Origin of the sequence: Brevundimonas sp. CEF1 (genome assembly GCF_051353055.1) — a bacterium.
GTDB lineage: Bacteria > Pseudomonadota > Alphaproteobacteria > Caulobacterales > Caulobacteraceae > Brevundimonas.
Window position 1 is genome coordinate 676,680 of the sequence record NZ_CP195593.1, and the last position, 108,186, is coordinate 784,865.

At 67.8% G+C, this 108,186-nt stretch carries 118 protein-coding genes (1 of these 118 cut by a window edge); 59 read left to right on the forward strand and 59 right to left on the reverse strand.

Translation table 11 applies throughout. The features are described from left to right. The first annotated feature begins 66 nt into the window (after positions 1-66). The gene (locus tag ACR9FL_RS03430) at positions 67-732 is read left to right on the forward strand and encodes a fused DSP-PTPase phosphatase/NAD kinase-like protein (protein WP_436357165.1); all 666 of its coding nucleotides are present in this window, start codon (positions 67-69) and stop codon (positions 730-732) included. 16 nt (positions 733-748) lie between these two features. Here ACR9FL_RS03430 and ACR9FL_RS03435 read toward each other — a convergent pair whose 3' ends face one another. The 18 genes from ACR9FL_RS03435 to folE form a co-directional block, all read right to left on the reverse strand. Further along, a complete protein-coding gene (locus ACR9FL_RS03435) occupies positions 749-949 on the reverse strand; it encodes a hypothetical protein (RefSeq protein ID WP_300199985.1) in 201 nt (66 codons plus the stop codon). Then, positions 946-1,134: a hypothetical protein gene (locus ACR9FL_RS03440; protein ID WP_296174012.1), complete on the reverse strand. Its 189-nt coding sequence runs from the start codon at positions 1,132-1,134 to the stop codon at positions 946-948. Before ACR9FL_RS03440 ends, ACR9FL_RS03435 begins: the two co-directional genes overlap by 4 nt. Before the next feature lie 99 nt (positions 1,135-1,233). Next, the gene (locus tag ACR9FL_RS03445) at positions 1,234-1,482 is read right to left on the reverse strand and encodes a DUF4170 domain-containing protein (RefSeq protein ID WP_296174009.1); all 249 of its coding nucleotides are present in this window, start codon (positions 1,480-1,482) and stop codon (positions 1,234-1,236) included. 32 nt (positions 1,483-1,514) lie between these two features. Then, a complete protein-coding gene (locus ACR9FL_RS03450) occupies positions 1,515-2,309 on the reverse strand; it encodes a 3'(2'),5'-bisphosphate nucleotidase CysQ (RefSeq protein ID WP_436357166.1) in 795 nt (264 codons plus the stop codon). Then, positions 2,306-3,652 (reverse strand): TldD/PmbA family protein, encoded by a 1,347-nt coding sequence (locus tag ACR9FL_RS03455; protein WP_436357167.1) that lies wholly within the window; start codon positions 3,650-3,652, stop codon positions 2,306-2,308. Before ACR9FL_RS03455 ends, ACR9FL_RS03450 begins: the two co-directional genes overlap by 4 nt. Positions 3,653-3,696: 44 nt before the next feature. Then, entirely contained in the window at positions 3,697-4,095 is a 399-nt protein-coding gene (locus ACR9FL_RS03460) for an MAPEG family protein (protein ID WP_436358112.1), read from the reverse strand. Beyond that, positions 4,092-5,942, reverse strand: a complete 1,851-nt coding sequence (locus tag ACR9FL_RS03465) for a M14 family metallopeptidase (RefSeq protein WP_436358113.1) — start codon at positions 5,940-5,942, stop codon at positions 4,092-4,094. The genes ACR9FL_RS03460 and ACR9FL_RS03465 overlap by 4 nt, the downstream gene beginning before the upstream one ends. Before the next feature lie 49 nt (positions 5,943-5,991). Next, entirely contained in the window at positions 5,992-6,630 is a 639-nt protein-coding gene (locus ACR9FL_RS03470; RefSeq protein WP_436357168.1) for a hypothetical protein, read from the reverse strand. Positions 6,631-6,742: 112 nt separating this feature from the next. Further along, the gene (locus tag ACR9FL_RS03475; RefSeq protein ID WP_296173958.1) at positions 6,743-7,669 is read right to left on the reverse strand and encodes a DUF3829 domain-containing protein; all 927 of its coding nucleotides are present in this window, start codon (positions 7,667-7,669) and stop codon (positions 6,743-6,745) included. A gap of 123 nt (positions 7,670-7,792) precedes the next feature. Then, a complete protein-coding gene (locus tag ACR9FL_RS03480; RefSeq protein ID WP_436357169.1) occupies positions 7,793-9,325 on the reverse strand; it encodes a UbiD family decarboxylase in 1,533 nt (510 codons plus the stop codon). A gap of 10 nt (positions 9,326-9,335) precedes the next feature. Further along, positions 9,336-9,974 (reverse strand): Pr6Pr family membrane protein, encoded by a 639-nt coding sequence (locus tag ACR9FL_RS03485; protein WP_436357170.1) that lies wholly within the window; start codon positions 9,972-9,974, stop codon positions 9,336-9,338. Continuing rightward, the gene (locus ACR9FL_RS03490) at positions 9,974-10,222 is read right to left on the reverse strand and encodes a helix-turn-helix domain-containing protein (RefSeq protein WP_296173950.1); all 249 of its coding nucleotides are present in this window, start codon (positions 10,220-10,222) and stop codon (positions 9,974-9,976) included. Before ACR9FL_RS03490 ends, ACR9FL_RS03485 begins: the two co-directional genes overlap by 1 nt. 40 nt (positions 10,223-10,262) lie before the next feature. Further along, positions 10,263-11,129, reverse strand: a complete 867-nt coding sequence (locus ACR9FL_RS03495) for an aldo/keto reductase (protein ID WP_436357171.1) — start codon at positions 11,127-11,129, stop codon at positions 10,263-10,265. 43 nt (positions 11,130-11,172) lie between these two features. Beyond that, on the reverse strand, positions 11,173-12,039 hold the full coding sequence (locus tag ACR9FL_RS03500; protein WP_436357172.1) for an alpha/beta hydrolase family protein: 867 nt from the start codon (positions 12,037-12,039) through the stop codon (positions 11,173-11,175). Between the two features lie 51 nt (positions 12,040-12,090). Then, complete coding sequence (locus ACR9FL_RS03505; RefSeq protein ID WP_436357174.1) at positions 12,091-12,480, reverse strand: hypothetical protein; 390 nt, start codon at positions 12,478-12,480, stop codon at positions 12,091-12,093. A gap of 23 nt (positions 12,481-12,503) precedes the next feature. Continuing rightward, positions 12,504-14,333: a gamma-glutamyltransferase family protein gene (locus ACR9FL_RS03510; protein ID WP_436357175.1), complete on the reverse strand. Its 1,830-nt coding sequence runs from the start codon at positions 14,331-14,333 to the stop codon at positions 12,504-12,506. Positions 14,334-14,470: 137 nt separating this feature from the next. Beyond that, on the reverse strand, positions 14,471-14,911 hold the full coding sequence (locus ACR9FL_RS03515; protein WP_296173935.1) for a biopolymer transporter ExbD: 441 nt from the start codon (positions 14,909-14,911) through the stop codon (positions 14,471-14,473). A gap of 193 nt (positions 14,912-15,104) precedes the next feature. Beyond that, the gene (gene folE, locus ACR9FL_RS03520) at positions 15,105-15,722 is read right to left on the reverse strand and encodes a GTP cyclohydrolase I FolE (RefSeq protein WP_296173933.1); all 618 of its coding nucleotides are present in this window, start codon (positions 15,720-15,722) and stop codon (positions 15,105-15,107) included. Between the two features lie 133 nt (positions 15,723-15,855). On the opposite strand from folE, the gene cysS reads away from it, so the two are divergent. Continuing rightward, complete coding sequence (gene cysS, locus ACR9FL_RS03525) at positions 15,856-17,307, forward strand: cysteine--tRNA ligase (protein WP_436357176.1); 1,452 nt, start codon at positions 15,856-15,858, stop codon at positions 17,305-17,307. Between the two features lie 210 nt (positions 17,308-17,517). Here cysS and ACR9FL_RS03530 read toward each other — a convergent pair whose 3' ends face one another. Next, positions 17,518-18,804 carry a lytic murein transglycosylase gene (locus tag ACR9FL_RS03530; RefSeq protein ID WP_296173930.1) on the reverse strand — a complete coding sequence of 429 codons (1,287 nt, stop codon included), beginning with the start codon at positions 18,802-18,804 and terminating at the stop codon, positions 17,518-17,520. Positions 18,805-19,174: 370 nt separating this feature from the next. Here ACR9FL_RS03530 and ykgO point away from each other — a divergent pair, with 370 nt between their 5' ends. The 4 genes from ykgO to ACR9FL_RS03550 all read left to right on the forward strand — a co-directional run bounded on the left by ykgO (position 19,175) and on the right by ACR9FL_RS03550 (position 21,113). Continuing rightward, the gene (ykgO, locus tag ACR9FL_RS03535; RefSeq protein ID WP_006274063.1) at positions 19,175-19,300 is read left to right on the forward strand and encodes a type B 50S ribosomal protein L36; all 126 of its coding nucleotides are present in this window, start codon (positions 19,175-19,177) and stop codon (positions 19,298-19,300) included. Between the two features lie 220 nt (positions 19,301-19,520). Further along, complete coding sequence (locus tag ACR9FL_RS03540; protein WP_105562911.1) at positions 19,521-19,799, forward strand: DUF2312 domain-containing protein; 279 nt, start codon at positions 19,521-19,523, stop codon at positions 19,797-19,799. A 311-nt stretch (positions 19,800-20,110) separates the two neighbouring features. Beyond that, positions 20,111-20,410 carry a hypothetical protein gene (locus tag ACR9FL_RS03545; RefSeq protein ID WP_436358114.1) on the forward strand — a complete coding sequence of 100 codons (300 nt, stop codon included), beginning with the start codon at positions 20,111-20,113 and terminating at the stop codon, positions 20,408-20,410. Between the two features lie 157 nt (positions 20,411-20,567). Beyond that, positions 20,568-21,113, forward strand: coding sequence for a hypothetical protein (locus tag ACR9FL_RS03550; RefSeq protein ID WP_436357178.1), 546 nt, complete (start codon positions 20,568-20,570; stop codon positions 21,111-21,113). A gap of 139 nt (positions 21,114-21,252) precedes the next feature. Here the strand turns inward: ACR9FL_RS03550 and ACR9FL_RS03555 are convergent, their stop codons facing one another. From ACR9FL_RS03555 to ACR9FL_RS03565, 3 genes are all read right to left on the reverse strand, one after another. Continuing rightward, the gene (locus ACR9FL_RS03555) at positions 21,253-21,453 is read right to left on the reverse strand and encodes a hypothetical protein (protein WP_436357179.1); all 201 of its coding nucleotides are present in this window, start codon (positions 21,451-21,453) and stop codon (positions 21,253-21,255) included. Positions 21,454-21,473: 20 nt separating this feature from the next. Then, a complete protein-coding gene (locus tag ACR9FL_RS03560) occupies positions 21,474-22,925 on the reverse strand; it encodes a sigma-54-dependent transcriptional regulator (protein ID WP_296173917.1) in 1,452 nt (483 codons plus the stop codon). 114 nt (positions 22,926-23,039) lie between these two features. Beyond that, positions 23,040-24,839, reverse strand: a complete 1,800-nt coding sequence (locus tag ACR9FL_RS03565) for a DUF4153 domain-containing protein (protein ID WP_436357180.1) — start codon at positions 24,837-24,839, stop codon at positions 23,040-23,042. 140 nt (positions 24,840-24,979) lie between these two features. Here ACR9FL_RS03565 and ACR9FL_RS03570 point away from each other — a divergent pair, with 140 nt between their 5' ends. Continuing rightward, positions 24,980-26,779 carry a M3 family oligoendopeptidase gene (locus ACR9FL_RS03570; protein ID WP_436357181.1) on the forward strand — a complete coding sequence of 600 codons (1,800 nt, stop codon included), beginning with the start codon at positions 24,980-24,982 and terminating at the stop codon, positions 26,777-26,779. A gap of 1 nt (position 26,780) precedes the next feature. Here ACR9FL_RS03570 and ACR9FL_RS03575 read toward each other — a convergent pair whose 3' ends face one another. Continuing rightward, a complete protein-coding gene (locus ACR9FL_RS03575) occupies positions 26,781-27,599 on the reverse strand; it encodes a universal stress protein (RefSeq protein WP_436357182.1) in 819 nt (272 codons plus the stop codon). 102 nt (positions 27,600-27,701) lie between these two features. Between ACR9FL_RS03575 and ACR9FL_RS03580 the strand changes: the two genes are divergently transcribed. The 12 genes from ACR9FL_RS03580 (at position 27,702) to ACR9FL_RS03635 (ending at position 36,542) form a co-directional block, all read left to right on the forward strand. Continuing rightward, positions 27,702-29,051, forward strand: a complete 1,350-nt coding sequence (locus ACR9FL_RS03580; RefSeq protein ID WP_436357183.1) for a serine hydrolase domain-containing protein — start codon at positions 27,702-27,704, stop codon at positions 29,049-29,051. A gap of 73 nt (positions 29,052-29,124) precedes the next feature. Next, positions 29,125-29,373, forward strand: coding sequence for an aa3-type cytochrome c oxidase subunit IV (locus ACR9FL_RS03585; protein ID WP_436357184.1), 249 nt, complete (start codon positions 29,125-29,127; stop codon positions 29,371-29,373). Positions 29,374-29,602: 229 nt separating this feature from the next. Further along, positions 29,603-30,736: a Re/Si-specific NAD(P)(+) transhydrogenase subunit alpha gene (locus tag ACR9FL_RS03590; protein ID WP_436357185.1), complete on the forward strand. Its 1,134-nt coding sequence runs from the start codon at positions 29,603-29,605 to the stop codon at positions 30,734-30,736. Positions 30,737-30,789: 53 nt separating this feature from the next. Further along, complete coding sequence (locus tag ACR9FL_RS03595) at positions 30,790-31,263, forward strand: endonuclease domain-containing protein (protein WP_436357186.1); 474 nt, start codon at positions 30,790-30,792, stop codon at positions 31,261-31,263. A 2-nt stretch (positions 31,264-31,265) separates the two neighbouring features. Further along, positions 31,266-31,592 (forward strand): NAD(P) transhydrogenase subunit alpha, encoded by a 327-nt coding sequence (locus ACR9FL_RS03600; RefSeq protein WP_296174830.1) that lies wholly within the window; start codon positions 31,266-31,268, stop codon positions 31,590-31,592. Further along, positions 31,589-31,873 (forward strand): hypothetical protein, encoded by a 285-nt coding sequence (locus tag ACR9FL_RS03605; RefSeq protein WP_296174832.1) that lies wholly within the window; start codon positions 31,589-31,591, stop codon positions 31,871-31,873. Before ACR9FL_RS03600 ends, ACR9FL_RS03605 begins: the two co-directional genes overlap by 4 nt. 11 nt (positions 31,874-31,884) lie before the next feature. Continuing rightward, positions 31,885-32,262 (forward strand): hypothetical protein, encoded by a 378-nt coding sequence (locus ACR9FL_RS03610; protein WP_436357188.1) that lies wholly within the window; start codon positions 31,885-31,887, stop codon positions 32,260-32,262. A 42-nt stretch (positions 32,263-32,304) separates the two neighbouring features. Beyond that, positions 32,305-33,723, forward strand: a complete 1,419-nt coding sequence (locus tag ACR9FL_RS03615; protein ID WP_436357189.1) for an NAD(P)(+) transhydrogenase (Re/Si-specific) subunit beta — start codon at positions 32,305-32,307, stop codon at positions 33,721-33,723. After that, complete coding sequence (locus ACR9FL_RS03620) at positions 33,720-34,163, forward strand: hypothetical protein (protein WP_436357190.1); 444 nt, start codon at positions 33,720-33,722, stop codon at positions 34,161-34,163. Before ACR9FL_RS03615 ends, ACR9FL_RS03620 begins: the two co-directional genes overlap by 4 nt. 51 nt (positions 34,164-34,214) lie before the next feature. After that, the gene (locus ACR9FL_RS03625) at positions 34,215-34,625 is read left to right on the forward strand and encodes a cupin domain-containing protein (protein WP_436357191.1); all 411 of its coding nucleotides are present in this window, start codon (positions 34,215-34,217) and stop codon (positions 34,623-34,625) included. Further along, a complete protein-coding gene (locus ACR9FL_RS03630; protein WP_296174842.1) occupies positions 34,618-35,031 on the forward strand; it encodes a DUF1801 domain-containing protein in 414 nt (137 codons plus the stop codon). The genes ACR9FL_RS03625 and ACR9FL_RS03630 overlap by 8 nt, the downstream gene beginning before the upstream one ends. Before the next feature lie 35 nt (positions 35,032-35,066). Then, positions 35,067-36,542: an amidohydrolase family protein gene (locus ACR9FL_RS03635; RefSeq protein WP_436357193.1), complete on the forward strand. Its 1,476-nt coding sequence runs from the start codon at positions 35,067-35,069 to the stop codon at positions 36,540-36,542. Here ACR9FL_RS03635 and ACR9FL_RS03640 read toward each other — a convergent pair. Continuing rightward, positions 36,520-37,098 carry an HdeD family acid-resistance protein gene (locus tag ACR9FL_RS03640; RefSeq protein WP_436357194.1) on the reverse strand — a complete coding sequence of 193 codons (579 nt, stop codon included), beginning with the start codon at positions 37,096-37,098 and terminating at the stop codon, positions 36,520-36,522. The two genes, ACR9FL_RS03635 and ACR9FL_RS03640, sit on opposite strands and share 23 nt — an antisense overlap. Positions 37,099-37,191: 93 nt before the next feature. Next, positions 37,192-37,434 (reverse strand): hypothetical protein, encoded by a 243-nt coding sequence (locus ACR9FL_RS03645; RefSeq protein WP_436357196.1) that lies wholly within the window; start codon positions 37,432-37,434, stop codon positions 37,192-37,194. 93 nt (positions 37,435-37,527) lie between these two features. Here ACR9FL_RS03645 and ACR9FL_RS03650 point away from each other — a divergent pair, with 93 nt between their 5' ends. The 3 genes from ACR9FL_RS03650 (at position 37,528) to ACR9FL_RS03660 (ending at position 40,933) form a co-directional block, all read left to right on the forward strand. Continuing rightward, the gene (locus tag ACR9FL_RS03650) at positions 37,528-38,517 is read left to right on the forward strand and encodes a WYL domain-containing protein (protein ID WP_436357197.1); all 990 of its coding nucleotides are present in this window, start codon (positions 37,528-37,530) and stop codon (positions 38,515-38,517) included. A gap of 68 nt (positions 38,518-38,585) precedes the next feature. Then, positions 38,586-40,022: a hypothetical protein gene (locus ACR9FL_RS03655; protein WP_436357198.1), complete on the forward strand. Its 1,437-nt coding sequence runs from the start codon at positions 38,586-38,588 to the stop codon at positions 40,020-40,022. A 77-nt stretch (positions 40,023-40,099) separates the two neighbouring features. Beyond that, positions 40,100-40,933 carry a universal stress protein gene (locus ACR9FL_RS03660; RefSeq protein ID WP_436357199.1) on the forward strand — a complete coding sequence of 278 codons (834 nt, stop codon included), beginning with the start codon at positions 40,100-40,102 and terminating at the stop codon, positions 40,931-40,933. Between the two features lie 146 nt (positions 40,934-41,079). Here the strand turns inward: ACR9FL_RS03660 and ACR9FL_RS03665 are convergent, their stop codons facing one another. Beyond that, positions 41,080-42,510, reverse strand: a complete 1,431-nt coding sequence (locus ACR9FL_RS03665) for a helix-turn-helix domain-containing protein (protein ID WP_436357200.1) — start codon at positions 42,508-42,510, stop codon at positions 41,080-41,082. Positions 42,511-42,666: 156 nt separating this feature from the next. Here ACR9FL_RS03665 and aceA point away from each other — a divergent pair, with 156 nt between their 5' ends. Further along, the gene (aceA, locus tag ACR9FL_RS03670; RefSeq protein ID WP_436357202.1) at positions 42,667-43,944 is read left to right on the forward strand and encodes an isocitrate lyase; all 1,278 of its coding nucleotides are present in this window, start codon (positions 42,667-42,669) and stop codon (positions 43,942-43,944) included. A 29-nt stretch (positions 43,945-43,973) separates the two neighbouring features. Beyond that, positions 43,974-44,183 (forward strand): hypothetical protein, encoded by a 210-nt coding sequence (locus ACR9FL_RS03675; protein ID WP_105562892.1) that lies wholly within the window; start codon positions 43,974-43,976, stop codon positions 44,181-44,183. Between the two features lie 30 nt (positions 44,184-44,213). Here the strand turns inward: ACR9FL_RS03675 and ACR9FL_RS03680 are convergent, their stop codons facing one another. Beyond that, positions 44,214-46,502 (reverse strand): ATP-binding protein, encoded by a 2,289-nt coding sequence (locus tag ACR9FL_RS03680; protein WP_436357204.1) that lies wholly within the window; start codon positions 46,500-46,502, stop codon positions 44,214-44,216. Positions 46,503-46,645: 143 nt separating this feature from the next. Between ACR9FL_RS03680 and ACR9FL_RS03685 the strand changes: the two genes are divergently transcribed. From ACR9FL_RS03685 to ACR9FL_RS03715, 7 genes are all read left to right on the forward strand, one after another. Next, positions 46,646-48,070, forward strand: coding sequence for a sensor histidine kinase (locus ACR9FL_RS03685; protein ID WP_436357206.1), 1,425 nt, complete (start codon positions 46,646-46,648; stop codon positions 48,068-48,070). 135 nt (positions 48,071-48,205) lie between these two features. Further along, positions 48,206-49,636, forward strand: coding sequence for a phosphate ABC transporter permease subunit PstC (pstC, locus tag ACR9FL_RS03690; protein WP_296174867.1), 1,431 nt, complete (start codon positions 48,206-48,208; stop codon positions 49,634-49,636). Next, positions 49,629-50,939, forward strand: coding sequence for a phosphate ABC transporter permease PstA (gene pstA, locus ACR9FL_RS03695; RefSeq protein WP_436357207.1), 1,311 nt, complete (start codon positions 49,629-49,631; stop codon positions 50,937-50,939). The genes pstC and pstA overlap by 8 nt, the downstream gene beginning before the upstream one ends. Positions 50,940-50,943: 4 nt before the next feature. After that, positions 50,944-51,816: a phosphate ABC transporter ATP-binding protein PstB gene (pstB, locus tag ACR9FL_RS03700; protein WP_296174871.1), complete on the forward strand. Its 873-nt coding sequence runs from the start codon at positions 50,944-50,946 to the stop codon at positions 51,814-51,816. Between the two features lie 10 nt (positions 51,817-51,826). After that, positions 51,827-52,591, forward strand: coding sequence for a phosphate signaling complex protein PhoU (gene phoU / locus ACR9FL_RS03705; RefSeq protein ID WP_436357208.1), 765 nt, complete (start codon positions 51,827-51,829; stop codon positions 52,589-52,591). Positions 52,592-52,634: 43 nt separating this feature from the next. Then, a complete protein-coding gene (phoB, locus tag ACR9FL_RS03710) occupies positions 52,635-53,324 on the forward strand; it encodes a phosphate regulon transcriptional regulator PhoB (protein WP_105562885.1) in 690 nt (229 codons plus the stop codon). Positions 53,325-53,421: 97 nt separating this feature from the next. Continuing rightward, the gene (locus tag ACR9FL_RS03715) at positions 53,422-54,141 is read left to right on the forward strand and encodes a CPBP family intramembrane glutamic endopeptidase, BDIM_20840 family (RefSeq protein WP_436357209.1); all 720 of its coding nucleotides are present in this window, start codon (positions 53,422-53,424) and stop codon (positions 54,139-54,141) included. A 21-nt stretch (positions 54,142-54,162) separates the two neighbouring features. Here ACR9FL_RS03715 and ACR9FL_RS03720 read toward each other — a convergent pair whose 3' ends face one another. Continuing rightward, the gene (locus ACR9FL_RS03720; RefSeq protein ID WP_436357211.1) at positions 54,163-55,098 is read right to left on the reverse strand and encodes an Hsp33 family molecular chaperone; all 936 of its coding nucleotides are present in this window, start codon (positions 55,096-55,098) and stop codon (positions 54,163-54,165) included. Positions 55,099-55,285: 187 nt separating this feature from the next. Between ACR9FL_RS03720 and ACR9FL_RS03725 the strand changes: the two genes are divergently transcribed. The 6 genes from ACR9FL_RS03725 to ACR9FL_RS03750 all read left to right on the forward strand — a co-directional run bounded on the left by ACR9FL_RS03725 (position 55,286) and on the right by ACR9FL_RS03750 (position 63,092). Beyond that, the gene (locus tag ACR9FL_RS03725; protein ID WP_296174884.1) at positions 55,286-55,813 is read left to right on the forward strand and encodes a hypothetical protein; all 528 of its coding nucleotides are present in this window, start codon (positions 55,286-55,288) and stop codon (positions 55,811-55,813) included. A gap of 84 nt (positions 55,814-55,897) precedes the next feature. Continuing rightward, positions 55,898-57,787: a phosphoglycerate dehydrogenase gene (gene serA / locus ACR9FL_RS03730; protein ID WP_297934035.1), complete on the forward strand. Its 1,890-nt coding sequence runs from the start codon at positions 55,898-55,900 to the stop codon at positions 57,785-57,787. 97 nt (positions 57,788-57,884) lie between these two features. Continuing rightward, the gene (locus ACR9FL_RS03735) at positions 57,885-59,702 is read left to right on the forward strand and encodes an autotransporter domain-containing protein (protein WP_436357212.1); all 1,818 of its coding nucleotides are present in this window, start codon (positions 57,885-57,887) and stop codon (positions 59,700-59,702) included. 251 nt (positions 59,703-59,953) lie between these two features. Further along, positions 59,954-60,580, forward strand: coding sequence for a M23 family metallopeptidase (locus tag ACR9FL_RS03740; RefSeq protein WP_436357214.1), 627 nt, complete (start codon positions 59,954-59,956; stop codon positions 60,578-60,580). A gap of 101 nt (positions 60,581-60,681) precedes the next feature. Continuing rightward, positions 60,682-61,650: an ABC transporter ATP-binding protein gene (locus tag ACR9FL_RS03745; RefSeq protein ID WP_436357216.1), complete on the forward strand. Its 969-nt coding sequence runs from the start codon at positions 60,682-60,684 to the stop codon at positions 61,648-61,650. Continuing rightward, on the forward strand, positions 61,647-63,092 hold the full coding sequence (locus tag ACR9FL_RS03750; protein ID WP_436357217.1) for an ABC transporter permease: 1,446 nt from the start codon (positions 61,647-61,649) through the stop codon (positions 63,090-63,092). The genes ACR9FL_RS03745 and ACR9FL_RS03750 overlap by 4 nt, the downstream gene beginning before the upstream one ends. A gap of 1,155 nt (positions 63,093-64,247) precedes the next feature. Here the strand turns inward: ACR9FL_RS03750 and rpsU are convergent. Further along, a complete protein-coding gene (gene rpsU, locus ACR9FL_RS03755) occupies positions 64,248-64,490 on the reverse strand; it encodes a 30S ribosomal protein S21 (protein ID WP_105562988.1) in 243 nt (80 codons plus the stop codon). Positions 64,491-64,679: 189 nt separating this feature from the next. Here rpsU and ACR9FL_RS03760 point away from each other — a divergent pair, with 189 nt between their 5' ends. Further along, positions 64,680-65,363 carry a COQ9 family protein gene (locus ACR9FL_RS03760; RefSeq protein ID WP_436357218.1) on the forward strand — a complete coding sequence of 228 codons (684 nt, stop codon included), beginning with the start codon at positions 64,680-64,682 and terminating at the stop codon, positions 65,361-65,363. A gap of 113 nt (positions 65,364-65,476) precedes the next feature. Here ACR9FL_RS03760 and ACR9FL_RS03765 read toward each other — a convergent pair whose 3' ends face one another. Next, entirely contained in the window at positions 65,477-66,574 is a 1,098-nt protein-coding gene (locus ACR9FL_RS03765; protein WP_436357219.1) for a 5-(carboxyamino)imidazole ribonucleotide synthase, read from the reverse strand. 1 nt (position 66,575) lies between these two features. Next, positions 66,576-67,067 carry a 5-(carboxyamino)imidazole ribonucleotide mutase gene (gene purE / locus ACR9FL_RS03770; RefSeq protein ID WP_436357221.1) on the reverse strand — a complete coding sequence of 164 codons (492 nt, stop codon included), beginning with the start codon at positions 67,065-67,067 and terminating at the stop codon, positions 66,576-66,578. Between the two features lie 136 nt (positions 67,068-67,203). Here purE and ACR9FL_RS03775 point away from each other — a divergent pair, with 136 nt between their 5' ends. Both ACR9FL_RS03775 and ACR9FL_RS03780 read left to right on the forward strand, forming a co-directional pair. Beyond that, on the forward strand, positions 67,204-67,770 hold the full coding sequence (locus ACR9FL_RS03775) for a GGDEF domain-containing protein (RefSeq protein ID WP_436358115.1): 567 nt from the start codon (positions 67,204-67,206) through the stop codon (positions 67,768-67,770). Next, positions 67,770-68,081: a hypothetical protein gene (locus tag ACR9FL_RS03780; RefSeq protein WP_436357222.1), complete on the forward strand. Its 312-nt coding sequence runs from the start codon at positions 67,770-67,772 to the stop codon at positions 68,079-68,081. The genes ACR9FL_RS03775 and ACR9FL_RS03780 overlap by 1 nt, the downstream gene beginning before the upstream one ends. Here ACR9FL_RS03780 and ACR9FL_RS03785 read toward each other — a convergent pair. The 3 genes from ACR9FL_RS03785 to ACR9FL_RS03795 are packed head-to-tail and all read right to left on the reverse strand — an operon-like array spanning position 68,078 to position 69,411. Then, on the reverse strand, positions 68,078-68,302 hold the full coding sequence (locus ACR9FL_RS03785; RefSeq protein ID WP_105562869.1) for a YdcH family protein: 225 nt from the start codon (positions 68,300-68,302) through the stop codon (positions 68,078-68,080). The two genes, ACR9FL_RS03780 and ACR9FL_RS03785, sit on opposite strands and share 4 nt — an antisense overlap. 39 nt (positions 68,303-68,341) lie before the next feature. Further along, a complete protein-coding gene (locus ACR9FL_RS03790) occupies positions 68,342-68,809 on the reverse strand; it encodes a TIGR02444 family protein (protein WP_436357224.1) in 468 nt (155 codons plus the stop codon). Beyond that, positions 68,806-69,411, reverse strand: coding sequence for a UbiX family flavin prenyltransferase (locus ACR9FL_RS03795; RefSeq protein WP_436357225.1), 606 nt, complete (start codon positions 69,409-69,411; stop codon positions 68,806-68,808). The genes ACR9FL_RS03790 and ACR9FL_RS03795 overlap by 4 nt, the downstream gene beginning before the upstream one ends. Positions 69,412-69,526: 115 nt before the next feature. On the opposite strand from ACR9FL_RS03795, the gene ACR9FL_RS03800 reads away from it, so the two are divergent. Continuing rightward, complete coding sequence (locus tag ACR9FL_RS03800) at positions 69,527-69,700, forward strand: YdcH family protein (protein ID WP_292084299.1); 174 nt, start codon at positions 69,527-69,529, stop codon at positions 69,698-69,700. A 71-nt stretch (positions 69,701-69,771) separates the two neighbouring features. On the opposite strand, the gene ACR9FL_RS03805 is transcribed toward ACR9FL_RS03800, so the two are convergent. Beyond that, the gene (locus ACR9FL_RS03805; RefSeq protein ID WP_296177866.1) at positions 69,772-70,440 is read right to left on the reverse strand and encodes a DUF1013 domain-containing protein; all 669 of its coding nucleotides are present in this window, start codon (positions 70,438-70,440) and stop codon (positions 69,772-69,774) included. Between the two features lie 213 nt (positions 70,441-70,653). Here ACR9FL_RS03805 and ACR9FL_RS03810 point away from each other — a divergent pair, with 213 nt between their 5' ends. After that, positions 70,654-71,304, forward strand: coding sequence for a beta/gamma crystallin-related protein (locus ACR9FL_RS03810; RefSeq protein ID WP_436357226.1), 651 nt, complete (start codon positions 70,654-70,656; stop codon positions 71,302-71,304). A gap of 43 nt (positions 71,305-71,347) precedes the next feature. Here ACR9FL_RS03810 and ACR9FL_RS03815 read toward each other — a convergent pair whose 3' ends face one another. Continuing rightward, positions 71,348-72,316 (reverse strand): NAD(P)H-quinone oxidoreductase, encoded by a 969-nt coding sequence (locus ACR9FL_RS03815; RefSeq protein WP_436357227.1) that lies wholly within the window; start codon positions 72,314-72,316, stop codon positions 71,348-71,350. A 79-nt stretch (positions 72,317-72,395) separates the two neighbouring features. On the opposite strand from ACR9FL_RS03815, the gene ACR9FL_RS03820 reads away from it, so the two are divergent. Both ACR9FL_RS03820 and rcdA read left to right on the forward strand, forming a co-directional pair. Further along, complete coding sequence (locus tag ACR9FL_RS03820; RefSeq protein ID WP_296177863.1) at positions 72,396-72,599, forward strand: DUF1192 domain-containing protein; 204 nt, start codon at positions 72,396-72,398, stop codon at positions 72,597-72,599. 103 nt (positions 72,600-72,702) lie between these two features. Next, positions 72,703-73,230 (forward strand): protease adaptor protein RcdA, encoded by a 528-nt coding sequence (rcdA, locus tag ACR9FL_RS03825; protein ID WP_436357229.1) that lies wholly within the window; start codon positions 72,703-72,705, stop codon positions 73,228-73,230. Between the two features lie 3 nt (positions 73,231-73,233). Here rcdA and ACR9FL_RS03830 read toward each other — a convergent pair whose 3' ends face one another. The 3 genes from ACR9FL_RS03830 to rpmE all read right to left on the reverse strand — a co-directional run bounded on the left by ACR9FL_RS03830 (position 73,234) and on the right by rpmE (position 75,502). Further along, a complete protein-coding gene (locus tag ACR9FL_RS03830; protein ID WP_296177861.1) occupies positions 73,234-73,560 on the reverse strand; it encodes an energy transducer TonB in 327 nt (108 codons plus the stop codon). A gap of 8 nt (positions 73,561-73,568) precedes the next feature. Further along, positions 73,569-75,125, reverse strand: coding sequence for a L,D-transpeptidase family protein (locus tag ACR9FL_RS03835; RefSeq protein WP_436357230.1), 1,557 nt, complete (start codon positions 75,123-75,125; stop codon positions 73,569-73,571). 152 nt (positions 75,126-75,277) lie between these two features. Beyond that, positions 75,278-75,502: a 50S ribosomal protein L31 gene (rpmE, locus tag ACR9FL_RS03840; protein WP_105562861.1), complete on the reverse strand. Its 225-nt coding sequence runs from the start codon at positions 75,500-75,502 to the stop codon at positions 75,278-75,280. Positions 75,503-75,635: 133 nt separating this feature from the next. On the opposite strand from rpmE, the gene ACR9FL_RS03845 reads away from it, so the two are divergent. Next, a complete protein-coding gene (locus tag ACR9FL_RS03845; RefSeq protein WP_436357231.1) occupies positions 75,636-77,489 on the forward strand; it encodes an ABC transporter transmembrane domain-containing protein in 1,854 nt (617 codons plus the stop codon). A 4-nt stretch (positions 77,490-77,493) separates the two neighbouring features. Here the strand turns inward: ACR9FL_RS03845 and ACR9FL_RS03850 are convergent, their stop codons facing one another. The 5 genes from ACR9FL_RS03850 to ACR9FL_RS03870 form a co-directional block, all read right to left on the reverse strand. Beyond that, positions 77,494-78,540, reverse strand: a complete 1,047-nt coding sequence (locus tag ACR9FL_RS03850) for a glycerophosphodiester phosphodiesterase (protein WP_436357232.1) — start codon at positions 78,538-78,540, stop codon at positions 77,494-77,496. 106 nt (positions 78,541-78,646) lie between these two features. Next, positions 78,647-79,453, reverse strand: a complete 807-nt coding sequence (locus ACR9FL_RS03855; protein ID WP_436357233.1) for an inositol monophosphatase family protein — start codon at positions 79,451-79,453, stop codon at positions 78,647-78,649. Between the two features lie 135 nt (positions 79,454-79,588). Beyond that, complete coding sequence (efp, locus tag ACR9FL_RS03860; RefSeq protein ID WP_296176557.1) at positions 79,589-80,155, reverse strand: elongation factor P; 567 nt, start codon at positions 80,153-80,155, stop codon at positions 79,589-79,591. Positions 80,156-80,310: 155 nt separating this feature from the next. Further along, positions 80,311-80,811, reverse strand: coding sequence for a bacterioferritin (gene bfr, locus ACR9FL_RS03865; protein WP_436357234.1), 501 nt, complete (start codon positions 80,809-80,811; stop codon positions 80,311-80,313). 167 nt (positions 80,812-80,978) lie between these two features. Beyond that, a complete protein-coding gene (locus tag ACR9FL_RS03870; RefSeq protein WP_105563100.1) occupies positions 80,979-81,164 on the reverse strand; it encodes a (2Fe-2S)-binding protein in 186 nt (61 codons plus the stop codon). 123 nt (positions 81,165-81,287) lie between these two features. On the opposite strand from ACR9FL_RS03870, the gene thiE reads away from it, so the two are divergent. From thiE to ACR9FL_RS03885, 3 genes are all read left to right on the forward strand, one after another. Then, positions 81,288-81,947 (forward strand): thiamine phosphate synthase, encoded by a 660-nt coding sequence (gene thiE, locus ACR9FL_RS03875; protein WP_436357235.1) that lies wholly within the window; start codon positions 81,288-81,290, stop codon positions 81,945-81,947. Between the two features lie 64 nt (positions 81,948-82,011). Further along, positions 82,012-83,688 carry an ATP-binding protein gene (locus ACR9FL_RS03880; protein WP_436357236.1) on the forward strand — a complete coding sequence of 559 codons (1,677 nt, stop codon included), beginning with the start codon at positions 82,012-82,014 and terminating at the stop codon, positions 83,686-83,688. 356 nt (positions 83,689-84,044) lie between these two features. Next, on the forward strand, positions 84,045-84,458 hold the full coding sequence (locus ACR9FL_RS03885; RefSeq protein WP_436357237.1) for a hypothetical protein: 414 nt from the start codon (positions 84,045-84,047) through the stop codon (positions 84,456-84,458). 24 nt (positions 84,459-84,482) lie between these two features. Here ACR9FL_RS03885 and ACR9FL_RS03890 read toward each other — a convergent pair whose 3' ends face one another. The 3 genes from ACR9FL_RS03890 to ACR9FL_RS03900 form a co-directional block, all read right to left on the reverse strand. Then, a complete protein-coding gene (locus tag ACR9FL_RS03890; protein WP_436357238.1) occupies positions 84,483-84,815 on the reverse strand; it encodes a VOC family protein in 333 nt (110 codons plus the stop codon). A gap of 224 nt (positions 84,816-85,039) precedes the next feature. Beyond that, positions 85,040-85,561 carry a serine protease inhibitor ecotin gene (gene eco / locus ACR9FL_RS03895; protein WP_296176572.1) on the reverse strand — a complete coding sequence of 174 codons (522 nt, stop codon included), beginning with the start codon at positions 85,559-85,561 and terminating at the stop codon, positions 85,040-85,042. A 50-nt stretch (positions 85,562-85,611) separates the two neighbouring features. Further along, positions 85,612-86,802, reverse strand: coding sequence for a thiolase family protein (locus ACR9FL_RS03900; protein ID WP_436357239.1), 1,191 nt, complete (start codon positions 86,800-86,802; stop codon positions 85,612-85,614). Positions 86,803-86,983: 181 nt separating this feature from the next. On the opposite strand from ACR9FL_RS03900, the gene ACR9FL_RS03905 reads away from it, so the two are divergent. Beyond that, the gene (locus tag ACR9FL_RS03905; RefSeq protein WP_436357240.1) at positions 86,984-87,799 is read left to right on the forward strand and encodes an IPTL-CTERM sorting domain-containing protein; all 816 of its coding nucleotides are present in this window, start codon (positions 86,984-86,986) and stop codon (positions 87,797-87,799) included. On the opposite strand, the gene ACR9FL_RS03910 is transcribed toward ACR9FL_RS03905, so the two are convergent. Continuing rightward, the gene (locus ACR9FL_RS03910; protein ID WP_296176579.1) at positions 87,796-88,623 is read right to left on the reverse strand and encodes an acyl-CoA thioesterase; all 828 of its coding nucleotides are present in this window, start codon (positions 88,621-88,623) and stop codon (positions 87,796-87,798) included. The two genes, ACR9FL_RS03905 and ACR9FL_RS03910, sit on opposite strands and share 4 nt — an antisense overlap. Before the next feature lie 177 nt (positions 88,624-88,800). Here ACR9FL_RS03910 and ACR9FL_RS03915 point away from each other — a divergent pair, with 177 nt between their 5' ends. Further along, a complete protein-coding gene (locus tag ACR9FL_RS03915) occupies positions 88,801-89,292 on the forward strand; it encodes a winged helix-turn-helix transcriptional regulator (protein WP_436357241.1) in 492 nt (163 codons plus the stop codon). 394 nt (positions 89,293-89,686) lie between these two features. Here ACR9FL_RS03915 and ACR9FL_RS03920 read toward each other — a convergent pair whose 3' ends face one another. Next, a complete protein-coding gene (locus tag ACR9FL_RS03920; protein WP_436357242.1) occupies positions 89,687-90,211 on the reverse strand; it encodes a hypothetical protein in 525 nt (174 codons plus the stop codon). Positions 90,212-90,618: 407 nt separating this feature from the next. Here ACR9FL_RS03920 and ACR9FL_RS03925 point away from each other — a divergent pair, with 407 nt between their 5' ends. From ACR9FL_RS03925 to ACR9FL_RS03935, 3 genes are all read left to right on the forward strand, one after another. Further along, positions 90,619-91,926, forward strand: coding sequence for a S41 family peptidase (locus tag ACR9FL_RS03925; protein WP_436357243.1), 1,308 nt, complete (start codon positions 90,619-90,621; stop codon positions 91,924-91,926). A 15-nt stretch (positions 91,927-91,941) separates the two neighbouring features. Then, positions 91,942-92,397, forward strand: a complete 456-nt coding sequence (locus tag ACR9FL_RS03930; RefSeq protein WP_436357245.1) for a MarR family winged helix-turn-helix transcriptional regulator — start codon at positions 91,942-91,944, stop codon at positions 92,395-92,397. Between the two features lie 74 nt (positions 92,398-92,471). Further along, complete coding sequence (locus ACR9FL_RS03935; protein ID WP_436357246.1) at positions 92,472-94,301, forward strand: sensor domain-containing diguanylate cyclase; 1,830 nt, start codon at positions 92,472-92,474, stop codon at positions 94,299-94,301. A gap of 33 nt (positions 94,302-94,334) precedes the next feature. Here ACR9FL_RS03935 and ACR9FL_RS03940 read toward each other — a convergent pair whose 3' ends face one another. The 4 genes from ACR9FL_RS03940 to purC form a co-directional block, all read right to left on the reverse strand. Continuing rightward, positions 94,335-94,853, reverse strand: coding sequence for a hemerythrin domain-containing protein (locus tag ACR9FL_RS03940; RefSeq protein ID WP_436357247.1), 519 nt, complete (start codon positions 94,851-94,853; stop codon positions 94,335-94,337). Between the two features lie 64 nt (positions 94,854-94,917). After that, complete coding sequence (mnmA, locus tag ACR9FL_RS03945) at positions 94,918-96,141, reverse strand: tRNA 2-thiouridine(34) synthase MnmA (RefSeq protein ID WP_436357248.1); 1,224 nt, start codon at positions 96,139-96,141, stop codon at positions 94,918-94,920. A gap of 116 nt (positions 96,142-96,257) precedes the next feature. Further along, positions 96,258-96,497: a phosphoribosylformylglycinamidine synthase subunit PurS gene (purS, locus tag ACR9FL_RS03950; RefSeq protein WP_436357250.1), complete on the reverse strand. Its 240-nt coding sequence runs from the start codon at positions 96,495-96,497 to the stop codon at positions 96,258-96,260. Then, positions 96,497-97,255 carry a phosphoribosylaminoimidazolesuccinocarboxamide synthase gene (gene purC / locus ACR9FL_RS03955; RefSeq protein WP_436357252.1) on the reverse strand — a complete coding sequence of 253 codons (759 nt, stop codon included), beginning with the start codon at positions 97,253-97,255 and terminating at the stop codon, positions 96,497-96,499. The genes purS and purC overlap by 1 nt, the downstream gene beginning before the upstream one ends. Before the next feature lie 263 nt (positions 97,256-97,518). On the opposite strand from purC, the gene ACR9FL_RS03960 reads away from it, so the two are divergent. The 3 genes from ACR9FL_RS03960 to ACR9FL_RS03970 all read left to right on the forward strand — a co-directional run bounded on the left by ACR9FL_RS03960 (position 97,519) and on the right by ACR9FL_RS03970 (position 99,219). After that, positions 97,519-97,842 (forward strand): DUF1476 domain-containing protein, encoded by a 324-nt coding sequence (locus ACR9FL_RS03960; RefSeq protein WP_296176184.1) that lies wholly within the window; start codon positions 97,519-97,521, stop codon positions 97,840-97,842. A 21-nt stretch (positions 97,843-97,863) separates the two neighbouring features. After that, positions 97,864-98,655 carry a sterol desaturase family protein gene (locus ACR9FL_RS03965; RefSeq protein ID WP_436357253.1) on the forward strand — a complete coding sequence of 264 codons (792 nt, stop codon included), beginning with the start codon at positions 97,864-97,866 and terminating at the stop codon, positions 98,653-98,655. 84 nt (positions 98,656-98,739) lie between these two features. After that, positions 98,740-99,219: a hypothetical protein gene (locus ACR9FL_RS03970; RefSeq protein WP_436357254.1), complete on the forward strand. Its 480-nt coding sequence runs from the start codon at positions 98,740-98,742 to the stop codon at positions 99,217-99,219. 76 nt (positions 99,220-99,295) lie between these two features. Here the strand turns inward: ACR9FL_RS03970 and ACR9FL_RS03975 are convergent, their stop codons facing one another. From ACR9FL_RS03975 to purB, 4 genes are all read right to left on the reverse strand, one after another. Next, the gene (locus tag ACR9FL_RS03975; protein ID WP_436357256.1) at positions 99,296-99,928 is read right to left on the reverse strand and encodes a fasciclin domain-containing protein; all 633 of its coding nucleotides are present in this window, start codon (positions 99,926-99,928) and stop codon (positions 99,296-99,298) included. A gap of 114 nt (positions 99,929-100,042) precedes the next feature. Then, positions 100,043-100,537, reverse strand: a complete 495-nt coding sequence (locus ACR9FL_RS03980; protein WP_436357258.1) for a DNA-deoxyinosine glycosylase — start codon at positions 100,535-100,537, stop codon at positions 100,043-100,045. Continuing rightward, positions 100,534-101,265 carry a 2OG-Fe(II) oxygenase gene (locus ACR9FL_RS03985; protein ID WP_297933065.1) on the reverse strand — a complete coding sequence of 244 codons (732 nt, stop codon included), beginning with the start codon at positions 101,263-101,265 and terminating at the stop codon, positions 100,534-100,536. The genes ACR9FL_RS03980 and ACR9FL_RS03985 overlap by 4 nt, the downstream gene beginning before the upstream one ends. Before the next feature lie 4 nt (positions 101,266-101,269). Next, positions 101,270-102,568 (reverse strand): adenylosuccinate lyase, encoded by a 1,299-nt coding sequence (purB, locus tag ACR9FL_RS03990; protein ID WP_436357259.1) that lies wholly within the window; start codon positions 102,566-102,568, stop codon positions 101,270-101,272. Positions 102,569-102,883: 315 nt separating this feature from the next. Here purB and ACR9FL_RS03995 point away from each other — a divergent pair, with 315 nt between their 5' ends. Together ACR9FL_RS03995 and ACR9FL_RS04000 are read left to right on the forward strand one after the other, a co-directional pair. Further along, a complete protein-coding gene (locus ACR9FL_RS03995) occupies positions 102,884-103,204 on the forward strand; it encodes a DMT family transporter (RefSeq protein ID WP_296176194.1) in 321 nt (106 codons plus the stop codon). A 28-nt stretch (positions 103,205-103,232) separates the two neighbouring features. Beyond that, positions 103,233-103,889, forward strand: coding sequence for a glutathione S-transferase (locus ACR9FL_RS04000; protein WP_436357260.1), 657 nt, complete (start codon positions 103,233-103,235; stop codon positions 103,887-103,889). A 193-nt stretch (positions 103,890-104,082) separates the two neighbouring features. Here the strand turns inward: ACR9FL_RS04000 and ACR9FL_RS04005 are convergent, their stop codons facing one another. Both ACR9FL_RS04005 and ACR9FL_RS04010 read right to left on the reverse strand, forming a co-directional pair. Continuing rightward, positions 104,083-105,666 carry a lytic transglycosylase domain-containing protein gene (locus tag ACR9FL_RS04005; RefSeq protein WP_296176197.1) on the reverse strand — a complete coding sequence of 528 codons (1,584 nt, stop codon included), beginning with the start codon at positions 105,664-105,666 and terminating at the stop codon, positions 104,083-104,085. Between the two features lie 214 nt (positions 105,667-105,880). After that, positions 105,881-106,705 carry a uracil-DNA glycosylase gene (locus tag ACR9FL_RS04010; protein WP_436357261.1) on the reverse strand — a complete coding sequence of 275 codons (825 nt, stop codon included), beginning with the start codon at positions 106,703-106,705 and terminating at the stop codon, positions 105,881-105,883. Between the two features lie 191 nt (positions 106,706-106,896). Between ACR9FL_RS04010 and ACR9FL_RS04015 the strand changes: the two genes are divergently transcribed. Next, on the forward strand, positions 106,897-108,186 hold the 5' portion of the coding sequence (locus ACR9FL_RS04015) for an electron transfer flavoprotein-ubiquinone oxidoreductase (RefSeq protein WP_436358116.1). The gene runs 360 nt beyond the window's last position; only the first 1,290 of its 1,650 coding nucleotides appear in the window; its start codon is at positions 106,897-106,899; the stop codon falls past the right edge of the window.

Consider the following 108,186-nt stretch of genomic DNA (forward strand, 5'->3'; position numbering starts at 1 on the left):
TCAAGTCAAGCCGCCGCCGTCAAGCTGATGGGTGACGCGGGCCGGTTTCGTCGTTATCTGCGGCCTATGGCGCGTTTTGATCTGACAACGCTGATGGGCCGGTTCAAGGCGCACTGGTCCTATTTCTGGGCCGATCACGCCTTTCTGCGCACGGCCTTCACCAACGCCCACTGGCTGGGGCCGGACATGGTGCGCACCAATCAGCCGTCGCCAGGGCAACTGGCCTATTGGCGCAGGCGCGGGATCAGGACCGTCATCAACCTGCGCGGCCAGCGCGACGAGGCCTATTACTGGCTGGAGAAGGACGCCTGCGAGCGGCTGGGCCTGACCCTGATCGACGCTCCGCTGGATTCGCGGGATCCGCCGGGGCGCGACCGCATCGACCGGGCGCGCGAACTGTTCAGGACCATCGAATATCCGGCCCTGATCCACTGCAAGTCGGGCGCGGACCGGGCGGGCATGATGGCGGTGCTGTATCGCCACTTTCATCTGGGCGAGCCGATCTCGGCGGCCATGACGGAACTGGGCAAGCGCACCTTGCACAGCCGCGAGGGGCTGACCGGGGTGTTGGACTATACGCTTGAGAAATATGTCGCCGAGGTCGAGCCGACCGGGGTCAGCTTCGAAGACTGGGTCGCCAGCGACGCCTATGACCCCAAGGCGATCCGGGCCGAGTTCAAGGCCGGCTGGTGGGGCAAGCTGGTCGTCGACCGCCTGTTGAAGCGCGAATAGGGCCTAGCCCTTCCCGTCAGCCCCAGGGGCCGCGCTTGGGGCCGTGTTGAGCCGTTTCGGCGTCGCGGCGCGCCTTGCGGTCGGCCTCCCACTGGCGGAACCAGCGGGCGTAGTTTCGCTCGCGGCCGAGGACAATCAGCCACAGGGCCAGGACGCTGATCAGGGAGATGATCCCGAACAGCTGTTGTCCGTCGAGGGTCTGGCCGAACAGGGTCACGGTCGCGTCTCCGGCTTGTGGGGCGAATGATGATGACCGGATTCGGCCGGGGTGATGGGATCGTTCCAGGCGGTGTCCTGATCCTCGCCAGGGCGGGGCGTGTGCGCCGGGCCCTTTTTCACGACCCAGACGACGGCGGCCACGGCCAGGATCACCAGCAGCAGGACGATCAGGGTGGGCGTCATGATGAGCACCTCTTCAGAAACGCCAAAGGCGGCTGACACGAAAGCGCGTCAGCCGCCTGTGCGGTTCCGAAAACCTCGCCGCGAGGCGAAGGCGGCGGATCAGACGTCCGAACGCGGGTCGATCAGCTTGTGCGCGTGCAGGATGAAGTAGCGCATATGGGCGTTGTCGACGGTGGCCTGGGCGCGGGCCTTCCAGGCCTGCTTGGCTTCGTCATAGCTGCCGTAGGCGCCGACGAACTCGACCTGGGCCAGGTCGCGGAAGACGGGCTCGGCCGGGTGGCGCATCTCGCCGCCGATGACGAGGTGAAGCAGTTGCGGATCGTGCGCAGTATTGGGGGCGTCAGCCATGGAGAGGGGGTTCCATTGCGAGAAAGGGGAGATCAGATCGCCAGCGGGATAGGCGCTGTGCGCCTCACGATCAACGGGTGAAGGGCGGGCGCGGCGCAGATCAGGCTGGTTTGGCGCGGATCGGGGCGATTAAATCGCCAGGCGCGGCCCATATGGTCGCTGACCTTGGCCCCCGCTTCCTCGGCGATCAGGGCGCCGGCGCAGACGTCCCAGTCCCATTTGGGGCTGATGGCGATGGCCGCGTCAAAGGCCCCGGCGGCGACCAGAGCCATGCGATAGGCCAGGGCGTTGCGCTTGGTGAAGCGCATCTCCGGCCAGGGCTCGGCCCATTCGCGGGCCTCCATCAGCCGGGCGTCGGCCAGAAGCTCGGCGTCTTCCAGGGTGTCGGTGTCCGAGGCGGTGATGGCGCGGCCCTGCAGCCGGGCGCCGCCGCCGAGCGTGGCCTCGAACATCTCGCCCAGCATGGGGGCGTGGATGACGGCGGCGACGGGGCGGCCGTCTTCGACCACGGCGATGGGCACGCACCACCACGGCTTGTTCTTCATATAGGCGACGGTGCCGTCGATGGGATCGACGACGAAGATGCGCTTCTTCGTCAGGCGCTCGGGGCTGTCGGCCGTTTCTTCCGACAGCCAGCCATAGTCGGGGCGGGCGGTCAGCAGGGCGTCTTTCAGCAACTGATCCACCGCCAGATCGGCGCTGGTGACGGGCGATCCGCCGTCCTTGGACCAGACCTTCAGTCCCGCCTCGCGATGTTCCAGCGCCAGCTTGCCTGCGGCCAGGGCCGCATCGCGGATCAGTTCGAGGTCGGAAGCGAGATCAGTCATTTTCCGGCGATGGCCACCGCGTCGAACATCAGGGAGGGGCTGTTGAAGGAACCCCGGAACTCCAGATCCGATCCGCGCACCAGTCGGGCGTAGAGGTCGATCAGATTGCCCGCCACGGTCACTTCGCTGACCGGATAGGCCAACTCGCCGTCCTCGAACCAGAAGCCGGACACCCCGGCGGACCAGTCGCCGTTGTTGGCGTTCAGCGAAGGGCCGAACATCGAGGTGATCAGCAGGCCCGATCCGGCCTCGGCCATCAGGCCCGCCTTGTCGTGCTTGCCCGGCGCCAGATGCAGGTTGTGGGTCGAGACGCCGGACGGTCCCGCCAGTCCGCGCGAGGCGTGACCGGTCGAGGCCATCCCCAGCTGGGCGGCGGCGGCGGTGTTCAGCAGCCAGGTGGTGATGACGCCGTCCTCGACGATGTTGCGACGTTCGACCGCCACGCCCTCGTCGTCGAACGGGGTCGAGCCCAGGCCGCGCAGGCGGAAGGGGTCGTCGATCATGTCCACGCCCGCGGGCAGGACCCGCTGGCCCAGCCTGTCCTTCAGGAAGGAACTGCCGCGCGCGATGGCCGGGCCGGAAATGGCGCCCAGCAGGGGCGACAGGACCTGGGTGGCGATGCGGTTCTCGAAGATGACGGGGGCGGTGGTCGAGGCGATCTTGCGCGGGCCGACGCGGGCCACGGCGCGCTCGCCCGCCTTCAGGCCGATCTCGGCGGCGCCCGGCAGGTCGGACAGGTGGCGGGTCGCCCGGCTTTCGCCGCCGCGCTCCATGGCCCCGTCCTTTTCGGCGATGACGCCGACGCCCAGCGAGAAGGCGCTGCCCCGGTGGCGGCCGTCAAAGCCGTGCGAGGTGACCAGCCGCCATTCGCTGGCGGACCAGGAGGCGTGACCGCCCTCGGACTTGGACACGCCGGAGACCGCCAGAGCAGCGGCCTCGGCCTCGGCGGCGGCGGTTTCCAGCGCCTCGGCGGTGCGTTCGGACGGGTCGAACAGGTCAAGGTCGGCGTGCGGGCCTTGCGCCAGCCGGTCCTGCGGCGCCAGCGAAGCATAGGGGTCTTCGGGAGCCAGCTTGGCCATGGCCACGGCGCGCTCGACCAGACGGGCGCGGGTGGCGTCGGACAGGTCGGAGGCGGAGACCGTGGCCTGACGGCGGCCGATGAAGACGCGTAGCCCCAAGTCGCGGGCCTCTTCGCGCTCGACCTCTTCCAGTTCGGCGTTGCGCATGCCGACGGACAGGGAGGCGCGGTGGGCGGAAACCGCCTCGGCGGCGTCGGCGCCGGCCTTCAGCGCGGCGGCGACCAGATCGGACAGGATGTCGGGGGAGGGCGTCTTATCGGACATGCCCCGATATGGCGGACCCGCCCCCGCATCGCAACAACCAGGCTTCAGATCACCGACCAGGCGATCAGGCTGACGGCGGCGACCAGAAGCGCCAGCCAGGTCAGGACCATGCCCGTCACCCGGCCCAGCGACGGCCCCTTCTGGAACAGCAGGCCCAGGGCATGGATGATCCGGCCCGCGAACAGCACTCCGCCGACGCCGTGGATCAGCAGGGGCGGCGCTCCGACAAAGGCCAGCAGGATCAGGCCGCACATGCCTGCCGGGATGTATTCAGCCGCATTGCCGAAGGCGCGGACCGCGGGCGTCATCTCGGGATTGCCGCCGTCGCCGAACTCGATCAGGTGCCGCCGCCGACGACTGACCACAACGCTGGACAGGACCAGCAGCAGGATCAGCAGCCCGCCCCACAGGGTCGCAGCCTGGATCGAAGGGACCATGCTCAGTTCTCCCGTCCGACCGGATAGAGGCGGAAGCGCTGGTCGTAGAAGGGCGTGCGCTCGTAAAACCAGGCCAGACGCGCGTCGCCGTCGGCGGCGAAGGCGGGCTCGGCGGCCAGCTTGGCCTCGAACTCGGCCTTCAGCGCCGGATCAGCGGCCAGCATCTTCTCCGCCAGCGGCGCGATGGCGTAGGCCTCGATATATTCGACGCGGTTCAGCACCTCGGGGAACATGCCCCAGGCGAAGAAGCTCTCGGACGACTGCGGCTCCAGCAGCAGGATGGCGACGTCGCCCATCGGCTGATCCGTCGGCACGCGCACCGAACCGACGGGGAAGGTCCAGTCCTTGGCTTCTGCGTGGACCTCGCCGACCGAGATCGGCACATGGCCCTCATTGGTGCGGGCCGAGACCTTGGGGTCGACCAGGCGCAGCATGTCGACGGTGACCGTGCGCGGCGCGGCCAGGGTCTCCATCTGCACGCCGTGGGTCCGCAGCCGCTCGATGATGTCGGCGCGATAGGAGGGCACCCAATAGGCGGTCGGGCGCTTCAGGGTCAGGGTCGGGCTCGAGCCGAAGTAGGGCACCTGCCACAGCTCCGGGTCCGGCTGGCCCAGCCAGCGCAGTTCGGGACGGCCCGAGGCGGCGCTGTCATAGGTGTCGTAGAGGATGCCCTTGAACGGGCGGATGCGGGTCGGCTGATCGTCGCCGTCGAAGTTGGCGGGCAGTTCGGCGGGACGCAGGGCGCGGTCGGCGCTGATGGCGGCGCGCAGGGTCTGCGACTTTTCGGCCAGCAGCTTCAGCGCCTCTTCCAGGAAGACATAGGTGCCCAGAACCCGCTGCTCGTGCGGCTTCAGGCTGTGGTTCTCGATCAGGATGGTCGGGACGTGGGCCGCCGAGCCCCAGCCGTTGGAATAGCGCTCGCCCAGACCGCCGTCGTTCATGCCCTTCTTCGGGTCGCGGTCGTCGATGGCGAAGACCAGCTCGCCGGGGATGTGCCCTTGAGCCTCCAGGGCGGCGTTCATCTCGGGCTTGAAGGCGTCGTCCAGCCACTTGGCGATGGCCGGGCTGCGGCTCCAGACGCCGTCCTCGCCGTTGTAGCCATAGGTGACATCGTATTGATAATCGATGCCGTCGGTGACGTGGATGTCGACGTAGAGGTCGGGCTTGTACTTGTGGATCAGGCCCATGACCGCCTGCATCTCGGCCTGATCCAGCTTCATGAAGTCGCGGTTCAGGTTCTGGTTGGTCGCCGTGTGACGCCAGCCCTGATTGCGCGGTCCGCGCTGGTTGGGACGGGAATAGGGGCTGGTCCGCTCGTGTCCGTCCACGCTGAGGATCGGGATCAGGATCAGGTTGGCGCGGTCCAGCAGGCCGTCCTTGCCGTAAAAGGCCATGTCGCGCAGCAGCATCATGCCCGCGTCCTTGCCGTCGATCTCGCCGGGGTGGATGCCGGCCTGAGCCAGCAGGACAGGCTTGTTCGGGTCCAGCGTGGCGCCATCCTTCGACGCGATCACCGCATAGATCGGGCGGCCCTCGGGCGAGACGCCGAACTGCTCGATGCGGATCAGGTCGCTGGCGGCGTCCAGCCGGTCAAACCAGGCGCGGGTGTCGGCGTAGGAGGGGCTGAAGTCATGCGCCGCATCCGCCTCGAAGGCCGTGACCCAGGGATCGGAGGCGCCCCGCAGCAGGGCCCTGGACGCGCCGTTCCACGCGGGCGCGGGCGGCAAGAAGGCCTGATCCCAGGGGGCGGTGTTGGGAACGGAGGGGGCCAGAGGCGGGGATTGGGACATGGCGGGGCTCACGCAGGCGACGAGGGCGGCTACGGCCGCCGCAAGGAGGTAATCAGGGCGCATGGCTTTTCGTGGGCTCATCGTCATCGTCTGGCAAGCCTTGGCCAAGGTTTCAGCCTGCGGTTAGGGCGGGCGCCCAACCGCCGACAGCCAAGGCGGCGGCCAGGGCGGAGGCTGACTTGGCCACGCCCCACAGGCTGTAGATCAGGACGACGATCAGGGCTCCCATCGCAACCCGGCGCCAGGGAGCGAAGGCTGCGGTCGCTGTTCCGACCACGAAGATGGCGACGCCGGTCCACAGGGCGGCCGAACTGGCGATCTTGGCGAAACCGGCATCCGCCTGACCCAGGATGACGACCATGACCGCCACGATCAGGTTGGCGCCCAGGATGCAGCCGAACACCAGCTTGCGGTGGGCCCAGAAGTGGGCGTCCAGATCGACCCGCTCGTGCGCGCCCTCGGCCGAGACGCGCGGGAAGGTCACGCTGGCGGCCACATAGAAGGTCGCGGCGATGCTCAGGCTGACCAGCAGCAGGAAGGTGTTGAACGGCGCTCCGCGAAAGATGACCCAGGCCTGGTTCCAGAAGGTGGCGATGTCGATGGCCACGAACAGGGCGAGCGCCGGCGTCAGCCAGCCGAAGCGGATGCGCTCGCGCTCATGCAGCACACGCGCGAAGCCGCCGACCAGTTCGGCCACCGACAGGCCGAGCAGCAGGCCGTAAAAGCTGAAAAAGAACTCAAATGCGCTCAACGTCGCCCCCCTAGCCTCGCGTCGAATGGTGAAGCTAGACGGATCAGGCGCTGATCGCCAGAGCAAGCCGGCGCAAGGAAAAGGCCCCGGCGCCGAAGCGCCGGGCCGGGGATCACGCGGGCAGTTCCACGCGGTTCATATTGCCGATCGCGCTGTTGTAGCTGTCCACGACCTGCTCGCGGTAGCCGTCGGCCCCGGTCTGCTTGAAGTCGCGATACTCGCCGATCATGCCGCTGAGATTGTCGGCGATGCTGTTCAGGGTGGACCGGTTGCGGCTGTCCGAGGGCATCTTGGCCTGCTCCTCGCGCAACTTGGCGACGGAGGCCTCCAGGTCGGGCAAGAGGCGGTCGGCTTCGGCCTTGTTGTTCTCCATCACCGCATTGGTGAAGAAGTCGGCCTTCTGCATGGCGTCCAGGACGCTGGCCTCGGCGGCGTGGCCGGCCTTGCGCATGGCTTCCATCTTCGCGGCGTTGCTGGCGCGTTGATATTCGGAAAGGGCGGCGTCGAGCGCCTCGATCCCGCTGACGCTGCCCTGATAGGCCTGCATCAGTGCGGGGTGCGCGCCCTTGGCCTTGGCCAGATTGTCTTCGCGATAGGCGCGGGACTCGAAATAGGGGTCCAACGTGCGCCACTGGGCGAGAAGCGCCTCCAGTTGCGGGATCAGCTTGTCGACCGCCTCATCCGCCTTCTTGCCCTGACCGCCGCCGTTCAGGGCGCGGCCCTGCTTCAGCTTCTCGATCGCCCGTTCCAGATGGGAGATGTTCTCGGGGAAGTGCAGGGGCGCCGAAGCCGAGGCGTTGGGAATATCCAGCTTCTGATACTCGCCGTAGTATTTGGTCACGCCCCAGGGATCGTCGATCAGCGCGTTGAAGGCGTCGATGTAGAGGTCCATCTTTTCCTGCGTGGCCTCGCTGCCCGCCGCCTGGGCGACTGACTTCGGCGCCGGATTCTCGGCGGTTCCTCTGTCGCCGCAAGCCGACAGGCTGAGTGCGGCGGCGACGGCGAGCGTGGCGATGCTGGCGCTGGTGCGTGAAATCATGCGTCGATTTCCCCTTCAACCGATCAGCGCGCACTGAGCGTCGCTGTTCTCCCGGTGGGGAAGTGAACGCCGTTCAGGCTTGACGGTTCTCGCGTGAGGCGAGTTTTTGCCGATTGATCCGCATCAGGCCTTCCAGATCGGCGCGCCGTCGCCCGGAAGACCCAGGGACGCCCACTTCTCCGAGACACGCTCGATCACGTCCTGCTCCATGCGGATCTCCTCGCCCCACTCGCGCTTGGTTTCCGGCTCCCACTTGTCGGTGGCGTCCAGGCCGATCTTGGACCCCAGCCCGCTCTCGGGCGAAGCGAAGTCCAGATAGTCGATGGGGGTGTTCTCGATGACGGTGATGTCGCGCGCCGGGTCCATCTTGGTCGAGACGGCCCACATGACGTCCTTCCAGTCGCGGGCGTTGATGTCGTCGTCCACGACGATGATCCACTTGGTGTACATGAACTGCCGCAGATAGCTCCAGCAGCCCATCATCACGCGCTTGGCGTGACCCGGATAGGCCTTCTTCATCGACACCACGGCGATGCGATAGCTGCACCCCTCGGGCGGCAGCCAGAAGTCGGTGATCTCGGGGAACTGCTGGCGGATCAGGGGGATGAAGACCTCATTCAGGGCCTCGCCCAGCACGCTCGGCTCATCCGGCGGACGGCCGGTGAAGGTGGTCAGATAGATGGGGTCCTTGCGCATGGTGATGGCGCTGACCTGGAAGACCGGGAATTTCTCGACCGAGTTATAGTAGCCGGTGTGGTCGCCGTAGGGGCCCTCGTCCTCGAACTCGTCCAGCAGGACGTGGCCTTCCAGCACGATCTCGGCGTTGGCCGGCACCATCAACGGTACGGTCTTGCACGGAACCAGCTCGGCCTTGGAGCCGCGCATCAGGCCGGCGAACTGATATTCCGACAGGGTTTCCGGCACCGGGGTCACGGCGGCCAGAATGGTGCCGGGGTCGGCGCCGAGCACCACGGCGCAGGGCAGAGGCTCGCGCTTGCCCGCCTTCTTGTGCCGGGCGTAGTGCTGGGCCCCGCCGCGATGGGCCAGCCAGCGCATGATGGCCTTGTCCTTGCCCAGGACCTGCATCCGATAGATGCCCAGGTTGAAGTCGTCCTCGCGGTCGTCCGACGGCCCCTTGGTCACAACCAGACCCCATGTGATCAGCGGCGCGGGCTCGCCGGGCCAGCAGCCCTGGATCGGCAGGGCGGTCAGGTCGATCTGATCGCCCTTCAGCACCACCTCCTGCACCGGGGCCTTCTTCACCGTCTTGGGCCGCATGGACATGACGGTCTGGGCCAGGGGCAGCATCTCCATGGCGTCGCCGAGCCCACGCGGCGGCGTCGGATTGCGCAGGAAGGCCAGCAGTTCGCCGACCTCGCGCAGTTCGCCCGCCGTGGTGCGTTGCTTGCCCTCCAGCGTCACCCCCATGGCGACGCGCTTCACCGTGCCGAACAGGTTGGCCAGGCAGGGAATGGGGCTGATCGAGCCGTCCGGCATGACCGGCTTTTCGAACAGGACCGCCGGGCCGCCGTTGCGCAGCAGCCGGGTCTGGATCTCGGTCATCTCCAGATGGGTGGAGACAGGTTCCGACACGCGCACCAGTTCGCCGTCGGCTTCGAGGGTCGCAATGAAATCGCGCAGGGACTTGTAGGCCATGCGCTGACGCTTAGGCGGACGCGAGCCGTCTGTCACGCCGTCCGAAGGCGCGATCAATCGCCACGACGACCAGGCCGACGATCAGGAAGAAGATCAGCAGGCCCGCGAAATAGACGATGGTCTTGCCCAGCCCCAGGGTGTCCACGTCCACGAACCAGTAGGGCCACCAGCCGCTCAGCTTGCCGTGGAGCAGGGTCCAGCCGCCATAGATCAACACCGGGATCAGCCACTTGGCCGGATCGACCCAGCGCAGTCGCCCCTTGGGCGTAAAGGCCAGCCAGTCGACCACGAAGGCGATCGGCATGACATAGTGCAGCAGGTTGTTGGCCAGCAGCGACCAGCCCTGCGGCGCCCAGGTCGCGGCCAGCAGGAAGTGATAGGTCACCCCGACCACGACGATATACATGGCCACCGCCGCGCGAACGCCTTCGCTCTGCGCCCAGCACCCCAGCCGACTGTTCGGCGCCACGGCCGGCGCGGTCAGGGCCAGGGCGACCATGAGGTTCGACAGGATGGTGAAATAGCTGAAGAAGTTCAGCGTCAGCTCGCCCACGCCCGTCTGCGGATTGCCTTTCAGCATCAGCCCGTATTGCAGGATCAGCGTGAACCAGCCGAGGGCGGCGAAGGCCGCGCGATAGAGACGGGCCATCAGTAGCCCGGCACATCGGACACCAGCGCCCACACCGGCAGGTGCAGGGCGCGGGTGGCGGCGTCGATGCCGGCGGAATCCAGATGTTCGCGCCCCGCCTCGATGCGGCGCAGGGCCTCGGGCGTCAGGTCGAGGGCGGCGGCCAGATCGTCGGCCGCGACGCCCCTCTGGTCGCGCCAGCGCCGGATGCGGGCGCCGACGACGGCGTCCATCGGATCAATCCCCGGAAAGCCCAGAACCGAACCCATGGCGTCCTCCCCGACGCTGGCGCCTTATGACGCTGTTAGGTCAGGCATCCTGATCCCAATGGAAGGCTTCGTCCAGCCAGTCGCCCAGGCGGCCGTCGGGCCGGGCCAGGGCGTGGATGCGGGCCATCTCTTCCGCCGACAGCTCGAAGTCGAAGATGTCGAAGCTCTCGCGGGCGCGCTCGACCTTGGTGGTGCGGGGGATGGCGATGACGCCCTGCTGGATGAACCAGCGCAGGGTCACCTGACCATTGGACTTGCCGTGGACCTTGGCGATCTCGCCGATCACGGCGTCGTCGGCGATCTTGCCCTGGGCCAGGGGCGACCAGGCGGTGATGGACGAGCCCAGTTCACGCGCCGTCTCGATCAGGGTCTTCTGCGACAGATAGGGGTGGTACTCGACCTGATTGGTCACCAGGGGCGCGCTCGACAGGGCCGCCGCCTCGCGGAACTGGGCCGAGGGGAAGTTGGACAGGCCAATGTGCTTGGTGAAGCCCTGCGCCTGGGCCTCGTTCAGCGCGCCGATGGTTTCGGCGAACGAGGGATGCGGCTTGGGCCAGTGCAGCAGCAGCAGGTCCGGCGTGAGGCCCAAGCTGATCGCCGACTCCTCGGCCTGACGCAGCAGGGCGTCGCGATGGAAGTGCTCGACCCAGATCTTGGTGGTGACGAAGATCTCCTCGCGCGCCACGATGCCTTCGGCCACGGCGTCGGCGATGCCGTCGCCCACGGCCTTCTCGTTCTTGTAGATCCAGGCCGTGTCGATGTGGCGATAGCCGATGCGCAGGGCCTCATGCACCATGCGCCGCGCCTCTTCGGGCTCCAGCATCCAGGTGCCGAAGCCCAGCAGAGGAATCTCCACGCCCGAGGCGTTGACGGTCGGTTGGCCAGAGAAGGGATGCGAATAGGGCATGGGCGGCTCCGCGGGATCAGGAGCGCTCGATATAGGCGCCCGATCAGGCGTCGCCATTATCCAGCCAGTGGAAAATCCGCTCCCACAGCGGCTCCATGCATTTGCGGAAGGCGCCTTCGTGGGCGATGCGGCGCGCGCCGAAGTCGCCGGGGGCGTGGACGCTGATCTCCGACGGAGCGTTGGGGTAGACCGTCAGCAGGTCGCGCGCCGTGTTCGGCGTGGCGATGGGATCGTCGGTGAAGATCCATGACCGGATCGGGGCGGTCACGGCCTCATAGTGGTGCGGCCGCAACGTCGTCTCCAGCTCGCGGGAGAAGTATTCCCGCTTCAGGCACCAACGCCGCCAGGTGGTGAAGACCCCGCGCGGCAGGTCGGTCCCGCCCCACAGGCCGCCGCCCTTGATATAGCCATGCCGCAGCAGGCTGAACGGGCCGAAGCCCAGCCAGAAAAAGAGCTCCATCGGGTTGTAGGATCGGTGATGCCCGCCCCACCATCCGGTGCCGACCGAGACGAAGGCGTGGCGGTCAATCCGGTCCTGATTGTTCATGAAGCCCAGGAAATGCCCGCCGACGCTGTGGCCGACGTGGACGACGCGCAGGCCCGGCGCGGCTTCGACCAAGGCGTCGAGGGCGGCGGGCATGTCCAGCCGACCCCAGTCGGGATAGTCCATCGCCATGGCCTTCAGATCATCGGGCCGTGACCCGGCTATGCCCCGGAAGTCATAGGTCAGCACCGCCGCGCCCCGCTCGGCCATATGCCGGGCGAACCGTTCGTAGAAGCCCTTGGGAAAGCCGGTGCCGGATGACACCAGCACCGCGATACGCGGCTCGGCCGCCGACACCAGTCGCATCGACAGCGGATAGCCGTCAGCGGCGGGAGCGGTGAAATCGCGGGTCACGAGTTCGGTCATATAGTCCGTCCTGTTTGGAAACGAACCCTAGGCGATTGACGCCGCGTCAGGTCAAGCGGTCGCGGCGACATCAAGCGCCGTGACCGCCGGCGCCAGGTTGCGCTGCATCTGGAACGGCCCCGACCAGTCGCCGTGGATCACCCAGCGTCCGGCGATGCTGTTCCCGTCCGCCGATATGGAGCCGACATAGTCGATGGTGTGGGTCTGCCCGCCGCCGTTCGGAAACTTGGTGAAAACCAGTTGGCTGTCGAAGTGATGGCCTTCCAGTCGCGCCGGGATCGGAGGAGCGCCAATGGGGCCGAGGTTGTCCGGTTCCAGCGTGGACCCCGTGACCTCGCCGCCGACGTCATGAAGCTGGGCCTCGGACCCGGCGACCGGACGGCATCCGTCAGACCAGTCGAGCGCCGACAGCAGCCCGGCGGCGACAAGGGCGGTGATCATGTGCTGTTCCTCAACAGGCCAGATCAATAGGCCAGGGCGTTGCCGTCCTTGCGCATTTCGGTGGCCGCGCCATAGGTCCAGCGGCCCTGTGCGTTGATCTGCTTCATCACGTTCTGATAGCCGCCGAAGCCGCCGTCGGGCGGGCCGAGGTCCCAGCCCATCGCGGTCAGTTGCTGCTTGGTGGCGTCCGGCACGCCGGATTCCAGGTGCAGCTTGCCGACGCCCTCGGCGGGCTGGCCGGTCGGTTCGGACGAGCCGTAGTGCTGCCAGCGGGGGCTGTCGCCGGCCTCCTGCGGGTCGAGGCCATAGTCGACCATGTTGATGATGATCTGGGCCTGACCCTGGGGCTGCATCCCGCCGCCCATGACGCCGTAAGCCAGCCAGGGCTCGCCGTCCTTGCAGGCGAAACCGGGGATGATGGTGTGGAAGGGCCGCTTGCCCGGCGCATAGACATTGGGGTGGCCGTCGGTCAGCGAGAACAGCTCGCCCCGATCCTGGAACATGAAGCCCAGGGTGCCGCCGTCCGGGCCGTCGGGCGTCAGGCCGGAGCCCATGCCGCGATAGTTGGACTGGATCCAGCTGACCATCATCCCGTCCTTGTCGGCCACGCTGAAATAGGTGGTGTCGCCCTGGGTCGGGGCGTCGCCGGGGAAGACGCGGTCCATGACGCGGTTGGGGTTGATCAGCCTGGCCCGCTCGGCGGCGTATTCCTTGGAGTTCAGCCAGGCGGTCGGGGCCTTGGCGAAGCGTTCATCGGCGAAGTAGCGGGCGCGGTCCTCGAAGGCTAACCGCTTGGCCTCGGCCTGCACGTGGATCGAGGCGGCGGACTGGAAGCCCATGGCCTTGAGGTCGAACTGCTCGCAGATGTTGAGGATCTGGTTGGTCGACAGGCCCTGGGTGTTCGGCCCCAGCGAATAGACCTCGACCCCGCGATAGGTGGTCATCAGCGGCTCGACCCATTCGGTGCGGTGGGCGGCCAGGTCGGCGCGGGTCATCCAGCCGCCGATGCGCTTGAAATAACGCTCGATGTGGTCGGCGATGGCGCCGTCATAGAAGGCGTCGCGGCCGCCTTCGGCGATCATCCGATAGGTGCGGCCCAGGTCCGGGTTGGCGAAGATCTCGCCCGTCTTCGGCGTGCGGCCGTGGGGCGTATAGACCTTTTTGCGGTTGTCGTTTTCCTCGATCAGGGACGCGCCCCGGTCGAAACCGGCCATGTTGCGCTCCAGATACCAGGCGATGACCGAGGGCACCGGCACGCCCTGTTCGCACAGCTCGGCGACGGGGAGCAGGACCTCTTTCCACGGCAGCTTGCCGTAGCGCTGGTGCGCGCTCCACCAGGCGTCGACCGTGCCGGGCACGTTGACGGTCACGGCGCCGTATTTGGGCAGATAGCCGTCGGGACCGGCCTTGGACCGGGCCGTGGCCAGAGACAGACCGCGTGGGCTGTTCCCCGAGCCGTTGAAACCGACGACCTTTTTCTGGGCCGGGTCCCACATCAGGCCGAAGGCGTCGCCGCCGATGCCGTTGGCGGTCGGCTCCAGGAAGCCCAGGGCGGCGTTGATGGCGATGGCGGCGTCGATGGCCGAGCCGCCGCGTCTCAGGGTGTCCAGACCGATCAGGGTGGCGGCCGGATGGGCCGTGGCAGCCGCGCCATTGGCGCCCCAGACGGTCGAACGGCCGACGAACTTCGGTCCCGTCACCCGATCGCCGATGCCGACGCCGGCATAGGGATCAGCGGGGGCGGAGGCAGGCGGCGCCTTCGTGGACGGCTGCGTCGTCTGGGCGGCGACCGAGCCGGCCCCGGCCAGAAGGGCGCCCGCGGGCAGGGTGGACAGGAAGGTGCGGCGACGCATGGTGAAACTCCCCCGAGAACTGAAGGCCGCATCAAGGACCGGGAGCGGGGCGGGGGCAAGCGCGCGTTGACGTGCGGGCAAAGAAAAAGGGCCGCTCCCGGAGGAACGGCCCTGATTCATGAGAGCGGAGGTAAGTCCTACTCGATGTCTTCGTTCAGCAGGCCGACCTTGTAGAAGCCGTTTTCCTGAAGCTTGTTCATGACTTCCATGAACTGGTTGTATTTCACTTCCGGCTGGGCGCGGACGAAGACGCGCTCTTCGCGGCAGTCGGTCGTGACGTCTTGAGCGGCGCAGACGTCGGCCGGCAGCTTCTCAACCGTGGTTTCCTGCTCGGCGATGAAGATGCTGCCCGATTCCTGGATCGTGATGTACACGGGTTCCTTAGGCTTGTCGGTCGGCGACGGCGGGGTCGCCGGCGGCAGGTCCAGCTTGATCGACACGGTAGCCAGCGGCGCGGCGACCATGAAGATGATCAGCAGCACCAGCATGATGTCGACGAACGGCGTGACGTTGATGTCCGCGTTCTGTTCGATCGTTTTGCCACCCTGGCCCGCGGGACCGGAAAGTTTAGAGCCCATACGCCGTCGTCTCCATCACAGCTCGCATTCTCCGGCGAGCAGCACTCAAAGGTATGGATCGTCTCTTGGCGTCCCGCGCCGGGCTTGTAAAGCCGTCTTGCGTGACGAATTCGCGTCAGAGGGCAATAAGATTGCATAACCGGCCGTTTCGCAGGTGCGAGACGACCGGTTCAAACCCTTTGACCCCAGTCACTTAGCCTCGGGCGAGTTTCAGGAAGCGGTCGGCCAGGGCCGGATCGTCCTTGAAGGCGCCGGTGAAGCGGGTGGTGATGGTCGTGACGTGGCGGTGATGCACGCCGCGCGTGGTCATGCACTGGTGCGCCGCGTCCAGCAGGACGGCCACGCCGCGCGGCTGCAGGTGCGATTCGATGGCCTCGATGATGTCGTTGGTCAGGGTCTCCTGGTTCTGCAGGCGACGGGCGAAGATCTCGACCACGCGCGCCAGCTTGGAGATGCCCACCACCTTCTCGCCCGGCAGGTAGGCGACATAGGCCTTGCCCAGGAAGGGGGCCATGTGGTGCTCGCAGTGGCTCTCGATCTCGATGTCGCGCAGGATGACCATGTCGTCATAGCCGGTCACGTCCTCGAAGGTCCGCGACAGCTCCTTGCCCGCGTCGGCGTCATAGCCGTCGAACCATTCGCCATAGGCGTCGACCACCCGCTTGGGCGTGTCGATCAGGCCGGGGCGGGCGGGATCGTCGCCGGCCCAGGCGATCAGGGTGCGCACGGCGTCCAGCGCCTGCTCGCGGCTGGGGCGCTTGGGGGCTTCCTCGTTGGCGACGAGAACGGGCTTGGCGGGCGTGGTGCTCATGAATCTGTCCAACGGCGGCGGGGGAGGGTCCGCTGCGGCTTACCTTTTACCAATGGGCGCAGGATGTGTAATCAGGCCGCTATATGGGACACGTCGTCCGTCCCGCAAGAAAACTCGCAAAAGACTGTCGCCCATGCCGTTGCACATCCACGACACCCTCCGCCGTGAAAAGCGCGCCTTCACGCCGCGCGATCCGAACCGGGTGACGCTCTATGTCTGCGGTCCGACGGTCTATGACTACGCCCATATCGGCAATGCGCGCCCGCCGGTGGTGTTCGACGTCCTGGTGCGGCTGCTGCGCCGGACCTATGGCCCGGACAAGGTGATCTACGCCCGCAACGTCACCGACGTGGACGACAAGATCAACGCCAAGGCCGCCAAGGAAGGCGTCGCCATCGGCGAGATCACGGCCCGCTACGAGGCCGCCTATCTAGCCGACATGGGTCTGCTGAACGTCAGCCCGCCCGACATTGCCCCGCACGTCACCGACTACATCGACGCCATCACGGCCCAGATTCAGGCCATTATCGATTCCGGCTGCGCCTACGCCGCCGAGGGCCATGTCCTGTTCGACGTCTCCTCCTATCCCTCCTACGGCGCGCTGTCGGGCCGCAATCTGGACGACATGATCGCCGGCGCCCGCGTCGAGGTCGCCCCCTACAAGAAGAACGCCCACGACTTCGTCCTGTGGAAGCCGTCCAAGGCGGACGAGCCGTCCTGGCCGAGCCCCTGGGGCGAAGGGCGTCCCGGCTGGCACATCGAATGCTCGGCCATGATCGAGAAGACGCTAGGCCTGCCCATCGACATCCACGGCGGCGGCATCGACCTGGTCTTCCCCCACCATGAGAACGAGATCGCCCAGGGCGTCTGCGCCCACGGCCACGCCCACGGCGATCGGGCGCACGACGAATACGCCCGCTACTGGATGCATAACGGCTTCCTGACCGTGGACGCCGAGAAGATGTCCAAGTCGATCGGCAATGTCCTGCTGCTGCATGACCTGGTGAAGGCCATGCCGGGCGAGGTCGTGCGCTGGGCCCTGCTGAGCGCCCATTACCGTCAGCCGCTCGACTGGAACCAGACCCTGCTGGACCAGAGCCGCAAGAACCTGGACCGCCTCTACGGCGTCCTGCGCGACGCCGACGCCGCCCTGGCCGACTTCGACGAGGCGACGTTGGAAGAGGCGGAGATGGAGTTGGCCGAGAACGCCCTCGACCCGGTGCTGGACGCGCTGGAGGACGATCTCAACACGCCGGCCGCCGTGGCCCAACTGTTCGCCCTGGGCAACGCCCTGCGCGACCTGCTGAACGACGCCGAGGCCGACATCAACGACGTCGCCATGGCCCGCTGGAGCCTGGTCGAAGCCGCCGGCCTGCTGGGCGTTCTGACCCTGACCTCGGACGAATGGTTCGAGGGCGGCGATCCGGCCCTGAAGGCCGAGGTCGAGGCCTTGCTGGAGCAACGCGCCAGCGCCCGCGCCAAAAAGAACTGGGCCGAGGCCGACCGCATCCGCGACCGCCTGAACGAACTGAACGTCGTCGTCATGGACGGCCCGCAAGGCGCCACCTGGCGGGTGAAGGGCTGATCCAAAACCCTTCTTCCCTTGCGGGAGAAGGTGGCGGCCGGCGGCCGACGGATGAGGGGTTTCGCTAGGGCGAGCCCTTCATCTTCGTTTTGGCTCGGCGCTTATGAGGTGAGGTCGCGCAGACCCCTCATCCGGCCCTGACGGGCCACCTTCTCCCGCAGGGGGGAGAAGGGGCTTTTGAAGCGCAAACGCCTTTTGCTGCTTGAGCGTTTAGCGCGCCCGCCGGATCAGTTCGTCCGCCAGCACGTCGGTCAGATAGCCGTCCGCCGTCCGCCCGTTGGCCTGTTGCCAGCGGCGCAGAGCCGCGCGGGTGTTCGAGCCGATGACCCCATCCACGCCTTGCGTGTCGAAGCCCATGCGCGTCAGGGCGGTCTGGGCGCCGACGCGCTGTTCACGGGTCAGGGGGCCGTCGTTGGGCCAGGCGACGGTCAGGGCCGGCTTGCCCTGCACCCCGTCGGCGATCAGGCCGATGGCCAGGGCGTAGCTGACCGAGTTGTTGTAGCGCCGGATCACATAGTGGTTGGGCAGGGCCAGGAAGGCCGGGCCCTTGGCGCCCTGGGGCAGCAGGATGGTCGCGCCCTCGGCGGCTTCCTCGCTGTTCGGCGCCGAACCATTGGCCAGACGCACGCCCCGACCCGACCAATAGGCCCAGTTGTGCTTGGGCCCCTCGGCCTGGCTGTAATCGAAGTTGGCGGGCAGGATGACCTCATAGGCCCAACCCTGACCGCGCTTCCATCCGGCCTGGGCCAGCAGGTTGGCCGCCGAGGCCAGGGCGTCGGCGTCCGAGCCCCAGATGTCCACCTTGCCGTCGCCGTTCTGATCCACGCCCAGCTTCAGATAGCTGTCGGGCATGAACTGGGTCTGGCCCATGGCGCCGGCCCAACTGCCCTTCAGGCCGCTGCGGGCGCGCTTGCCGTCGACCACGATGTCGAGGGCGTTTTTCAGCTGGTCCTCGGCCCAGGCGCGGCGGCGGCCGTCATAGGCCAGGGTGGCCAGGGAGCGGATGACGTCGAAATCGCCCTGAACCTGACCGAAGGCGCTTTCCTGGGCCCAAACGCCCAGCAGGATCTCGGTCGGGACGCCGAATCTTTGGGTCACCTCCCACGGCACGCGATCGACGCGCTGACGGGCCATGCCGATTCGTGCGGGGGCGGTGGCGCTCTGGATATAGGCGCCGGCCGGGCGCGAGAATTCGGGCTGGTTTCGGTCCAGGCGGACGACGCTGGCGTTCGGCGTGACGCCGTTCAACTCGCGCGAGTATTCCCATTTGCGCGCCCCGCCGAGGCGATCGAGGAAGCTCTTTTTCCAGGCCTCGAAGCTGGCCTGATCATAGGCGTCGGACAGGTCCGTGGCCGCAGGGGGCGGGGTCGACGGCGGCGTGGCCGGGGCAGGCTCGACGACGGGGGGCGGCGCCGGCTGCGGTTGAGGCGGCGTCGGAACCATGGGCGCACAGGCCGCAACAGAACCAATCAGAGCAAGACGATAGGCGATACGCATGACCACAGGCTAACGCCCCCGAATTCAACGACCAATCACAAGCGCGCGAAGCCAAAAGGAGTTTCCGTGAAAAGGGTTAAGCCCGCGCTAACCCTTTTTGAAAGCGCGCCCTTAACGAACGGCGTTTTACATTTTCGGCTCCCTTGGACACGGCCTGGTGGCGGAGGGGCGACGCGCCGGACGTGCATGTCCGGAGACCCTCCGTTCAACTCGGAGGCCAGGCCTCCAGCGGAATCCCGGCGCGGAATGTTGACGAAAGGCGGCGGCCTCTCTATACGCACCGCTCCGCCGCAAGGTCCTGTTCGCAGGCTCTTCGCGCATTTGTTTTTGACCGCCCTCACGGGCCTCCAATTCTTCGGGACGTCCGACCATGAAGGTCCGTAGCTCGCTTAAGTCGCTCAAGGGTCGCCATCGCGACTGCAAGATCGTTCGCCGCAAGGGCGTGGTCTATGTGATCAACAAGACCGACCCGCGCTTCAAGGCCAAGCAAGGCTAAGAACCGCGTCGGCGCCGATCCGGCGCCGCGGTTGCGATATTCAAAGGCTGCGGGCTTCGCCTGCGGCCTTTTTCGTGTCCGACGCCCGGCCTCGGAACCGGACCCGATTCGCCCTTGAGGCCCATTGGGGCGATTCCCTTCTTGCCCTGTCGCCCCCCGGTCTGCTTGAGAGTGGGGCCACGGTCGCCCGCCGGCCAATTCAAGTTTCGGAGCTTTCCTCATGGCCGACGACGCCCCCGCCTTTGACGCCGCCTCGGACGTCCTGACCGCCACGGCCCAGGGCCGCCTTCGCTCCATCATCGAGCGCCTGGAGCGCCTCGAAGAGGACAAGCAGGCCGTCATGGTCGACATGAAGGAGGTCTTCGCCGAGGCCAAGGGCGAGGGCTATGACGTCAAGGTCCTGCGCAAGGTCCTGCGCCTGCGCAAGCAAGACAAGGCCAAGCGTCAGGAAGAAGAAGCGATTCTGGACCTCTACCTGTCGGCCCTCGGCGAGATCTGAGGGAGGCGGGCCTGAAGCGCACGCCCTTCAAGCCCCCCAGCGACCGCCCTTCACGCTCCCGCAGCCTGAAGGGCGGCGACGCATCCAAGCTGCGCTCCAGCGGGCTCTCGCGCTCAAGCAGCCCGAAGGGCGATAGCGCCTCTAAGCTGCGCTCAAGCAGCCCGAAGGGCGATAGCGCCTCTAAGCTGCGCTCAAGCAGCCCGAAGGGCGATAGCGCCTCTAAGCTGCGCTCAAGTAGCCCGAGGGGCGATAGCGCCCTCAAGACTCGCTCAAGTAGTCCGAAGGACGGTAGCGCCTCTAAAAAGAAGACGCTGTTGAGCCCTTGGGATCAGCAGCGTGAGGCCGCCAAGAGGGCGGCCTTGAACGCCCTGAAACGCGCCCGCCGCTCGGCCGAGAAGGCGGGCGTTTCGCTGTCCGAATGGGAGGGCGACTTCCTCGATTCGGTAGGCGAGCGAATCGAGACCCACGGCCGCGCCTTCGCCGATCCCGACAAGGGCGCGCCCGGTCAGGCCTTTTCAACCATGCAGAGCCGCAAGCTCAAGGAGATCACCGCCAAGGCCAAGGGCGAGGAAACCCGCCCCTGGATGAAGAAGCCGAAGCGGGAAGAGTGAAGGCCGTGTTCGCCGCCTCCCGCCGTCATTCCGGGGCGCGAAGCGAACCCGGAACCCAGGCGGCTATGGCTTCTCCGCCCATGCCAATGGATTAGCGCCTGGGCTCCGGATCGCCCCTTCGGGCCGTCCGGGGTGACGGCTTGTGGTGCACTTGGCGATGGCTGTTTCGACCCGTTGCGGACGTTCACCGCAGCGTGATTTACTGGCGGTCATCGCCGCAGGGAGGACGTTGCCGATGATGCGGACAGTCGCGGTTCTCGGTTCCGCGTTGCTTGGATGTCTGGTTCTCGGTGCAGCCTCATCGGTAGCCGCATGCTCCATCCGGCAACCAGTTGATCAAGAAGCGGTTTGGGCGGCGTATCGGGAGGGTGCTGAAAGGATATTCGTCGGACAGGTCGTCGGGCTTCATCCTTATAGCCGCGCGGAACGCCGTGAACTCGACGCCCATCGCATAGCCGGCGTCCAATATGGCGGGAGGGCAGGTTGGGCGGATGTTGCGCCCGTCGAAATCATACGCGGTCCCGGAGATGGATTGAGGGCACGATACAGCAATGGCAACGGCTGTGGGCGAGACCTGTGGGACGCCAAGCTGGGCGATTTCGTGCTTGTGGTGGTGGACCAGGAAGGCTTTGCCAACGTGTTTGACGCGAGCAATCTCGAAGACCCCATCCTCCGAAGCTATATTCAGAGCTATTGGAACTGATCAGCGTTCCGCTTGCCCCTAGCCGAAGTTCTGAATGTCCGCATGTCAGCGGTGAGGCCCATGTCCGATCCTGGGCTGGGTGCTTATTTCGCGAACCGCCGCTAGCGGTCCTTCAGCACACCTGCTTCGCGCTCGGCCCCTACTTGCTGCTCCACGGCCTTACAGCCCCGCTTTTGACGCGGGCGGCCTGTTCGCGCTGGAAGCGGCCGCCGCGCGGGGGCTTGGGGCGTGCGGCGATGGCTTCCTGCTTTTCACGCAGGGCGCGCTGGATCGGGGTCTCGCGCGGCGTCTCGTCCGTCGGGGCGGGAGAGGCGGGCTGGTCGTCGCTGTGGTCGCTCATGGCCGCAGCCTAGCACGTCCTCAGCCCGCTTCCTTCAGCTGTTCCTCCAGCCCCTGTTCGCGAACCTTGCGGTACAGGGTCGAGCGGCCGATGCCGAGGCGTCGGGCGATCTCGCTCATGTGGCCGGAATAGACCTCGATGGCGTGCTGGATCAGGTCGCGCTCGATCTCTTCCAGGGTGCGGACGTGGCCGCGCGCGTCGATGATGCGCACCGGACTGTCGGCCTGGCCCTCGGCGCCCGCGTCGCCGGCGGGCGTCTCGGCGCGTTCGTGCGAGACGACCGGGCTCAGCGGCATGGCGACGCCCGAGATGGCCGGGAAGTCGTGCGGCTGCAGCAGGGGCGCATCGGCCAGGACCAGGGCGCGATAGATCGAGTTTTCCAGCTGACGCACATTGCCGGGCCAGTCGAAGGCCTGCAGCAGGGCCATGGTCTCGGCGGCGCAGCCGGCGACGCGCTTGCCTTCCTCGACGTTGAAGCGGGCGATGAAGTGCTCGACCAGGGCCGGGATGTCCTCGCGCCGTTCGCGCAGGGCCGGGGCCTCGATCGGGAAGACGTTCAGGCGATAGAAGAGGTCCTCGCGGAAGGCGCCTTCCTTCACCTGTTGGGCCGGGTCGCGATTGGTGGCCGAGACGATGCGGACGTCGACCTTGACCGCGCGTTTCGAGCCGACGGGGTCGATCTCGCCTTCCTGCAGGGCGCGCAGCAGCTTGACCTGCATGTCCAGCGGCAGCTCGCCGATCTCGTCCAGGAACAGGGTGCCGCCGTTGGCCTCCATGAACTTGCCGGCGTGCTTGTCCGTGGCGCCGGTGAAGCTGCCCTTCTCGTGGCCGAACAGGATCGACTCGACCAGATTGGCGGGCAGGGCGCCGCAGTTGACGGCCACGAAGGGCTTGCCGGAGCGGTCCGAGGCGCCGTGCAGGGCGCGGGCGATCACCTCTTTACCCACGCCGCTTTCGCCGGTGATCAGCACCGGGATGCCGGACTTGGCGGCGCGCACGCCCAGGGCCTTGACCATGCGCATCGGCGGGCTGTCGCCGACGATGTCGTCGAACGAGGTCCGGCCCGAGACGTGTTTCTTCAGGCGGCCGATCTCGGCGGATAGTTGCGTCAGTTGCAGGGCGTTGCGCACGCCGATCAGCAGGCGCTCGGGCCCGACCGGCTTGACGAAGAAGTCCTGAGCACCGGCCTGCATGGCCTTGACCACGGTCTCGATGCCGCCGTTGGCCGTCAGGACGATGACCGGCACCGGCACCCCCGCCGTGCGGATCTCCGCCAGGGTCTCCAGCCCCGAAAGACCGGGCATGACGAGATCCAGCAGCACCACGTCGGCGCCGCCGCCCTTGGTCAGGCGGTCGATGGCCTCGCCCCCGCTCTCGGCGTGGACGACGGCATAGCCTTCGCGGTCGAGCACCGCCTGGATCAGGCGGCGCTGCGTGGGATCATCGTCGACGACCAGAACGGTCTTGGCCATGTGAAACACACCCTAAATCATCACCGTCACGGCCGTCCTCATTGCTCGGGATCGGCTCGTTTCGAGACAAGTCTTAGCAGGCAGGGGGTGAAGATCGGGTTTCGGAGAACTGAGTCAGGGGTTAACGACGGGGGGAGAGGGGCAATCCTGTTCAGGCTGGAAACGACCCGCGCCGCGCGGGGTGGAAAGCTCCGGCCAGGTCGGCGCGACCGGCGCCGTGCGCGGGTCCTTCAGCAGGTCGCGCACATTATTGGGACCGGGACCGCAATAGGCGATGCGATAGTCGCCCTGATGCGTCCAGGCGCCGTCAGCCCCCTGCGCAAACAGGGCGATGCGGTAGTTGTCGGCCAGCAGGATTTCGACCTTGCCGTCGCCGTTCAGGTCGCGCGTGGTCGCCACGCAGTCGCTGGCCTCCTGACAGCCATGGCGAGGATCGCCCGGTCGCACCGGCGTCACGAAGCCGGTGGGCAGGGCGGCCTCGGCGGGCCAGGCGGCGATGCGCGGCGTGCGCGCCGGAATGGACTCGTCAGTCTGGTCCAGATCATAGCGGTTCTGGGTCGTCTGCGCCGCCTTGGCCCGGCGCGCGACCTCGGCGTTTGACGACCTGGCCAGGTCAGCCAGGGCGGCGCGCCCGACCTTGCCCGCATTGAAGCGCAGGAAGCCGTAGTCGAACGCGGCCGCGCTGACGGCGCCGCGCTTCAGCCGGGCGACCTGATCCCCGACCGACAGGCGGGCGGGGTCGAGCAGGGGGCTGAACAGGGCCAGGATGACGCCGACAGTCAGGACGGCGGCCGCGACATTGGCGCGCTCCAGCGGCTTCATCCAGGCCGTCTTGCGCCAGAAGGGCGACAGCGCCGCCCAGCCGTATCCCGCCGCATAGACCACCCCGACCAGGGCGCAGGCCGAGGCGATGATCCGGTCCGGCGTCAGGCCGTGCTGGCCGATGCGAAGCGACAGACCCCACAATGCGATCAGGATCAGCGGCGTCAGCAGGACCGCCGCGACCCGCACGGCCGCGCGCAGCACTACGGGCGGCAGATTGTCTTCTCGTCCGTCCTGATAGGCGGTGTTGATCAGGATGATCAGGGCCGCCGCCGCCGACAGCACCAGGGCCGTGGCGCTGCCCGTCTTCCACAGACCGTCCAGTCCGGTGAAGGGCAGGGCCGCAAGGAAGCCCGCCACCAGCACCGTGATGACCAGCAGCAGCCAGGACAGCAGCATCAGGGCCACGGTCCGCACGCCTCGGATCAGACCGGCGCGCACGTCGGTCAGTTGCACGGCGATGGCGAAGACCAGGCAGGTGACGGGGATGGCGAACCATTCCTCGCGGGTCAGATGCTCAAGGAAGCTCAGGCCGATGATGCGGAACAGGGCGGCGCCGAGAAACAGCAGCAGCCAGAAGGCCCCGGTGAAACCCAGGGACAGGACCAGTTGCACCCCGGCCTTCCACGCCGTGTCGAAATAGTCGTCGAAGTCGGCGATCCAGCGGCGGCTCGCGACGGCCGGAACGATCAGGTGGTGGGCGATGAACAGGGCGGCGGCGCTGAAGGCGACGACGGGGAAGCGCAGATAGGGCGGGCGGAAATAGTCCGTCGCCTGCTGGGCCGCATCGTGCCAGCCCAGCAGGGCCAGGACCGCGGCGGCGATCAGGCCCCATAGCGCCAGCCCCTTCACCGGCAACCGTCCGACCCCCGCCAGCAGCATGACGGGGGTGAAGGCGCAGGCCAGGGCCAGGGCGGCGAAGAGCGGCGGATGGGTCGCGGGCCAGGACAGAACGTCCGACGGCGAGGCGCTGCGCCACAGCAGGTAGAGCAACAGACCCTGAACCAGTCCGATGCCGAGCCGGGCGGCGGCCAGCCCCCGCGCCCCGTCCAGCGAGGCGCGTCCGGTCTGGTCGTGGAACGGGTCGATCATGGCATGGCCCCTTCAGCTTCACCGACAGGTTGGACCGGGACGAGGGCAGAGGCAAATGGCTCGCCTCGTCCTTCTCCCGCAAGGGGAGAAGGAAGGACGCCCGCTTGCGCCGGCCCGTCCGCGCCCCCACAACCAGAGACATGAACGCCCCCGTCAAGACGACCGACTTCGCCGACGCCCCGCTGTGGGACCTGTCCGACCTCTATGCCTCGCGCGAGGATGCGCGCATCAGCGCCGACCTTGAGCGGGCCAAGACCTTGGTGGATCAGATGAACGCCTTCCAGGGCAGGCTGATCGGCCAGCGCGGCGACGCGGCGGCCCTGGGCCAGGCCCTGGATCAGACCATCGCCCTCTATGAACAGGCTGCGGACGTCATGGGCGGTCTCGGCGCCTACGCCTTCCTCGCGGCGTCCACGGCGCGCGACGATGCGGGCGCACAAGGCTTTGAGGCCAATATCCGCGAGAAGATGACGGTCATCGCCACGCCGACCGTCTGGCTGACGCTGGAGATCAACCAGTTGGACGAGGCCGAGATCGAAGCGGCCCTGACGGCCCATCCCGCCGCCGCGCGCTGGTCACCCTGGCTGCGCCGGGTGCGGGCGATGAAGCCGCATGAACTGTCGACCGAACTGGAAACCTTCATCGCCGAGCGCGGCCCCATTCAGGCCCAGTGGCCTCGCCTGTTCGACGAGACCCTGGCCGCTTTGCGCGCTGACGCCGACGGCGAGAGCCTGACCCTGTCCGAAGCCCTGAACCGTCTCAGCGACGCCGACGCCGCCAAGCGCGCCTCCGCCGCCGAGGGGCTGTCGAAAGCCTTCGCCGACAAGGCCCAGACCATGGCCATGGTCATGAACACCGTCGCCGCCGACAAGGCGCTGGAAGACAAGTGGCGCGGCTTCAAGCGTCCCGCCGACAGCCGCCACCTGGGCAACGAGGTCGACGGCGAGAGCGTCGACGCCATGGCCGAGGCGGTGGCGCAAGCCTATCCGCGCATCTCGCACCGCTATTACGCGCTGAAAGCCAAGGCCATGGGCAAGACGGCCCTGGACCACTGGGACCGCAACGCCCCCATCGAGGCGACGCCGCCGCGCACCTATGACTGGGCGCAGGCGCGCGAGGTCGTGCTGGCCAGCTTCAATGATCTCGGCGGCGACTTCGCCGAGCGCGCGGCCTGGTTCTTCGACCGGCCGTGGATCGACGCCAAGGCCCGACCGGGCAAGCAGTCGGGCGCCTACGCCCACCCGGTGACGGCCGACCGCCACCCCTATGTCTTCCTGAACTGGATGGGCGAGCGGCGCGACCTTCTGACCCTGGCCCACGAACTGGGCCACGGCGTGCATCAGACCCTGGCGGCGGCGCAGGGCTCGCTGCTGGCCGACACCCCGCTGACCCTGGCCGAGACCGCCTCCATCTTCGCCGAGGGTCTGACCTTCGACCGCCTTCTGGCCGAGGCGACGCCCGCCGATCAGCGCGCCCTGCTGGCGGGCCGCATCGAGGACGGCTTGAACACCGTGGTGCGTCAGATCGCCTTCCACCGCTTCGAGACCCGTTTTCACGACGAGCGCGCGGCGGGCGAGGTCTCGGTCGAGCGCATCGGCGAAATCTGGATGGAGGAACTGGGCGCCAGTCTCGGCCCGGCGGTGACGCTGAACCCCGGCTATGAGAACTGGTGGGCCTACGTCAGCCACTTCGTCCACTCGCCCTTCTATGTCTACGCCTACGCCTTCGGCGACCTGCTGGTCGCAGCCCTGATGGAGACGCGGGCCAAGGACCCGGCGGCCTTCACGCCCCTCTATCGTGATCTACTGTCGGGCGGCGGCGCCCACACCTATGTCGAGGCGCTGAAACCCTTCGGCCTGAACCCGCGCGACCCGGCCTTCTGGACCATCGGCACCAAGCGGCTGGAGCGTCTGGTCGATCAGTTTGAGGCGCTGGGCTGATTCAGCCTCGGGTCTGGCGCACCACCAGAACGTCGGACGGCAGGCGCTTCAGCAGGGTCGAGGCCTTGCCGCCCAACGTCGCCTGCACCCAGCCGCTGCGGCCGTGAGAGCCGATGACGACCAGATCGGGCATATCCTTGGCCAGGCGCTGCTCCATCACCGTCTCCACGTCGCCCTTGGCGACAAGGGCGCGCACGGCGTCGGGGCGCGGCGGCGCGGCGCGTTCGACGAAGGCGGTCATTTCGGCCTCGGCCTCCGCGCGCGCGGCCTCGGCGACCTCGTCGGACGGCATGCGCGTCTCGAAGGGCACGCTGTAGGCGTTGACGACCTCAAAGCGCGCCTCGGGGAATAGCTGCAGCGCGGCTTGAAAGGCTTGCAGCGCCCCGTCGGAGTAGTCGGTCGCCAGCAGGATGGAGCGATAGGGGGCGCCGGCCCGGCGCTTGACCACCAGCACCGGCTGCTCGGCGTGGCGCACCAGATGATCCACGGCCGTGCCCAGGAAGAAGTCGCTCAGCCCGTTGTAGCGGCCCGTGCCGGTGACGATGACGGCGGCCTCCTCGCTGACCGCCAGTTCGGCCAGAACGTGGGGCGCGGCGCCGTGATCGAACACGATAGCGGCCTCGGCCAGGGACGGCGGCAGGGAGGCGCGCACGGCGCGCATAATCTCTTCGTCCTGTTCGCGGTCGAAGCCCGGCCCTTCGACGACGTGGGCGACCGTGACGCCGGCGCCGAGCTGCTGCGCCAAAAGGGCGGCGCGGTCCAGAGGGCGGTCGCTGCGCGCGGTCAGGTCGGTGGCGACGAGAACGGTCGGGACGGGCATGCAGGCTCCTTGATCCGGCGGGACGTTCGCGGACGCATCATGAACGTTGATCTGTGGGCGTCAACGCGTTGACACGGTGAACGGGGCTGCGAAGCTTGCGGCATGATGACCCTGTCCCGTTTCGCCGCCGTTGCGGCCGTCCTGGTCCTGCCGACCGCCGCCCTCGCCCAGACGCCCCCGAGCGCCAGCCATCGCGCCTTGGCGGCGGGCTACAAGGCCCTGACGGTCTGCAGCGCCGTCCATACGGCGCAGGAAGCGGGCGCGAGCCGCACCCCGGCCAGCGTCGAGGCCCATGAACTGGTGGGCATCTATCCCGAGCTTCAGCCCCTGATCGCCGACATGAAGGCGGAGAGGGCCGGCGACGTCGTCTCGGTCGCCTGGGACGCGGCCGCGCCGCCGCGCATCGCCACCTATACGCCAGGGCGCGGCTGCGTGATCGAGCCCATGGGCTATGTCGTCGGCAGCGCCCCGGCCCGCGCTCCGTTGGCGCGTCGGACTTCGGCGCCGGAATTGCCCAGCGCCGCGCCGCGCGGGAATGCGGCGGCTCTGACCGGCGCCGTCGAGCGGGCCTTCAATGATGGCTTCGGCGCTGGAACCAAGACGACCGGCGTGGTGGTGCTGCAGAACGGCCGCATTGTCGCCGAGCACTACGCCCCCGACTTCGGACCCCATGTTCCCCAGCGCACCTGGTCGGTGGCCAAGAGCCTGGCGGGGACCCTGATCGGGGCGGCGGTCCAGCGCGGCGAGGCCGATGTGAAGGCGCCGGCCGCCATCAGCAATTGGCGCGGGCCGGGCGACCCACGCGGCGCCATCACCCTGGAGGCCCTGATGCGGATGGCCTCGGGCCTGACCAGCGACACGGCGGGCAATCGCACCGACGCCCTCTATTTCGGCGGCACGGCGGCCGATGAACAGGCACCCGGCTGGCCCCTGCTGGCGCCGGTCGGCTCGACCTATCGCTATGCCAACAATGACACCCTGTTGGCGGTCATGGCCATCGCCCCGACCTTCGCGGCCCATCCGCCCGCCGAGCTGTTCGACCGTCTGGGCATGAGACACACCTTCGCCGAGACCGACTGGCGCGGGAACTACATCCTGTCGAGCCAGGTCTGGACCACGGCGCGGGACCTGGCCCGCTTCGGCCAGCTCTATGTCCAGGACGGGGTCTGGGAGGGCGAGCGCGTCCTGCCCGAGGGCTGGCGCGCCTTTGTCTCGACGCCCTCGGGGCCGCAACCGTCGACCGGCGCCTTCGGCTACGGCGCGACCTTCTGGGTCATGAACCGTTCCGAAGGCGTGCCCGCCGACGCCTTCGCCGCCTTCGGCAATCGCGGCCAGTATGTGGTGATCGTGCCCAGTCGCAACGTCGTCATCGTGCGGCGGGGCGAGGACCCGGCGGGCAAGGGTTTCGACGTCGCCGCCTTCGCCCGCGACGTTCTGGCCGCGCTTGATTGAGGCGGGGCCTTGAGCGCCGCGCCCTGACCGCTATAAGCATCGTCGAAATCTCGACTCTTTTCGGAAGACCTGAATGGCCGACCAGCACGCAGACCACGCCGACCACGCCTATGTGCACGGCTCGATGGAAATCTCGGAACAGGTCTCGACCTGGCATCTGTTCCTCTTCCTGTCCAAGTGGGGATCGCTGCTGACCGCCGCCATCCTGGTGGTGCTGACGGTCTGGTTCGCCGTGGGCGCAGGCTTCGTCGCCGGCGCGATCAGCGGCGTGGTGGTGTTCGCCGTGGGCTTCTTCGCCCTGCGCTCCAAGCCCGCCCACTGAGTTTCGCGCCGCGTTCGCGGCGTTGCGACATTCAAAAGCCCGTCGAGCCTCGCGCTCGGCGGGCTTTTCTTTTGCGGTGCAGCGCAAGGATGGGCACGATTTTACCAGAATGGGGGCGGGCAGGCCTTCGCAAGGCAATAAAATTACGCATTCGCAGCAATTCTGGCTTTGACGCGCCCTTCCGCTTCGTCCTAACGTTCAGGTTCTGGGGGACTTGGGAGGGATTCGCTTGGCTGTCGCCATCGCCGTGACCCGCGAGCGCCGTGAAGGCGAGACGCGCTGCGCTGTAACGCCGGAGACGGTGAAGAAGCTGATCGCCCTGGGCGCGACCGTCTCGGTCGAGGCCGGGACAGGGCTCGGCTCGTCCATTCCCGACGCCGACTACGCCGAGGCCGGGGCTACGGTGAAGCCGGACACCCGCGCGGTGCTGGACGGCGCCGACGTCCTGCTCAAGGTGCGCGGCCCGACCGCGCAGGAGACCAGCGCCCTGAAACCCGGCGCCGTCGTCGTCGCCATGCTGGACGCCTATCGCGAAAAGGACACGGTCGAGGCGCTAAAGGGCGCCGGCACCACCGCCTTCGCCATGGAATTCGTGCCGCGCATCACCCGCGCCCAGGTCATGGACGTGCTCTCGTCCCAGGCCAATCTGGCCGGATATCGTGCGGTGATCGAGGCGGCCTACGCCTTCGGCAAGGGCTTCCCGATGATGATGACGGCGGCGGGCACGGTCGCCCCGGCCAAGGTCTTCGTCATGGGCGTCGGCGTGGCGGGCCTGCAGGCCATCGCCACGGCGCGGCGTCTGGGCGCGGTGGTCACCGCCACCGACGTGCGCCCGGCCACCAAGGAACAGGTCGAGAGCCTGGGCGCCAAGTTCCTGGCGGTCGAGGACGAGGAGTTCAAGAACGCCCAGACGGCGGGCGGCTACGCCAAGCCCATGTCGCCGGAGTATCAGGCCAAGCAGGCCGTCCTGACCGGCGAACATATCAAGAAGCAGGACATCGTCATCACCACGGCCCTGATCCCCGGCCGCGCGGCGCCGGTTCTGGTCAGCGCCGAACAGGTGGCGACCATGAAGCCCGGCTCGGTGCTGATCGATCTGGCGGTCGAGGCGGGCGGCAATGTCGCCGGCTCGAAGCCCGGCGAGGTCGTGACCACGGCCAATGGGGTGAAGATCGTCGGCTACACCAACCTGCCGGGCCGCATCGCCGCGGACGCCAGCGCCCTCTACGCGCGCAACCTGGCCGCCTTCCTCGGGTTGATGGTCAAGGACGGCGTCCTGACCGTCGATCTGGAGGACGAGATTCTCAAGGCCGCCGTCGTCACCCACGGCGGGGCCGTGGTGCATGAGGGCGTGAAGGGATGATGAGCGAACGTGCTCCCTTCCCCCTCGATGGGGGAAGGGTCGGGGATGGGGGTGTGAACGCCGTCGCCGCCAGTCAGGCGAGGGAGGCGTCGTCTTCGACTGTCCTGAAACCGTCTGCCTGCACCCCCACCCAACCCTCCCCCATCGAGGGGGAGGGCTTCGAGCGGGACAGGACGCCGTTGCGGACGGTTAAGCGAGCACGTGCATTGCGCGCCATGCCGACCTGGACCGAGGCGAGGTTGTGGGAACGCCTGCGCAAGCTCTCCGTGCGTTTCCGACGTCAAGCGCCGATCGGACCCTATGTCGCGGATTTCGTTTGCCATCGCGCCGCGCTGGTGATCGAGGTCGATGGCGGTGTCCACGACCGAACCGACGTGGCTCTACGCGACCTGAAGCGCGACGCCTGGTTCGACGGCCAAGGCTACGCGACGTTGAGGGTCTCCACTCGTGAAGTTGAAGCCGATCTGGAAGCAATCGTGGCTCGCATTCATAATCTCGCCTCGAACCGCCTAGGAAAGGTGATCTGAACATGGAACACGTCGATCCTACCGTCTTCCGGCTGGCCATCTTCGTGCTGGCGATCTTCGTCGGCTATTATGTGGTGTGGAGCGTGACGCCGGCCCTGCACACGCCGCTGATGGCCGTGACCAACGCCATTTCCAGCGTCATCATCGTGGGCGGCCTGATCGCGGCCGCGGCCATGAGCGCCCAGGCGGGCGGGCCGAACGCCTGGATCGCCAAGGGCGCAGGCGTGGTCGCCGTCACCCTGGCCAGCGTCAACATCTTCGGCGGCTTCATGGTCACGCGACGGATGCTGGCCATGTACAAGAAGAAGGAAAGGCCCAAGGCCTCGTGATCTTCTCGCCTGTCCTGTTCGCCTTCTATGTTTCCTGGGCCGTCACCGGCCTGGGCGTGGCCCTGTGGATATGGAGCTGGGTGCGGGTCAAGGACCCCATCGGCAAGCTGCGGTTTCAGGATTGCGGCGTGGTGCTGGTCTTCGCCGCCGTGCTGACGCGCATCGTCATTCAGGACCGCGAGATGACCGTCTTCGACTGGGCCATGATATTCTTGGGGCCGCTGTTCATCGCCGCCGCGCTGTGGCGACTGACCCGCACCCAAGGCCTGACCAAACGCTGAGAGTAACTGTTATGAAGACCACCCTGATTTTCGTCGCCGCCCTGACCGCCGCCGTCGCCGCATCGGGCGCCGCCTCGGCGCAGAAGACCGAAGAGGTCGGCCAGAACCCTTACGGCGGCCTGCACTGGTCCGTCGCTGCGCCTCAGGGCGCCAGCTGGGCGCTGCAGTGCCAGTTCGCCCCGGTGACCATTCGCGGCATCCACATGAACCGCATCAACCACACGGGCACGGGCCACATGGCCGGCCGTCTGCCCAGCGACAACGGCAGCTGCCGCGTGACCAAGACGGGCGGCGCGGGCGGCGTCGGCGTCGCCGTCGTCAAGAACGGCGTGGCGACGGCTGCCGGTACGCGCGACGCGGCGGCGCCCGCTGTCGTCAACGTCTTCTGATCTGAAATGACCGACTGACATGACCCTGGGGGAGGGGATCTGATGAACGCATCCATAGCCGCGCTGGCCTATCTGGTCGCGGGGGTCCTGTTCATCCTCTCGCTCAGGGGCTTGTCCAGTCCCGAGACCAGCCGTCGGGGCAATACGCTCGGCATGATCGGCATGGCCCTGGCCGTCGGCGTGACTCTGCTGACGCTGGGGACCTCTGGCGCGCTGGACCTGCTGACCCTGGCCCTGATCGGCGGCGGCGTCGTGGTCGGCGGCGGGGCCGGCGCTCTGATCGCCAAGCGGGTGCCGATGACAGCCATGCCGCAACTGGTCGCGGCCTTCCACTCCCTGGTCGGTCTGGCCGCCTGTCTGGTGGCGGTCGGCGCCGTCTATGCCCCCGACGCCTTCGGCATCATGACGGCGAGCGGCGGCATCAAGACCCTGTCCATCGTCGAGCTGAGCCTGGGCGTGGCCATCGGGGCCATCACCTTCACCGGCTCGGTCATTGCCTTCGCCAAACTGGACGGCCGGATGAGCGGATCGCCCATCCTTCTGCCCGCGCGCCACCTGATCAACATCGGCCTGGCCCTGGCCCTGGTCTTCCTGATCGGGGTGCTGATCGGCACCGGCGGCACGGCCATCTGGGCCTTCTGGGGCGTCTTCGCCATCGCCCTGATCCTGGGCGCGACCTTGATCATCCCCATCGGCGGCGCCGACATGCCGGTCGTGGTGTCGATGCTGAACTCCTATTCCGGCTGGGCCGCCGCGGCCCTCGGCTTCACGCTGGAAAACATCGCCCTGATCATCACCGGCGCCCTGGTCGGGTCGTCGGGCGCCATCCTCAGCTACATCATGTGCAAGGGCATGAACCGCAGCTTCATCAGCGTTATCCTGGGCGGCTTCGGCGGCGGGGACGCGGCGGCGGCGGGCGGCGGCGTGGTCGAGACGCGTCCGGTCAAGCAGGGCTCGGCCGAGGACGCCGCCTTCATCATGAAGAACGCCTCCAAGGTCATCATCGTCCCCGGCTACGGCATGGCCGTGGCCCAGGCCCAGCATGCGCTCCGCGAAATGGCCGACAAGCTGAAGGAAGAGGGCGTCGAGGTGAAATACGCCATCCACCCCGTCGCGGGCCGGATGCCGGGCCACATGAACGTCCTGCTGGCCGAGGCCAACGTCCCCTATGACGAGGTGTTCGAGCTGGAGGACATCAACAGTGAGTTCTCCTCCGCCGACGTGGCCTTCGTCATCGGCGCCAACGACGTGACCAACCCGGCCGCCAAGACCGACCCGCAATCGCCCATCTACGGCATGCCGGTTCTGGACGTCGAAAAGGCGGGCACCGTCCTCTTTATCAAGCGCGGCATGGCGGCGGGCTATGCCGGGGTCGAGAACGAGCTCTTCTTCCGCGACAACACCATGATGCTGTTCGCCGACGCCAAGAAGATGGTCGAGGGGATCGTGAAGGCGCTGTGAGGCTAAGCGTCCGGTCTGGGTTGGCCCTGCTGCTGGCGGCCTCGGTCGCGGCCTGCTCGGCCATGATCCCGGTGCGCATCAGCGGCTCTCTGGAAGCGCCTGCGGCCACCTTCGGCGTCGATCCGGCGAAGCCCGAAAAGGCCTGCCTCGGCGGTCTGGCCGTGCATGAACTGTCCAGCGCCATGATGCGCCCCGTCTGGTCGATAGAGGCGCGCGGCCGTGACTGCCGGGCCCTGCGCCAGGTCGTCTATGGCGAGACGCCCGAAGGGTTCGCAACGACGGTGTCGCCGGTCCCGCTGAAGCCCGGCGTGCGCTACGCCGTCGTCGGCTACGGCGTGACCGGCGGACCGCTGAGCCGCGTCCCCTGGCGCGGCGGCGCCGACTTCGTGTTCGAGGACGGTCAGTGGCGTCCGGCGCCGCCTTTCGTCCCTGGCCGTTGAGTCCCGCCGCGAACACCGCCATCAAGGCCCTGAAACCACAGCGGGGCGGCCATGACGGAGGAGGGGGAGATCGTGTTCAGCGCGGACGAGATCATCGCCAACCTGTCGCTGAGCCCCCATCCCGAGGGCGGGCATTTTCGGCCGATGGCGCGCGATCCGGGGCTGGCGGCCTGCGGGTCCGAGGCCGTGACGGCCTATCGCCTGCTGACGGCCGACGACGCGGACGACTGGCGCCCGGTCGAGGCGACTGAGATCTGGGCCTTCTACATGGGGGCGCCGTTGACGCTGGAGATCGCAACGGATCGGGGGCTGCGACCGTTGGTGCTGGGACCGGATCAGCGACAGATCGCGGCCCCCGCCGGGGCCTGGCGGCGGATGCGAAGTCAGGGAGCCTGGAGCCTGGTCGCCTGTTCGACGGCGCCCGGTCTGGCGATCGAAGCGGTGGAGGCGCCTCATGTCTGAGCCGAAAACCCAGCCTACCGACGCCTCGGTCGAGGATTTCCTCTCCGCCGCCGAACCGGCGCGGCGGCGCGAGGAAGGCCGCATCCTCTGCGCCCTGATGCAGGAGGTGACGGGCGAGACCCCGATCATGTGGGGGCCGTCCATCGTCGGCTTCGGCCGCTACACCTACGTCAACTCGACCAAGAAGCCCGCCGACTGGCCGCGCATGGGTTTCTCGCCGCGCAAGGGCGCCTTGACCCTCTATCTGGCCTCGGCGCCGGAGACGGAGGCCATGCTGGCGCGTCTAGGGCCGCACACGACCAGCGTGGCCTGCCTCTACATCAAGCGTCTGGATCAGGTGGACATGGGCGTGCTGCGCGAGTTGTGCATCGCCAGCCGGGACGAGATGAACCGCCGCTATCCCTGATCCGCTTGCCGGGCGCACGCAGGGGCTTATAGCGGATGGCCATGCGCACCCTCCTGATCGCCGCCGCCGCCGCCCTCTTGTCCGCCTGCGCCACGGGGCCGCTGACCGCTGTTGAAGCCCCGGTGGAGACGGTCGACCTTCTGCTGACCTCGGCCACGGTGGTCGATGTCGAGAAGGGGACGACGACGCCCGATCAACTGGTGGCCGTGCGCGGCGGGGACATCGTCGCCGTCCTGCCGGAAGGCGAGGCCAGCCGCTATCGCGCGACGCGGACGCAAGACATGGGCGACCGCTATGTCATGCCGGGCCTGTGGGACATGCACGTCCACTTCGGCGGCGGCGAGGCCCTGATCGAGGAAAACGCTGAGCTGATGCCCCTCTATGTCGTCAACGGCGTGGTCGCGGTGCGCGACGCGGCGGGGGATCTGGCGCAGCAGGTGCTGGACTGGCGCGACGCCCCGCCGACCCCCGACAGCCCGCGCATCTTCACCTCCGGCCCCAAGATCGAGGGCATCGCCCCTGTCTGGAAGGGCGTGATCGAGACCGGCAGCGAGGCCGATGTGGACGCCGCCCTGGACCGCCTGCAGGCCCTGCGCGTCGATTTCGTCAAGATCACCGACAACACCCTGAAGCCCGAGCTTTTCCTCTACGCCGTGCGCGAGGCGAAGAAGCGGGGCATGAAGACCTCGGCCCATATCCCGGCCAGCATCACCGTGCTGGAGGCCGCCGAGGCGGGCCTGTCGTCGATCGAACACCTCGACTACGCCATGAAGGCGGGTTCGAAGGATGAGGCCGCCATCGCCGCCGACTATCTGGCGGGCAAATATACCTACGCCCAGACCATGCGGCGCTATGCCGACACCTTCGACGTCGCGACGGCGCGGCGCGTCTATGCCCGCTTGAGGGAGTTGGGCACGGCGGTGTCGCCGACTCTCTACGGCTCGACCACACTGGCCAATCTGGACCTGGACGATCACTCGCACGACGACGGCCTGGCCTATGTCGGGCCGGGCATCCGCGCCACCTACGACTGGCGCGTCCAACGCGCCGCGCGCGCCACCCCGCAGCAGGTGGCGGACCGCCACTTCGTCAAGGACGTGACCGCCCGCACCCTGCCCATGCTGCGCGATGCGGGGGTGGTGATCCTGACGGGAACGGACGCGGGCTTCCTCAACTCGTTCAACTATCCGGGCTTCTCGCTGCACGACGAGCTGGAGCTCTACGTCAAGCTGGGCCTGACCCCGCGCGAGGCCCTGATGGGGTCGGTCGTGGACGGGCCGCGCTTTCTCAATCAGGGCGCGCGCTACGGCGCCGTGGCGGCGGGCAAGTCGGCCGACCTGCTGGTGCTGGAGGCCGACCCCCTGGCCGACGTCAGCGCCACGCGGCGCATCGCCGACGTGGTGCTGCGCGGTCGTCTGATCGACGCGGGCGAACTGGAGCGGATGCGCGGCGAGATCCGCGCCCGCGTCGTCGCCCGCAACGCTCGCTTCACGCCTTCGCCAGCCTCCTGACCCGGAAGGCGACCCAGATCAGCAGCAGGCCGAACAGCACGGCCCAGGCCGCGATCAGCCACAGCAGGCCCAGCGCCCCCGTGCCCGGCGCAACGACGAGGATGGCGCCAAAGAGCACCGACAGGGCGCCCGCCAGGCCCAGGCTCCATTCATTGGGGATTTCGTTGCGCAGGCGGATGGCGCCGACGATTTCCAGCACCCCGCGCACGATCGACCAGAAGCCGATCAGATAGACCAGGACCAGGGCCGTCAGGCCGGGCCAGACGAAGGCCAGGGCGCCCGCGGCCAGGCTGGCGATCCCGCCCAGCGCCAGCCACCAGCGCGGGGCGACGCCGCCGCCGCGAATGGCCGCGATCAGGGCCAGAATTCCGTCCGCCACGGCATAGATCCCATAGACCAGGATCAGGCTGACCAGGCTGATGCCCGGCCAGACGAAGGTGGCGACCCCGAAGGCCACGGCGATGATCCCGCGCAACAGCAACAGCCACCATGAGCGGTGCAGGGCGGATTTGACGAGGCCTTCCAGCGAAGGCGCGGCGGTATGGGACGAGGACACGGGAAACCCCCTTGCGTGGTGATGGTCACGCTTAGCCAACGTCAGGTGACGGGCAGGGTTCCTGAAATGTGGCTAAAATGTGACGAGCTGGTTTCAAGCCGCCATGCGCCAGTCGGAATGAGGGGCGACGGCGGGGGCGTGGAACTCGTCCCACAGGGCGTCCTCGTCGGAATAGCGGCTGCTGGCCGAGGCGGAGATGACGTCCACGACCTGTTCTTCCTGACGGTCCCAGATGACGGCCAGGTCGCCCTCGGCCTCGCACGGCACGATCATGTAGCGGTCGGCGAAGGTCTTCTTGGCGGGCTTTTGAACCGTCGGGGTGCGGGCGAAGGCCATGTCGTGATCTCCTGAAGCGATTGCCTCTTGCTGATGTTGAGAGGATGCGACAGCATTGCGTCAGTTTCGGACGTATCTCTGTGGAGAAGTTTCTTGCGGCACGACAAGGCGGCGATGGTCATCGATCTGGCGCGCGGCATGGCCGCCAGCGCCGAGGGCCTGACGCTGAACGAGATGGCGGGGCAGCTGCGGGTCGGGCGGCGCACGGCCGAGCGGATGCGCGACGCCGTCCTGATGCTGTTCCCCCAGGTCGAGGAGATCAGCGACCCGCCGAGCAAGCGCTGGCGCATTCGCGGCGGCCTGTCGGCCTTCGAACAGGCCCCGACCGCGACCGAGATGCTGGAACTGACCAAGGCGGCGGCGGCCCTGCGCGCGGCGGGCGAACCGGCGCGGGCGGCGGCGCTGGAGGGGCTGGAGCGCAAGGTCAAGGCGGCCATGCGCTCGACCTCCCTGAACCGCATGGCCCCCGACCTTGAGGCCCTGGTCCGGGCCGAGACCATCGCCGTCCAGGCCGGTCCGCGCCCCACCGCCGACGAGACGGTGCTGGCCGAGATCCGCGGCGCGGTCCTGGCCGAGCGCCCGCTCAGCTTCATCTACGCCCGTCCCGGCGCCGAGGCGCGCAGCCGCAGCGTCGCCCCCTGCGGCCTGATGTTCGGGCGCGCCAACTATCTGGTGGCGGCCGACCGCGAGAGCGGGCGCATCCAGACCTTCCGACTGGACCGCATGTCCTCGGTCGAGGCGGGCGAGGGGACGGCCCGTCCGCCCGCCGACTTCGACCTGGCCGCCTTCGCCAGCCAGTCCTTTGGCATCTATCAGGACGAGATCGAGGAGGTGGTGCTGCGCATCGCCCCCGAGGGCGCGGCCGAGGCGCGCGGCTGGCGCTGGCACCCGACCCAGGCCATCGAGGATCAGGCGGACGGATCGGTCCTGGTGCGCTTCCGCGCCTCGGGCATGCGCGAACTGGCCTGGCACCTGTTCACCTGGGGCGAGCAGGCGACCATCGAGGCGCCGCAGCGGCTGAAGGCGGTCATGGCGGGCGAACTTGCGGCGGCGGGCCGCGCCCTGTCGAAGGCGCAATCCTGAGCAAACCGTAAGCTGACGCCGCCTCGAGCGCGGCTATGTTTCAGCTGAACCGTATGGAGCCTGTCGTCTTGCGTCTGAAAGCCCTCGCCGCCTCGACCCTTCTGGCCGCCGCCCTGCTGGGCGCCTGCGCCGCCGCGCCCCTGCCGCCGGGGACGTGGGACGCGCGGGCCGCGCCGAGCGTCGAGGTCGTGCGCGACGGCGACCGCTGGACCGTCGACTACGTCTTCCATCGGGCGGCGCCGGTCTGGGCCTTCATGGACTCGGCCCTCATGGCCGATGGACGCCAGCCGTGGCGGCCGACGCAATGGACGCTCGAGACGCCCGGTGTGGTCATGGAGCGGCGCGGCCACTACGACGTGATCCGCAGCACGGACGGCGGCCCCGTGCCGAGTCGCGTCCGCTTCTCGATCCGGCCCAAGGGGGTGGAGCTGGAGGCTGAATACGGGGCCCTGACCTTCTCGGACGGGGCGGTCGCCCTGCCGACGCGCCAGTTCGACGTCTTCGCCCTGCCGTCCGTCGCGGCGGCCGAGGCCATGCCCGCCGACCTGAACGGCGTCGATCTGGAGGGCGGGCCGTCCGCCGTGACCTGGCGCGACACGGCCGGGCCGGTGCTGTTCAACGGCGAGCGCCGCGCGACCCTGACCACCACGACCGAGCGCTCCTACGTCCTGTTGGGCCAGGCGCGGGTGACGCCCAGCGAGGGGCTGACGACCGTCATCGACCCCAACCTGCCGCCCTGGATCGGCGAGGAGATCCGCGGCTTCGCTCCGCGCATCGACGACTACTACCTGCGCCGTCTCGGCCCGCCTGGCGCCGGCAGCGAGGCCTCGACCGTCATGGTCAGCTGGAACGGCCCGACCGCGCGCTTGTCCAGCATGGGCGGCAGCGTCCTGCCCGGCCTGATCGTCATGAAGTTCGAGGGCGTCGGCGTGTTGAACCCCAGCCAGGAGGTGCTGGAACGCTCGCGCTGGTTCATCGGCCACGAAAGCGCGCACTTCTGGCTGGGCCAGGCGGTGCGCTATCAGTTCGCGCGCGATGCCTGGATCACCGAGGGCGGGGCCGACCTGATGGCGGTGCGCGGCTTCAAGGCGCTGGACCCGGCCTATGACGCCCGCGCCGAACTGCAGACCGAGGTGGACGACTGCATCGCTCTGGCCCGCGACAAGCCGGTGGCCGAGGCGGGCGAGCGCGGCGAGCACCGGGCCTACTACGCCTGCGGCGCCGTCTTCGCCATGGCCGCCGAGGGCGCGCAGAAGCGGCGCGACGGCGGCGACTGGTTCGATTTCCTGCGCCCGGTTCTGATCGCCAATCGCACGGACGGCGTCCTGACCCGCGCCGAATGGCTGGACGCCCTGACCCGCGCCTCGCGCGACCCGTCCCTGGCCGCGACCATCGAGCGGATGCTGGATCAGGGCGCGGCCGACCCCGCCGCCGAGATCGCCGGCCTGTTCCGCAAGACGGGGGTTCCGCACCGGGTCGAGAACGGCAAGGTGATCCTGCTCTGATCGCTGTTATTTGATCGGGATCAAGGACCGAAGCCCGCCTCGGGCGTTCTATCCTTCTGGAACGAGAGGAGGTCGCCATGACCTGGTCCAGCCTGATCGTCTATGTCGACGACGAGCCCGACAACACCCAGAGGATCGAACAGGCCTGCGATCTGGCCAAGGCGCACGGCGCCCATCTGATCGGGGTCTCCGCCTGCGCGCCCGAAACCCCTGTGGCCGACGCCTATGGCGCGGGCATCCTGATGGGCGAGGTCCTGACCGCTCAGCACGAGCGGGCCGAAAGCGCGCTGAAGGGGGCCGAGCAGCGCTTTCGCGACCTCGCGACCCGCGCCGGCGTCTCCTGCGAATGGCGCGCCGACGTGGGCGATCCCACCAGTCTTCTGGTCAAGCACGCCCGCGCCGCCGACGTCCTGATCGTCGGGCGCGACTCGGCCAACGCCAGCGGCTGGCGCGCGCCCATTCCGTCCGACCTGGCCATGCGGGCGGGGCGCTCCATCCTGATCGTGCCGCCGAACCCGGCGCGGCCGGTCGCCGGGGCGCCGGTCCTGCTGGCCTGGACCGACAGCCGCGAAAGCCGCCTGGCCGCCGTCGCCGCCATCCCCCTGCTGCGCGAGGCCGAGAGCGTGCGGGTGTTGGAACTGTGCGACCCCGAGGATGTGGACGGCGCCCGCCTGCGCACCGCCGACGTGGCCGCCTGGCTGCGGCGTCACGGCGTGAACGCCGAGCCCGACGCCCGCGCCCACGACGACCGTGCGGCGGGCCGCCGCCTGCTGGACTACGCGACCGAGATGAAGGCCGGCGCCGTCGTCAGCGGCGCCTGGGGCCACGCCCGGATGCGTCAGTGGATCTTCGGCGGCGTGACCCAGACCCTGATCACCGAAAGCCCGGTGGCGCTATTGCTGGCGCACTAGCATCATCCTTCTCCCCTTGCGGGAGAAGGTGGCAGGCGAAGCCTGACGGATGAGGGGTTTTGCCGTCGGTTGAGAGACCCCTCATCCGACCTTCCCCGGATCAAGTCCGGGGTCGGCCACCTTCTCCCGCAAGGGGAGAAGGGCATTCAGGCAAACGGATAGGGGCTCACCGACTTCGACCAGTCGTCCACCGTCAGCGCCCGCCCGACCGGCGGGGCGGCGCGTTCGGCGCAGGGGTGCCTTTCACAGAGCCTGCAGGCCGGGCCTATGGGCGTGACCTCGGGCTTCTGCAGATCCAGGCCGCGCGCATAGATCAGGCGGTGGGCGTGTTTCAGCTCGCAGCCCAGGCCGATGGCCAGATCCTGTCCCTCGGTGAAGGCGTCCTGGCCTTGACGGTCCACGGTGCGGGCCAGGGTGAACCAGCGCGATCCGTCTGGCGTCTCGATGATCTGGGTGACGATCCGGCCGGGCGTGCGGAAGGCCGAATGCAGCCGCCAGCGCGGACAGGCCCCGCCGAAGCGCGAAAAGGGAAAGGCCCCGGACGCATAGCGCTTCGACACATTGCCCGCCTGATCCACCCGCATCAGGAAGAAGGGCACGCCGCGCGCCGTCGGTCGCGAAAGGGTCGTCAGCCGGTGCGCCGCCTGTTCGAAGCCGACGCCGAAGCGGGCCTGCAGCCGGGCCAGGTCATAGCCCGTCTCTTCCGCCGTGCGCTGGAAGGCGGCGTAGGGCATCAGGATGGCGGCGGCCAGGCTGTTGGTCAGCGAGGTCTTCAGCAGGTTGCGCGTCGGCGCGTCGGGCGCATTCGCCGTCTCGGTCAGGGCCTGAAGTTCGGCGCCATGTTCCATCAGCGCCAACTGACAGGCGACGGCGAAGGCGCGCGACGACGGTCCCAGGGTGTCGGACAGCAGCAGCCGCCCCCGGTGCGGGTCGAAGCGGCGGGTCCATTCGACCATGACCTCGGCGGGCAGGGTGCGCACCGTCAGGCCGTGGCGGGCGAACAGCCGGGCGCGGGCCAGGGCCTCGAAGCTCTCGTCCGGCGATGAGGCCTCGGCCCTCAACGCCTCGTGCAGGGCCTCGCCCAGGGCGTCCAGTTCGGGGACGTGGTTGTGGCGGCTCTGGATGTATTCGCGCACCCATTCCGACGGGCTGTCGGCGGGGGAGGCGGCGCCGGCCACCTCGGCTTCGGCCCGGTCGCGCACGCGCCGGTCGGAGAAGGCGCGATAGAGCCGCAGGATGGCGTCGGCGGCGGCGGGCTGATCCTCGGCCAGCTGCACGATCTCGTGGCGTGGCACGGCCAGACCCTGGAACAGGGGGTCGGCGAAGGCCTCGGCCAGTTCGGCCTCCGATGCCGGGCCGCCGGACTGGCCCAGGTTCCTCAGATCGACGTCATAGGTCTCGGCCAGACGCAGCAGCAACTGGGCCGAGACGGGCCGCTGATTGCGCTCGATATGGTTCAGATAGGAGGGCGAGACTCCCAGGTCCGCCGCCATGGCCGTCTGTGACAGGTCGAGGTCGCGCCGCAGCCGCTTCAGGCGGCCGCCCAGGAACAGCTTGCGATCGGCGGCGGCGTTCATGACGCGATCATGTCACATCATGACACCAAGGCAAGTGTCATGATGTGACTGTTTGACTTGAATGCTGTGGCTGATGCTGTGTCAATCATGACGTCAGCGTGTTCTGGTCTTTGAGACGGCGGCGGTTGCCGCGCCCTTTCAAAAGCCGAGACGAACATGACGACCTTCGCTGACCTGGTTCCTTCGCCCGCCGGCCGCTTCGACGGCATCGAGCGCCCCTACAGCCCCGAGGACGTCCTGCGCCTGCGCGGTTCGGTGCCGGTCACCCACGCCCTGGCCGAGCGCGGCGCCAACCGTCTGTGGGAGCTGCTGCACTCCGAGCCCTACATCAACGCCCTGGGCGCGGTCACCGGCAACCAGGCCATGCAGATGGTCCGCGCCGGCCTGAAGGCCATCTACCTGTCGGGCTGGCAGGTCGCGGCTGACGCCAACACGGCCAGCGCCATGTATCCTGACCAGTCGCTCTATCCGGCCAACGCCGCGCCGGAACTGTGCCGCCGCATCAACCGCACCCTGCAGCGCGCCGACCAGATCGAGCACGCCGAAGGCGGCGCCAAGCGCGACTGGTTCGCCCCCATCGTCGCCGACGCCGAGGCCGGCTTCGGCGGCCCGCTGAACAGCTTCGAGATCATGAAGGCCTTCATCGAGGCGGGCGCAGCCGGCGTCCACTTCGAGGACCAGCTGGCCAGTGAGAAGAAGTGCGGCCACCTGGGCGGCAAGGTTCTGATCCCGACCCAGGCGCATGAGCGCAACCTGATCGCGGCGCGTCTGGCCGCCGACGTCTGCGGCACGCCGACCCTGACGGTGGCGCGCACCGACGCCGAGTCGGCCCAACTGATCACCTCGGACATCGACGAGCGGGACCACCCCTTCATCGACCGTGAGAACCGCACGCCGGAGGGCTTCTATCGCCTGAAGCCGGGCACGGGTCTGGACCACTGCATCGCGCGCGGTCTGTCGTATGCGAAATACGCCGACCTGCTGTGGTGGGAGACGTCGCATCCCGATCTGGACGACGCCAAGAAGTTCGCCGAAGCCGTGCAGAAAGAGCATCCGGGCAAGCTGATGGCCTACAACTGCTCGCCCTCCTTCAACTGGGAAGCCAAGCTGGACAAGGAAACCATCGCCAAGTTCCAGCGCGAGCTGGGGGCCATGGGCTACAAGTTCCAGTTCGTCACCCTGGCGGGCTTCCACAGCCTGAACAACGGCATGTTCGAGCTGGCCTCGGGCTACCGCGATCGCGGCATGGCGGCCTACTCCGAGCTGCAGCAGCGCGAGTTCGCCAATGAGGCCATCGGCTACACCGCCACGCGCCACCAGCGCGAGGTCGGCACCGGCTACTTCGACGATGTCGCCACGGTCATCTCTTCGGGCCAGTCCTCGACCACGGCCCTGAAGGACTCGACCGAAACCGCTCAGTTCCACGCCGCCTGAGTTCCACGCCTCACAGGAAAGGAAATGACATGGAACCCATGACCCGTCCGCAAGCCATCATCGACTTTTGTCTGGCGCCGCTGGCGCTGGATGGATCGACCGAGGCCGAACGCGAGGTGCGTCGCCGTCTGGAGCATGTGCTCAAGACCTTCGAGGCCAAGGCCGCCCGGCCCCTGAGCGTGGACTTCTCGTCCATGCCCAGCCAGGTCATCAACGAAGCCGCCCACGGCTACGAATAGCCTGCACTACAGATAGTATAGAGAAGACCCTCAGGCCGCTCGCTCAGCGGCCTGAGGCGCGTCCGCCGTCAGCTCGGAGACCATGGCCAGCAAGGCCTCGATGCTGAAGGGCTTGGCCAGATGCCGGTCGGCCCCGGCGTCCAGGCCCGCCGCGATATGCTCGGGCAGGGCGTTGGCGGTCAGCATGACGACGGGGGTGCGCGGCATGCCCATGGCCACCTCGTGCAGGCGAATCTCGCGGGTGGCGGTCAGGCCGTCCATCACCGGCATCTGCATGTCCATCAGCACCAGATCAAAAGCCGTGGCGCGGCAGGCCTCGACCGCCTGGGCGCCGTCCTCGACAGAAACCAGGTCGACCGCCGCCTGATCCAGGATCAGTTCGACCACGCGCCGGTTGGTGGGGTGGTCGTCGGCGATCAGGATGCGCAGGCGGCGCGCGGATGGGTCGGACGGTGTGTCGCTTGTCGCCACAATGGTCGGGGCCGGAACAGCGGGCGCTTCGGCGACACGCAGAGGCAGGGTCAGAATGAAGGCCGCGCCGCCGCCCGGCTCGCTCTCACAGCCCAGGTCGCCGTTCATCATGGCCGCCAGTTCGCGGCTGATCGCCAGCCCCAGGCCCGAGCCGCCAAAGCGACGCGTGATGTCGCCGTCGGCCTGCTCGAAACGGCTGAACAGGCGGTCGCGCGTCTCGGCGTCAAAGCCGATGCCGGTGTCCTGCACCACGAAGCGCAGGCCTTGCGGTCCGGCGTCGACCGTCAGGCTGACGAAGCCGGCGGCGGTGAACTTGACGGCGTTGGACACCAGATTGGTCAGGATCTGCTTCAGCCGCACGGCGTCGCCGTGGACCCAGATGCGGGCCTCGGGCGCCACCTCGACGACGAACTGCAGCCCCTTGTCGCGGGCGGCGGCGGCATAGAGCTGGGCCGCCTCCTCGGTGGCGCGGGCCAGGTCGAAGGGCTCGTCGCCCAGCTCCAGCCGGCCCGACTCGACGCGGGCTAGATCCAGAATGTCGCTCAGCAGGGTCTGCAGGGTGCGGCTGGACGAATGGATCAGGTCCAGCATCTCGCGTTGCTGCTCGTCCAGGCTGGTGCGGGCCAGGGCCTGGGCCACGCCGATGACGCCGTTCAGGGGTGTGCGGATCTCGTGGCTCATATTGGCCAGGAATTGGCTCTTGGCCCGGTTGGCGGCGTCGGCGGCGTCGCGCGCCTCGGCCAGGGCCTGGGCGTCGCGCTTCATGTCGGTGATGTCGGAGCAGACCGTGACCGTGCCCTTTTCGGCGGTGCGGCGGTCCTGCACCCGCAACCAGCGGTCGCCGACATTCTGCTCCATCACGCCCTGGGGGCGGCGGCGATTGGCCATGCGTTCGGCCACCCAGGCCTGCTCGCGGCCCCTGGCGCAGGGATAGATGCCGGCGGTCAGCCCAGTTTCCAGGATTTCGCGGAAGGTGACGCCGACCTTCAGCACGGCGGCCACCTCGGGGTTCACCTCGGCGTAGCGCTGGTTCCAGATCGCCAGTCGGTCGTCGGCGTCATAGAAGCCCAGGCCGTCGGGCATGGCCTCGATGGCTTCGCGCAACTGACCGAGCGCGCTGTGGCGCGACCACCAGACCATGCCGGTCAGGAAGGCGGCGATGATGACCAGCAGTCCGACGCTGGCGCCGATCCAGACGGTCAGGGCCGTCTCGGCGAAGGCCGCGACCGGCAGCAACACGCCGGGTGTGGGGGTGATGACTACGGCGCTCATCGCCACGAAATGCAGCCAGCAGACGCTGAGCGCCCCCAGGGCGGTGGCCCCGAGGACGCGCTTGATCCCGCCTCGCCAAGGCAGGAAGGCCATGGCGCAGACCAGCAGCATCCCGCCGACCACGGCGACGACGACCAGGGGGGCGTTCCACGACAGCACCGCTCCCGACAGGCGCAGCGCCCCCATGCCGAGGAAGTGCATGGCCGCCACGCCCAGACCACAGGTCAGGGCGGAGACGATGCGGCCGATGCGGCCCACCTCGGCCAGGGCCAGATGCATGGCGATGTAGAAGGCGAAGACCACGATCAGCAGAGAGCCGCCCGTCTCCCAGGCCTCGTATCGCGCAGGAACGCCGATGTCGTAGGCCTTCATGGCGATGAAGTGGGTGCTCCATACGCCGAGCCCCGCCACCAGGGGGGCCGCGACCAGATAGACCCGTCTTGAACGTCGCGCGACATTGCGGGCGCGATCAAACAGGGACAGGGCGATCAGCAGACTGAAGACGGCGACGAGCAGGGCGAACGGCAAAATCCGCCAGTCGTGTTGCTGGACCAGGCAGTTCAGGATCGTATTCACGTCAATAGCCCCTCCAACCGCCGAAACCACTGCCGCAAATCGGTGAACAAACTACGCTATGCGCAAGAATCCCCGCCCGACCGGTCGTCCTTTCGCGGCCATGCTAGGGCGGGTCGCTAAATAATGAGATAACGTCGATTTTCATGCCTTACGAGCATTCGCCTTCGCCCGTCGCCCCCACCCTGTCGTCTCGGCTTTGGACCGCCGGCGCCAGCGGCGGCGTGGCCATCCTGGTGATGGCGGTTCTGGCGGTGATGAAGCCCGAACTGGCGGGATGGCTGGCTATGGGCGCTGTCGCCGTGGCCACAGCCACCTGGCTGGTCAATCGGCGGCCGCAGCCCCTGGTCAGCATCAGCGACCTGGACGGCAGCAATCCGGTCGATCTGGCCCCGGACGGCGCCCTGCTGGGCGATGTGTTCGAGGCCCTGGCTGATCCGATTCTGATCGTCAGCGGCGGCGAGGCGGACGATATCGCCGGGCGCCGCATCGCCCTGGCCAACGCCGCGGCGCGAGAGCTGTTTCGCTTGAACGGGACGGGCGGCGGCCTGCTGGTTTCAGTGATTCGCGATCCCAAGGTGCTGGAGGCCGTGGACGAAGCCCTGTTCGGGGATTTCAGCCGCACGGTCGATTACGTGGGCGGCGGCGCCCAGGAACGCCACTGGCGGGCCTTTGTCCGGCCTCTGCCCGAGCGGGACGCCCATCTGTGGGGCGCCGGGGCCCTGGCCCTGCTGGCCCTGCGCGACGAGACCGACGCTCGCCGCATGGAGATGATGCGCGTCGACTTCCTGGCCAACGCCAGCCACGAACTGCGCACGCCCCTGGCCTCCCTGTCGGGCTTCATCGAGACCCTGAAGGGCCACGCCAAGGACGACCCCAAGGCGCGCGACAGGTTCCTCGACATCATGGCCATCCAGGCCGACCGCATGGGGCGGCTGGTCGCCGACCTGCTGTCGCTGAGCCGGATCGAGCTGAACGAACACATCGCGCCCTTGGGCCGGGTCGATCTGGCGCGGGCGGCCTCGGATGTGGTCGACGCCGTCAGCGTGCTCTCGAAGGAGCGCGGCGTGACCATCAAGGCCGACCTGGGGCAGGGGGGGGCGACCGTGGCGGGCGACCGCGACGAGATTGTTCAGGTCATCCAGAACCTGATCGACAACGCCCTGAAATATTCCAGCAACGGCGGGGTGGTCGAGCTGTCCATCGACCGCGACCGCACCCTGGACGAGGCCATGGCCGCGCGCATGCCCGAGGGGACGCGCCTGTCGCTGGAAACGCCGGACCGCGAGGCGGGGCTGAAATACGCCGTCGTCACCGTGCGCGATCACGGGCCGGGCATGGCGCGCGAGCACCTGCCGCGTCTGACCGAGCGATTCTATCGCGTTGAAGGCCAGAAAAGCGGCGAGCGTCAGGGCACCGGCCTGGGCCTGGCCATCGTGCGTCACATCATCATTCGCCACCGCGGCGGGCTGAGCGTGGACAGCGCCCTGGGCCAGGGCGCCATCTTCGCCGCCGCCTTCCCCCTGGCTCCTGCGCGGGAGATCGAGCCCGCGAGCAGCCCTGCGACATAGGCTGCGACACAGGGGACGGGCGCCGTAACAGAACTGTCACGCAGCCGTCTTATTCCGCTCGCCAATCGCAGGCAGTTTCCCGGCCGAAACGCGCCGGACCCGGCACGTTAATGATTCACGCGTGCACGGACCCGGATGATCTGGATTTTCCTGTTACTGCTGATCGCCTTCTCCGGGCTCGCCTATCTGGGCGGGCGCGCACTGGCGACGCGCCGCAGCACGGGCGTTAGAGCCCATTCGCGTCCCGGCCAGCATGGCCTCTACGCCCTGATCTGGGTCGGCATGCCGGCTCTGGTCGTGCTGATCGCCGCCTCGATCTTCTCGACACCGCTGGAGCGCCAGATGCTGGCCGCCGGCGCGCCCGACAGCGTCGTCCAGCTGGAGCCCTTCCGTCGCGAGGCCTTCTTCTCGGACGCGCGCCGCATCGGTCAGGGGCTTGAGGCCCAGCAGATCTGGCCCGCCCCCTATGCCGAGGAACTGCCGGCTGAGGGCCGCCGCGCCCACCGCATTTCGTCGGCCCTGAACTGGGGCGGCGGCGTCGCGGCCCTGATCGCGGCCATCCTGGGCGGGGTCTTCGTCTTCGTTCGCATCCGCCCCGACCTGCGCGCCCGCAACCGGGTGGAAAGCTGGATCAGCATCGTCCTGTTCGCCTGTTCGGCGGTGGCGGTTCTGACGACGGTCGGCATCATCTTCTCCCTGGTGTGGGACAGCTTGCGCTTCTTCGCCTCCGTGCCGGTCACCGAGTTCCTGTTCGGGACCAAGTGGAGCCCGCAGATGGCGATCCGCGCCGATCAGATCGGCTCGTCCGGCGCCTTCGGGGCCGTGCCCCTGTTCGCCGGCACCTTCCTGATCATGCTGATCGCCATGCTGGTGGCGGGACCGATCGGCCTGTTCTCCGCCATCTACCTGTCGGAATACGCCGGTCGCCGCACCCGTGCCGTGGTCAAGCCCCTGCTTGAGGTCCTGGCGGGCGTCCCGACCGTGGTCTACGGCTTCTTCGCCGCCCTGACCGTCGGCCCGGCCTTCCGCGTCTTCTTCAACACCCTCGGCGGCTGGCTGGCCGGCGGGCCGCTGGACGGCGTGGGGCAATACCTGCTGCTGGTGCAGAACCAGATGGCCCTGGTGGCCGGCGCCGTCATGGGCATCATGCTGATCCCCTTCGTCAGCTCCCTGTCCGACGACATCATGAACGCCGTGCCGCAGTCCCTGCGCGACGGCTCATACGCCATGGGCGCCACCAAGTCGGAAACGGTCAAGAAGGTGCTGCTGCCGGCCGCCCTGCCGGGCATCGCCGGGGCCTTCCTCCTGGCTGTTTCGCGCGCCATCGGCGAGACCATGATCGTCACCATGGCCGCCGGCCTGGCCGCCAAGCTGACGCTGAACCCGCTGGACACGGTCACGACCGTCACGGTGCAGATCGTCACCCTGCTGACCGGCGACCAGGAGTTCAACAGTCCCAAGACCCTGGCCGCCTTCGGCCTGGGCCTGACCCTGTTCGTCGTCACCCTGTTGCTCAACATCGTCGCCATGCGCATCGTGCAAGCCTATCGGGAACAGTATGACTGACGCCGCCCAAACCCCGGTGGGGCAGAACTCGGGCGCCGTCAGCCCGCGCACCCAGCGCCTGCAGGCTCGCCTGCGCGGCCGCTACGCCCGCGAGACCCGCTTCAAGTGGTACGGTCGCGCGGCCATCGGCTTCGCCCTGATCTTCCTGGTGATCCTGCTGGGCAGCATCATCATGCAGGGCCGCACCGCCTTCTACGCCCACAGCGTGACCTTGCCGGTCCACATGGACGCGTCGCGCATCGACCGCTCCTATCCCCAGGGCGCCAACTTCGAGCAGATCGTCGCTGAACAGCAACTTCGCCGCCTCGGCGTTCAGGACGACGCCCAGGGCTCCAAGGCCGCGGCCATGAAGGCCCTGTTCTCCTCGGAGCTGAAGTTCCAGGCGGCGGGCATGATTTCGCGCCAGCCCAGCCTGCTGGGCCAGACCGTGCCGGTCACCGCCCCCCTGTCCGACAACGCCGACCTCTATCTGAAGGGCGAGATCTCCAAGGCTACGCCCGAGGATCAGCGCCGCATCAGCAATGAACAGATGGCCTGGCTGGACCGGATGAAGGCCTCGGGCGCCGTCCGCGCCCACTTCAACTCGACCCTCTTCACCAAGGGCGATTCGACCCAGCCGGAACTGGCGGGCCTGCTGGGCGCCGTGGTCGGTTCGGCCCTGATGTTGCTGGTCACGGCCCTGATCGCCATTCCGGTCGGCGTCGGCGCGGCCGTCTGGCTGGAGGAATACTCCCCCCGCAACCGCATCACGGCGATCATTGAGGTCAATATCAACAACCTCGCCGCCGTGCCGTCGATCGTCTACGGCCTGCTGGGTCTGGCCCTCTTCATCAACTTCATGCACCTGCCGCGCGCCAGCCCCCTGGTCGGCGGTCTGGTCCTGGCCCTGATGGCCCTGCCGACGGTGATCATCGCCACGCGTTCGTCGCTGAAGGCCGTGCCGCCCTCGATCCGCGAGGCCGCCCTGGCCATGGGCGCCAGCCGCACCCAGACGGTGTTCGGCCACGTCCTGCCCCTGGCCATGCCGGGCGTCATGACCGGTTCGATCATCGCCATGGCCCACGCCTTGGGCGAGACGGCGCCCCTGCTGCTGATCGGCATGATCAGCTTCGTCCCCGGCATGCCCCACGCCATCGACGAACCGGTCGGCGCCCTGCCTTCGCTCATCTACATCTGGGAGAACGCCTCGGAGCGCGCGTTCCACGAGCGGACCGCCGCCGCCATCCTTGTGCTCCTCGCCTTCATGATCGTCATGAACGCCGCCGCGATCCTGCTGCGTCGGCGCTTCGAACGCCGGTGGTAGTCTTATGATCTCCAAAATCTTCCGCGCCCCCGAGGGTCTGGCCGACGGCGGTTCCGCCGCACCCCACGCCACGCTGACCACGGCCCCGGCCGTGGGCGCCCACGCCTCGGCCCCGCTGGGCCCGATCAAGATCGCCGCGCGCGACGTTTCCGTCTTCTATGGCGAGAAGCAGGCCCTGTTCGGCGTCTCTCTGGACATCCCGGACAAGACCGTCACGGCCCTGATCGGCCCCTCGGGCTGCGGCAAGTCGACCTTCCTGCGGACCATGAACCGCATGAACGACACCATTCCGGGCTGCCGCGTCACCGGCGAGATCCAGATGGACGGCGGCGACATCAACGACCGCAAGATCGACCCCGTCCTGCTGCGCGCCCAGGTCGGCATGGTCTTCCAGAAGCCCAACCCCTTCCCCAAGACGATCTACGAGAACGTCGCCTATGGGCCGAAGATTCACGGCCTGGCCTCCAGCAAGGGCGAACTGGACGAGATCGTGCAGAAGGCGCTGAAGCGCGCCGGTCTGTGGGACGAGGTGGCCGACCGCCTGCACTCGCCGGGCACCGGCCTGTCGGGCGGTCAGCAGCAGCGTCTGGTCATCGCCCGCGCCATCGCGGTCGAACCCGAAGTCATCCTGATGGACGAGCCCTGCTCGGCGCTGGACCCGATCGCCACGGCCAAGATCGAGGAGCTGATCGACGAACTGCGCGAGCGTTACTGCATCGTCATCGTCACCCACTCCATGGCCCAGGCGGCCCGCGTGTCGCAGCGCACGGCCTTCTTCCACATGGGCAAGCTGGTCGAGACCGGCGACACCGAAGAGATCTTCACCAACCCGCGCGAGCGCCGCACGCTCGACTACATCACCGGCCGCTTCGGCTAAGGGCGCGAGCATGAACCAGCATACGGTCAAGGCTTATGGGGACGAGCTGAACCAGCTCACGGCCGAGGTCGTCCGCATGGGCGGTCTGGCCGAGGCCCAGGTCGCGGACGCCATCGAATCCGTCGCCCGCCGCGACGTGGCCCTGGCGCGCGCGGTGGTCGAGCGCGACAACCGCCTCGACGCCCTGCATCGCGACATCGAGAAGAAGTCCATCCGCCTGATCGCCCTGCGTCAGCCGGTGGCCTCGGACCTGCGCCGCACGCTCGGGGCCATGAAGCTGGCCTCGGATCTGGAGCGCACCGGCGACCTGGCCAAGAACATCGCCAAGCGGGCGCTGATCCTGGCCGAGGGCGAGCCCATGCAGGTGCTGACCCGCTCGATCGAGCGCATGGGGCGTCTGGTCTCGACCCGCCTGCGCGACGTTCTGGACGCCTATACGGCCTCGGAGCTGGAGCGCGCCCTGTCGGTGTGGAGCACCGACGACGAGGTGGACGAGCACTACAACGCCCTGTTCCGCGAGCTGCTGACCTACATGATGGGCGACCCGCGCACGATCACGGCCTGCACCCACCTGCTGTTCATGGCCAAGAACCTGGAGCGGATCGGCGACCACGCGACCAATATCGCCGAGACGGTCCACTATGAGATCACGGGCGAGGAAATGCTGGGCGAGCGGCCCAAGGCCGTCCCCGGTCCGGGCGAGGAACAGACGCCGACCCCGCATATCTCGACCCCATCCCCGTCTTCGGCCCCGTCCGACCTGACGGACGACTGACTTCCCCTACTGCTGACGACTTCGACCGACCGGAGAGCCTGACGTGCAACCCTATATTCTGGTGATGGAAGACGAGGACGCCCTGGCCACCCTGCTCCAGTACAATCTGGAGAAGGAAGGCTATGACGTGACCGTGGCGGCGGACGGAGAGGAGGGGCTGCTTCAGGTCGACGAGCGCCTGCCTGATCTGGTGCTGCTGGACTGGATGCTGCCCAAGCTGTCGGGCATCGAGGTCTGCCGTCGTCTGCGCGGCCGGGCCGAGACCCGCAACCTGCCGATCATCATGCTGACCGCGCGGGGCGAGGAAACCGACCGCGTGCGCGGCCTGGACACCGGCGCCGACGACTACATGACCAAGCCCTTCTCGATGACCGAGCTGACCGCGCGCATCCGCGCCGTTCTGCGTCGCATCCGCCCGGGCCTGGCCGACGACCGCATCAACCACGCCGACATCGTCATCGACCGCGTCGCTCACCGCGTCCGCCGCGCGGGCAAGGAGGTCCACCTGGGCCCGACCGAGTTCCGCCTGCTGGACCACCTGATGAAGCATCCGGGCCGGGTCTTCAGTCGCGAACAGCTGCTGGACGCCGTCTGGGGCTCGGACGTCTATGTCGAGGCCCGCACCGTGGACGTCCACGTCGGCCGCCTGCGCAAGGCCCTGAACGTCGAGGGCACGGTCAACCCGATCCGCACCGTCCGCTCGGCCGGCTATTCTCTGGACCTGAACAGCTAGAACGTCGCCGGCTTCGGCCGGCGCGTTAAATTTCGGTCATCTGCATCCGTGGCGACGGCGCGCCGCCTCATGACGAGAAATCATGGGGAGAGGCGCTGTGCCTGACGCAATCATTGCCATGCTGGGCTGGGTCGGCGCTGTCGCTCTGGGCGGGCTGCTGGCGGCGGTCCTGATGAAGGGCCGCGTGCAATGGGGCTGGCTGATCGCCGCCCTCTTGCTGATGGCGGCCTATGACGCCGTGCTGACGCGCGGCTACGGTCATTTGCCCCTGTCCTTCGGTTCGTCGAACTGGAACTGGGAGGGCAAGGCCATGGCCGTCCTGCTGTCGCTGGCCGTGGCCAGTCTGCCGATGATCGGCTGGCGACGGGCGGGGCTGACGCTGAAGCAGGATCGCCGGGGTCTGACCGGCGCTCTCATCCTGTCCGGCCTGCTGGTCGCCCTGTTCCTCGGGCTGGCCCTCTATTTCCCCGGCCAGGGCTTCGACCTCGACAGTCTGGCCTTCCAACTGACCATGCCGGGGCTGGACGAAGAACTCTTCTATCGCGGCGTCTTGCTGCTCATGCTGAACGAGGCCTTCGGTCGGCCGGTTCGCATTCTGGGCGCGTGGATGGGCTGGGGGGCGGTGCTGTCGTCGCTGGCCTTCGGCCTGACCCACGCCCTGGGCTATGCCGACGGCGCCTTCACCTTCGAGCCGCTGCTGATGGCGACGACCGGCGTGTCCGCCCTTCTGCTGGTCTGGCTGCGCGAGAAGACCGGCAGCATCCTGCTGCCGATCCTCCTGCACAACTACGGCAATGCGATCTTCATGCTGCTCTAGGGCCTGGGCCCGTAGGCGGCTCTAGGCGGCCGACTGCTCGATCTCGCTCGGCTCGATCTTGTAAACGGTCGAGCAGTATTCGCACGTCGCGTGGATCATGCCGTCGTCCTCGACCATGGCGGCGCGGTCTTCCGGGGGGAAGGACTGCATCACCGCGACCAGCCGCTCCTTGGAGCAGCGGCAGACGGCGCTCAGGGCCTGGGCGCCTTCCAGGCGCACGCCGTCCTCGTGGAACAGACGGAACAGCAGGGTCTCGGCGCTGATCGTCGGGTCGATCAGTTCGTCGTCGCCCAGGGTGAAGAAGAGGGCGCGGGTGCGTTCCCAGACTTCCTCGGTCGAGCCGCGCGCGTCGTCGCCGGCGATGACCTGGATCATGGCACCGCCCGCGCGCCAGGCCGTGCCGGCCTCGGTCGTCACCTGACCCACGGCCAGCCGCACCTTGGTCGGCACCTGCTCGGACTGGGTGAAGTAGTGCTCGGCGCACAGCGACAGGCTCTCGCCCTCGATGGGGGTGATGCCCTGGGTGCGCTCGAAGTCTTCGCCCCGGTCCAGGGTCATGATGAAGACGCCCTTGCCCAGCAGGGTCTGGGCGCCGGGGCGGGTGAAGCCCTCGGAGGCCTTGGCCACTTCTTCCGGGTCGAAGCGGCAGAAGCCGCGCAGGGTCCCGGCGGTGTCATAGTCGGCCACGACATAGCGCACCGGGCCGTCGCCCTGGGCCTGGACGATCAGACGACCCTCGAATTTCAGCGCCGAACCGACGATGGCGGCCAGGACGCAGGCCTCGCCCAGCAGGGCGGCGACCGGTTCGGGATAGTCGTGGGCCGACAGGATCTTGTCCACGGCCTCGCCCAGTCGCACCAGGCGGCCGCGCACGGGCCAGCCGTCGATCTGGAAGGCGGCGGCGAGGTTGTCGGTCGGAGCCTCGATGGGCTGTGCGGCGGGCGCGTGATCGGTCACGGCGAAAATCCTGAATAGGCGAAACTGTCGGAAGCGGCGCAACATAGGGAGGCGATCCCCGCTTGGTAAGGGGCGGCGGGGAAGGGGACGCCCCTCTTGCAGCTTGGCCGTTTACGGCGGAACCTCTTTCGACCCGGTTCGCTCCTGTCCTGACGACAGTTTTCGACAATAAGAGGTTTGAGTGCCCATGGTTCGACAGTTCAACGCCGTGGACGAGGTCCGCAAACACCCTGGAATCACGGCGGGCGTGGTGGCCGTTCTGGCCGGGATCGGGATCGCCGCCCTCCTGCTGAACCAGCGGTCGGGTCCGACCCGCTATGAGCGGCTGCGCGAACGCGTCGATCCGCGTGGCTGGTTCGACGCCGAGGCCCTGCGCCATCGCTTCGACGACATCGCGCGCGGCGTCCGCCACGGCGCCGAGGACCTGGGCCACCGCGCCGCCGATTTGGGCGACTACGCCGGCGAGCGGGCGGGGCGCTTCGGCCACGACGCGAAGGCGCGGGCCGAGCACTGGCTGTCCGGCTCGCGCAAGAAGGCGCGCAAGCCGATGAAACGCTACGCCAGGCAGGCGCGTCGCTATGCCGAGGACGCCGGCGACTTCGCCCGCGACCACGCCAAGGAGGGCGGCGCCCTGCTGGCCGTGGCCACCATCGCCGCTGCGATCGGGGCCGCCGCGCTGGAAAGCCGGCGCAAGGGCGATTTCGGCAAACTGTGAGGCTTTTGGAAAATTCGTGCGGAAAGGGGGGCTTTGGTCCCCCTTTTTATTGCTGCAGGTGCGAAGGTGGGCTAGGTGCGGCGCATGACTTCGCCCGTCTTCATCTTCGACTTCGATTCCACCCTGGTGCGCATCGAGACGCTTGAAGCGCTCGCTGACATCGCCCTGTCCGACGCCCCCGATGCGGCCGCCCGCAAGGCGGAGATCGCGGCCCTGACCGATCAGGCCATGTCGGGTCAGGTGGACTTCGGCACGGCCCTGCGCCGCCGTTTGGACCTGCTGGCCCTGACCCGCGGTCACGTCGAGACCCTGACGGACCGCATTCTGGACGAGGCCGGCGCCTCGATCCGCCGCAACGTCGACTTCTTCGAGCGCCACGCCGAGCGGGTCTATATCCTGTCGGGCGGCTTCCGCGAGGTGATCGCCCCCCTGGCCGCGCGTCTGGGGATCGCCGCCGATCACGTCCTGGCCAATGATCTGATCTATGACGCCGAGGGCCGGGTGACGGGCGTGGACGACGCCAACCCCCTGTCGCGCGACAACGGCAAGCCTGAGGTCATCAAGGCCCTGAACCTGACCGGCCCTGTGGTCATGGTCGGCGACGGCTGGACCGACGCCGAGGTCAAGCTGGCCGGCGCGGCTGACCGCTTCTACGCCTTCACCGAGGTCGTCAGCCGACCCAAGGTGATCGAGGTCGCCGACGCGACCGCCGCCTCGTTGGACGAGGTCCTGTTCGCCGAGGGCGTGTCGGGCCGCTGGTCCTATCCGCGCAACCGCATCAAGATGCTGTTGCTGGAGAACATCCACCCCGCCGCCGTCGAGCGGCTGGAGGAGGCGGGCTATTCCGTCGAGACCATGAAGGGCGCGCTGGACGAGGACGACCTGATCGAGGCGATCAAGGGCGTCCATGTTCTGGGCATTCGCTCCAAGACCAATGTCAGCAAACGGGTGCTGGAGCACGCCGACCGCTTGCTGGCCGTCGCCGCCTTCTGCATCGGCACCAATCAGATCGATCTGGAGGCCGCCGCCGAGCATGGCGTGGCCGTCTTCAACGCGCCCTATTCCAACACCCGCTCGGTGGTCGAACTGGCCATCGGCCTGACCATCGTCCTGATGCGCGACGTGGCCGACAAGTCGGCGGCCATGCACCAGGGCCAGTGGAACAAGTCGGCGACTGGTTCGCGCGAGTTGCGCGGCAAGACCCTGGGCATCGTCGGCTATGGCGCCATCGGCTCTCAGCTGTCGGTCCTGGCCGAGAACCTGGGGATGCGGGTCATCTTCCACGACCTGTCGGAACGTCTGGCCCTGGGCAACGCCCGGCGGATGCGCTCGCTGGACGCCCTGCTGGCCGAGGCCGACGTGGTCAGCCTGCATGTCGACGGGCGCAAGGACAACACCCTGATCATCGGCGCGGCCCAGTTGGCGAAGATGAAGCCGGGCGCCCTGTTCCTGAACCTGTCGCGCGGTCACGTCGTCGATGTCGACGCCCTGGCCGAGGCGCTGCAGTCGGGCCGCATCGCCGGCGCAGCGGTCGACGTCTTCCCCGAGGAGCCGCGCACCAACGCCGACCCCTTCGCCAGCCCCCTGCAGGGGCTGAAGAACGTCATCCTGTCGCCCCACATCGGCGGCTCGACCGAGGAGGCCCAGGAAGCCATCGCCGAGTTCGCGGCCGAGCGCCTCCTGGGCTATCTCAACCGGGGCGACACCACCTTCTGCGTCAACCTGCCGAACGTGCAGTTGGCCGAGGTGTCGCGCGCCCACCGCCTGCTGCACATCCACAGGAACCAGCCCGGCGTCCTGGCCGAACTGAACCGCGCCCTGTCGTCGGCGGGGCTCAACATCCTGGGTCAGCACCTGAAGACGGACGAGCGCACCGGCTACGTCATCACCGACGTCGATCGCGACTATGATCCCGAGGTGCTGAAGGTGCTGCGTGACCTTCCGGGCACAGTTCGCTTCCGTATGCTTCACTGATCGCTGTTCAGCTTCCCTTGGGGCATCTTGCGTTGGCGGCAAAGCAGCGCATCCTCCCCATAACGACCGCATACTGACGGTCGAGGGAGGAACACCGATGTCTCGTCTTCTTCGCGGAGCCGCCTTGGCGGCGCTGACTCTGGCTGCTGTCTCGACCGCGAGCGCGGCTGGGGCCCAGAGCTACAACCGATTGGTCGTCTTCGGCGACAGCCTGTCTGACAACGGCAATCTCTACGCCGCGACGGGGGGAACGACGCCGACTTCGCCGCCCTATTATCAGGGGCGATTTTCCAACGGGCCGGTCTTCACCGAGCTGCTGGGCTTCAATGTCGGGCGCTATGCCGCCGGCGCGCCGGTGACGGGCAGCATCAACTACGCCTTCGGCGGCGCCCGGACCGACAGCGCCGCCTCGCCCCCCGGCATGCGCAATCAGCTGCTGGCCTATACCGGCGGCGGCGGGAAGTTCGGCGCGGGTGATCTGGTCAGCATCCTGGGCGGCGCCAACAACATCTTCCAGGGCATCCCGGCGGCCGCCGTGTCGGCCAATCCCCAGGCCAGCATTTCCGCCGTGTCCCAGGCCGCGGCCGTGGACATCAACTTCATCGTCAACAGCGTGGCCGCCGCCGGCGCGGGGACCATCCTGGTGACCAACCTGCCGCGCCTGGGCACGACGCCCCAGTTCAATCAGGGGCCGGGCCTTCCGGCCAAGCCTCTGGCCGACTACGCCGGGACGACCTTCAATAATGCGCTGCTGACCGGCCTGATGACGACGGCGGCGGGCCAGCCCAACACCAACATCATCATGATGGACCTCTACAAGATCAGCGACACCCTGTCGGCCAGTCCTGATCGGTTCGGTCTGACCAACGCCAAGGACGCCTGCTTCAACGGCGTGACCGTCTGCTCCAGCCCGGACAGCTATCTCTATTGGGACGGCGTTCACCCGACGGCGGCGGGGCATCGCCTGATCGCGCGCCTGGCTAACGACTACCTCTACTACGGCGATCTGGGCTCGCAGACGGCCGTGCTGGGCGAGACGGCCTGGCGTCACCGCGAGGACGCCCTGGACGGCTCGACCGCCAGCCTGTCGGGTCGTGACGCCTGGACGGCGGGGACCTCCATCTCGGTCGCGGCCCTGGCGGATCGCACCAAGACCGACGCGCGCGGCGCTATCGGCGAGGCGACCTCGGACGGCTACGGCGTGCGGATCGCCCTGGAGTCGGGCACCGAGACGATGAAGTTCGGCCTGGCCGGCAGCTATCGCAACGCCGATGTCGATGCGGGCAGCCTCAATGTCGATCTGGATAGCTTCGGCCTCGACGTCTACGGCGGCTGGCGCTCGGGCGACCTGTTCGTCAACGCGGCGGCGGGCGTGGCCCAGGACGACTTCAACGACATCAGCCGCCTGACCTCCCTGGCCCCCATCGTCCACACCGGCTCGACCCGCGGCGTCAGCACGGGTGCGCGTCTGCAGGGCGGGATGTGGTTCGACATGGGCGGGATCGCCCTGTCGCCCCGCGCCGCCGTGGCCTGGATCAACAGCGACGTGGACGGCTTCACCGAACAGGGCGTCGCGGCCCAGTACGCCTATCAGGACCGCTCGGTTCAGGGCGCGACCGCCGAGATCGCCCTGCGCGCCGAGGGCGGGATCGACCGCTTCCACTTCTTCGCCGAGGGCGGCTATCGCGACAGCCTCAGCGACGACGGCGACGCGGTCCGCACCGGCATCGCCGGCAACCCGGCGCAAGTCCTGGCGCGTGACGTGGATCAGCCCTGGGGCGGTCAATTCCTGGCCTCGGCGGGCATCGAGGGCACGATCATGGACCGTCTCAAGGTCTCCATCGGCTACAAGGGCCGCTTCGGCGATCAGGCCGACAGCCACATGGGCGGGGTGCAACTGACCCTGCCGCTGTAAGCCGTCAGACAGACGGGGGAGGGGCCGCGCGGCGCAGGTCGCGCGGCCCCTTTCGCGTTCCGGCGCGTTCCGGTTCCCGGCGTGCGACGCCTTGTCGCCCCGCGCGCGCCCCATTCGCGTCCCGGTGTGATGGCAAAAGACGAGCAACCCCGGCCGTCGGCGACTGCTTTTCCGCCACCTGCGCTGCCTGTTTCGCGTGACCATGACGGCCCTCCCGCTCGCAGTTTGAGCGCCCGGAGTGCAGTTTCAGTATGCGTTTTCTTCCCCCGGCCGTGAGGCCGTTTGCGATCCGTTTCGGCCAGACCAGCGTCGTCGCCGTCACCGCCGTTCTCGCCATGGCCGGCGCCCCCCTGGGCGCCGCCGGTCCCGCCCCGGACAAGGTCGAGGACCTGTCCGCCCCCGCCGCCCCGCCGGTTCAGGCCGTGGCCAAGCCCGCCGGTCCCGTCACCCGCAAGGTCCTGTTCGAGGCCCCGGTGAAGGGTTACCGCATCAACTCGGCCTTCGGCCTGCGCAAGCTGGCCATCGAGGCCAAGGCCCGCGCCCACAAGGGCGTCGACATCGCCGCGCCCAAGGGCACCAGCGTCTATACGACCGCCGAGGGCCGCGTGGTCCGCGCCGGCTTCCAGGCGGGCGGCTATGGCAACTTCATCGAGGTCAAGCACCCCAACGGCCTCAGCAGCGTCTATGGCCACCTCAGCCGCATCGACGTCCACACGGGTCAGCAGGTCGCCTCGGGCGAGCGCATCGGCCTGGTCGGCTCGACTGGCTATTCGACCGGCCCGCACCTGCATTTCGAGGTCCGTCGCAACGGCGGTCAGGTAAACCCGACCAAGGTCGTCGGTCAGGCCTTCGACGTGAAGGTCAGCGTCCCGACATAGGCGGCGTTCGGATCATGACCGATCCGTAATGTAAAATGCCCTTTCCATATGCCACGCCGCACCGCTAGGATTCCTGTTCGACGGTTGCGAGGGGAAACGGCATGACGGCGGCGCTTACGCTTGATGGGATCAGCAAGAGATACGGCGGCTTTCAGGCTGTCTCGGATCTGAGCTTCGAGGTCGAGAAGGGCACGATCTGCGGCTTCCTCGGCCCCAATGGCGCGGGCAAGACCTCGACCCTGCGCATGATCCTTGGTCTTCAGCCCGCCACCTCCGGCCGGATCGAGATCCTGGGCGCCGACGACGGACGCAAGGTGCGCGACCGCATCGGCTTCCTTCCCGAGGAGCGCGGCCTCTACAAGAAGATGACCCCGGTGGACGCCATCGCCTTTTTCGGCGGCTTGAAGGGCCTGCCCGTGGCCGAGGGGCGCAAGCGCGCCCGCGACATGCTGACCCAGATGGGCCTCGGCGACGCGCAAAAGAAGAAGATGAAGGACCTGTCCAAGGGCATGGCCCAGAAGGTCCAGCTGATCGCCTCGGTGGTGCATCGCCCCGAGTTCGTCATCCTGGACGAGCCCTTCTCCGGCCTCGACCCGATGAACCAGCAGGGGCTGGAGGCCATGATCCGGGCCCTGGCCGCCGACGGCGCCACCGTCCTGTTCTCGACCCACGTCATGCAGCACGCCGAGCGCCTGTGCGACAAGGTCGTGCTGCTGGCCCGCGGCAAGAAGGCCTTCGAGGGCACGGTCGATCAGGCCCGCGCCACCTCGCCGCGCTTCCTGGAGCTTGAGGGGGCGCTGGACCCCGCCGCCGTCTCGGCCCTGCCGGGCGTGTCGGGCGTCGAGGTGCTGCACGATCATGACGGCGCCCGCACCCTGCGCGCCGGCCTGGTCCAGGGCGCGGGCGGGCAGGAGGCGCTGAAGTCGGCCTTCCTGACCGGGCTGGACGTGCGCCGCTTCCAGATCAAGGAGCCGACCCTGCACGACGCCTTCATCGCCCTGACCGGCGATCACCCGGACGAGGACCAGAGCGTCTCTCGCGATGCGCTCAAGGCGGAGGCCGCCCGATGAACCGCACTCTTCTGATCGCGCGCCGCGAGTTCATGGCCTACGCCAAGACGGTCGGCTTCTGGCTGTCGCTGCTGGCCTTCCCCCTGTTCGGCGCCCTGGGCGGGGCCATTCCCATCATGATGAGCCATGCCGAGCCGACGCGCTCGGTGGCCCTGGTGGACGAGACGCCGTCCGGGTCCGGTCTGGCCGCCGCCGTGCGTCAGTCGCTGGAAAACGAACAGGCGCGCGGCGACATCAGCGCCCTGCGCATGGCCGCCATCCCCGAGGCGGGCGTGGCCGGCGGCGACCGGGTGCGACAGGTCGCCGAGACCGAAGGCTATGAGGCCGGCGTCGCCGCCCTGAAGCGTGAAGCGCCGCGCGCCGGCGCCAAGTTCGAGACGCCCAAGCGCAGCCTGACCCTGGTCGCGGCCCCCGCCGAGATCACGGCCGCCGCGCCGGGCGAGGCCCGCGACGCCCTGGCCCGCCGCTACCTGACCGACGATGCGCCGGAAGGCCAGAAGCTGAGCGGCATCGCCTTCCTGACCGAAACCAAGGGCCAGCCGGGCGCCCGCGTCTGGACCGCCCGCGCCACCGACGACGCGGTCGAGGACGCCGTCCGCGACGCCCTGAAGGACGCCAACCGCCGTCAGGTTTTCGCCGCCAGCGGCATTGACCCGGCCGTGGTGGCCCAGACGGACCGCTTCCGGCCCGACCTGTCGGTCTTCTCGCCCAAGGCCGCGTCGGGCGGCGAGGTCTCCTTCCGCGACAAGCTGCCGACCGTGGTCGGTCTGGCGGTCGGCTTCATCCTGTGGTCGCTGATCATCACCGGCGCCTCCATCCTGCTGAACAGCGTCATGGAGGAGAAGTCGAACAAGATCCTCGAGGTCCTGCTGTCCTCGGCCTCGGCGACCGAAATCCTCACCGGCAAGGTGCTGGGCGTGGCCATGCTGACCCTGACCGTCCTGATCGCCTGGGGCGGCCTGGGCGGAATCGGCCTGATCGCCGCCGCGCCCGACGTGGCGCGCGACATCGGCTCGGTCCTGCTGAGCGACGGCCTGCTGATCTACTTCCTGCTGTTCATGGTCGGCGGCTATCTGATGTATGCGGTGCTGTTCGCCGCCATCGGCGCCTTCTGCGACACGCCGCGCGACGCCCAGACCCTGATGGGGCCGATCATGATGGTGCTGGTCGTGCCCCTGCTGGTCATGCAGATGGCCATCCGCACGCCGGACGCCACCGTGGTCAAGGTGATGAGCCTGATCCCGCCCTTCACCCCCTTCGTCATGGCGGCGCGCGCCCCCAGCGGCCCGCCGATGATCGAGATCGTCGGCGCCCTCATCGGCATGTTCGCCTTCGCCGCCCTGATGATCTGGGTCGCGGGCCGCGCCTTCCGCGCCGGCGCCCTGTCGGACGTCAAGCTGAACTGGAAGAGCTTCCTCGGCGCCGTCCGCGGCGGTCACTGAGGCCAGGCAGCCGAAGCCGCTCCAAAATCCTTCTCCCCTTGCGGGAGAAGGCGCTCAAGCAGCCAAAGGCGATAGCGCACTAATATCCTTCTCCCCTTGCGGGAGAAGGTGGCGGCCGCAGGCCGACGGATGAGGGGTCTCGCAACATCTGCTGACAACCGACCTTCATCCCACCGCCAGCAACCCCTCATCCGAGCCCTTCGGGCCCACCTTCTCCCGCAAGGGGAGAAGGGAAAACGCGCGAGCTTTCACAACCCACCCCGCCAATCTCTGAAAATCAGCGGGATCGCGCGACGCTCAGGTCAAACAACTCGCCGCACCCCCAACCCCTGCCATGCTTCCTCCCGTCCCGTCGCAAGGGAGGGCTCGCTCGGCCGGCGAACCGAAGCGGCGGCGGGGGCGGAGAGAACGGGGGTCTTGTCGAGCCTCTCGCCCTCCATCGCGCGCGCCGGGCAAGGGAGCACCCAGCGGAAGGCGGCGACGGAGTGCGGGCGGTTCTCCATGCGACGTCTCACGACAGCGCATGACGTGGTCTCAAGCCGCGCGAACGCGCGTTAGACCACAAGAAAGACAGACGCCGCAGAGACCTAGAGACGGGGCGTTCGACCCGTCCGCCAGAGAGGTCTCGGTCAGGGTCGCGGGGGTTACGCGGACCGTTCCAGGACTGCACGCCGGTGCAGCCTGCCCGTCATGGGCGCCGGGGGTAGCCGCAAAGAACGGCGCCTGCCCCGAGCTCATGAACAACTCTTCGCGCGGGGCGTCTGTCTTCGTCGAAACGGTATTACTCAATCACTCCGGGCGAAGGCCCGGCGTCCCGTCTAGCCCTTCCACCGCCCGCTGCGTCAGCGAGGCGGACGCCGGCGCTCAAGCAGCCCGAAGGGCGATAGCGCACTCAAGAAGTTCCTTCTCCCCTTGCGGGAGAAGGTGCCCCGCAGGGGCGGATGAGGGGTTTCTGGACGGTGGATGAAGGCGACCATCGGTCAACCGGAACGTGACCCCTCATCCGTCTCGCTGCGCGAGCCACCTTCTCCCGCAAGGGGAGAAGGACAACACCCAGCGCTCTTTTGGCCAACGGCCTCGAGTTCGGCCAAAGAAAAGGCCCGCTCCGGTTTCCCGGGGCGGGCCTTGATCTTTCAGCCTGTGGCTGGGGCCGTATTAACGGCCGCCCGGCGTGCGGGGCTTCGGAGCCGGCAGCAGGCCTTCGCGCTGGGCGCGCTTGCGGGCCAGCTTGCGAGCGCGGCGAACGGCTTCAGCCTTCTGGCGAGCGCGCTTTTCCGAGGGCTTCTCGAAGTGCACGTGGCGCTTCATTTCACGGAAGCTGCCTTCACGTTGCATCTTCTTCTTCAGGGCTTTCAGCGCCTGATCGACATTGTTGTCGCGAACGAAAATCTGAACCAGGGTTATCTCTCCTTTGGCCGCCCGCCGCGTCCTTTCGAAGGGAGACGGGCAGACAAAATAAAAACTCTCCCGAAAGGCAGGGCTCTCGGATGAAGGCGCGCTGATACACGACGAGCGGGGGCCTGTCCAGATCGACACAGGCAATCGTGATGGGTCGAAAAGCCCCGAGGACAGGACTATTCTGGGGATATGACCGAGACCGCTGACGCCGCCGCTCCCAAAACCGACTGGGCCTCCCGCATGGAGCAGGCCGTGCTGGACGCCGCCATAGAGCGCGCGCCCGCCCTGGGCTGGAACAGCCGCCTGGTGCGCGCCGCCTGCGAGGCGAACGGCCTGTCGCTGGGGGACGAGGAGCTGCTGTTGCCGAACGGCGCGCGCGACCTGGCCGTCCTGCTGTCGCGTCGTCACGATTCGCGGGCGCTTCAGGCGCTGGAGGCCACGCCCGCCGCCACGATGAAGATTCGCGAGCGAATCGCCGCCGCCGTCTCGGCGCGGATGGAGGCGGGGGCGCAGGACATAGAGGCGGCCAAGCGCTGCGCCGGCTTCCTGACCCTGCCGACCAATGTGGACCTGGGCTTCAAGCTGGCCTGGGAGAGCGCCGACCACCTGTGGCGCTGGGCCGGGGACACGGCGACCGATCAGAACCACTATTCCAAGCGCGCCATTCTGGGCGGCATCCTGATCCCCGCCCTGACCATGCGCTGGTTCGAGGGACGTGAGGCCGCAGAAGCCTTCGTCGCCCGCCGCATCGAGAACGTCATGGCCTTCGAGAAGTGGAAGGCCGGCAAGGACTTCGACGCCCCGATCAAGGCCGTCACGGACGCCCTGGGGCGGCTGCGCTACGGGGCGAAGGAAGAGACACCCTCGACCTGACATCAGCCGTCATCCCGGCCGCAGCGAAGCGGAGAGCCGGGACCACTCAAAGTGCAGACGTCTGAGTCTGTCGCGGTCCCGGATAGCGGCTGCGCCGCTTCCGGGATGACGGATCAGATCGCGCCCAACACCCGGTTCACGTGCGCCATCTTGCGCCCGGCGCGGGCCTCGTGCTTGCCGTAGAGGTGCAGGCGGGCGTTCGGCTCGGCGGCCAGAGCGCGCCACTGATCGACCTCGTCGCCCAGCAGGTTGGTCATCTCGATGCGGGCGTGGGCTTCGGTCGGGCCCAGCGGCCAGCCGACGATGGCGCGGACGTGCTGCTCGAACTGGTCGCAGACGCAGCCGTCCTGGGTCCAGTGGCCGGTGTTGTGGACGCGCGGGGCGACCTCGTTCACCAGCAGGACGGGCTTTCCTTCAGAATCGGCGCCCATGTCGAACAACTCGATGCCCATGACGCCGACGTAGTCGAGGCCGTCGAGGACCGCCGAGGCGATCTCCACGGCGCGGGCCTGCGTCTTGGCATCGACGGCGGCGGGGGCCAGGGTGGTCTTCAGCACGCCGTTGGCGTGGATGTTCTCGCCCAGCGGATAGACGGCGACGACGCCGTCGTGGCCGCGCGCGGCGATGACCGACAGTTCGCGCTGGAAGACGGCGGCGGCCTCCAGCACGGCGGGGCGGCGGCCGATGGCGTCGAAGGCGGCCTCGGCGTCGGCGGCGTCGCGGATCCAGACCTGACCCTTGCCGTCATAGCCCTCGCGCCGGGTCTTCAGCACGGCGGGCAGACCCAGCTTGTCGATGGCGGTTGTCAGGTCGTCCAGCGTCGCGACGGCGGCGAAGTCGGCGGTCACGGCGCCGACGGCGTTCAGATAGGTCTTCTCGTCCACACGGTCCTGAGCCACGGCAAGCGCCGTGGGTCCCGGCGCGACCAGGGCGCCGGCTTCGGCCAGGGTCTCGACCGACGAGGCCGGGACGTTCTCGAACTCGAAGGTGACGACGTCGCATAGACGACCCAGGGCCTGCAGCGCGTCGGGATCGTCATAGGGGGCGGTGATCTGGGCGCGCGAGACGCGGGCGGCCGGGCAGTCTGGCTGCGGGTCGAGAATCACCACGTCGAAGCCGAGGCGCGAGGCGGCCTGGCTCAGCATCCGGCCCAACTGGCCCCCGCCGAGAATGCCGAGGGTCGATCCGGGGGGCAGGGGCAACTGGGGCAAGTCAGTCCTCGACGGATTCGGCGACGGATTCGGTCTGGGCGGCGCGGAAGGCGCTCAGACGCTCGGCGAGAGCGGGGTCTGACAGGGCCAGGATTTGCGCCGCCAGGATGCCGGCGTTGGCGGCGCCCGCCTCGCCGATGGCCAGGGTGGCGACGGGCACGCCGCCGGGCATCTGAACGATGGAGAGCAGGCTATCCATGCCCTTCAGGGCCTTGGACTGAACCGGCACGCCCAGCACGGGCAGGTCGGTCATCGAGGCGGCCATGCCGGGCAGGTGGGCCGCGCCGCCGGCTCCGGCGATGATGACCTTGTGGCCCGCCGCTTTTGCATTGGTGGCGAAGTCATAGAGACGCTGGGGGGTGCGGTGGGCGCTGACGACCTTGGCTTCCCAGGCGACGCCCAACTGATCCAGGCGTTCGGCGGCCAGCTTCATCGTCGGCCAGTCGGACCGGCTGCCCATGATGATGGCGACGGGCGGCGTCGAGGCGGTCATGCGCAAAGGCTCCCACACGGAAAGCGGCCCGTTACAGCACGCGCGTTGCGCCCGCAACCAAGGTCGTTAGAATCATCGGCGTCGCGAGGGCCTGAGTCGCCCGGGATTCGCGTCGCCGGAGCCTGACTTGACCGACGTGGCCGAACCGACTGCAGAGACCGATCTGCACGCCGAGATCGAACGGCTGCGCGCCGAAGTCGCCGCCCTGACCGCCCGCGCCGAGACGGCCGAGGCCCTGGCCGATCACGATGTCCTGACGCCGGCGCTGAACCGGCGCGGCTTCATGAGCGTGCTGAACCGCAGCATGGCCTATTGCCGCCGTCACGAGGTCGAAGCGGCGCTGCTCTATCTGGACATGGATGGGTTCAAGGGCGTCAACGACGGTCTGGGCCATGCGGCGGGCGACGCCGCCCTGATGGCCGTGGCGGACCTGCTCTTGGCCAATGTGCGTGAGTCCGACGCCGTCGGGCGCCTGGGCGGCGACGAGTTCGCCCTGCTGCTGATGAACGCGGGCGTGGATGAGGGCCGTGAAAAGGCCAGGCGCCTGTCGGCGGCTCTGGAAACCGAGGGCTTCGTCTGGGAGGGCTCGACCGTGGCCCTGGGCGGCTCGTTCGGCGTCCGCGCCTATGCCGGCCAGACCGATCCCGAGGTTTGGCTGTCCGAAGCCGACGCCGCTATGTGGCTGAGGAAGAAGGCGCGCTGATGGACTGGCCGACCGCACAACGAGAATGGATCGGTGCGGTTGTGGTCGTGGGGCTGACCTATGTGGACGCGGGCGGAGAGTTCCTCCGCCAGGAACAGGTCCACGGACTGATTGTGTCCGTTGATCCGGTAAACGGCATCGAGCTCGACTTGTCGGGCAGTCGGATGGGGGAAAGCTACTGGCTTCCGCCGGAGCTCGGCGCTTTTGAAGTCGCAAGGCCAGGGGAGTATCGCCTGCGATCGACGGGAGAGATTGTCCGAGACCCGGACCTGCTCTCCACTTGGACTTTGCAAGCGCCTGCCGACAGCTAGGCGATGATGTCGGGCAGGATGCGGTCTTCGACCTTCACGATCTCGTCGCGCAGAGCCAGTTTTTTGCGTTTCAGGCGCGCAATCCGCAGCTGATCGGGGATGGGCATGTGGCCGAGGGCCTCGATCGAGGCGTCGAGGTCGGCGTGCTCCTGCAGGAGCGCCTTCAGCGTATCGCGAAGCTGCTTGTCCTCGTCGGACAGGAAAGGTTGGTCGTCGTTCATGGCTCGCCCCGGAAGCTCCGTCTTATAGCTGACCGACCGTCAGGCGGGAAGGCGATCCGCCAGGGTCGTTAGGGCCGGGCGCGGCACCACGCGAGCCCATAGCTTCGCCGTCTCGGCCAGACCGTCGATGGCGCGCCGCGGAGCGCCGGACGGAGCAGGGGCCAATGCCTCGAGTTCCAGCATCAGACGGCGTTCGGCGTCCAGCTCCAGCGCCTTGACCTGCTGTCTCAGGGCCTCGCGATGGTCATTCTCGACGTCGGGAATGGGGGCTTTCAGCGTGCGACGAACGGCGCGAAGCGGGCTGACGATGACGCTGTCATAGGCGCGAGCCACATCGCAGGCGGCCTCGATCGTCTCCTCGTCCGGGCGGCGACCGGTGACGGCGACCCAGGCCGCCCACAGCAGCAGCGGCACGTTCTGCTCGTTGTGGTCTTGCAGGCTCAGGCAGGCCTCGGCCACGCCCGGCGCCTCATAGGCGGCGACGGCCCAGGTCCACAGGTCGCTCATGTGTTGAGGCCTTCCCAGCGGCGGACGGCCGACCAGTCCAGGCCGAACAGGTCCAGGGCTCGGCCGACCGACTGGTCCACCATCTCGGCGATGCTGGTCGGGCGGGCGTAGAAGGCGGGCAGGGGCGGGGCGATGGTCGCGCCCATCTCGGCCAGGGACGTCATGGTGCGCAGGTGGCCCAGATGCAGCGGCGTCTCGCGCACCATCAGCACCAGCGGGCGGCGCTCCTTCAGCACCACGTCGGCGGCGCGGGTCAGCAGGGTCGAGGTCACGCCGGTGGCGATCTCGCTCATGGTCCGCACCGAGCAGGGCGCGACAATCATGCCCATGGTGCGGAACGAGCCCGAGGCGATGGCGGCGCCGACGTCGGCCAGTTTGTAGGTCACGTCCGCCTTCGACAGCAGGGCGTCGGGGCTCAGATCCGTCTCCTGCGACAATGTGAGCAGGGCGGCTTTCGTGACGACCAGATGGCTCTCGACGCCCAGTTCGCGCAGGGCGTCCAGCACCCGCGCGCCATAGACGACGCCCGAAGCGCCAGAAATTCCAACGACCAATCGCGGGGGCGTCGGGTTCCGTATGGTCGAGTTCACATCATCGGCCATTTTGCCTTCCACAGTCTCCGTGTTCGGAGCGACTCGGGGTCACCGCAATGTGATTCCACAGGCTGTCGTTCCGGGCGCTCAGTGTAGTGGTCCCTAAGACATGGAGGCGCAAGCCATGACGATCGAGGCTCGTATTCGCGAACTGGGAAATCGGCACAGGACGCTGGACGAAACCATCCAGCAGGAGACCCGCCGACCCACCGCGGACCCGACACACCTCAGGGAACTCAAGCAGAGAAAGCTCAGGCTGAAGGAAGAAATCACTAGTCTGGAGGCCAGGACCCACTAGGCCCGCCTCCGAAAACAAAACGGCCCCGAAGAGCGATCTTCGGGGCCGTTTCCATGTTCAGGTCGGAACGATCAGTCGTCGTTCTTGCCGAAGACCGACTCGGCGGTCGGCTCGGCGCCGGGGCGCACGCGCTCTTCCGGGACGAATTCAGGCTCTTCGGGCTCGGCTTCGATGGCCTGCAGCACGCCGCCGCCGTTCTTGGCGTCGTCCTTGGCCTTCTTGTCAGCGGCCTTCTTGACGATTTCGTCCAGTTGCAGCTGACCGACCAGGCCGAGGGTCACGGGATCGACCGGCTTGATGTTGGCCGAGTTCCAGTGGGTGCGGTTGCGCACGGTCTCGATGGTGGACTTGGTCGTGCCCAGCAGCTTGGCGATCTGGGCGTCGGTCACTTCCGGGTGGTTGCGCACGAACCAGGCAATGGCGTCCGGGCGGTCCTGACGGCGCGACACCGGGGTGTATTTCGGGCCCGTCTTGGACGGCTTCAGCAGTTCGGCGTGGCGGCTGACCACGGCCTTCATGCGGTAGTCGGGGTTGGCTTGCGCCTTTTCCAGTTCCTCACGCGTCAGTTGACCGCCGGTGACCGGGTCAACGCCGCGGATGTCGCGGGCCACGTCGCCGTCGGCGATGCCGCGCACTTCCAGCGGGTGCAGGCCGCAGAAGTCGGCGATCTGCTCGAACGAGAGCGAGGTGTTGTCCACCAGCCAGACCGCGGTGGCCTTGGGCATCAGAATGTCGGTCATGGGGCGTGCGTCCCGGCGTTTGCGGCTCGAAAACCGAGCGTTTGAATCGACGGCGCCCGACCTTTCGGCCGGGCGCTGAGAGCTTCTGTATAGGCTCATTCGCGGCAAAAGAAAACGCTGTCCGAATATGGCGTACAGCCAAGGTTCATCCAGAATGTTGAACAGTGAGCCCCATAGCGCGTTGTGCGCCAAGGATCAGGAAGGACAGCTCACATGAGACAGTTCGCGATTTTCGCCGCCGGCGCGGTCATGGCCTTCGGCGGCGCCGTCGCCGTGCCGTCCGGCTCGGCCGAGGCGCAGGCTATGCAGCGCGGCGCCCCGCGCGGCAGCTACGCCCAGTCCTGCTCCGGCAGCTATGTCAATCAGGGGCGTCTGTATGCGGACTGCCGCGACCGTCGCGGCAACATGCGCGAGACCTCGATCGAGCTGGCGCGCTGCTCCAGCAGCGACATAGGCAACGATAACGGTCTGCTGGTCTGCTACAACCATCGCGGCGACTATGAGAACAATGGACGGCCGGGCGGCAACAATGGCGGCGGCTGGGGCGGAAACAACGGCGGAGGCTGGGGTGGCGGCAACAACGGTGGAGGCTGGGGCAATAGCTCGATCACCGTCTATACCGACGCCAACTATCGCGGCCGGTCGATGAGCTTCCGCGAGGCGATCCCCAATCTGCGCAACAGCGGCCTGAACGACGCCATCAGTTCCATGCGTCTGGGACGCGGCAGCTGGGAAGTCTGCGAGGACGCCAACTATCGCGGTCGCTGCGAGGTCATCAACGGCGACGTGAGCAATCTGGGCCGCAGCGGCATGAACGACAGAATCTCTTCGCTTCGTCCCCTGCGCCGGGGCGGCAACTGGTAGAGCTTGAAACGGGAGGCTTCGGCCTCCCGTTCTTCATTAGAGCCTAGAGGGTCAGGACGATCTTGCCGACATGGTCGCCAGCCTCCAGTCGGTGATGGGCGGCGGCGGCCTGATCCAGGGGGAAGGTCGCCTGAACCTGGGCCTGCACGGCGCCGGCCGCGACCCAGGGCCAGACCGTCTGCTCGACGGCGGCGGCCAGGCGGGCCTTTTCGTCGGCGGGACGGCTGCGCAGGGTCGAGCCGGTCAACACAATCCGCTTCAGCATGACCCGCATCAGGTCGATCTGGGCCAAGGCGCCGGTCAGGGTGGCGATGACGACCCAGCGTCCGCCAGGCTTGAGCGCATTCAGGTTCAACTCGGCGTAGGCCGCGCCGACCATGTCCAGCACCACGTCCGCCCCGCCCTCGGCCTTGATGGCGTCCAGCAGGTCGCCCGTGGCGTCCAGGCTGACATCGGCGCCCAGGAGGCGCGCCGCCTTGGCCTTGGCGGCCCCGCGCGAGGTGGCGATGACGCGGGCTCCCGCCGCCTTGGCCATCTGGATGGCCATGACGCCGATGCCGCTGGTGGCGCCGTGGATCAGCAGGGTCTCGCCCGCCTTCAACCCGCCGCCCTCGAAGACATTGGCGAAGACGGTGAAGGCGGTCTCGGGCAGGGCGGCGGCCTGTACGAAGTCCAGACCCTCGGGGACGGGCAGGGCGTGCCGGGCGTCGACCTGGGCGTAGTCGGCGTAACCGCCGCCGCCCAGCAGGGCGCAGACCCGGTCGCCGACGCGCCAGCGCGTGACGTCCTGGCCCACTGCATCGACCTCGCCGGCGATTTCCAGCCCCAGGATGTCGGAGGCGCCCGGCGGCGCGGGATAGCGGCCTTCGCGCTGAACGATGTCGGGTCGGTTGACCCCGGCGGCGCGCACGCGGATGCGAATTTCGTCCGCTGCGGGGTTCGGCAAGGGGCGTTCAGCCAGGCGCAGGGCGTCGGCGGGACCCTGGCCGCCTTCGATCTCGATGACCCGCATGATGTCTCCGCTGCTTGCAATCCTTGTCATAGGGGCGTTTTCATACGGGTTCGTGCGGTCGCTGACCACGGAGGCGATGATGTCGTTCGAAGATCTGGAGCCCAGACCCCAGGGCGGCGAGGCGTTGAAGGCGCTGGTCCGCGAGGACCTGGACCTCTTCGCCGTGGACGAACTGCATGAGCGGATCGCCGCGCTGGAGGCCGAGATCGCGCGCTCGAAGGCCGCCATCGACGGCAAGTCGTCCAAGCGCAGCGCCGCCGACGCCCTGTTCAATTTCCGCTGACAAGCCTCTCCCGCGTTTTCGTAATCCGTGGCATGACGATTGCAGTTCCGGTCCGTGCGGAGTCGTTCTGACCCGCGAGTTTGACGGACGCGCGTGACGTTTCATGGGTAGGACCGAGTTGACCGCCATCGACGCTGACATGGTCGGATTGCGTTCGCGCAGCGCTGAGGTGCTGGATTTCGCGCGTTCCGAACTGTTCGACCGCACCTTCCGTGAGGGCATGGAGCTGGTCGAGGAGACCGCCGCCTATCTGGACGGCGACGGGCGTCAGGATTCGCGCCTGCTGTCGCGCGCCGCCGCCCTGGCCTATGCGGGCGAGAGCATGAAGCTGACCACACGGCTGATGCAGATCGCGTCCTGGCTGCTGGTTCAGCGGGCTGTGCGCGAAGACGACATGAGCGCCGACGCCGCCTGTGAACCGCGCTATCGGCTGGCGGACCGCAAGGTCGAGAACGAGCCCAGCCACCGCGAACTCCCCATCGCCCTGATCGAATACGCCGTGCGCGCCGAGAAGCTCTACGACCGCGTCCTGCATCTGGACCAGCGCATGTATCTGGGTGGCGACGAGGAGCAGCCGGTCAATCCGGTGCAAAGCCAGCTGGATCGCCTGCAGGCGGCCTTCGGGGGCTGAGCCTCAGCCGAGGCGGAAGCGAATCTCAAAGCTGACACGGCCGGGGACGGCGACGCCGTCTGCTTCGCGCGGCACGGCTCGCGCCCTTTCGGTCGCCTTCAGGGCTTCCTTGGCGAACTCATAGTCTGGCCGGGAATTCACCTCGACCCGGCAATCAGCGAAACGCCCCTCGGTCGTCAGAAGGCAGTCGAGCCGGACGTCCGCGCCCTCTACGCCGTCCGCAAGGGCCTTGGCTGGAAACTCGGGGAATGGTCTTGAGCGCCAGATCGGCGCAGGGGCCTGGGCAGGCTCCTGCGCGATCAGAGTCGTGGCCAGGATCATGGCCAGCATGAAGTCGCCTACGGCCCGACGTCGTTGGCGTCGCTGGGGCCGTCGGCGATGACGCGGGGCAGGTTGACCGCGATGCCCAGCGCCTGGGCCAGCTTCTCATCCCGACGATAGACGTCCTCGCGGAAGGCGACGCGGCCCTGACCGTCGACGAAGGCGGTCCAGTAGAGCAGGCGCACGGCGATCTCGCGGCCGGTGGTGACGCGGGTGGTTTCGCGGCTGTCCTGGGCGGTGTCGAACTGGGCCAGCTTGGCCGGATCGGGCTGCAGCAGCAGGCGGGCGAACTCGACCGCGTTCTGCACGCGGACGCAGCCGTGGCTGCGCTGACGCACCGACAGGTTGAAGGCGCCCTTGGAGGGGGTGTCGTGCAGGAAGATGGCGTAGCTGTCGCGCAGTTCGAACTTCACATAGCCCAGCGACGACTGCGGTCCGGCGCGCTGCACCACCCAGCCGTCCTTGTTGATATACATGTCGTGGGCGGCCAGGTAGCCGGGGCCCTTGGGCAGGATTTCGCGGCGGGCGATGCCCATGGGCACGGTCCAGGGCGGGTTGGCCACGACCGAGGCGAAGGGTTTTTCCAGGCTGGGCGTCTGGTTCTCGTTCGAACCGACGACGACGCGGTTGGAGTGAACCGGCTTGCCGTCCTTCCAATAGACCATGATGGCGGCGGCGGTGTTGACCTCGATCCGCTCGGGGTTCAGGTCGCGCTTCAGCCAGCGGCGGCGTTCCAGGTTCAGCGCGATCTGCCGCGCGCGGTCTTCGGCCGTGGCGCCGAGCGAGCGCTGGGTTCCGGGGCCGATCCGACCGTCCGCGCCCAGGCCGTGGCGCGTCTGGAAGCTGCGGACCGCCTGCTGCAGTTCCGAACCATAGGCCAGGTTGCCCTTGAGCCGCTCGCCGGCGGCGGCGCTGAGGTCGCCCTCGGCCACCAGGCGGGCCACCAGGGCGGGCATGCGGTTGTCGCTGGTTCCCGGCTCGATCGTGCCGCCCTGGCGGAAGGCGGGCCAGCCGCCGGCGCGGGTGATGCGGCGATAGCGGGCGTAGCCGGCCGACAGGTTGGTGTAGCCGATGTCGGTCGGGGCCAGATTGTCGAACCACTGGCTCAGCTGGTTGGCGCTGACCGCCTGGGTCAGGCCGCGCGGGATGTCCACGCTGTTCTTCTGCATCTCCCACAGGTCCTCGACCGTCTCGGGACGGACGCGGCCCTCGGCCAGGACGCGGGCATAGGTCACGGCGGCGGCGGTAGTGCGGATCTCGGCCGAGCCGGGATCGGCGGCCAGGCCGACGAAGTCGAAGAAGTCCCCGGCGGGCAGGGCGTGGCGCTCGGCCCCGGCGGCGACTTCCTGGAGCACGCGCAGGCGGTCGGCGGTCCAGATCGGTTTGCCGCCGGTCAGTTGATAGACGGCGCGGACGTCGGCCTGCACGGCCTCGGGCAGGCGGCCGGCCTGGGCGTCGAACCCGGCGATGAAGACCTGGGGGTCGACCGATCGGGTCTGCGCCAGTGCGGAGGAGGCCGCGCCAAGGGTCAGGGTCGTCGTCGCGACGCCAAAGCCCAATTCCCGTCGGTTCATTCTAAAGCTCTTCAAGTCCGGTCCGGCGCCAGACCCGTCGTCTGCGCCCCGAAGGATCGAACGCCTCCATGTTATCGACGTTCCGGACAAACAAAAAGCGCCGGCCCTTCGGACCGGCGCTCCTGTGGCGACTATGTCGCAGCCTGTAGGGCTTACTTCTTGATGAAGCCGCCGAACTTGTTGTTGAAGCGCGACACGCGGCCGCCGCGGTCCAGCATCTGGGCGTTGCCGCCGGTCCAGGCGGGGTGGGTCGACGGATCGATGTCGAGGGCCAGCGAGGCGCCTTCCTTGCCGTAGGTCGAACGGGTCTGGAAGGTGCTGCCATCCGGCTTCACAACCGTGATGAAGTGGTAGTCGGGGTGCGTGTCCGCTTTCATGGGTCTGATCCGTCTCTGCGCTTCGACGATGCCGACCGTCAGTGCGCGTAAATAGAGAAACCCGCCGAGGCTAAACGGCGGGAATGAGCGGCGGCGTTTACACCGGGGGGCGTTCCGGGGCAAGAGCGCGGCTATGACCCAAGTTTCTTCGCCTTCCGCATCGCAAGACGCCGCCGCCCGGGGGCGCCCCGGCGCCGGGGCCCTGCTGGCCGAGCAGATGGAGGAGGCGGGCGGCAAGCGCGCCAAGACCCGCAACATCAAGCCCCTGGCCCAGTTGCTGCCCTTCATGATGCGGCATCGGCTGGACGCGGCGATCGCGGGCCTGTGGCTGATCGGCTCGACCGTGGCCTCGCTGGGGCTGACGGCGACGGCGCGCGGGGCCATCGACAACGGCTTCGAGAACGGCGGCCGGGACATCAACACCTGGTTCCTGATTCTGGGCGCCAACGCCCTGATTCTGGGGCTGGCCACGGCCTTCCGCTATTTCTACGTGACCAAGACGGGCGAGCGGGTCATCGCCGATCTGCGCACGGCCCTGTTCAAGCGCATCCTGACGCTGGACCCGGTCTTCTTCGCCCATATGCGGACCGGCGAGGTGCTGTCGCGTCTGACGACGGACATTCAGCTGGTGGACACCCTGCTGACTACCTCGGTCAGCTATGCCCTGCGCAACTTCCTGACCCTGATCGGTGGGGTGATCCTGCTGTTCTTCGTCAGCCCCAAGCTGACGGGCTTCGTCCTGCTGATCGTGCCGGTGCTGATCGTGCCGCTGTTCATCTTTGGCCGACAGGTGCGCAAGCTGACGGTCAAGTCGCAGGACACCTTCGCGGGCGCCGTGGGCTTTGCGGGCGAGAGCGTGGACGCCATCGAGACGGTCCAGGCCTTTGGCCGTGAAAAGAGCGCCATCGGCCGCTTTGGCGCGGCGGTGGAGGAGGCCTTCGGCGTCTCCCTGACCCGGATGCGGGCGCGGGCGGTCATGACGGCCCTGATCATCACGGTGATGTTCGGCGGTGTGACCCTGGTGCTGTGGCTGGGGGCGCAGGACGTGATCGCCGGGACCATGACGCCGGGGGCCCTGCTGCAGTTCGTCCTGCTGTCGGTCTTCGCCGCCGGCGCCGTGGGCGCCCTGGGCGAAAGCTGGGGCGACGTGCAGAAGGCCGCCGGGGCCATGGAGCGGATCGACGAACTGATGCGGGCCGTGCCCGCCATCGCCCCGCCTGCGACGCCGGTCGTCCTGCCGCAGCCGCCGCTGGGCGAGGTGTCCATGTCGGCGGTGGACTTCGCCTATCCGGGCCGTCCCGACCTGCCGGCGCTGAAGGGCTTCAGCCTGACCGTGCGTCCGGGCGAGACCGTGGCCCTGGTCGGGCCGTCGGGGGCGGGCAAGTCGACGGTCTTCCGCCTGTTGCTGCGCTTCTATGATCCGCAGTCGGGCCTGGTCTCGGTGGATGGGGTGGACGTGCGTTCGGCCGATCCGGTCGAGGTGCGCGACCGCTTCGCCTGGGTGTCGCAGGAGGCGCCCCTGTTCTCGGGCTCGGCGCTGGAGAACATCCGCTTTGGCCGCGAGGCCGCGACCCTGGCCGAGGCGCGTATGGTCGCCGACGAGGCCCAGGCGCTGGGCTTCATCGAGGCCTTGCCGCAGGGCTTCGACACGCCTCTGGGCGAACGCGGAAAGAGCCTGTCGGGCGGTCAGCGCCAGCGTCTGGCCATCGCGCGGGCTTTGGTGCGCGAGGCGCCGATCCTGCTGCTGGACGAGGCCACCAGCGCTCTGGACGCCGAGAACGAGCGTCTGGTGCAGGCGGCGCTGGATCAGGCCATGGAGGCGCGCACCACACTGGTCATCGCTCACCGCCTGGCCACCGTCCTGCGGGCCGACCGCATCGTCGTCATGGATGGCGGCAAGGTGGTCGAGGAAGGCACTCACGCCGAACTGACGGCGCGCGGCGGGCTCTATGCGCGACTGGCGGCCCTGCAGTTCCAGGGGACGTAGGGGCTCAACGGGCGGCGACTGCCTCAGACGGGAAGTCGCTGAACACGGCGTCGACGCCGAGGGCGTGGAAGGCCTTGAGGTAGGCGTTCAGATCGCCGTGGTCGGCGGGGGCGTCGCCGTGGCGGTGCTCCAGCGGCAAGAAGGCGTTCTCGGCGCGGAAGGTCCAGACCACGACCTCGAGCCCCGTGGCATGGGCGTCGGCGACCAGAGAGGTCGGCGTCAGGCTGCGAGCCATGTCGTCGCGCGGCAGGATCAGGCCGGTCTCGACCCCGACGGCGTCGGCATAGGCGGCGACGGCGCGCAGGCCGTCTGGCGTGGTCATGGCGGCGTAGGTCAGGTCGGGACGGTCGGCGGGGCCGCCCGCCACGCTCACCAGTTGCAGCAGGGGGGCGTCGATGCGGGCCTTGAGCCTTTGCAGCGGGCCGACCTCGAAGCACTGGATCAGGATGGGAGCGTCGGCGCCGGTCAGGCCGTGGCGCTGCAAGGCGGCGACGAAGGCGTCCTCCATCGGCAGGTTGATGCTCGCGAAAAAGGATGGGTGTTTCAGTTCCGGCGCCACACCGATGACGCGGCCGGTGCGGGCAGTCTCCTCGCGAGCGAGGGCCACGACTTCGTCAAAGGTCAGGATGGGCTCCTGGCCGTCCCAGGCGGCATTGGCGGGGCGCAGCAGGGGCAGGCGCTCGCGGGCGCGCAGGGTTTTCAGTTCGGCCAGGGTGAAGTCTTCGGTGAACCACCCGGTGGTCTGGACGCCGTCGATGGTCTTGGTCGTGCGGCGCGCGGCGAAGGCGGGCCGGTCGGCCACGTCGGTCGTGCCGCCGATCTCGTTCTCATGGCGGACCACGAAATGACCGTCGCGGGTCATGACCAGATCGGGCTCGATGAAGTCCGCGCCCTGTTGGATGGCCAGGTGATAGGCGGCGGCCGTGTGCTCGGGCCGTTCGCCGGACGCGCCGCGATGGGCGATGACCTTGGCGACGACTGGGGGAAGGGGCGCAGACATGGCCGGGGTTCCGCTGAGGAGAAGGGCGGCGCTCAGGATGAAGCGGATCATGCGCCGAGGGTAGGGGCGTGACGTGACGCCGCTGTGAAGGGCGCAAGGAAAAGGCGGCGGGGCTTTCGCCGCGCCGCCTTTTGCCGATGTCGATGGACGCCGGGCCTTACGCCGCTTGCAGGATCTTGCGCAGTTGCGGCTGCAGTTCCGGGTTGGCGGCGACGATCTGCTTGCCGTTCTTCGGATCGCCGTCGATGTCGATGGTGGTGACGACGCCGCCGGCTTCGGTGACGAACAGGATGCCCGCCGCCACGTCCCAGGGCTGCAGGTTACGCTCGAAATAGGCGTCGTAGCGGCCCGCGGCCACCCAGGCGAAGTCCAGCGAGGCGGCCCCCAGACGACGGATGCCGGCCACGCGCTGGCCGACGGCGTGAATGTCCTTGATGGCCTGGGAGTGGCCAGTCTTGCCGATGAAGGGCAGGCCGGTCGAGATCAGGCTCTCGGACAGGTCGCGACGGCCCGAGACGCGGATGCGCTGATCGTTCAGATAGCAGCCCTTGCCCTTTTCGGCCCAGAACAGCTCGTTCATCACCGGGTTGTAGGTGACGCCGGCGACGATCTCGGACGAGCCGTCGGGATGCTTGCGCTCCAGGCCCACCGTGATGGCGAAGTGGGGCATGGCGTGCATGAAGTTGGTGGTGCCGTCGATCGGGTCGACGATCCAGGTGTGCGACTTGTCGGTGCCTTCGATCAGGCCGCGTTCCTCGCCGAGGAAGCCGTAGCCGGGGCGGGCCTTCATCAGCAGTTCGTAGAGGGTGTCCTCGGCCTTCAGGTCGGCGGCCGTGACGAAATCGCCGGGCCCTTTGCGCGAAACCTGAAGCTGGGCGACTTCGCCGAAATCGCGAAGCATGGGGCGTGCGGTCTTGCGCACGGCGCTGATGATGACCTGAACGAGAGCAGAGGCGAGGGCCATGGGGTTCTCCTGGTCCGGCTGTCCTTGAAGGCCCTGTCGGCCCGGAGAGACGGAGAAGCAAAAGGGGCGCGGACCATCCGCGCCCCTGTAGATATGTCTTAAGCGCCCGACCTTGGCCGGGAAAGACGGTCTTTGTTAGTCCGCGCGGCGGACGTACTCGCCCGAGGTCGTGTCGACGATGATGCGCTCGCCGGCCGACATATAGGGCGGGATCATGATGCGCACGCCGTTCGAGGCGATGGCGGGCTTGTAGGAGGACGAGGCCGTCTGACCCTTCACGGTCGGCTCGGTCTCGGCGACTTCGAGCGTGACCTGCTCGGGCAATTCCAGGCCGATCGGACGGTCTTCATGCATCTCGATGATGACCTTCATGCCCTCTTGCAGATAGGGGATGCGTTCGTCGCCGACCCAGCCCTTTTGCAGTTCGATCTGCTCGTAGGTGGCGTCGTCCATGAAGACCAGGCTGTCGCCGTTGTCGAACAGGTAGGAGAAGTCCTTCTGTTCCAGGGTGACGCGCTCGACCTTGTCTTCCGAACGGAAGCGTTCGTTCAGCTTGTTGCCGGTTTCGAGGTTCTTGGCCTCGACGTTGGCGAAGGCGCCGCCCTTGCCGGGCTTGACGTGGCTGGCCTTGGTGACGACCCACAGGCCGCCGTTGTGCTGCAGGACCATGCCGGGCTTGATGGTGTTGCCGTTGATTTTCATAGAAACCGCTGGATGTGAGGGCTGGAGGCGGCCCGGCCGCTCGTGGGCGGGCGCGCGAAATCGCGGCGAGCCGTAGAGGAACAGCGGAAAAAGGGCAATGGGGGCGAACGCCGTCATCGTCAGACGCTGGCCCGAGGATGACGGCGCAGGCGGTATCAGTTGCCGGTGGCGGCGCCGTCGGTCTTGATCTCGCTCATGGCGGACTGGAGGTAGTTCTGGGCGCCTAGCAGTTCGATCAGCTTGTGCTGGTTCTCGAGGAAGTCGACGTGCTCCTCGGTGTCGGCCAGGATCTTCATCAGCAGGTCGCGGCTGACGTAGTCGCGGGCTTCCTCGCACTGGGTGACGGCGTCGCGCGTCGTGGCGCGGCTGTCGATTTCCAGCTTCAGGTCGGCGCCCAGGCATTCGATCGGATCTTCGCCGACCTTGAGCTTGTGCAGATCCTGCAGGTTGGGCAGACCGTCCAGGAAGAGGATGCGCTTGATCAGCATGTCGGCGTGCTTCATCTCGCCGATCGATTCCTGATAAATCACGTCGCCGAGGTGGCTGAGGCCCCAGCTTTCGAACATGCGGGCGTGCAGGAAGTACTGGTTGACCGCCGTCAGCTCGTTGGTCAGCACCGCGTTGAGGGTGCGGATGATCGCCGGATCGCCCTTCATGGTCGTCGTCCTCTGATGCGGCGGCGCTGGGCGACGTCGTCATGACGTCGCGGCTCTGAGCACCGCCCATGAGGCGATTCATAGCACGGCTTTGGGGCCGTGGATCATTTGCGAGTTCTTATCACTGCATTGATAATGCGAGTGAAATCGACTTTCAGCTAGGCGTCCTACTCGGCCGCGAGGGCGAAGGCGGCCTGGGTGTCCTGAATCATCTGGCGCATCTCGCAGACGCACTTGGCGCATTGCGGAGCGCATTGATTGGACGCGAAAATATCCTTGGGCCGGGTCGCGCCCGCCTCGATGGCTTGGGCGACGTCACGCTGGCGAAGGCCGTTACAGTTGCAGACGTACAAGGCGGCACGGCCCCGAAGCAGTTACTGAGAATGGCTCGCTATAGCATTTATTAAGGCGAGTGCAAATCGTTCGCATGGGGTTGCGACATTGACGACCGGCGCGGGGACGGGCAGGGCGGGGGCATGGCCCGTCAAACTGCGCTCCCGCCCCGTCCGCCCTGTCAGCTGTATCTGATCACGCCGCCGGTTCTCGCCGATCTGGAGGCCTTCGCCAGTCTGCTGGAACAGGCCCTGTCAGCGGGCGAGGTCGCGGCCCTGCAGATCCGGCTGAAAGAGGCCTCTGACGATCAGATCAAGGCGGCGGTGACGCAGTTGGCACCCATCGCCCAGGCGTATGGCGTGGCGGTGATCCTGAACGATCGCCCGGACCTGGCCAAGGCTACGGGCTGCGACGGGGTGCATGTGGGCCAGGACGACGCGCCGGTGGCCGAGGCGCGGCGCATCATGGGGCCGGACGCCATGATCGGCGCCACCTGCCATGACAGCCGTCACCTGGCGATGGAGGCGGCCGAGGCGGGGGCGGACTATGTGGCCTTCGGCGCCTTCTTCCCGACCGACACCAAGGCGACCACGCACCGGCCCGAGCTGACCGAGCTGACCATCTGGCAGGAAACCATGGAGACGCCCTGCGTCGCCATCGGCGGCATCACGGTCGAGAACGCGGCTCAGGTGGCCGCGGCGGGGGCCGATTTTGTGGCCGTCAGCGCGGGCGTCTGGAACCATCCCGAGGGGCCGGCGGGCGCGGTTCGGGCCTTCAACACGGTGCTGGCGACGGCCTTCTGACTTCAGAGGATGTTTAGGAAGGTCCGTCAGGATGAGGCGTTAGTCGCGTACATCGGACCCGATCATGAGCATGAGCCGCGCGCTCGACAGGCCTGAACCCATTTTCGACGCGGCGGCGGCGGGCGACGCTGCGCCTGTGACTGCGTCCAATGCGGCCTTCTTTCGACAACCCCTGGCGCCGATCCTGACGGCGGTCGGCGTGACCGTTCTGGTCGTGCTGGCCATCAGCTTCGCGCGCACCGACGGTCTGGTCGCCGCCCTGTGGGGCGCGGGCGGACTGGCCCTGGCGGTCTGGTTGAGGGGCGGGCGCGGCCTGACCTATGACTTGGGCTTCGGAGTCCTGGTGACCATGGGCGTGCTGGCGGGCGAGTTCCTGGTCGGCAACGGGCCGGTGCTGTCTGCCCTGTTCACGGCGATGAACCTGCTGGAGATCGGTCTGGCGGTGGTTCTGGTGCGGCGCTTCGTCCCAGGGCTGAGCGTCAACTCGGTCGAAGGGCTGGCGCGGTTCCTTGGGGTATGCGCCGTCGCGCCCCTGCCGGGCGCTGTCATCAGCGCCGTGGCGTTGGACGCCCTGGTCGGCGCCGACATTCTGGACGGACTGAGGATCTGGTGGTGCGGTCACGCCCTGGGTTTTGCGGTGATCGGCGCCTTTGGCCTGGCCTTGCAACGGCGTCACCTGTCCATCGTGCGCCATCCGGGGCGCTTGGCCGAGGGAGTCGCCCTGCTGGGGCTGATCGGCGCGGCCTGCTACGCCATCTTTTCACACCTGAGCCTGCCGTTTGGCTTCCTGCTGATGCCCTTGCTGCTGATGATGGCGGTGCGGTTCCGGGTCGCGGGCATTGCGTCCGCTCTGGTGCTCGTGACGGTCATGGCCATCGGCGGCACCATGGCGGGGCATGGCCCCTATCATTCATTCGGCGCCGAGGATCGGGCGCTGCTGGCCCAGTTGCTGGTGTTGCTGGGCTATATGCCGATCCTGATGGTGGCGGCCCTGCTGGAGGAGCGCGATCGTCTGGCCGAGCGCGCGCGGGCGGGGCGCGAACGGGCCGAGCGGGCCTCGGCGGCCAAGTCGCGGCTGCTGGCCAATGTCGCTCATGAGATCAAGAGCCCGGTTGGCGGCATCATCGGCATCGGTGAACTGTGGGCCGGGGGCCAGTTGGGCGCGACCTCGGCCGAGCAGATCGAGATGGCCCAGATGCTGGTCAAGACGGCGCGCCAGGTCGAAACCCTGGCGCATGACCTGCTGGACGTGGCGCGCGCCGAGTCCGGAGCGGTCAAGGTCGAACTGCGGCCGACCGATGTCGCGGGCCTGCTTGAAGATGTGCGCCGCGCCCTGGTTCTGAAGTCTGAAACCCGAGGGCTGAGCATCGAGGTGCTGGTCGAGGGCGACGCTCTGATCGCGCAGGCGGATTCGCAGCGTCTGGCCCAGGTGATCGGCAATCTGGCCGGGAATGCGGTGAAATACGGAGCCGGCGGCGGACGCGTGCTGCTGAAGGCGGCCTGGGCGGATGATCGCGTGCGGATCGAGGTCATCGACTTTGGACCTGGCCTGACGCTGGAAAAACAGGCCCAGTTGTTCGAGCCGTTCAACCGGCTGGGGCTGGAGCGTTCGGCCATCGAGGGGCACGGCATCGGTCTGGCCCTGGCCAAGCGTCTGACGGAGCTTCAGGGCGGCGAGATCGGCGTGATCTCGGCACCGGGACAGGGGGCGACCTTCTGGGTCGAGTTGGCGGCGGCTTGACCGTCAGGCGGCGCGGGGGCCAAGGTTCCCGCATGAAAATCGTGCTTCTCGCCTCCGTCCTGTTGAGTGCCGCGCCCGTGGCGGCTCATGCCCAATCCTCGAACCAGGCCCAGAGCGCCGAGGAGTTGACGCGGCTGTTGAACGGCGGACCGCCGGCTGCGACGCGTCCGGCGGCGCCCGTGCCGACCCCGGCCCCGGCGGCAGCGGCGCCGATCCGGCCGGCAGCCGCGCCCAGGTCCACGCCAATTCAGGCGGCTCCGGCCCGAGCGACGACCGCGCCTGCGACTGTCGCCCCTTCGCGCGCGCCGAGCGCCGCTACGCCGGTGATTACCGCTCGGACCCCGGATCCGAGACCCGTGCCCGCGCAGGCCCCGGCTCCGGCCAGGGCGGCGCCGCCTCTGGCGCCGGGCGTGCTGGGCGCCGCTGAGGTGGCCGCCCTGCCGTTCCGCATCGAACTGCCGAGCGGCTTCCAGCTATTCGAGGGACGGGGCGCCCCGGACGCGCGCGTCTATTCGGTACGCAGGGCGGGCAAGACCTTCGCCATGATCTATACCGGATCGGCGTCGCAGTTCCCCATCTATGACGGCGAGCAGGTGACGGCGGCGGGCCGCGTCTCGGTCATCGTGCCGGAGGGGACGCGCCGGATCGCCATGGAACATCTGTTCCAGCAGCCGACGGCGCCCAATGAAATCCACGTCTGGCTGATGAGCCTCAGCGGCGCCGATCGTGACGCCGCCGAGCGGATCGCCCAATCGGTTGATCCCAAGTAGGCCTTCGATCCCAGGTCGCTCGCTCTATTCCGACCAGACGGCCAGGTCGTTGCCGGACGGGTCGCGGAAGTGGAAGCGGCGGCCGCCGGGGAAGGCGAAGATCGGATGGGTGATTTCCCCGCCCGCCGCCTGAACCTTGGCCAGCATGGCCTCCAGGTCGTGGGCGTAGAGGACAGGCAGGGGCTTGGGCGTCATGGCCTCGGTGGTGAAGCCGCCGTCCAGGCCCTCTGCGAAGGCCGCATAGTCCGGGCCGTAGTCCTGGAACACCCAGCCGAAGGCGGCGGCGTAGAAGGCCTTGTGCGCCGGCATGTCGGTCGCGGGCAGTTCGAGATAGTCCAGCTTGCCGTCTTCGCGCATGGCGGTTCTCCAGAAAATGGAGGCGGACGCTTGCACGACTGACGAGTCTGCGCAAACCTGCAATTGGTTCGCAAATGCAGGAGTCGTCCCATGATCGTCCTGAGCGCCGGATGCGCCTCGCTGGCTGCGCTCATGCGCGATGCGGCGGAGGCCACGCCGACTACGACACGGGCGCCGGTCGAGATCGACCGACGCCCGCGCTTGATCTCAATGAACGGCGGAGATCAGCGCGCCGCCTGGGTCTCGCCCGCGCGCCAGACGCGATAGCGCACCTCGACGTCCGAGGGGGCGTAGACCACCACCGGCAGGCGCGAGTTGTAGCGGATCAGCGGCTGTTCCTGCGTCGTCACGAAGGCCTGGCGCTCCGAGCCGGGCGGGCATCCCATTAGGGTGCTGGCGGCGTTCCCCAGGGCGGGCAGGACGTAATAGTCATAGCCCCAGCCCTCGGCCGTGCGGGTCTCCAGACGGCCGCCGAAGACCTGGCGGTTGCAGTCCACGGTCTGGGTCTTGCCCAGTATCAGCTCGACCTTCAGCGCGCTTTCGTCGGTCTGGACCGGCAGGGTGATGACGTGGCGGGTCTGGCCGGCCGCGGCGGCGGGAAAAGCCTTGAGGGCGTCGGCCGCGCCGGTCTGGGCCGTCGCCGTGCTGTCGATTACGGCGCTCTCCGCCTGGGTGGTGGTGCAGGCGGCCAGAGTCAGGGGCAGGGCCGCGGCGGCGCCGACGAGAAGGGCGGGGGTCAGTTTCAAAACAGGGTCTCCACGGCCAAGCTCGGCCTGGCCGTGGAAACGCGGATGGATCAGGCCAGTTCCACGGCCATGGCGACAGCTTCGCCGCCGCCGATGCAGAGCGAGGCCACGCCCTTCTTGCCGCCACGCGCCTGAAGCGCCGCCAGCAGGGTGGACAGGATGCGGGCGCCCGAGGCGCCGATGGGGTGACCGAGCGCCGTGGCGCCGCCGTTGACGTTCAGCTTGGCGCGGTCGATGCCCAGTTCCTGTTGCGCGATCATGGCGACGACGGCGAAGGCCTCGTTGACCTCCCACAGGTCCACGTCCTCGACCGACCAGCCGGCCTTCTTCAGCGCCTTCTGCATGGCGGGAACCGGGGCGGTGGTGAACAGGCCCGGTTCATGGGCGTGGGCGGCGTGGCTGATGACGCGGGCGACGATGGGCAAGCCCAGGGCCTTGGCCGTGCTCTCGCGGGTCATGACCAGGGCGGCGGCGCCGTCGGAGATCGAAGAGGCGTTGGCGGCGGTGATGGCGCCGTCCTTGGTGAAGGCGGGGCGCAGGGTGGGGATCTTGGCGGGGTCGGCCTTGCCGGGCTGCTCGTCCTCGCTGATCGTGACCGAGCCCTTGCGGGTGGCGACCTCGACCGGAACGATCTCGGCCTTGAAGGCGCCCGAGGCGATGGCGGCCTGGGCGCGGGTCAGGCTCTCGATGGCGTACTCGTCCATCTGCTCGCGCGTGAACTGATACTGGGCCGCCGCGTCCTCGGCGAAGACGCCCATGGCCTTGCCGGGGGAATAGGCGTCTTCGAGGCCGTCCATCATCATGCTGTCGACGATGACGTCGTGGCCGATGCGGGCGCCGCCGCGATGCTTGTTCATCAGATAGGGGGCGCCGGTCATGGACTCCATGCCGCCGGCGACGATGACCTCGGCGGTGCCGGCCAGCAGGGCGTCATGGGCCATCATGGCCGCCTGCAGACCCGAGCCGCACATCTTGTTCACCGTCGTCGCCTCGACGTGTTTGCCCAGGCCGGCGCCGATGGCGGCCTGACGGGCCGGGGCCTGGCCCAGACCGGCGGGCAGGACGCAGCCCATGAAGATCTGCTCGACTTTTTCAGGAGCCACGCCCGCGCGCTCGACAGCGGCCTTCACCGCAGCGGCGCCCAGGTCGGTGGCCTTGACCGGCGACAGCGCGCCCTGGAAGCCGCCCATGGGCGTGCGGGCGAAGGAGACGATGACGACGGGATCGGATGCGGCGGTCATGGGGGGCGTCCTTAAGGGAAACTCGTGGTGGGCTAGATCGGGCGCCGGGTCGAACGGCGCAAGTTATAACGAGAGTCAGGCGTGCGGTCTTTATTGACCGGCGGTTGACGGGCGTTGTTATTAACCATCAATGTAAAATCGATTCGCCGGTCGTGGCCGGGCGGATCAGGGGGCCGTCATCATGCTTCGTCATCACCTGTCGGGCGCCGTTCTGGCCGCCGCCGTCTTCGCCTGCGCCGCGCCGGCTCTGGCCCAGAATGTGACGATGAGCGGGTCCTATGCCGCGCCGGGGGTCAATCCGGGCGGCGATACCCAACTGAAGTTCGGCATCTACACCTCGGAGGTGGCGCCGGGGCCGATGAGCGGCGGAGCCTTTACCTATACGATCCCGGTCGGGCTGACGGCGACGAACGTCACGCCCTCGCCCTATTGCCCGGCCGCCGTCGTTGAGTTGTCGGGCAATGTCCTGACGGTCAGCGGCATGACCCAGCCGGTCTCCTTCATCTGCGAGATCGTGGTGGATCTGACGGCGGATAATACGCTGACCACCTATGCCCTGGCGCCCACCACCCTGACCTATGCTTCGCCGGCAGGCGGCAGTTTCGAGATGGCCGAGGGCCAGCACCCGACCCTGACCGTGACGCACGCCCCGGTCATCGCCAGCCTTTCGCCGTCGTCGGGTCCGCTGGAAGGCGGGGAGAGCGTGGTCATTACCGGAACCAACTTCAACGGCGTGACCTCGGTGACCTTCGGCGGCGTCCCGGCCGGTTTCACGGTCGACAGCCCCACGCAGATCACGGTCATTACCCCGGCGGCGGCCAAGGGGCCGCGCACGGTGTCGATCTCCGCCCTGGGCGGCGCCAGCCTGGCTTCGCCCAGCAGCAGCTACATCTACGCCGAGCCGGTGCCGACGCTGACCGAATGGGCCATGATCCTGATGGCCGTCGTGCTGGCCGGTTTCGGCGCCCTGTTCGTGCAACGTCGTCGCGCCGCCTAGAGCAGCTTGCGCCGCTGGCGGGCCAGGGCCAGCGGGCGGCCGTCCGCGCCCCAGGCGACGGCCTCGTCCACCGACCAGCCGAGGCCGTGATCCAGCAGCCGATACTCGAAGAAGGCCCAGCCGTCGGGCGCGGTCTCGGGCGTCGGGTCGGCCAGGAAGTCGTAGCGCAGATCGACGCTGGTCATCATCGGCGGGGCGGTGAAGGCGGTCCAGGCGGGCGGATAGAGGGCGTCCAGCAGATAGGCCATCCGCAGCTCGTCCAGCGGCGCGCCGTCCCGGGTCCGCATCCACACCCGCTCGACGACGGGCTTGCCTTCATTGCCGCCCAGGATGTTGGGCCCGCCGTCGAAGCGGTAGTCGACGTGCTGCGAGAAGCGCGGGGACAGGGGGCCGCTGATGCCCGGCGCATCCTTCAGGCTGTCCAGCGACGGCGGCGGGGCCAGCAGGGGGCTGAGCGGCTGGGCCGTGTCGCCGTCGGCGCCATAGGTGGCGCTGGCGTGATGGGTCAGGCGCGACCCTTGCCCGCCCTCGACCACGGCATAGGCGACGTTGCGGCCGCCGCGCAGCAGGCGCGGGCGGAAATGGATGGGCTGGCCGTATCTGGCGGCGGCCAGATACTGGACGCTGAGGCTGCGCAAGGGCGCCTTGATGCCCAGCCCCTGACGCATGGCGCCGGCGCACAGGGCCGCCAGCAGACCGCCGAAGGGAAAGCCGGCCTCGGGCGGGGCGGCGATGGGGCCGTTGGAGAAATCGCCGGACAGGTGGGCGGCCAGGCCCTCGTCGCCGGGCGTCAGGGTCAGGGCGTCGTGCAGCAGGTCGGTCATCGGTTCACGCAACAGGCGAAAGAGGCGGGCGGAGACTGATGCGTCGCCGCCCGCGAGTCGAGGAACGCAAAAACCGCGACCGGGGAGCCGCATGTTCGTTGCCAAAAGAAACTGACAAACTGGGTCCCGATTGGCAACCCACTTGTCAAAAGCCTGACGCGGGGTCACTTTCAACCTATGGGACGCACCGCCGACTATAGCCGCCAGAGCTGCTCGATCGCCGCCACGCTGGAGGTGATCGGCGACCCGTGGACCCTGCTGGTCATCCGCGACGCCTTCAACGGGGTGCGCCGGTTCGAGCAGTGGCAGGACCGGCTGGGCGTGGCCCGCAACGTCCTGGCCGCGCGGCTGAAGTCGCTTGTGCAGCACGGGGTTCTGGAGCCGCAGCTCTATTCCGAACGTCCGCCGCGCAACGAATATGTCCTGACCGCCAAGGGAAAGGACCTGTACGGCGTCCTGGTCACCCTGCACGCCTGGGGCGAGAAGCACGTCTATGGCGAGGCCGACAGCGGCATCGCCATGGTGCACAAGTCCTGCGGCCATGACCTCAAGCCCCGCATCGCCTGCGGCCATTGCAACGAGATCGTCAAACCCCGCGACATCGAACTGACCTGGGCCGAGAACCGCCCGACGGTGGGGGATGTCCTACCGAAGGATGAGGCGGCCTAGGGGGCTGAAGGCGGACCTGGGGAGGGGCCGCTAAGGGTGGGGAGCGGACTATTGCGTAGCGGCCATTCCATTTGCAAAATCACGCGATGAGCCCTGACGAAAAGCAGATCAAAAGACTTCGTTACTTCGAGGGGCTTGGTTGCACTGGCATGCTCATCAGCACAGCGATGCTCATTGCCGCTCCACTAATCGTCTTCAGCACCTGTCCACCTGAGGGGTGCGAACGAGTCGTCTGGCAGTTCCTGGCTCTTCACATGAGCGGCAGCGGTGCTGGTTTGATCGTTTTCGAGCTTATTCGACGGTATGGATCAGCCGCACTAAAAAGCCGCGACCGTTAAGTCCGCTACGGGTCGTGAAGCGAAGTTCGCTTAAGGGTGGTTTGCGGACCGTATGATCAGTCCCATTCGCCGTTGTTGATCTTGGAAATCCAATCCTCATCAAGGTTCATGACCGCCTCCGCGAGCGCATGATGACTTTTCGACACAGCCATGGCGGCCATAGCGGCGATAGTCATGTTTTGGCTCCAACTCTCGCCGCGATGAGCGAGCACGCAGTCCGGCAAGCGAGAGATGGCCAAGTCATAGGCGGGAAGGAGAAAGTCCGGCACCTCTGGCCCTCGACCATTTGTCCGAGCCACATCAACCGACGCCGGAAGGAGCAAGAAGCCGAAATCAATCGGGTTCGCTTGCGATAGCGCGATTTCTACGACATGCGGGATCGCTGCGTATGACGCGGTGTAGACGTCGCCTTGATGGCAAAGGCTCGACCAAAGCGTAAACCACGGCTCGTCGTTTGGACCTTGCTGCTCTGGCCGTTTCGCCAATGCGTGGAGAAGATCGGGAATGTCCGATGCCGCCCCGTAAGCGTGAGTGAGTTCAGACCAGCGGCTATCGTCGAGTTCAAGCATGGCTTCGAACATTCCACGGCAAGGCACTCATGCCAATGTCCGAGATGGGTCGAAAACGGAAATCCCTAGAGCGGCGTTTTTTCCCTTTCGTCATCCTCCGGCAAGCCGCCTCTTGGCGGCGCAGACCGGGGGAACCAGCGGTGCCGAAGGCGATCTGTTCACGAGAGATGTTCGACCATCGTCTGCGCGACAGGTTCGCGCTCTCGCGCGCCGCTGGATCCCCCGGTCTCGCTGCGCTCGCCGGAGGATGACGAAAGCGAAAGCGCACACCAACATCCACTACGGATCGTTTCGCGACGTTAGCGTCCGATCCGCAACCGGACTGCACCCGTCAATTCCCCGCGAAACGCACGTCAGCGAATTTGACACGCCTATTTATACAACATATTGCACAATATGTTGTATAAATAGGAGCGGCGATGTTTTCTCGGACCTTCATCTCCCTGCTGGCGATCGCCGTCCTGGCGCCGGGATCGGCCTTCGCCCAGGGGGCGGACGCCAAGAGTCTGGATCAGCGCGCGCAGCGAGAGGTCGTCTCTCGTCTGGAGACGGCGCTGCAGCGAAACTACGTCTTCCAGGATCGCATACCCGCCATCTCGGCCGAGCTGAATCGGCGGGTTCAGGCCGGGCCGATCGACGCCGACCAGTTCGCGGGCAACCTGTCCCAGGGTCTGGTCAAGGCGAGCGAGGACCTGCATTTCTCGGTGGCCTTTGACCCCGAAGAGGTCGTCGCCAACCGTCAGGCCAAGGCGAGCGGCGACATGACGACCCAGGCGCGGCGCGACGTCGAACGCGCGGACAACTTCGGTTTTCGCGATGCGCGGCGGCTGGAGGGCGGGCTGGCCTACATCCGTTTCGACTTCTTCGCCGACCCCCAGTACGCCCAGGATACGGCGACGGGGGCCATGCGGTTCGCTGAAGGCGCCAAGGGGATCATCTTCGACCTGCGCTACAACAACGGCGGCGTGCTGGAGATGGCGCAACTGTTGATGAGCTACCTGTATCCGGCGGGCAAGGAACAGGAATTCTTCGACTACAACTACAACGAGGACGGCAAAAGGGTGGCGCGGGGGCAATGGAGCCTGGCCGCCGTGCCGGGTCAGCGGTCGGGCGATGTTCCGGTCGTGGTCCTGACCGGATCGACGTCCTTCTCGGCGGCCGAGTGGATGGCCTTTTCGCTGCAGCGGCTCGGCCGTGCGACCGTGATCGGCGAACAGACCGCCGGCGGCGCCCATCCGGTCACGCGCGTGCCGGTCGATGATCGCTTCATGATGCAGGTGCCGATCGGCCAGATCCGGGACCCGATCAAGGGGCAGGATTTCGAGGGCGTCGGCGTGACGCCTGATCTGGCCGTTCCGGCCTCCGACGCCCTGCTGGCGGCGCAGAAATTCCTGTTGCAGAGCCGGGCGACCGCCGGAGACGCAGACGCCGCATGGGCCCTGGTTCCGGTGGAGTTCGCCATGACCGGTCAGAGCCCGAGCGCCAAGGACCTGGACGAGGCGGCCGGCGCCTATGAGGGGCGAAGCCTGGTCCGCACCCCGACGGGCCTCGCCTATCACTGGCGCGGTCGCTTCGTTCTCGCGCTTGATCCGATCGGCAAGGATCTGTTTGCAGTTCAGGGATCGGATGACTACCGCTTCCGGCTGGTGCGTGCGAACGGCGCCGTGACGGGGCTGGAGCGCGTTGAGAAGTCTGGCGAGACGAGCGTCTATAGTCGCCTGGATTGAGGAGCTGTCGGGCGAATGATCGAGTTGAACCGCACCTATCTGGGGCGTCTCAGCGAGCAGCTGAGCGAACTGATCGAGCAGCAGTCGACCGAGGTGTTCAAGCGGGCCGGTCTGATCATTCCGGTCAAGTCGTCGTCCTTGATGGCGGCGATCGCCATGCTGGGGCCGGTCTCGGTCGCGGATCTGGTGCGGGCGCTGGGCCGCTCGCACCAGTTGATCCAGCAGAAAATTCCCAAGCTGGTGGCGCTGGAACTGGTGACGCGCCAGCCCGATCCCCAGGATCAGCGCGCGATCCTGATCGCGATCACGGACAAGGGGCGTGAACAGTTAGCCCTGCTCGACAGCCTGGATGGGGAGTTCGAGAGGGCCTACGGCGAGATGGAACAGGACGCCGGCCCCGTGTTCGACGGGATCAAGCGGGCCATCCAGTCGCTCCGGGCCCGGCCCCTAGTCGACCGTATGGATGTCTGAACGACCGCGACGGCCTGACGCAGGCGGCGCCGGCATTCAGTTTCCGTCAACCATCCAGCGTTAACCTTTGGGCCATGTTCCTGTCCCTGACGTCCAGGATCGCCGCTGTCGGCGCCCTGGTGGTGATCGCTTTGCTGGCCCTGGTGGCCTCCCTCGTTGACGCCTCGCGGCAGAGTCGCGAGAGCTTCCGCTGGGTGACCCATTCCGCCCAGGTGATCGAAGCCATGGAAGAGACCATGGCGGGGCTGCGCGACGCGGAGTCCGGCCAGCGCGGCTATGTCCTGACCCAGAACCCCGGCTACGCCCAGTCCTTTGATCGACGGGTGGCGGACTCGCTGCAGGGCTTTTCCGAGCTGGTGGAGCTGACCAAGGACGACCCCGCCCAGAAGGCGCGCGTTCAGGCGTTTGGCAGTCTGCTGTCGGAACGCACAGAACTGATGCGACAGCCGCTGGAGTTGGCGCGCCAGGGTCGTTTCGACGAGGCCGAGGCCGCCATCGTCGGCGGGCGCGGCTTTGATTCCATGAGCGCTGTCCTGCTGGCCTCGCAGGACTTCCTCAGCGAGGAGCGCAAGCTGCAGGGCGAGCGGATCGAGGCGGCCGAGCGCCGCCTGGAATGGGGCAAGTGGCTGGCCCTGATCGGCGGCCCCCTGATCGCCCTGTTCTCGCTGTCGGTGTCCGTCATGGTCATTCGCGGCATCCGCCAGCCCGTGCGGGTCATCACCCGCGCCATGACCAGCCTGGGCGGGGGCGATCTGGATCAACGCATCACCGAGCGCATGGGCTCGCGTGAGTTCAATCGGCTGGCTCAGGGCTACAACCAGATGGCGGATCGGCTGGCCGCCGCCTCCACCGATCAGAAGCGCAGCGAGCGCGAGCTGAAGCAGGTCCACGACGAACTTCTGTCCAGCAGCCAGGTGTTGCGTGAACGCGGCGAGGTGATCGAGCTGCTGGGAGGCATGGCCCACCGGATGCAGGCGGCCCGCACCGAGGCTGAACTGGCCCAGGTCATCCAGGCCTTCGTGCCGCGCGTCCTGCCGGGCCTGCCGGGGGCGCTCTACGCTTACAACAACTCGCGCAATCTGCTGATCCCCATTTCCAGCTGGGGCGATCATGAGGGCGACGGCGACGCCTTCGCGCCGGACCAGTGCTGGGCCCTGCGTCGCGGCCAGAGCCATTTCGTCAGCGAGGCGGGCGACGACATCGTCTGTGACCACGTCGGGGACAAGGGCCATGCCTATCATTGCGAGCCCCTGCTGGCGTCGGGAGAGGTCATCGGCGTCCTGCATCTGGACGGGGTTCTGGATACCGAGAGCGGCTTCCGCATCAATGTCCTGGTCGAGAACATCGCCTCGGCCATGGTCAATCACCAGCTGCAGCGCGATCTGAAGGAACAGACGATCCGCGATCCGCTGACGGGCCTGTTCAACCGCCGCTACATGGAAGAGGCCCTGGCGCTGGAGGTGGCGCGATCCGCCCGGTCGGGGGCGCCCCTGTGCGTGGTCATGTGCGACGTCGACCACTTCAAGCGCTTCAACGACGAGTTCGGCCATGACGCGGGCGACCTGGTGCTGCAGGCCGTGGCCGCCGAACTGGGGCATCGCTTCCGCGACGGCGACATCGTCTGCCGCTATGGCGGCGAGGAGTTCACCATCATCGCGCCGGGAACGACCCCGGAAGCCCTGCTGCAGAGGATCGAAACGGTGCGTCAGGCCATCGCCGGCATCTCGCTGCGCCTGCGCAACCAGCCGCTGGGCAGCACCAGCATGTCCTTCGGCGTCGCCTGTTGGCGACCGGGCATGGACCGCGAGGGCAGCGCCGCCTTGCAGGCGGCTGACGCGGCCCTCTATCGCGCCAAGAAGGAGGGCCGCAACCGGGCTGTCCTGCATGTGGAGGAAGCGGCCTGAGCCAGCGATCTGTTCGCCGCGCTCTGGTCGGGGTTAACCGGTAGGATCGCCTTTAAGCACCATCAGGGGGATGACGATGTCCTCCTCGTCGTCGAGGTGGCGGATCAGGCCGGGGGCGGCGCGGTCCAGCACATCGGTCAGGCGGTGCGCGTGGTCGGACGCGTCGGCGGACTGACCGGCGACAGCCTGATGGAAGGCGACGGCGGAATGATAGAGGGCGTCCAGATGGGCGTGGATGGCGTCGTGGTCGCGGTCCAGCAGGTCGAGGCCGGTCTGGATGCGCGGTTCGATCAGGCGGAAGTGCGGAAAGTAGTGACCGCTCTCGACCCGGTGGTGGCCGTCCAGGTGCTGGAGGAAGGCTTGCAGCGTTGGCAGCAGGGCGGCGTGCAGGCCGCGCGGGTCGAGGCCGCCCGAACGCCAGCGCGCAGCGGCCTCGGCCATCTGAACCTGCTGGGCTCGAAAGCCGGCGTGCATGTCCAGCCAGAAGGCGGCGGTTTCGGGCAAGGGCTCGGTCCAGCGCTCACGCGGGAAGGCGGCGCGCAGATACAGCATATCGTCAGGCAGGCAGGCGCGGACGCTCAGCGCGTGCGGGTCGTTTGCCCCGTCGTTATGCGGTTCAGACGACAGCGGCGGTGCTCTGGATGAAGCCGCCGCCGAGGACCCGGTCGGGGTCGGCGGGGTCGTAGAGGGCGCAGGCCTGGCCCGGAGCGACGCCTTCCTCGCCCTGCTCGAAGACGACGGAAATGACATTGTCGTCGCTCAGGAAGAGGCGCGCGGGCGAGGGCTGGCGGGTCGAGCGGACGCGGGCCAGGACGGGGGCGCCGTCGCGGGCGGCTTCCTCGATCGTGGCCTGATCGCCCAGCCAGTTGGTTTCCTCCAGCGTCAGGCTGGCGGTCAGCAGGGCCTCGCGCGGGCCGACGATGACGCGGCGGTTGTCGGGGTCCAGTTTGGTGACGAACAGGGGCTCGCCCACGGCGACGTTCAGGCCCCGGCGCTGGCCGATGGTGTAGTCGGTGATGCCGCCGTGCTGGCCCAGGACACGGCCGTCCATGTGGACGATCTCGCCCGCTTCACGGCCTTGCGGACGCAGGCGGTCGATGAGGGTGCGGTAGTCGCCGGACGGCACGAAGCAGATGTCCTGGCTGTCGGGCTTGGCGGCGATGCGCAGGCCGAGGGCGGCGGCGACGCCGCGCACCTGGGGCTTTTCCAGATCGGCCAGGGGGAAGCGCAGATAGTCGAGCTGATCCTGGGTCGTGGCGAACAGGAAGTAGGACTGGTCGCGCGAGTGGTCGATCGCCTTGCGCATCTGCGAGCGGTTGCCGACGGCGGCGCGACGGACATAGTGGCCGGTGGCCATGGCTTCGGCGCCCAGGTCGCGGGCCACGTCCAGCAGGTCGCGGAACTTGACCGTCTGATTGCAGCGGATGCAGGGGACCGGGGTTTGGCCCTTCAGATAACTGTCCGCGAACTGGTCGATCACCGCGTCCTTGAAGCGGCTTTCGTAGTCCAGGACATAGTGCGGAATGCCGATCAGTTCGGCGGCCAGACGGGCGTCGTGGATGTCCTGACCGGCGCAGCAGGCGCCCTTCTTCTTGAGCGCGGCGCCGTGGTCGTAGAGCTGCAGCGTGACGCCGACCACGTCATAGCCGGCCTTGGCCAGCAGGGCGGCGACGACGGTGGAATCCACCCCGCCGGACATGGCCGCGACCACGCGCGCCCCAAGCGGCAGGCCGACGGCCTGTCGCGCGCTCTCGATCGCGGCGTCCATTTCGGCGGCGCCGGACATGGGGGCGATGGTCGGAACGGGACAGATGTCATCAGCCAGGGTCATCGCCGCCATATAGAGGCCCTCGCGGTCGATTTCGAGGCGTGGGCTGAAATCGGTTGTGCTGACTGTCCAGGCAACAAAAAAGGCCGCCCTTGCGAGCGGCCCTGTTCGTCAGATGCGTCCCCGCCTCAGGCGACTTCGATCCGGTAGCTTTCGATGACCGTATTGGCCAGCAGGGTGTCGCACATGCGCTTCACCTCGGCTTCCTTGTCGGACACGCTGTCGTCGAGGTCGAACTCGATCATCTTGCCGACGCGGGCGTTGGCGACGCCGCCCCAGCCCAGACCCTGCAGGGCGCCTTCGACGGCCTTGCCCTGAACGTCCAGGACGCCGGGCTTCAGGAAGACGTGAACTTTCACCTTGGCCATTAGTGCAGTCCTCCTTGGATCACGGTCGGCATGTCCTTCATGATGCCGAGGCGGCGGGCCACCTCGGTGTAGCTTTCGATCACGTCGCCCATGTCACGACGGAAGCGGTCCTTGTCCAGCTTCTCGCCGGTGGCGCTGTCCCACAGACGGCAGCTATCGGGGCTGATCTCGTCGGCCAGGATGACGCGGGCGAAGTCGTTTTCCCATACGCGGCCGAACTCGATCTTGAAATCGACCAGGGTGATGCCGACGGCGCCGAACATGCCGCACAGGTAGTCGTTGACGCGCACGGTCATGGCCAGGATGTCGTCCAGCTCCTGGGTCGTGGCCCAGTTGAAGGCCGTGATGTGCTCTTCCGTCACCATCGGGTCGTTCAACTCATCCTTCTTGTAGTAGAATTCGATGATCGAACGGGGCAGGGCGGTGCCCTCTTCCTGACCCAGGCGCGTCGCCAGCGAGCCGGCGACGACGTTGCGGCAGACGACTTCCAGCGGAATGATCTCGACTTCGCGGATCAGTTGCTCGCGCAGGTTCAGGCGCTTGATGAAGTGGTTGGTCACGCCGATGCCGTTCAGGCGCGACATGATGAACTCGCTGATGCGGTTGTTGATGACGCCCTTGCCTTCCAGCGTCGCCTTTTTCTGGGCGTTGAAGGCGGTGGCGTCGTCCTTGAAATACTGGACCAAGGTGCCCGGCTCGGGACCCTCGTAAAGGATCTTGGCCTTGCCCTCGTAGATCTTCTTGCGCTTGGTGTTCATCAATCGGGTCCCGGAGGGGAAGGAAACGGACGGCCTCAAAACGAAAAACGCGCAGCCCGGCGATCTGTGGGCGGCGCGGTCCTGAATCGATGGCGGCTATATAAGACCGGACGCCCTTTAACCGAAGGGCGTCTGTGACACAAATATCCTCCTGTAACCTAGCGTCAGGACCGCGACCGCAAGTCTGGTTGCGTTCGGATGGAAGGGGGGTATAGACGGCGATGCGGACGCCAATTCTGTCCGCCACTGGAGTGACGACGCGCATGACGACCTTTGACGATCGGGAAAAGGGCTACGAGTCCAAATACGCCCTCGATCAGGAACAAGAGTTCAAGGCCATCGCGCGTCGCAACAAGATGCTGGGCCTGTGGGCGGCCGAGAAGATGGAGCTGTCGGCCGAGAGCGCCGAGCAGTACGCCGCCGCCGTGGTCCGCGCTGACTTCGAGCAGCCGGGCGAGGAAGACGTCTTCCGCAAGATCGCCGGCGACTTCAAGGCTTCGGGATTGACGGTGTCCGAGGGCGAACTGCGCTCCAAGATGGACGAACTGGCCTCGATCGCCCGCGAACAGATTCGCGCCGGCGAGTAAGCCTTCGAACGGGAAGCCTCCGTGATCGAGCTTCTCGTTCAATCCACACATTGGCAACTTCTGCTCACCGCCCTGGCGTTTGTCGCCCTGGCGGGCGTGGAGACCCTGTTTCCGCTAAGCGGTGACCGGCGTCATCGTGCGCGGCGCTGGTTCGCCAACGCCGCCCTGTTCCTGATGGGCTTCGGCGCAGTCTTCATGGCCTCGCCCCTGATCCTCAAGGGCGCGGCCTGGGTGCAGGGCGCGCTGCACTTTCCGCCGCTGACCGGCCTGGGCTTGCCGGCCTGGCTGCTGGTCCTGATCTCCTTCCTGCTGATCGACCTGCTGGCCTATCTGACCCATGCCCTGTTCCACGGCGCGCCCTGGCTGTGGCGGCTGCACCGGGCGCATCATTCCGACGTCGTGATGGACGCCTCGACAGGCGTGCGGCACCATCCGGTCGAAGCCTTGGTCAGCGCCGCTCTGCAACTGATGATCTTCGCCATCCTCGGCGTCCCGCTACTGGTGATCCTGGCCTATGGGCTGATCACCACCCTGTGGCAGTTCGTGACCCACGCCGATGTTCGTCTGCCTGAGCCTATTGATCGGGCGCTGCGGCTGGTGGTCGTGACGCCGGGGATGCACCGGGTGCACCATTCGGTGCGGATGGACGAGGGCAATAGCAATTTCGGCATGGTCCTGTCGATCTGGGACCGCCTGTTCGGCACCTATCGCCGACGTCCCGCGGCGGAGCGGGCGGGGATGGCCCTGGGCGTGGAGGGGGCTGAGGGCGCGCCGAAGCTGGCGGCGCTTCTGGTCGATCCCCTACACCCCTGAGGCTTTTCAGCGATCCTGAAGATAGCGCTGGTTGGTGGTGCTAATTTGAAATAACGCTGCTGAAGTTTCTGAAGGGGGGAATCAATGCCGATCAACAAGATCGCCGCAGGTTGGGCTGCGGGCGCTGCTCTGGCCATGGTCATGAGCGCAAGCGCTGCACAGGCGGGCGTCGCCAGCATCACCGTGGCCCCAAGTCCGTCCGTGGCGGGCCAGTCCGTGACGCTTAGTTCGAGCAATTTCGGCGCGTGTTCAGGCACCAATGTCGAGTTCAGAGACGTGACCGGCGGGGCCAGCAAGACTTTGTGTAATGCGACCGTCGCCGGGGGCGCGGTCAGTTGCGTGACAAATCAACTGACCGATACGGGCGTGCGGACGCTTCAAGGTGTTGTCACCACGCCCGGTCCCTGTTTGGGGGCTTTGGCCGTCGCTGCACCGCACACCGTCAACGCCGCCCCGACCGCCGTGCCGACGATGAGCGAATGGACGCTGTGGGGTCTGACCGGGCTCCTGCTGATCGGCGGCGGCGTCTTCGCCTCGCGACGGTTCCGCGCGACGGCGGCCTGATCTTCGGATCGGACAGAAAATAGGGCCGCTGTCGTTCTCCGGCAGCGGCCCTTTTGTTTGCGCGATGCGGGCGCCGCTATTTCGGCATCAGCACCGTGTCGATGACGTGGACCACGCCGTTCGACTGGCCGACGTCGGCCTGGGTGATGGTCGAGGTTCCGCCCTTGGCGTCGGTAATGGTCCAGCGGCCGCCGCCGGCGTCCCTGATCGTCAGCTTCTCGCCCTGAACCGTGGTCAGGCTGGCCGTGCCGCCGCCCTTCTGGGCTTCGGCGGCGATGTCTGCCGCGGTCAGGCGGCCGGGCACGACGTGATAGGTCAGGATCTTGGTCAGGGCCGCCTTCTGGGCGGGCTCCATCAGACTGGTCCGCGTGGCGGCCGGGATCTTCTCGAAGGCGGCGTTGTCGGGCGCGAAGACGGTGAAGGGGCCGGCGCCTTGCAGGGTGGTGGCCAGACCGGCGGCCTGAACTGCGGCGACCAGGGTGGTCAGGTTCGGCGCCTTGGAGGCGTTGGCGACGATGTTGTCGGCGGGGTTCATGGCCACGCCGCCCACCATGGGCTCGGTGCTGACAGGGGCCATGGCGGCGGAATCGGCGGGCATGGCGTCGGTCGGCGCCTTCTCGACCTTGGTCTCGTTATTGCCGCAGGCGGCCAGGGCCAGCAGGGCGGCCGCGGATACAGTGGCAAGGCTGGCGGTACGGATCATTTTCATGGCGTCTCTCCATCGACGGCCGCTCGAAGGGGCGGCGGGGTCGGGGAGAACTACGGGCGAGCAGGGTAAATGGTTCAAATTTTCCGGCGCGGCGCGTGATCGGCCGCGAGGGCGTCAGCCGAGAAAGGGCGACAGGGCGAACCAAGCCTGGCGCTTCTCGTCCAGGGGGCGGGCGTGCGCCGGGCTGGAGGAAGGCAGGTCGATCAGGGCGACGCCGTCCAGATCCGCCAGGATGCGGCGCCCCAGCTTGGCCGCCAGGCCGCCATTGAAGGCCACGGCGCGCAGATGGGGCAGACCCGACGCCAGGCCGTGCAGATCGGCGGCCTCGGGCGAGCGGATGGCGGCGTCCAGACTGCCGGATCGCTCGGCCGAGGCGATCACGTCCCACAGACCGACGCCGCGCGCCTTCAGACGCTCCAGGCGGGCTTCATAGGGCAGGGCGGGCAGGCCCTCGCCCAGCAGGCCGCCGATCAGGGGCCAGAAGGCGTTGCGCGGATGGGCGTAGTACTGGGCCGCCTTCAGCGAGGCGTCCCCGGGCAGGCTGCCCAGGATCAGGACGCAGGTGCGGTCATCCGCGATCGGGGCTAAAGCGGATTTGGCCTTGCTCACTTGATCGGCGGATCGTCGCGCAGCCAGCCGGTGACAGAGCGACGGCGGCCGCCGGCATAGGCGGCGACGGGGGCCACGGAATGCATCCGTGGCGTCTTGAACACCGTCCAGACATTGAAGCCGGGCTTGAAGCCGCGCGTGATGTCGCCGCCCTCGTCATGGAACAGAAGCTGGCCGCCCCAGTCCGGTCGCCAGTCGCGAGCCAGGCCCAGGGTATAGGCGGCGCGGCGTTCGCCCTCGCCGGTGTCGTCGTGCTGGGTCAGGAAGTCGCCGGGGCGATACCAGGTGGCCTGGGCGTCGATCTTGGTGGCTTGAGCTTCGCCCGTCACCGTCCGGGCGAAGTTCATGAACGGCGCGTCGTTGAAGAACTGCAGCAGGACATGGGTCGCGTGGCCCGGATCGCGTCCGTTCAGGAAGGCCTGAATGATCGGATAGGTCAGATAGACAAAGGAAAAGCCCTTCTGTCCCTCGGCCAAGGCGCTCTGGATATGGGACCCCAGGGCCTCGCGGCCCATGGCGTTCATCTCCTCGGGCGAGACCATGCGCCCGCCCTCGGCCGTCTTGAGCGACAGGTGCCAGGGCGTGTCGTGCTCCAGCGCCAGTTCCAGCCACTCGGCGCTTTCCGCCTCCAGCAGGTCCGGCACCTGAACAAGGCCGTCGCGCGCATAATCCGCCGCATAGTCCCTGGGGTCGAGCCGGGGGTTGAGACGGATCATGCGCTGGGTCATGGCGTCAGCTTCCGAAGACGCGCTTGAACACCACGTCGACGTTCTTGGTGTGGTAGCCGAGGTCGAACAGGGCTTCCAACTGGTCTTGGGGCAGGGTCACGCGGGCGTCGGCCTTGAGGAAGTCGAGGAAGGCGCCTTCGCCGCGCCAGACCTTCATGGCGTTCTCCTGAACCGCGGCATAGGCGTCTTCACGCGACACGCCGGCCTGGGTCAGCGCCAGCATGACCCGTTGCGAGTGCACCAGGCCGCCCAGGCGGTCGATGTTCTTCTGCATGTTCTCGGGATAGACGTTCAGGCGCTCGATCACGCCCGCCAGACGGTGCAGGGCGAAGTCCAGGTGGACCGTGGCGTCAGGGCCGATGCCGCGCTCGACCGAGGAGTGGCTGATGTCCCGCTCGTGCCACAGGGCGACGTTCTCCATCGCCGGGGTCACGGCCGAGCGAACCAGACGGGCCAGACCGGTCAGGTTCTCGGTCAGGATCGGGTTGCGCTTGTGCGGCATGGCCGACGAGCCTTTCTGGCCCTTGTCGAAGAACTCCTCGGCTTCGAGGACTTCGGTGCGCTGCAGGTGGCGGATCTCGACAGCCAGGCGCTCGATCGACGAGGCGACGACGCCCAGGGCGGCGAAGTAGGCGGCGTGACGGTCGCGCGGGATGACCTGGGTCGAGACCGGCTCGACAGCCAGGCCCATCTGGTCGGCGACGTATTGTTCAACGGCCGGATCGACGTTGGCGAAGGTGCCGACGGCGCCCGAGATGGCGCAGGTGGCGATCTCCTCGCGCGCCGTGACCAGGCGGCGCTTGGCGCGCTGGAACTCGGCGTGATAGCCGGCCAGCTTCAGTCCGAAGGTCACCGGCTCGGCGTGGATGCCGTGCGAGCGGCCGACGGTCGGGGTGTATTTGTGTTCCTTGGCGCGCACTTCCAGCGCGGCCAGAACACGGTCGACGCCGCCCAGCAGCAGGTCGGTCGAGCGGGCCAGCTGCACCGCGAAACAGGTGTCCAGCACGTCCGAAGACGTCATGCCCTGGTGCAGGAAGCGGGCTTCCTCGCCGACGATTTCCGACACATGGGTCAGGAAGGCGATGACGTCGTGCTTGGTGGTGCGCTCGATCTCGTCGATGCGGTCGGCGTCGAAGACGACGTCCTTGCCCTTGGCCCAGATGGCCTCGGCCGATTCCTTGGGGATCACGCCCAGCTCGGCCATCTTGGTGGCGGCGTGGGCCTCGATCTCGAACCAGATCCTGTACTTGGTCTCTTGCGACCAGATGGCGACGGCTTCGGGGCGGGTATAGCGCGTGATCATGGACCGGTCGTGTCGTTCGAGAGGGCCTGTGAGTCAAGGTTTGCCGGGCGATCTTGCTTCTTTCCTCCCTGTCGCGGAGCGATGGGGAGGTGGCATGGCGGCAAAGCCGACGTGACGGAGGGGGCGGCTCGACGGCTGAGGTTTGCGTCGCCCCCTCCACCGCTACGCGGTCCCCCTCCCCACGAGTGGGGAGGAGAGCGCAGGCTTGACTTCTCGTTCGCTTGTCCCAAATAGGCGGCGTCAGAGGACGACCTCTCCCTTATTCTGGGCATGACCGCTGGGACGACCCGGCTCGCCATGTAAGGGAGCACTGTCATGGCCTGGATTTTCCTTCTTCTCGCCGGTCTGTTCGAGATCGTCTGGGCCTTCCTGATGAAGGCGTCGGACGGGTTTTCGAAGCCGTGGCAGACGATCGGCACCATCGTCTTCATGATTATCAGCTTCGGCCTGCTGTCGATCTCGATGAAAACCCTGCCGCTGGGCACCGCTTATGTGATCTGGACCGGCATCGGCGCGGTAGGGGCCTTTGTCGTCGGCATCGCCGTTCTGGGGGAGCCCATCACCCCCATGCGCATTGGCGGCGCCATCCTGATCATTTCGGGCCTGGTTGTGCTGAAGCTCTCGTCCAGCCATTGATGACGGCGCAAGCCTCGGGAGCCTCGCCATGGAACTGATCATCGGACCGCGTCTCTATTCCACCTGGTCCTTGCGGCCCTGGCTGGTGTTGAAGCGGGCGGGGGCCGAGTTCACGACCCGCGAGGTCTTCTATCGCACCCCGGAGCAGAAGGCCGAGCTTCACCGCCTGTCGCCGTCCGGGTTCGTGCCTCTGCTCAAGGTCGAGGGGGAAACCATCTGGGACACCCTGTCGATCAGCGAATGGGCGGTCGAACACTATCCCGAGGCGCATCTGTGGCCGGATGATCCGACCGCGCGGGCCCTGGCCCGTTCCGCGACGGCCGAGATGCATTCCGGTTTTCAGACCTTGCGGACCCTGTGCGGGACCGGGCCGGATCATCCGATGGTTGGAGAGGCGCGATCCGAGACGCCGTCCGATCCGGCGCTGGACCGTGACCTGGCGCGGCTGATCGAGTTGTGGCGTCAGATGCGCGGTCGTTTCGGCGCGGGCGGCCCCTGGCTGTTCGGACGGTGGTCGATCGCCGACGCCTTCTTCACCCCGGTCGCGGCGCGGGTGCGGCACTATCAGATCGACCTGACGGCGCGCGGCGATGCGGACGGCGTGGCCCGCGCCTATGTCGAAGCCCTGCTGGCTCAGCCGGATTTCGTGGAGTGGGAAACCCTGGCCCTGGCTAACGCCGCTTAAGCCTAGCCGAAAACCGGCGATTAACGAGTGATGTTACAATCTGTCCTCACGGCGGCGGGCCGTGGGGGACGGGTCATGCGGACGATCAGCAGAAACACCGACTGGAGCAAGGTCGCGCGCGGCTATTTCCTGGCCGCCCTGGCCTTCGCCTTTGTCTGGGCCATGCTGCTGTCCAGCCTGATCTGATCGGCTTCTAGCGCGAGCCGCCGCCGGTAGTGGCCTCGGCCACCTGCATCGGCGCGGGCGCGGCGGGCGGCGCCACATAGTCCAGGCGGATCGGCACGACCTTGGCGCCCGAAGCCACGGCGTCCAGGGTGTTCAACGGCGCGCCCAGCATCCGTTGATAGATCCAGTAGGCCGCCACGACCTTTTCCACATATTCGCGGGCCTGGGGCACGTCGATGGTCTCGATCAGCAGCAGGGGGTCGGCGTCCGGCCCCAGCTTGCGTCCCGCCGCCAGCATCGGTCCCGGCCCGGCGTTGTAGGAGGCCACGGCCTTCAGCAGATCGCCCTGGAAGGACTCGATCTGGAATAGCCGGTTCACATAGTCCTGGCCCAGCTTCAGGTTGGTGGCCGGGACATAGAGCCGCTCGGGACTGCGCACATAGCCCTGGTCCCCGGTCATATAGGCGGCGGTCGCCGGCATGACCTGCATCATGCCATAGGCCCCGGCGCCGGAGCGGGCGTTGGCGTTGAAGTCGGTTTCCTTGCGCGCGATGGCGTAAACCAGCGCCTTCTCGATGGTGAAGCCGCCCTCGGGTTGAAGGTCGGGCATGGGATAGCGCGTGGCGTCGATGCGGCTGGCCTCGGCATGGGCCGCGCGGTTCGGGGCGACCGTGCGATAGAGGCCGGCCCACAGGCGGCGGGCGGCGTCGCCGTCGGCGCTGCGCATCCCGGTGCGGGCGGCTTCCTCGGCCTCGTTGCGGCGACCGACTTCATAAAGAGCGACCGTGCGGCGGGCGGTTTCGTCGGCGCGGATGAAGGCGTTCAGTTCACGCGCATCGACGCCGGTCGGTTCGGGCGTGAAGTTGGCGCGCTGAACCGAGGCGCTATAGGCGCGCGGGCCCATGTTCTCGATGACCGGTTCTTCGCCCAACTGGCGCAGGGCGACTTGGCCGTAGAAGGTGGCGGGCCAGCGCGCGCACAGGCGCAGATATTCGGTCACGCGATCCTGACGGCCCGAGCGGCCGGCGGCGCGGGCGGTCCAGAAGGCGGCGCCGGCGCGGACCCAGGGGTCTTCGGTCGGGTCCTGGGCCACGCGCTCGAAGGCGCGGAACGCGTCGGAAAACTCGTTCATCCGCCAGGCGGCGAGCCCCGCGCTCCACCAGTCGCCCATCTCGGCGCCGGTGCGATAGGCGCCTGGAAGGTCGTCGTTGTTCAGGGCCACGCGGGCGGCCTTGGCCGGATCGGTGACGCCGCCGCTCCCGCTGGCGCCCGTTACGCTGGCCCAGGTGCGTTCCAGCAGATTGCCGGGACGCTTCGGTTCGGGCGCGCCGTCGGGGATGCGGCGCATGGCCAGGGTATAGACACGCTGGGCCATCGGCAGGTCGGAATAGGTCTCCAGCCAGGCCGCCAGTTCGTCATAGGTGGCGACGTGGGTGGGGTGGAACAGGCGCTCGAACTCGACCTGACCCAGCAGGATGCGGTCCTGGGCCTGTCGGGCCGAACTGCGCGCCAGCTCCAGATCGCCGCGCCGCAGGGCGTCGAAGGCGGTGGTGTAGCTGAGCCGATCGGAACTGCTCAGGGCGGTGGGCGTTCGATCGGAGTCGTTCGCCAAATAGACCGTTCCGCCGTCGTCACCGGCTCCGCTGTCGGCGGCAAGGGCTGCGGGCGCAATCGTGGCGCAGAGCGCAGCGACGAGCAGAGGCGCGAGGGTCGCGCGGCGGAAAAGGTACATACGCGGCGGCCCCCTTCGTCGGCGCCGCTCCCTTCTCGACGTCGGGATTGTCAGCGCTCTGTGGACTGGTCGTCAGCCGCTAACCATGCCCTAGTCAGGCGTTCGGCTCAACCTGGGCCGTATCTAGACGCGCCGCCAGCGACAGGATGTCGGCCCAGGCGACCCGCTTGGCCTGCGGCTGACGCAGCAGGAAGGCGGGGTGCAAGGTGGTCATGACGGGGGCCGAACCCCCGCCGTCGGACAGGCTCCATTCGCGCCACTGGCCGCGAATCTTCATCAGGCCGTCCTCGGTGTTCAGCACCGATTTCGCCGCCGCCGCCCCGACCAGAAGCACGGCCTTGGGCTGCATCAGGGCGAAGGCGCGCTCGACGAAGGGGGCGCAGGCCGCCTGCTCCTGATGCGAGGGCGAGCGGTTTCCGGGCGGCTTCCAGAAGACAGTGTTGGTCATGAAGACCTGATCGGCCAGCCCCGCCGCCGCCAGCATCCGGTCCAGCAGTTGCCCGGCCTGTCCGACGAAGGGCTCGCCGCGCAGGTCCTCGGTCTCGCCCGGCGCCTCGCCGATCAGCAGGATCGAGCCCTTGGGGTTGCCGCGCGCGAACACCGCCTGCTTGGCCCCCATGGCCCGCAGGGGGCAGCCCTCGAAGGCGGCGACGGCCTGGGCCAGATCGTCCGTTGAGGTCGCGGCGGCGGCCAGGTGGCGCGCTTCGGCGACCGCGTCCGCGCTGGACATTCCCCCGTGCTGGCCCCCATGCAGGGCCGTCACGCTGGCCGCGGCCTTTTGCATCACCTGCGGCGCGGGCGGGGCGACGAAGACCGTGCGGTCGACCGGCTCGCTCAGATAGCAGGCGTCCACCCCCGCATCGCGCCAGAAGGCGAGCAGGGCTTCGGTTGCGGCGGTGTCGAGGGGCTGAGGCGTCATTCCGTGACAGGGATAAGCCTTGACCGCCGCTGCGTCACCTCACGATAAGACGGATAACCACGACGATAACGAGGATTCAGGGGAAGATGGCTGAGCAAGCGATCGAAGGCGGCGCGATCAACGCCTGGCAGGAAGCCGTGATCGACAAGCTGCCGCCTGCGGAAGCGCTGGAAGGCGTCGAGCGCGAGGTCATGGAGTATGATGTCGTCATCGTCGGCGGCGGACCTGCCGGCCTGTCGGCCGCCATCCGGCTGAAGCAGCGCGCCGAGAAGGATGGCAAGGAGATTTCCGTCGCTGTGCTGGAGAAATCGGCCGAGATCGGCGGCCATATCCTGTCGGGCGCCGTGATCGACCCCAAGGCCCTGAACGAACTCTTCCCCGACTGGAAGGAACGCGGCGCGCCGCTGGAGACCCCGGTCAAGACGGACAAGTTCCTGGTGCTGGGTCCGCAGGGGCAGGCCTCGCTACCCATGTTCGCCATGCCGCCCTTCATGCACAACCACGGCTGTTACATCGCCTCCCTGGGCAACGTGGCGCGCTGGCTGGGCGAGCAGGCCGAGGCCCTGGGCGTCGAGGTCTATCCCGGCATGGCCGCCAGCCACGTCGTCTGGGATGAGCCGTCCGGTCGGGTGAAGGGCGTCGTCGCCGGCGTCTTCGGCATCGACCGTGAGGGCAAGCCGACCGGCGAGTTTCAGCCCGGTCTCGAGTTGCACGGCAAGTATGTCTTCATCGCCGAGGGCGTGCGCGGCTCGCTGGCCAAGACCATCATGGCCCGCCACGACCTGACCGCGAACTCGGACCCGCAGAAGTTCGGCATCGGCCTGAAGGAGCTGTGGCAGATTCCGGCGGACAAGCATCAGCCCGGTCTGGTCCAGCACACGACCGGCTGGCCGCTGGACGACAAGACCGGCGGCGGGTCTTTCCTCTACCACTTCGGCGATCGCTATGTGTCGGTCGGCTTCGTGGTCCACCTGAACTACCAGAACCCCTATCTGTCGCCTTTCGACGAGTTCCAGCAGTTCAAGCACCACCCGGCCATCGCCGAGCATCTGGAGGGCGGCACGCGCATCTCCTACGGCGCCCGCGCCATCACCGAGGGCGGTTTCCAGTCGGTGCCCAAGCTGGCCTTCCCCGGCGGCGCCCTGATCGGCTGCTCGGCGGGCTTTGTGAACGTGCCGCGCATCAAGGGCAGCCACAACGCCATGAAGACCGGCATGTTGGCCGCCGACGCCGCCTATGAGGCCGTGATCTTGGGCCGCGAGGGCGACGTGCTGGAGGCCTATGAAGAGGCCTACAAGGCGTCGTGGGTCTATAAGGAACTGAAGGTCGTCCGCAACGCCAAGCCCATGCTGTCAAAGCTGGGCACCATGATGGGCGGGGCGGTCAGCATGTTCGACATGTGGATCAACCACCTGACGGGCGGCTTCTCCTTCTTCGGCACCATGAGGCACACCAAGACGGACGCGGCCTCGACCGGTCTG

What these genes read in the sequence shown, in the direction of transcription:
- ACR9FL_RS03430 (WP_436357165.1), top strand. Translation starts at nt 67, where the DNA reads ATGGCGCGTTTTGATCTGACAACGCTGATGGGCCGGTTCAAGGCGCAC.
- ACR9FL_RS03440 (WP_296174012.1), bottom strand. Translation starts at nt 1,134, where the DNA reads ATGACGCCCACCCTGATCGTCCTGCTGCTGGTGATCCTGGCCGTGGCC.
- ACR9FL_RS03445 (WP_296174009.1), bottom strand. Translation starts at nt 1,482, where the DNA reads ATGGCTGACGCCCCCAATACTGCGCACGATCCGCAACTGCTTCACCTC.
- ACR9FL_RS03450 (WP_436357166.1), bottom strand. Translation starts at nt 2,309, where the DNA reads ATGACTGATCTCGCTTCCGACCTCGAACTGATCCGCGATGCGGCCCTG.
- ACR9FL_RS03455 (WP_436357167.1), bottom strand. Translation starts at nt 3,652, where the DNA reads ATGTCCGATAAGACGCCCTCCCCCGACATCCTGTCCGATCTGGTCGCC.
- ACR9FL_RS03465 (WP_436358113.1), bottom strand. Translation starts at nt 5,942, where the DNA reads ATGCGCCCTGATTACCTCCTTGCGGCGGCCGTAGCCGCCCTCGTCGCC.
- ACR9FL_RS03475 (WP_296173958.1), bottom strand. Translation starts at nt 7,669, where the DNA reads ATGATTTCACGCACCAGCGCCAGCATCGCCACGCTCGCCGTCGCCGCC.
- ACR9FL_RS03480 (WP_436357169.1), bottom strand. Translation starts at nt 9,325, where the DNA reads ATGGCCTACAAGTCCCTGCGCGATTTCATTGCGACCCTCGAAGCCGAC.
- ACR9FL_RS03485 (WP_436357170.1), bottom strand. Translation starts at nt 9,974, where the DNA reads ATGGCCCGTCTCTATCGCGCGGCCTTCGCCGCCCTCGGCTGGTTCACG.
- ACR9FL_RS03490 (WP_296173950.1), bottom strand. Translation starts at nt 10,222, where the DNA reads ATGGGTTCGGTTCTGGGCTTTCCGGGGATTGATCCGATGGACGCCGTC.
- ACR9FL_RS03495 (WP_436357171.1), bottom strand. Translation starts at nt 11,129, where the DNA reads ATGCCCTATTCGCATCCCTTCTCTGGCCAACCGACCGTCAACGCCTCG.
- ACR9FL_RS03500 (WP_436357172.1), bottom strand. Translation starts at nt 12,039, where the DNA reads ATGACCGAACTCGTGACCCGCGATTTCACCGCTCCCGCCGCTGACGGC.
- ACR9FL_RS03505 (WP_436357174.1), bottom strand. Translation starts at nt 12,480, where the DNA reads ATGATCACCGCCCTTGTCGCCGCCGGGCTGCTGTCGGCGCTCGACTGG.
- ACR9FL_RS03510 (WP_436357175.1), bottom strand. Translation starts at nt 14,333, where the DNA reads ATGCGTCGCCGCACCTTCCTGTCCACCCTGCCCGCGGGCGCCCTTCTG.
- ACR9FL_RS03515 (WP_296173935.1), bottom strand. Translation starts at nt 14,911, where the DNA reads ATGGGCTCTAAACTTTCCGGTCCCGCGGGCCAGGGTGGCAAAACGATC.
- folE (WP_296173933.1), bottom strand. Translation starts at nt 15,722, where the DNA reads ATGAGCACCACGCCCGCCAAGCCCGTTCTCGTCGCCAACGAGGAAGCC.
- cysS (WP_436357176.1), top strand. Translation starts at nt 15,856, where the DNA reads ATGCCGTTGCACATCCACGACACCCTCCGCCGTGAAAAGCGCGCCTTC.
- ACR9FL_RS03530 (WP_296173930.1), bottom strand. Translation starts at nt 18,804, where the DNA reads ATGCGTATCGCCTATCGTCTTGCTCTGATTGGTTCTGTTGCGGCCTGT.
- ykgO (WP_006274063.1), top strand. Translation starts at nt 19,175, where the DNA reads ATGAAGGTCCGTAGCTCGCTTAAGTCGCTCAAGGGTCGCCATCGCGAC.
- ACR9FL_RS03540 (WP_105562911.1), top strand. Translation starts at nt 19,521, where the DNA reads ATGGCCGACGACGCCCCCGCCTTTGACGCCGCCTCGGACGTCCTGACC.
- ACR9FL_RS03550 (WP_436357178.1), top strand. Translation starts at nt 20,568, where the DNA reads ATGGCTGTTTCGACCCGTTGCGGACGTTCACCGCAGCGTGATTTACTG.
- ACR9FL_RS03555 (WP_436357179.1), bottom strand. Translation starts at nt 21,453, where the DNA reads ATGAGCGACCACAGCGACGACCAGCCCGCCTCTCCCGCCCCGACGGAC.
- ACR9FL_RS03560 (WP_296173917.1), bottom strand. Translation starts at nt 22,925, where the DNA reads ATGGCCAAGACCGTTCTGGTCGTCGACGATGATCCCACGCAGCGCCGC.
- ACR9FL_RS03565 (WP_436357180.1), bottom strand. Translation starts at nt 24,839, where the DNA reads ATGATCGACCCGTTCCACGACCAGACCGGACGCGCCTCGCTGGACGGG.
- ACR9FL_RS03570 (WP_436357181.1), top strand. Translation starts at nt 24,980, where the DNA reads ATGAACGCCCCCGTCAAGACGACCGACTTCGCCGACGCCCCGCTGTGG.
- ACR9FL_RS03575 (WP_436357182.1), bottom strand. Translation starts at nt 27,599, where the DNA reads ATGCCCGTCCCGACCGTTCTCGTCGCCACCGACCTGACCGCGCGCAGC.
- ACR9FL_RS03580 (WP_436357183.1), top strand. Translation starts at nt 27,702, where the DNA reads ATGATGACCCTGTCCCGTTTCGCCGCCGTTGCGGCCGTCCTGGTCCTG.
- ACR9FL_RS03585 (WP_436357184.1), top strand. Translation starts at nt 29,125, where the DNA reads ATGGCCGACCAGCACGCAGACCACGCCGACCACGCCTATGTGCACGGC.
- ACR9FL_RS03600 (WP_296174830.1), top strand. Translation starts at nt 31,266, where the DNA reads ATGGAACACGTCGATCCTACCGTCTTCCGGCTGGCCATCTTCGTGCTG.
- ACR9FL_RS03610 (WP_436357188.1), top strand. Translation starts at nt 31,885, where the DNA reads ATGAAGACCACCCTGATTTTCGTCGCCGCCCTGACCGCCGCCGTCGCC.
- ACR9FL_RS03615 (WP_436357189.1), top strand. Translation starts at nt 32,305, where the DNA reads ATGAACGCATCCATAGCCGCGCTGGCCTATCTGGTCGCGGGGGTCCTG.
- ACR9FL_RS03625 (WP_436357191.1), top strand. Translation starts at nt 34,215, where the DNA reads ATGACGGAGGAGGGGGAGATCGTGTTCAGCGCGGACGAGATCATCGCC.
- ACR9FL_RS03630 (WP_296174842.1), top strand. Translation starts at nt 34,618, where the DNA reads ATGTCTGAGCCGAAAACCCAGCCTACCGACGCCTCGGTCGAGGATTTC.
- ACR9FL_RS03635 (WP_436357193.1), top strand. Translation starts at nt 35,067, where the DNA reads ATGGCCATGCGCACCCTCCTGATCGCCGCCGCCGCCGCCCTCTTGTCC.
- ACR9FL_RS03645 (WP_436357196.1), bottom strand. Translation starts at nt 37,434, where the DNA reads ATGGCCTTCGCCCGCACCCCGACGGTTCAAAAGCCCGCCAAGAAGACC.
- ACR9FL_RS03660 (WP_436357199.1), top strand. Translation starts at nt 40,100, where the DNA reads ATGACCTGGTCCAGCCTGATCGTCTATGTCGACGACGAGCCCGACAAC.
- ACR9FL_RS03665 (WP_436357200.1), bottom strand. Translation starts at nt 42,510, where the DNA reads ATGAACGCCGCCGCCGATCGCAAGCTGTTCCTGGGCGGCCGCCTGAAG.
- aceA (WP_436357202.1), top strand. Translation starts at nt 42,667, where the DNA reads ATGACGACCTTCGCTGACCTGGTTCCTTCGCCCGCCGGCCGCTTCGAC.
- ACR9FL_RS03675 (WP_105562892.1), top strand. Translation starts at nt 43,974, where the DNA reads ATGGAACCCATGACCCGTCCGCAAGCCATCATCGACTTTTGTCTGGCG.
- ACR9FL_RS03685 (WP_436357206.1), top strand. Translation starts at nt 46,646, where the DNA reads ATGCCTTACGAGCATTCGCCTTCGCCCGTCGCCCCCACCCTGTCGTCT.
- pstC (WP_296174867.1), top strand. Translation starts at nt 48,206, where the DNA reads ATGATCTGGATTTTCCTGTTACTGCTGATCGCCTTCTCCGGGCTCGCC.
- pstA (WP_436357207.1), top strand. Translation starts at nt 49,629, where the DNA reads ATGACTGACGCCGCCCAAACCCCGGTGGGGCAGAACTCGGGCGCCGTC.
- pstB (WP_296174871.1), top strand. Translation starts at nt 50,944, where the DNA reads ATGATCTCCAAAATCTTCCGCGCCCCCGAGGGTCTGGCCGACGGCGGT.
- phoU (WP_436357208.1), top strand. Translation starts at nt 51,827, where the DNA reads ATGAACCAGCATACGGTCAAGGCTTATGGGGACGAGCTGAACCAGCTC.
- ACR9FL_RS03725 (WP_296174884.1), top strand. Translation starts at nt 55,286, where the DNA reads ATGGTTCGACAGTTCAACGCCGTGGACGAGGTCCGCAAACACCCTGGA.
- serA (WP_297934035.1), top strand. Translation starts at nt 55,898, where the DNA reads ATGACTTCGCCCGTCTTCATCTTCGACTTCGATTCCACCCTGGTGCGC.
- ACR9FL_RS03735 (WP_436357212.1), top strand. Translation starts at nt 57,885, where the DNA reads ATGTCTCGTCTTCTTCGCGGAGCCGCCTTGGCGGCGCTGACTCTGGCT.
- ACR9FL_RS03740 (WP_436357214.1), top strand. Translation starts at nt 59,954, where the DNA reads ATGCGTTTTCTTCCCCCGGCCGTGAGGCCGTTTGCGATCCGTTTCGGC.
- ACR9FL_RS03745 (WP_436357216.1), top strand. Translation starts at nt 60,682, where the DNA reads ATGACGGCGGCGCTTACGCTTGATGGGATCAGCAAGAGATACGGCGGC.
- ACR9FL_RS03750 (WP_436357217.1), top strand. Translation starts at nt 61,647, where the DNA reads ATGAACCGCACTCTTCTGATCGCGCGCCGCGAGTTCATGGCCTACGCC.
- ACR9FL_RS03760 (WP_436357218.1), top strand. Translation starts at nt 64,680, where the DNA reads ATGACCGAGACCGCTGACGCCGCCGCTCCCAAAACCGACTGGGCCTCC.
- purE (WP_436357221.1), bottom strand. Translation starts at nt 67,067, where the DNA reads ATGACCGCCTCGACGCCGCCCGTCGCCATCATCATGGGCAGCCGGTCC.
- ACR9FL_RS03780 (WP_436357222.1), top strand. Translation starts at nt 67,770, where the DNA reads ATGGACTGGCCGACCGCACAACGAGAATGGATCGGTGCGGTTGTGGTC.
- ACR9FL_RS03785 (WP_105562869.1), bottom strand. Translation starts at nt 68,302, where the DNA reads ATGAACGACGACCAACCTTTCCTGTCCGACGAGGACAAGCAGCTTCGC.
- ACR9FL_RS03790 (WP_436357224.1), bottom strand. Translation starts at nt 68,809, where the DNA reads ATGAGCGACCTGTGGACCTGGGCCGTCGCCGCCTATGAGGCGCCGGGC.
- ACR9FL_RS03795 (WP_436357225.1), bottom strand. Translation starts at nt 69,411, where the DNA reads ATGGCCGATGATGTGAACTCGACCATACGGAACCCGACGCCCCCGCGA.
- ACR9FL_RS03800 (WP_292084299.1), top strand. Translation starts at nt 69,527, where the DNA reads ATGACGATCGAGGCTCGTATTCGCGAACTGGGAAATCGGCACAGGACG.
- ACR9FL_RS03805 (WP_296177866.1), bottom strand. Translation starts at nt 70,440, where the DNA reads ATGACCGACATTCTGATGCCCAAGGCCACCGCGGTCTGGCTGGTGGAC.
- ACR9FL_RS03810 (WP_436357226.1), top strand. Translation starts at nt 70,654, where the DNA reads ATGAGACAGTTCGCGATTTTCGCCGCCGGCGCGGTCATGGCCTTCGGC.
- ACR9FL_RS03815 (WP_436357227.1), bottom strand. Translation starts at nt 72,316, where the DNA reads ATGCGGGTCATCGAGATCGAAGGCGGCCAGGGTCCCGCCGACGCCCTG.
- ACR9FL_RS03820 (WP_296177863.1), top strand. Translation starts at nt 72,396, where the DNA reads ATGTCGTTCGAAGATCTGGAGCCCAGACCCCAGGGCGGCGAGGCGTTG.
- rcdA (WP_436357229.1), top strand. Translation starts at nt 72,703, where the DNA reads ATGGGTAGGACCGAGTTGACCGCCATCGACGCTGACATGGTCGGATTG.
- ACR9FL_RS03830 (WP_296177861.1), bottom strand. Translation starts at nt 73,560, where the DNA reads ATGCTGGCCATGATCCTGGCCACGACTCTGATCGCGCAGGAGCCTGCC.
- ACR9FL_RS03835 (WP_436357230.1), bottom strand. Translation starts at nt 75,125, where the DNA reads ATGAACCGACGGGAATTGGGCTTTGGCGTCGCGACGACGACCCTGACC.
- rpmE (WP_105562861.1), bottom strand. Translation starts at nt 75,502, where the DNA reads ATGAAAGCGGACACGCACCCCGACTACCACTTCATCACGGTTGTGAAG.
- ACR9FL_RS03845 (WP_436357231.1), top strand. Translation starts at nt 75,636, where the DNA reads ATGACCCAAGTTTCTTCGCCTTCCGCATCGCAAGACGCCGCCGCCCGG.
- ACR9FL_RS03850 (WP_436357232.1), bottom strand. Translation starts at nt 78,540, where the DNA reads ATGATCCGCTTCATCCTGAGCGCCGCCCTTCTCCTCAGCGGAACCCCG.
- ACR9FL_RS03855 (WP_436357233.1), bottom strand. Translation starts at nt 79,453, where the DNA reads ATGGCCCTCGCCTCTGCTCTCGTTCAGGTCATCATCAGCGCCGTGCGC.
- efp (WP_296176557.1), bottom strand. Translation starts at nt 80,155, where the DNA reads ATGAAAATCAACGGCAACACCATCAAGCCCGGCATGGTCCTGCAGCAC.
- bfr (WP_436357234.1), bottom strand. Translation starts at nt 80,811, where the DNA reads ATGAAGGGCGATCCGGCGATCATCCGCACCCTCAACGCGGTGCTGACC.
- thiE (WP_436357235.1), top strand. Translation starts at nt 81,288, where the DNA reads ATGGCCCGTCAAACTGCGCTCCCGCCCCGTCCGCCCTGTCAGCTGTAT.
- ACR9FL_RS03880 (WP_436357236.1), top strand. Translation starts at nt 82,012, where the DNA reads ATGAGCATGAGCCGCGCGCTCGACAGGCCTGAACCCATTTTCGACGCG.
- ACR9FL_RS03890 (WP_436357238.1), bottom strand. Translation starts at nt 84,815, where the DNA reads ATGCGCGAAGACGGCAAGCTGGACTATCTCGAACTGCCCGCGACCGAC.
- ACR9FL_RS03900 (WP_436357239.1), bottom strand. Translation starts at nt 86,802, where the DNA reads ATGACCGCCGCATCCGATCCCGTCGTCATCGTCTCCTTCGCCCGCACG.
- ACR9FL_RS03905 (WP_436357240.1), top strand. Translation starts at nt 86,984, where the DNA reads ATGCTTCGTCATCACCTGTCGGGCGCCGTTCTGGCCGCCGCCGTCTTC.
- ACR9FL_RS03910 (WP_296176579.1), bottom strand. Translation starts at nt 88,623, where the DNA reads ATGACCGACCTGCTGCACGACGCCCTGACCCTGACGCCCGGCGACGAG.
- ACR9FL_RS03915 (WP_436357241.1), top strand. Translation starts at nt 88,801, where the DNA reads ATGGGACGCACCGCCGACTATAGCCGCCAGAGCTGCTCGATCGCCGCC.
- ACR9FL_RS03920 (WP_436357242.1), bottom strand. Translation starts at nt 90,211, where the DNA reads ATGTTCGAAGCCATGCTTGAACTCGACGATAGCCGCTGGTCTGAACTC.
- ACR9FL_RS03925 (WP_436357243.1), top strand. Translation starts at nt 90,619, where the DNA reads ATGTTTTCTCGGACCTTCATCTCCCTGCTGGCGATCGCCGTCCTGGCG.
- ACR9FL_RS03930 (WP_436357245.1), top strand. Translation starts at nt 91,942, where the DNA reads ATGATCGAGTTGAACCGCACCTATCTGGGGCGTCTCAGCGAGCAGCTG.
- ACR9FL_RS03935 (WP_436357246.1), top strand. Translation starts at nt 92,472, where the DNA reads ATGTTCCTGTCCCTGACGTCCAGGATCGCCGCTGTCGGCGCCCTGGTG.
- ACR9FL_RS03940 (WP_436357247.1), bottom strand. Translation starts at nt 94,853, where the DNA reads ATGCTGTATCTGCGCGCCGCCTTCCCGCGTGAGCGCTGGACCGAGCCC.
- mnmA (WP_436357248.1), bottom strand. Translation starts at nt 96,141, where the DNA reads ATGGCGGCGATGACCCTGGCTGATGACATCTGTCCCGTTCCGACCATC.
- purS (WP_436357250.1), bottom strand. Translation starts at nt 96,497, where the DNA reads ATGGCCAAGGTGAAAGTTCACGTCTTCCTGAAGCCCGGCGTCCTGGAC.
- purC (WP_436357252.1), bottom strand. Translation starts at nt 97,255, where the DNA reads ATGAACACCAAGCGCAAGAAGATCTACGAGGGCAAGGCCAAGATCCTT.
- ACR9FL_RS03960 (WP_296176184.1), top strand. Translation starts at nt 97,519, where the DNA reads ATGACGACCTTTGACGATCGGGAAAAGGGCTACGAGTCCAAATACGCC.
- ACR9FL_RS03970 (WP_436357254.1), top strand. Translation starts at nt 98,740, where the DNA reads ATGCCGATCAACAAGATCGCCGCAGGTTGGGCTGCGGGCGCTGCTCTG.
- ACR9FL_RS03975 (WP_436357256.1), bottom strand. Translation starts at nt 99,928, where the DNA reads ATGAAAATGATCCGTACCGCCAGCCTTGCCACTGTATCCGCGGCCGCC.
- ACR9FL_RS03985 (WP_297933065.1), bottom strand. Translation starts at nt 101,265, where the DNA reads ATGACCCAGCGCATGATCCGTCTCAACCCCCGGCTCGACCCCAGGGAC.
- purB (WP_436357259.1), bottom strand. Translation starts at nt 102,568, where the DNA reads ATGATCACGCGCTATACCCGCCCCGAAGCCGTCGCCATCTGGTCGCAA.
- ACR9FL_RS03995 (WP_296176194.1), top strand. Translation starts at nt 102,884, where the DNA reads ATGGCCTGGATTTTCCTTCTTCTCGCCGGTCTGTTCGAGATCGTCTGG.
- ACR9FL_RS04000 (WP_436357260.1), top strand. Translation starts at nt 103,233, where the DNA reads ATGGAACTGATCATCGGACCGCGTCTCTATTCCACCTGGTCCTTGCGG.
- ACR9FL_RS04010 (WP_436357261.1), bottom strand. Translation starts at nt 106,705, where the DNA reads ATGACGCCTCAGCCCCTCGACACCGCCGCAACCGAAGCCCTGCTCGCC.